Annotated in this window: 112 protein-coding genes, 2 tRNA genes and 2 pseudogenes; 50 read left to right on the top strand and 66 right to left on the bottom strand. The window is 54.1% G+C overall.

What is annotated here, in order from left to right; translation table 11 throughout:
* The 40 genes and pseudogenes from IM300_RS06490 to IM300_RS06300 all read right to left on the bottom strand — a co-directional run.
* On the bottom strand, positions 1–2154 hold a 2154-nt coding region (locus tag IM300_RS06490), incomplete at its 3' end, for a host specificity protein J (RefSeq protein WP_193035780.1).
* 51 nt (positions 2155–2205) lie between these two features.
* A complete protein-coding gene (locus IM300_RS06485) occupies positions 2206–2835 on the bottom strand; it encodes a tail assembly protein (RefSeq protein WP_193035778.1) in 630 nt (209 codons plus the stop codon).
* Between the two features lie 32 nt (positions 2836–2867).
* Positions 2868–3578 carry a C40 family peptidase gene (locus tag IM300_RS06480; protein ID WP_193035776.1) on the bottom strand — a complete coding sequence of 237 codons (711 nt, stop codon included), beginning with the start codon at positions 3576–3578 and terminating at the stop codon, positions 2868–2870.
* 1 nt (position 3579) lies between these two features.
* Entirely contained in the window at positions 3580–4335 is a 756-nt protein-coding gene (locus IM300_RS06475) for a phage minor tail protein L (RefSeq protein ID WP_193035774.1), read from the bottom strand.
* Positions 4332–4679 (bottom strand): phage tail protein, encoded by a 348-nt coding sequence (locus IM300_RS06470; RefSeq protein ID WP_045331477.1) that lies wholly within the window; start codon positions 4677–4679, stop codon positions 4332–4334. Before IM300_RS06470 ends, IM300_RS06475 begins: the two co-directional genes overlap by 4 nt.
* Before the next feature lie 56 nt (positions 4680–4735).
* Entirely contained in the window at positions 4736–5089 is a 354-nt protein-coding gene (locus IM300_RS06465; RefSeq protein WP_020690998.1) for a hypothetical protein, read from the bottom strand.
* A gap of 74 nt (positions 5090–5163) precedes the next feature.
* Positions 5164–8076 (bottom strand): phage tail tape measure protein, encoded by a 2913-nt coding sequence (locus IM300_RS06460; protein WP_193035772.1) that lies wholly within the window; start codon positions 8074–8076, stop codon positions 5164–5166.
* Positions 8073–8336 carry a DUF1799 domain-containing protein gene (locus IM300_RS06455; protein WP_370552236.1) on the bottom strand — a complete coding sequence of 88 codons (264 nt, stop codon included), beginning with the start codon at positions 8334–8336 and terminating at the stop codon, positions 8073–8075. Before IM300_RS06455 ends, IM300_RS06460 begins: the two co-directional genes overlap by 4 nt.
* 47 nt (positions 8337–8383) lie before the next feature.
* On the bottom strand, positions 8384–8695 hold the full coding sequence (locus IM300_RS06450; RefSeq protein ID WP_038419624.1) for a phage tail assembly chaperone: 312 nt from the start codon (positions 8693–8695) through the stop codon (positions 8384–8386).
* A 39-nt stretch (positions 8696–8734) separates the two neighbouring features.
* Positions 8735–9670 (bottom strand): phage tail tube protein, encoded by a 936-nt coding sequence (locus tag IM300_RS06445; RefSeq protein WP_102751297.1) that lies wholly within the window; start codon positions 9668–9670, stop codon positions 8735–8737.
* Between the two features lie 69 nt (positions 9671–9739).
* Entirely contained in the window at positions 9740–10150 is a 411-nt protein-coding gene (locus tag IM300_RS06440; RefSeq protein WP_102751296.1) for a DUF4128 domain-containing protein, read from the bottom strand.
* Positions 10147–10731, bottom strand: coding sequence for a hypothetical protein (locus tag IM300_RS06435; protein WP_102751295.1), 585 nt, complete (start codon positions 10729–10731; stop codon positions 10147–10149). The genes IM300_RS06440 and IM300_RS06435 overlap by 4 nt, the downstream gene beginning before the upstream one ends.
* A gap of 1 nt (position 10732) precedes the next feature.
* A complete protein-coding gene (locus IM300_RS06430) occupies positions 10733–11083 on the bottom strand; it encodes a hypothetical protein (protein WP_102751294.1) in 351 nt (116 codons plus the stop codon).
* Between the two features lies 1 nt (position 11084).
* Positions 11085–11567: a DnaT-like ssDNA-binding protein gene (locus IM300_RS06425; protein WP_193035770.1), complete on the bottom strand. Its 483-nt coding sequence runs from the start codon at positions 11565–11567 to the stop codon at positions 11085–11087.
* 36 nt (positions 11568–11603) lie between these two features.
* On the bottom strand, positions 11604–11825 hold the full coding sequence (locus IM300_RS22795; RefSeq protein ID WP_230200651.1) for an Ig-like domain-containing protein: 222 nt from the start codon (positions 11823–11825) through the stop codon (positions 11604–11606).
* A 59-nt stretch (positions 11826–11884) separates the two neighbouring features.
* Positions 11885–12838: a major capsid protein gene (locus IM300_RS06415; RefSeq protein ID WP_193035768.1), complete on the bottom strand. Its 954-nt coding sequence runs from the start codon at positions 12836–12838 to the stop codon at positions 11885–11887.
* 12 nt (positions 12839–12850) lie between these two features.
* On the bottom strand, positions 12851–13621 hold the full coding sequence (locus IM300_RS06410; protein ID WP_102751291.1) for a hypothetical protein: 771 nt from the start codon (positions 13619–13621) through the stop codon (positions 12851–12853).
* Positions 13622–13703: 82 nt separating this feature from the next.
* Entirely contained in the window at positions 13704–13889 is a 186-nt protein-coding gene (locus tag IM300_RS06405; RefSeq protein WP_048228552.1) for a hypothetical protein, read from the bottom strand.
* A 608-nt stretch (positions 13890–14497) separates the two neighbouring features.
* Positions 14498–15589, bottom strand: a pseudogene (locus IM300_RS06400) (hypothetical protein); the annotation flags it as partial.
* Position 15590: 1 nt separating this feature from the next.
* Positions 15591–16979 carry a DUF4055 domain-containing protein gene (locus IM300_RS06395; protein WP_131636760.1) on the bottom strand — a complete coding sequence of 463 codons (1389 nt, stop codon included), beginning with the start codon at positions 16977–16979 and terminating at the stop codon, positions 15591–15593.
* Position 16980: 1 nt separating this feature from the next.
* On the bottom strand, positions 16981–18288 hold the full coding sequence (locus tag IM300_RS06390; protein WP_193035766.1) for a terminase large subunit domain-containing protein: 1308 nt from the start codon (positions 18286–18288) through the stop codon (positions 16981–16983).
* On the bottom strand, positions 18266–19252 hold the full coding sequence (locus tag IM300_RS06385; protein WP_193035764.1) for a terminase small subunit: 987 nt from the start codon (positions 19250–19252) through the stop codon (positions 18266–18268). The genes IM300_RS06390 and IM300_RS06385 overlap by 23 nt, the downstream gene beginning before the upstream one ends.
* Positions 19253–19703: 451 nt before the next feature.
* Positions 19704–20117: an Ivy family c-type lysozyme inhibitor gene (locus IM300_RS06380; protein ID WP_131636763.1), complete on the bottom strand. Its 414-nt coding sequence runs from the start codon at positions 20115–20117 to the stop codon at positions 19704–19706.
* 798 nt (positions 20118–20915) lie between these two features.
* Positions 20916–21293, bottom strand: coding sequence for a DUF2570 domain-containing protein (locus IM300_RS06375; protein ID WP_193035762.1), 378 nt, complete (start codon positions 21291–21293; stop codon positions 20916–20918).
* Positions 21290–21784, bottom strand: coding sequence for a lysozyme (locus IM300_RS06370; protein ID WP_193035760.1), 495 nt, complete (start codon positions 21782–21784; stop codon positions 21290–21292). Before IM300_RS06370 ends, IM300_RS06375 begins: the two co-directional genes overlap by 4 nt.
* Positions 21762–21986 (bottom strand): class II holin family protein, encoded by a 225-nt coding sequence (locus IM300_RS06365; RefSeq protein ID WP_176610207.1) that lies wholly within the window; start codon positions 21984–21986, stop codon positions 21762–21764. The genes IM300_RS06370 and IM300_RS06365 overlap by 23 nt, the downstream gene beginning before the upstream one ends.
* 287 nt (positions 21987–22273) lie before the next feature.
* A complete protein-coding gene (locus IM300_RS06360) occupies positions 22274–22474 on the bottom strand; it encodes a hypothetical protein (protein ID WP_193035758.1) in 201 nt (66 codons plus the stop codon).
* A 730-nt stretch (positions 22475–23204) separates the two neighbouring features.
* Positions 23205–24038, bottom strand: a complete 834-nt coding sequence (locus IM300_RS06355; RefSeq protein ID WP_193035756.1) for an antitermination protein — start codon at positions 24036–24038, stop codon at positions 23205–23207.
* Positions 24035–24397, bottom strand: a complete 363-nt coding sequence (gene rusA / locus IM300_RS06350) for a crossover junction endodeoxyribonuclease RusA (RefSeq protein WP_193035754.1) — start codon at positions 24395–24397, stop codon at positions 24035–24037. Before rusA ends, IM300_RS06355 begins: the two co-directional genes overlap by 4 nt.
* A gap of 2 nt (positions 24398–24399) precedes the next feature.
* On the bottom strand, positions 24400–24600 hold the full coding sequence (locus tag IM300_RS06345) for a hypothetical protein (protein WP_193035752.1): 201 nt from the start codon (positions 24598–24600) through the stop codon (positions 24400–24402).
* A gap of 4 nt (positions 24601–24604) precedes the next feature.
* Positions 24605–25207 (bottom strand): DUF1367 family protein, encoded by a 603-nt coding sequence (locus tag IM300_RS06340; RefSeq protein WP_193035750.1) that lies wholly within the window; start codon positions 25205–25207, stop codon positions 24605–24607.
* Positions 25208–25246: 39 nt separating this feature from the next.
* The gene (locus tag IM300_RS22620; RefSeq protein WP_224065701.1) at positions 25247–25489 is read right to left on the bottom strand and encodes a hypothetical protein; all 243 of its coding nucleotides are present in this window, start codon (positions 25487–25489) and stop codon (positions 25247–25249) included.
* A gap of 106 nt (positions 25490–25595) precedes the next feature.
* On the bottom strand, positions 25596–25820 hold the full coding sequence (locus IM300_RS06335) for a DinI family protein (RefSeq protein WP_064910674.1): 225 nt from the start codon (positions 25818–25820) through the stop codon (positions 25596–25598).
* A 486-nt stretch (positions 25821–26306) separates the two neighbouring features.
* Positions 26307–26519, bottom strand: a complete 213-nt coding sequence (cspA, locus tag IM300_RS06330; protein WP_064910676.1) for an RNA chaperone/antiterminator CspA — start codon at positions 26517–26519, stop codon at positions 26307–26309.
* 563 nt (positions 26520–27082) lie between these two features.
* Positions 27083–27301, bottom strand: a complete 219-nt coding sequence (locus IM300_RS06325; RefSeq protein ID WP_193035748.1) for a hypothetical protein — start codon at positions 27299–27301, stop codon at positions 27083–27085.
* A 299-nt stretch (positions 27302–27600) separates the two neighbouring features.
* A complete protein-coding gene (locus IM300_RS06320) occupies positions 27601–28011 on the bottom strand; it encodes an ASCH domain-containing protein (protein ID WP_097418934.1) in 411 nt (136 codons plus the stop codon).
* Between the two features lie 129 nt (positions 28012–28140).
* Positions 28141–28827 (bottom strand): replication protein P, encoded by a 687-nt coding sequence (locus tag IM300_RS06315; protein ID WP_193035746.1) that lies wholly within the window; start codon positions 28825–28827, stop codon positions 28141–28143.
* On the bottom strand, positions 28824–29741 hold the full coding sequence (locus tag IM300_RS06310) for a replication protein (RefSeq protein WP_193035744.1): 918 nt from the start codon (positions 29739–29741) through the stop codon (positions 28824–28826). Before IM300_RS06310 ends, IM300_RS06315 begins: the two co-directional genes overlap by 4 nt.
* Positions 29742–29825: 84 nt before the next feature.
* Positions 29826–30377, bottom strand: coding sequence for a toxin YdaT family protein (locus IM300_RS06305; protein ID WP_193035742.1), 552 nt, complete (start codon positions 30375–30377; stop codon positions 29826–29828).
* A 2-nt stretch (positions 30378–30379) separates the two neighbouring features.
* Entirely contained in the window at positions 30380–30607 is a 228-nt protein-coding gene (locus tag IM300_RS06300; RefSeq protein ID WP_084832179.1) for a YdaS family helix-turn-helix protein, read from the bottom strand.
* Positions 30608–30679: 72 nt separating this feature from the next.
* Between IM300_RS06300 and IM300_RS06295 the strand changes: the two genes are divergently transcribed.
* The 11 genes and pseudogenes from IM300_RS06295 to tus all read left to right on the top strand — a co-directional run bounded on the left by IM300_RS06295 (position 30680) and on the right by tus (position 41518).
* Positions 30680–31093: a helix-turn-helix domain-containing protein gene (locus tag IM300_RS06295; RefSeq protein WP_040022230.1), complete on the top strand. Its 414-nt coding sequence runs from the start codon at positions 30680–30682 to the stop codon at positions 31091–31093.
* Between the two features lie 149 nt (positions 31094–31242).
* Entirely contained in the window at positions 31243–32352 is a 1110-nt protein-coding gene (locus tag IM300_RS06290) for a ParA family protein (protein WP_070533033.1), read from the top strand.
* A 307-nt stretch (positions 32353–32659) separates the two neighbouring features.
* Positions 32660–32815: pseudogene (locus IM300_RS22615) on the top strand (hypothetical protein); the annotation flags it as partial.
* On the top strand, positions 32808–32972 hold the full coding sequence (locus IM300_RS22610; protein ID WP_226842091.1) for a YdaE family protein: 165 nt from the start codon (positions 32808–32810) through the stop codon (positions 32970–32972). The pseudogene IM300_RS22615 and the gene IM300_RS22610, both read left to right, overlap by 8 nt.
* 140 nt (positions 32973–33112) lie before the next feature.
* Positions 33113–36250 (top strand): RecE family exodeoxyribonuclease, encoded by a 3138-nt coding sequence (locus IM300_RS06280; protein ID WP_193035740.1) that lies wholly within the window; start codon positions 33113–33115, stop codon positions 36248–36250.
* 9 nt (positions 36251–36259) lie between these two features.
* Positions 36260–37345: a RecT family recombinase gene (locus IM300_RS06275; protein WP_193035738.1), complete on the top strand. Its 1086-nt coding sequence runs from the start codon at positions 36260–36262 to the stop codon at positions 37343–37345.
* A 38-nt stretch (positions 37346–37383) separates the two neighbouring features.
* Positions 37384–37626, top strand: a complete 243-nt coding sequence (locus tag IM300_RS06270) for a DUF4060 family protein (RefSeq protein WP_047365628.1) — start codon at positions 37384–37386, stop codon at positions 37624–37626.
* Positions 37627–37690: 64 nt separating this feature from the next.
* Positions 37691–37906, top strand: coding sequence for an excisionase family protein (xisR, locus tag IM300_RS06265; protein ID WP_023296467.1), 216 nt, complete (start codon positions 37691–37693; stop codon positions 37904–37906).
* On the top strand, positions 37906–39186 hold the full coding sequence (locus IM300_RS06260; RefSeq protein ID WP_064910705.1) for a site-specific integrase: 1281 nt from the start codon (positions 37906–37908) through the stop codon (positions 39184–39186). The genes xisR and IM300_RS06260 overlap by 1 nt, the downstream gene beginning before the upstream one ends.
* Positions 39187–39215: 29 nt before the next feature.
* Positions 39216–40514 (top strand): two-component system sensor histidine kinase RstB, encoded by a 1299-nt coding sequence (gene rstB / locus IM300_RS06255; protein ID WP_193035736.1) that lies wholly within the window; start codon positions 39216–39218, stop codon positions 40512–40514.
* Between the two features lie 74 nt (positions 40515–40588).
* Positions 40589–41518, top strand: a complete 930-nt coding sequence (gene tus, locus IM300_RS06250) for a DNA replication terminus site-binding protein (RefSeq protein ID WP_193035734.1) — start codon at positions 40589–40591, stop codon at positions 41516–41518.
* Here the strand turns inward: tus and fumC are convergent, their stop codons facing one another.
* Positions 41519–42913, bottom strand: coding sequence for a class II fumarate hydratase (fumC, locus tag IM300_RS06245; RefSeq protein WP_112792995.1), 1395 nt, complete (start codon positions 42911–42913; stop codon positions 41519–41521). It abuts the gene before it with no gap.
* A 169-nt stretch (positions 42914–43082) separates the two neighbouring features.
* On the bottom strand, positions 43083–44729 hold the full coding sequence (gene fumA, locus IM300_RS06240; protein WP_063448897.1) for a class I fumarate hydratase FumA: 1647 nt from the start codon (positions 44727–44729) through the stop codon (positions 43083–43085).
* Between the two features lie 199 nt (positions 44730–44928).
* Here fumA and manA point away from each other — a divergent pair, with 199 nt between their 5' ends.
* Positions 44929–46104 (top strand): mannose-6-phosphate isomerase, encoded by a 1176-nt coding sequence (manA, locus tag IM300_RS06235; protein ID WP_193035732.1) that lies wholly within the window; start codon positions 44929–44931, stop codon positions 46102–46104.
* Between the two features lie 99 nt (positions 46105–46203).
* Positions 46204–47730, top strand: a complete 1527-nt coding sequence (locus tag IM300_RS06230) for a YdgA family protein (protein WP_131636779.1) — start codon at positions 46204–46206, stop codon at positions 47728–47730.
* 81 nt (positions 47731–47811) lie between these two features.
* Here the strand turns inward: IM300_RS06230 and IM300_RS06225 are convergent, their stop codons facing one another.
* Positions 47812–48840: a Mal regulon transcriptional regulator MalI gene (locus IM300_RS06225; protein ID WP_112792992.1), complete on the bottom strand. Its 1029-nt coding sequence runs from the start codon at positions 48838–48840 to the stop codon at positions 47812–47814.
* A gap of 179 nt (positions 48841–49019) precedes the next feature.
* Here IM300_RS06225 and malX point away from each other — a divergent pair, with 179 nt between their 5' ends.
* From malX to add, 3 genes are all read left to right on the top strand, one after another.
* Positions 49020–50612: a maltose/glucose-specific PTS transporter subunit IIBC gene (gene malX, locus IM300_RS06220; protein WP_063866957.1), complete on the top strand. Its 1593-nt coding sequence runs from the start codon at positions 49020–49022 to the stop codon at positions 50610–50612.
* A 49-nt stretch (positions 50613–50661) separates the two neighbouring features.
* A complete protein-coding gene (locus IM300_RS06215) occupies positions 50662–51834 on the top strand; it encodes a MalY/PatB family protein (RefSeq protein ID WP_193035730.1) in 1173 nt (390 codons plus the stop codon).
* Between the two features lie 96 nt (positions 51835–51930).
* Positions 51931–52932, top strand: coding sequence for an adenosine deaminase (gene add, locus IM300_RS06210; RefSeq protein ID WP_063448903.1), 1002 nt, complete (start codon positions 51931–51933; stop codon positions 52930–52932).
* 54 nt (positions 52933–52986) lie between these two features.
* On the opposite strand, the gene IM300_RS06205 is transcribed toward add, so the two are convergent.
* Positions 52987–54027 carry an oxidoreductase gene (locus IM300_RS06205; RefSeq protein ID WP_193035728.1) on the bottom strand — a complete coding sequence of 347 codons (1041 nt, stop codon included), beginning with the start codon at positions 54025–54027 and terminating at the stop codon, positions 52987–52989.
* A gap of 239 nt (positions 54028–54266) precedes the next feature.
* On the opposite strand from IM300_RS06205, the gene blr reads away from it, so the two are divergent.
* The 12 genes from blr to gstA all read left to right on the top strand — a co-directional run bounded on the left by blr (position 54267) and on the right by gstA (position 64446).
* Positions 54267–54392: a division septum protein Blr gene (gene blr, locus IM300_RS06200; RefSeq protein WP_151884424.1), complete on the top strand. Its 126-nt coding sequence runs from the start codon at positions 54267–54269 to the stop codon at positions 54390–54392.
* A 229-nt stretch (positions 54393–54621) separates the two neighbouring features.
* Complete coding sequence (gene ydgT / locus IM300_RS06195; protein WP_000217941.1) at positions 54622–54837, top strand: transcription modulator YdgT; 216 nt, start codon at positions 54622–54624, stop codon at positions 54835–54837.
* Positions 54838–54922: 85 nt separating this feature from the next.
* Positions 54923–55363 (top strand): DUF2569 domain-containing protein, encoded by a 441-nt coding sequence (locus IM300_RS06190; protein ID WP_017693547.1) that lies wholly within the window; start codon positions 54923–54925, stop codon positions 55361–55363.
* A gap of 76 nt (positions 55364–55439) precedes the next feature.
* Positions 55440–56021, top strand: a complete 582-nt coding sequence (rsxA, locus tag IM300_RS06185; RefSeq protein ID WP_022647920.1) for an electron transport complex subunit RsxA — start codon at positions 55440–55442, stop codon at positions 56019–56021.
* A complete protein-coding gene (gene rsxB, locus IM300_RS06180) occupies positions 56021–56599 on the top strand; it encodes an electron transport complex subunit RsxB (RefSeq protein ID WP_193035726.1) in 579 nt (192 codons plus the stop codon). Before rsxA ends, rsxB begins: the two co-directional genes overlap by 1 nt.
* Entirely contained in the window at positions 56592–58613 is a 2022-nt protein-coding gene (gene rsxC, locus IM300_RS06175) for an electron transport complex subunit RsxC (protein ID WP_193035724.1), read from the top strand. The genes rsxB and rsxC overlap by 8 nt, the downstream gene beginning before the upstream one ends.
* Complete coding sequence (gene rsxD / locus IM300_RS06170) at positions 58614–59666, top strand: electron transport complex subunit RsxD (protein ID WP_107535226.1); 1053 nt, start codon at positions 58614–58616, stop codon at positions 59664–59666.
* 10 nt (positions 59667–59676) lie between these two features.
* Positions 59677–60297, top strand: a complete 621-nt coding sequence (rsxG, locus tag IM300_RS06165) for an electron transport complex subunit RsxG (protein ID WP_131636783.1) — start codon at positions 59677–59679, stop codon at positions 60295–60297.
* Between the two features lie 2 nt (positions 60298–60299).
* Positions 60300–60986, top strand: coding sequence for an electron transport complex subunit E (locus IM300_RS06160; RefSeq protein ID WP_063448911.1), 687 nt, complete (start codon positions 60300–60302; stop codon positions 60984–60986).
* Positions 60983–61618: an endonuclease III gene (nth, locus tag IM300_RS06155; protein ID WP_047733674.1), complete on the top strand. Its 636-nt coding sequence runs from the start codon at positions 60983–60985 to the stop codon at positions 61616–61618. Before IM300_RS06160 ends, nth begins: the two co-directional genes overlap by 4 nt.
* Before the next feature lie 608 nt (positions 61619–62226).
* Entirely contained in the window at positions 62227–63735 is a 1509-nt protein-coding gene (dtpA, locus tag IM300_RS06150; RefSeq protein ID WP_023299961.1) for a dipeptide/tripeptide permease DtpA, read from the top strand.
* A 105-nt stretch (positions 63736–63840) separates the two neighbouring features.
* Positions 63841–64446 carry a glutathione transferase GstA gene (gene gstA / locus IM300_RS06145; RefSeq protein ID WP_063448912.1) on the top strand — a complete coding sequence of 202 codons (606 nt, stop codon included), beginning with the start codon at positions 63841–63843 and terminating at the stop codon, positions 64444–64446.
* 60 nt (positions 64447–64506) lie between these two features.
* Here gstA and pdxY read toward each other — a convergent pair whose 3' ends face one another.
* From pdxY to anmK, 5 genes are all read right to left on the bottom strand, one after another.
* Positions 64507–65367, bottom strand: coding sequence for a pyridoxal kinase PdxY (gene pdxY / locus IM300_RS06140; protein WP_063866973.1), 861 nt, complete (start codon positions 65365–65367; stop codon positions 64507–64509).
* 66 nt (positions 65368–65433) lie between these two features.
* Positions 65434–66708: a tyrosine--tRNA ligase gene (tyrS, locus tag IM300_RS06135; protein ID WP_193035722.1), complete on the bottom strand. Its 1275-nt coding sequence runs from the start codon at positions 66706–66708 to the stop codon at positions 65434–65436.
* Between the two features lie 125 nt (positions 66709–66833).
* Entirely contained in the window at positions 66834–67490 is a 657-nt protein-coding gene (gene pdxH / locus IM300_RS06130) for a pyridoxamine 5'-phosphate oxidase (protein ID WP_107535222.1), read from the bottom strand.
* Positions 67491–67547: 57 nt separating this feature from the next.
* A complete protein-coding gene (mliC, locus tag IM300_RS06125; RefSeq protein WP_107535221.1) occupies positions 67548–67877 on the bottom strand; it encodes a C-type lysozyme inhibitor in 330 nt (109 codons plus the stop codon).
* Positions 67878–67964: 87 nt separating this feature from the next.
* On the bottom strand, positions 67965–69089 hold the full coding sequence (gene anmK, locus IM300_RS06120; protein ID WP_063866979.1) for an anhydro-N-acetylmuramic acid kinase: 1125 nt from the start codon (positions 69087–69089) through the stop codon (positions 67965–67967).
* A gap of 255 nt (positions 69090–69344) precedes the next feature.
* Here anmK and slyB point away from each other — a divergent pair, with 255 nt between their 5' ends.
* Together slyB and IM300_RS06110 are read left to right on the top strand one after the other, a co-directional pair.
* Positions 69345–69812: an outer membrane lipoprotein SlyB gene (slyB, locus tag IM300_RS06115; protein ID WP_063448917.1), complete on the top strand. Its 468-nt coding sequence runs from the start codon at positions 69345–69347 to the stop codon at positions 69810–69812.
* Positions 69813–70010: 198 nt separating this feature from the next.
* Positions 70011–71372 carry a GGDEF domain-containing protein gene (locus IM300_RS06110; protein WP_107535219.1) on the top strand — a complete coding sequence of 454 codons (1362 nt, stop codon included), beginning with the start codon at positions 70011–70013 and terminating at the stop codon, positions 71370–71372.
* 38 nt (positions 71373–71410) lie between these two features.
* Here the strand turns inward: IM300_RS06110 and slyA are convergent, their stop codons facing one another.
* Positions 71411–71851, bottom strand: coding sequence for a transcriptional regulator SlyA (gene slyA, locus IM300_RS06105; protein ID WP_193035720.1), 441 nt, complete (start codon positions 71849–71851; stop codon positions 71411–71413).
* Positions 71852–72038: 187 nt separating this feature from the next.
* On the opposite strand from slyA, the gene IM300_RS06100 reads away from it, so the two are divergent.
* The 3 genes from IM300_RS06100 to IM300_RS06090 are packed head-to-tail and all read left to right on the top strand — an operon-like array spanning position 72039 to position 75171.
* A complete protein-coding gene (locus IM300_RS06100) occupies positions 72039–72275 on the top strand; it encodes a DUF1656 domain-containing protein (protein ID WP_063866984.1) in 237 nt (78 codons plus the stop codon).
* 2 nt (positions 72276–72277) lie between these two features.
* Positions 72278–73138: an HlyD family secretion protein gene (locus tag IM300_RS06095; protein ID WP_063448921.1), complete on the top strand. Its 861-nt coding sequence runs from the start codon at positions 72278–72280 to the stop codon at positions 73136–73138.
* Positions 73138–75171 carry an FUSC family protein gene (locus tag IM300_RS06090; RefSeq protein WP_193035718.1) on the top strand — a complete coding sequence of 678 codons (2034 nt, stop codon included), beginning with the start codon at positions 73138–73140 and terminating at the stop codon, positions 75169–75171. Before IM300_RS06095 ends, IM300_RS06090 begins: the two co-directional genes overlap by 1 nt.
* Here the strand turns inward: IM300_RS06090 and sodC are convergent.
* The 3 genes from sodC to IM300_RS06075 form a co-directional block, all read right to left on the bottom strand.
* Positions 75150–75668, bottom strand: coding sequence for a superoxide dismutase [Cu-Zn] SodC (gene sodC / locus IM300_RS06085; protein ID WP_063866991.1), 519 nt, complete (start codon positions 75666–75668; stop codon positions 75150–75152). The two genes, IM300_RS06090 and sodC, sit on opposite strands and share 22 nt — an antisense overlap.
* An 80-nt stretch (positions 75669–75748) precedes the next feature.
* Complete coding sequence (locus IM300_RS06080; RefSeq protein ID WP_107535215.1) at positions 75749–76645, bottom strand: aldo/keto reductase family oxidoreductase; 897 nt, start codon at positions 76643–76645, stop codon at positions 75749–75751.
* 48 nt (positions 76646–76693) lie between these two features.
* Positions 76694–76933 (bottom strand): DUF1289 domain-containing protein, encoded by a 240-nt coding sequence (locus tag IM300_RS06075; RefSeq protein WP_063866994.1) that lies wholly within the window; start codon positions 76931–76933, stop codon positions 76694–76696.
* Between the two features lie 147 nt (positions 76934–77080).
* On the opposite strand from IM300_RS06075, the gene eptA reads away from it, so the two are divergent.
* From eptA to rnt, 5 genes are all read left to right on the top strand, one after another.
* Positions 77081–78721, top strand: a complete 1641-nt coding sequence (gene eptA / locus IM300_RS06070; protein ID WP_193035716.1) for a phosphoethanolamine transferase EptA — start codon at positions 77081–77083, stop codon at positions 78719–78721.
* Positions 78722–78747: 26 nt separating this feature from the next.
* Complete coding sequence (locus tag IM300_RS06065; protein ID WP_193035714.1) at positions 78748–79347, top strand: TetR/AcrR family transcriptional regulator; 600 nt, start codon at positions 78748–78750, stop codon at positions 79345–79347.
* Positions 79348–79400: 53 nt separating this feature from the next.
* A complete protein-coding gene (locus IM300_RS06060; protein WP_193035712.1) occupies positions 79401–80498 on the top strand; it encodes an alkene reductase in 1098 nt (365 codons plus the stop codon).
* Positions 80499–80597: 99 nt separating this feature from the next.
* Positions 80598–81005 (top strand): lactoylglutathione lyase, encoded by a 408-nt coding sequence (gene gloA / locus IM300_RS06055; RefSeq protein ID WP_063448928.1) that lies wholly within the window; start codon positions 80598–80600, stop codon positions 81003–81005.
* Positions 81006–81101: 96 nt separating this feature from the next.
* On the top strand, positions 81102–81761 hold the full coding sequence (gene rnt / locus IM300_RS06050; RefSeq protein ID WP_063448929.1) for a ribonuclease T: 660 nt from the start codon (positions 81102–81104) through the stop codon (positions 81759–81761).
* A gap of 77 nt (positions 81762–81838) precedes the next feature.
* Here the strand turns inward: rnt and grxD are convergent, their stop codons facing one another.
* Complete coding sequence (gene grxD / locus IM300_RS06045) at positions 81839–82186, bottom strand: monothiol glutaredoxin 4 (protein WP_003832760.1); 348 nt, start codon at positions 82184–82186, stop codon at positions 81839–81841.
* 339 nt (positions 82187–82525) lie between these two features.
* On the opposite strand from grxD, the gene IM300_RS06040 reads away from it, so the two are divergent.
* Positions 82526–83284: a C40 family peptidase gene (locus IM300_RS06040; protein WP_063867003.1), complete on the top strand. Its 759-nt coding sequence runs from the start codon at positions 82526–82528 to the stop codon at positions 83282–83284.
* Positions 83285–83406: 122 nt separating this feature from the next.
* Positions 83407–83988 (top strand): superoxide dismutase [Fe], encoded by a 582-nt coding sequence (sodB, locus tag IM300_RS06035; protein WP_063867005.1) that lies wholly within the window; start codon positions 83407–83409, stop codon positions 83986–83988.
* 37 nt (positions 83989–84025) lie between these two features.
* Here the strand turns inward: sodB and IM300_RS06030 are convergent, their stop codons facing one another.
* Entirely contained in the window at positions 84026–85192 is a 1167-nt protein-coding gene (locus IM300_RS06030; protein ID WP_131636790.1) for an MFS transporter, read from the bottom strand.
* 161 nt (positions 85193–85353) lie between these two features.
* On the bottom strand, positions 85354–85443 hold the full coding sequence (locus IM300_RS06025; RefSeq protein ID WP_003857632.1) for a YnhF family membrane protein: 90 nt from the start codon (positions 85441–85443) through the stop codon (positions 85354–85356).
* Between the two features lie 297 nt (positions 85444–85740).
* Here IM300_RS06025 and purR point away from each other — a divergent pair, with 297 nt between their 5' ends.
* Complete coding sequence (gene purR / locus IM300_RS06020; protein WP_006809011.1) at positions 85741–86766, top strand: HTH-type transcriptional repressor PurR; 1026 nt, start codon at positions 85741–85743, stop codon at positions 86764–86766.
* 16 nt (positions 86767–86782) lie between these two features.
* Here purR and punR read toward each other — a convergent pair whose 3' ends face one another.
* Positions 86783–87694 (bottom strand): DNA-binding transcriptional activator PunR, encoded by a 912-nt coding sequence (gene punR, locus IM300_RS06015; RefSeq protein ID WP_193035710.1) that lies wholly within the window; start codon positions 87692–87694, stop codon positions 86783–86785.
* A gap of 113 nt (positions 87695–87807) precedes the next feature.
* Between punR and punC the strand changes: the two genes are divergently transcribed.
* Together punC and cfa are read left to right on the top strand one after the other, a co-directional pair.
* Positions 87808–89007: a purine nucleoside transporter PunC gene (gene punC / locus IM300_RS06010; RefSeq protein ID WP_107535209.1), complete on the top strand. Its 1200-nt coding sequence runs from the start codon at positions 87808–87810 to the stop codon at positions 89005–89007.
* Positions 89008–89304: 297 nt separating this feature from the next.
* Positions 89305–90453, top strand: a complete 1149-nt coding sequence (gene cfa, locus IM300_RS06005; RefSeq protein ID WP_107535208.1) for a cyclopropane fatty acyl phospholipid synthase — start codon at positions 89305–89307, stop codon at positions 90451–90453.
* 31 nt (positions 90454–90484) lie between these two features.
* Here cfa and IM300_RS06000 read toward each other — a convergent pair whose 3' ends face one another.
* On the bottom strand, positions 90485–91126 hold the full coding sequence (locus IM300_RS06000) for a riboflavin synthase (protein WP_063448935.1): 642 nt from the start codon (positions 91124–91126) through the stop codon (positions 90485–90487).
* Positions 91127–91351: 225 nt separating this feature from the next.
* On the opposite strand from IM300_RS06000, the gene mdtK reads away from it, so the two are divergent.
* From mdtK to IM300_RS05980, 4 genes are all read left to right on the top strand, one after another.
* Positions 91352–92725 carry an MdtK family multidrug efflux MATE transporter gene (gene mdtK / locus IM300_RS05995; protein WP_107535207.1) on the top strand — a complete coding sequence of 458 codons (1374 nt, stop codon included), beginning with the start codon at positions 91352–91354 and terminating at the stop codon, positions 92723–92725.
* Between the two features lie 153 nt (positions 92726–92878).
* Positions 92879–92955, top strand: a tRNA-Val gene (locus IM300_RS05990).
* Positions 92956–92959: 4 nt separating this feature from the next.
* Positions 92960–93036, top strand: a tRNA-Val gene (locus IM300_RS05985).
* A 122-nt stretch (positions 93037–93158) separates the two neighbouring features.
* Positions 93159–94754, top strand: a complete 1596-nt coding sequence (locus IM300_RS05980) for an FAD-NAD(P)-binding protein (protein ID WP_193035708.1) — start codon at positions 93159–93161, stop codon at positions 94752–94754.
* A gap of 28 nt (positions 94755–94782) precedes the next feature.
* On the opposite strand, the gene IM300_RS05975 is transcribed toward IM300_RS05980, so the two are convergent.
* Both IM300_RS05975 and IM300_RS05970 read right to left on the bottom strand, forming a co-directional pair.
* Complete coding sequence (locus IM300_RS05975; RefSeq protein ID WP_063448938.1) at positions 94783–95418, bottom strand: carbonic anhydrase; 636 nt, start codon at positions 95416–95418, stop codon at positions 94783–94785.
* A gap of 72 nt (positions 95419–95490) precedes the next feature.
* On the bottom strand, positions 95491–96273 hold the full coding sequence (locus tag IM300_RS05970; protein ID WP_193035706.1) for an MBL fold metallo-hydrolase: 783 nt from the start codon (positions 96271–96273) through the stop codon (positions 95491–95493).
* 125 nt (positions 96274–96398) lie between these two features.
* Here IM300_RS05970 and IM300_RS05965 point away from each other — a divergent pair, with 125 nt between their 5' ends.
* Entirely contained in the window at positions 96399–96539 is a 141-nt protein-coding gene (locus IM300_RS05965; protein ID WP_003857665.1) for a hypothetical protein, read from the top strand.
* A gap of 56 nt (positions 96540–96595) precedes the next feature.
* Here the strand turns inward: IM300_RS05965 and IM300_RS05960 are convergent, their stop codons facing one another.
* The 6 genes from IM300_RS05960 to IM300_RS05935 form a co-directional block, all read right to left on the bottom strand.
* The gene (locus tag IM300_RS05960) at positions 96596–98002 is read right to left on the bottom strand and encodes a DUF1996 domain-containing protein (RefSeq protein WP_193035704.1); all 1407 of its coding nucleotides are present in this window, start codon (positions 98000–98002) and stop codon (positions 96596–96598) included.
* A 144-nt stretch (positions 98003–98146) separates the two neighbouring features.
* The gene (locus tag IM300_RS05955) at positions 98147–98314 is read right to left on the bottom strand and encodes a hypothetical protein (RefSeq protein WP_063867029.1); all 168 of its coding nucleotides are present in this window, start codon (positions 98312–98314) and stop codon (positions 98147–98149) included.
* 118 nt (positions 98315–98432) lie between these two features.
* Entirely contained in the window at positions 98433–98642 is a 210-nt protein-coding gene (fumD, locus tag IM300_RS05950) for a fumarate hydratase FumD (protein WP_003857676.1), read from the bottom strand.
* Positions 98643–98750: 108 nt separating this feature from the next.
* Positions 98751–99563, bottom strand: coding sequence for a MetQ/NlpA family ABC transporter substrate-binding protein (locus IM300_RS05945; protein WP_063448942.1), 813 nt, complete (start codon positions 99561–99563; stop codon positions 98751–98753).
* A 23-nt stretch (positions 99564–99586) separates the two neighbouring features.
* Positions 99587–100255: a methionine ABC transporter permease gene (locus IM300_RS05940; RefSeq protein WP_063448943.1), complete on the bottom strand. Its 669-nt coding sequence runs from the start codon at positions 100253–100255 to the stop codon at positions 99587–99589.
* Positions 100248–101270 carry a methionine ABC transporter ATP-binding protein gene (locus IM300_RS05935; RefSeq protein ID WP_193035702.1) on the bottom strand — a complete coding sequence of 341 codons (1023 nt, stop codon included), beginning with the start codon at positions 101268–101270 and terminating at the stop codon, positions 100248–100250. The genes IM300_RS05940 and IM300_RS05935 overlap by 8 nt, the downstream gene beginning before the upstream one ends.
* Positions 101271–101669: 399 nt before the next feature.
* Between IM300_RS05935 and IM300_RS05930 the strand changes: the two genes are divergently transcribed.
* Both IM300_RS05930 and IM300_RS05925 read left to right on the top strand, forming a co-directional pair.
* Complete coding sequence (locus IM300_RS05930; RefSeq protein WP_193035700.1) at positions 101670–103040, top strand: cystathionine beta-synthase; 1371 nt, start codon at positions 101670–101672, stop codon at positions 103038–103040.
* Between the two features lie 12 nt (positions 103041–103052).
* A complete protein-coding gene (locus tag IM300_RS05925; protein ID WP_193035698.1) occupies positions 103053–104198 on the top strand; it encodes a PLP-dependent aspartate aminotransferase family protein in 1146 nt (381 codons plus the stop codon).
* Positions 104199–104511 lie beyond the last annotated feature (313 nt).

The raw sequence follows: 104511 nt of genomic DNA, 5'->3' as shown, positions 1-104511 counted from the left end.
CGGATTGCCCACTTTCCCCGTCAGCGTTTTCTCTTCTGAATAGCCCCATCCGGACGAGATTTCTGCGGCATTGATTGCGCGTACGCGCACCAGGTAGCGCCCGGCATAAATCCCGGGGACGTCGAATGACGTGGTGGAGCTGCGCGGCACGTTAACCCAGTTCCCATCATTGCGGCGCCATTGCGCTTCATAGGCGATAGCGTTCTGCGCTTGGTCCCAGCTCACGCGCATCGTTTCGACGCTGATATTTTGCTGTACCACAGAAAACGAGCTGATCACGATGTTCGCAGGCGGCGACTGGTTGCCCGGCGGGATCACGCTCACCGGGCGCTGGTCAATGATGGCTCCCGTATCAATGCGATCGAATTTATCCGGATCGTGATTTGCACCGACGATTGTGAACGTGCCGTCATTATTATCAGTTACCGTAATAACGCGATACTGCTGTGCGTAGAGCTCATCAGACTCAATGACCCATACGGCCTCAGCCACAGGCGTTTCGCTGTAAGCAGTCGTAACGGTTACTTTATTGCCCCTTATCGACTGGATGGTGCGTGACTGCGAAACCCCTGATGGCAGATTGACAATCATCCTGTCGCCCGAAGATGCATCCGGTGCCCTGTCCAGCGTCAAAACACGACCATTCACCGCAGAAACACGGCCGCCAAGGTCACGTCCGGAAAGATTTCGGTCGGCTACAGCAATTACATAGCCAGGCTGTGGAATGTTACCGTCTTCCCCTACATTGAAAGTAACAACGCGATCTTTGTTATTGGTGAGGATCCCCCATCGCCCCTTTCGGTTCGCCTCCGATTGCCGGGTACAACCAATAGCTGTTATCTCAAGTTGATTAAAACCATAACGCGAAACCAGCGCCTGTTCAAAAACAGGTTCCATCGCATCAGAATAGGCGTTATCAGGATCAGACCAGGATACGAGCGCATTGGTATAACGGTTCTTTGTGGTGCTGCTGGAATAGGTAAACCGGCCATCGATAACGTTCGCATGCGTGTATGTAAAATCAACATCCCTCGGCATGTCCGCCAGCGCAACAATCTGGTCGTCGCCCCAGTAGGTCATCCCGCGGAAGATAGCAGCAAAATCACGCAGGACCGTATAAGCGTCGTTGCGTTCCTGAATGTAGACGTTGCAGGTATAACGTGGTTCGGTGCCACTTCCGCCTTTGCCATCCGGCACCATCTGATCGCAATACTGTGCAACCTGGTAAAGTGTCCATTTGTCTATGTTCGCTGTTGTGAGACGATCCCCAAGCCCGAAACGGTCGCTAACCACCAGGTCGTAGAATATCCACGCAGGGTTATCTGTCCAGGCCCATTTGAATGTCCCAAGCCACGTACCGCTATAAGTTCTTGTTTCCGGATCGTAAGTATCCGGTACGCGGATGACACGACCACGTGGTTCACAGGCAATTTGGGGAATAGAGCCATTGAACTGGCTGGAATCAAACTCGATGTACAACAGAGCTGTGTTTGGATAGCGCAGTTTGGCATCGATGACCTCTGTATAACTTTGGAGCGTCATCGTGTCGCCAATTTTGGCACTGTTTGCGTCAGCGGTAATTTTGCGCAGTCTGATGGTCCAGGTGCTGCCAGCTTTCGGTAAATCGATGCGATGGCTGCGTTCATAACCGGATGTGGTTTTCCCGGTCACATTAGTATCAAGGACCTTTTGCCAGCTACCACCGTCCGTCTGAAGCTCCACCACATAGTTGATGGAATACCCTACCAAATCCCCGTTATCTTGCTGTTTGAAAAGAGATGGCCACTTCAGGCGCAGGCGAACCGCTGAAAGCTGCGTATTGGTGAAGGTATGCGTCCAGGCTGTTTCGCTGGATACTTCGGTACCGACGCTGATTTCATTTTCTGTGCCAGGTATCCCCTGAATGTAATCCTGAGCCTGTGTCCCTGGGCGAAACTCCCACACGACACCGCTGAAGTTCTCGGAACCATCAGCGTTTTGTAAAGGTGTGCCGTCAAGATAGATATCCCTCACGGTCAGCCCACCAGCAAACTCCCCTTCACCGAGAACCATCAGGATTTTCGCTTTCGCAACGGACTGGAGATCATCGGGCTGCTCGACAGGGGTGCGGGAACTCGAACTGCCGCCTTTACGTCCGGTAATTGTTTTAGCCATATCGCGCCCATAAAAAAACCACCCGAAGGTGGCCTGATTGACAAATATTTGTTATTGCTGGTCTTCTACGTAAATCCCGGCAGAGGCAACAGCGCCGCCGATTCGCCGTTTACCATAGAGAATGGGGACAGGGTTTCCCTGAGAGGTTGTGTTCGTCACGCCACCAAATGCATAGCTGGCGCGGTTATCTGCTGATTGCTTGCTGGCTAGCCCGGTAGTCTGGGGAGAAAGCATCTGGACTACGCCGCCGATCGCCATTGATGCCCCAATCCCCGCCACAGCGCCCCATCCACCAGCGAAAGCAGTACCACCAATCCCAATCGCGGCCCCTCCCGTGACGAACGCAGCAACAGCGACAAGGGCAACCCCGAGGATTGTCTGAAACACCCCGGCTCGCTTACTGCCGATGATCACCGGCGCGATGCGGATTTCCTCTGTGCTCCTGTCCATACTGAGCTCATCGTTTAAGAGGTTTCGTTTCCCGCTGAATACCGCATAAGTTAAACCTCGTTGCTTACTGGTATTCAGGAAACGTTCAAAACCCGGCACGATAACGCTTAGGGCGCGGATGGCCTCCTTTGGTGAGGCTACTGATAAACGATATTCACGCCCGAAGGTGGCGCCTAGCACGCCGTACAATCGAATTGTGCGGACCGGCTCAACATTGAGTAATGCAGCCATTTTTCCCCCATAAATACTGTCACAGGCGGTTCTCAGAAACAGTCTTTAAAGCGCAGTATTTTCATTGTGCGCTCACGCCAGTAACCGCCATAAGGTACGCGCTGGCTCAGATGCCCATAAAGGTGATGCAGTAGCATGTTGCCTTCCAGCAGAATCCCCGCATGATTCCACTTATCAGCCTGAACCTGCATGATCACCAAATCGCCAGGTTTTGGCGGCCCGTCGAATTCACGGAATCCGCACTCATACCAGCAATCCTGATAGAAGTTGTCCGGGTAGTCGTTTTCCCACCAGGGATAATCGACCCGGTAATCGTGGAGTTCGATACCATGCGTTTGCCGGAAATAGCTCATTACCAGCCCCCAGCAGTCGAAGTGACCAAGCACAAAAGGACGCTCCAGCAGCGGCAGCTCTCCGCGCGGCTGAATGGTGCGTAAATCCCCCTCTGGCCAGCTCACGATATGCCAGGGTAAAAGCGTTGAGTCGCATTGCGCTTTATCCAGTTCGCTCGGCTGCGTAGTGGCGTCAGGGTGGCTGTGAACGATGGCGATCACCGTACCCCAGTCCTCAGCAACTGCGTAATCTTCCGGGCAGAGGACAAAATTTTCCTCCGGTGCCGCGGCAAGGTTCCGGCACGGGAAATAACGTTCAACACGACTTTTTTGCCCCACCACACCACAGCACTCACGAGGATATTCAGCGGCAGCGTGCGCCATAATCGCATCAATGGTTTTCTGGCGCATATCAACTCCTAATCAACGACGTGCCCGGGAATCCACCGAACGGCAGTTCGTTGCCGTCTCCATGCCGGAGCTTACAGGCCGTAAGCGTGCCGGGGCATTCATCCAGCGACGGATCACTCACCGGGTTGTTGTTTTTATCGAAATAGCGGGTACCGGCATAGTCGCAGCCGTCGCCGGTGCGGTACTTATTGCGCATGCACCAGGTGCACAGGGAATGAAGCTGGCGCGTGGGGATCATCTTACCCTGCAACGACATCGGGCTATCGAGTACGAATTCGATACTTTCGCCCGGAATTTCGCTGCTTTTGCCATCGATGTAAAAAACTCGTTTTCTGACCTGTTGCGGATCAGCTGTTGCGTTACCTGCTGGGAAGTTCTTCGCATCGAGATAATGTGAAAAAGTGTCATGGATAGTGACTTTCGCCTGAAGCATATCGTCATAAGCCAGGCACAGCGCTGTAATCTTGCTTTCGATATCTGCAACCGTCAGCGTTGGCTGGGCGCTGTTGCCGTCTGTGGAGGCTTCAAGGCCTTCAATTTGATACGGCCAGGCGGCATATTCTTCCCCCTGCCACCAGATACTTTTTGCCTTCAGCTTTGATTCATCACCACCAGCGGCGGCGATTTCCTCTTCTGTGTGCGGGAGGTTGTACGCGTGAAATCGCAGTACATCATCCACGCCGAACGTAGAGCCATCAACTTCGATAAGCCGGACTTTATTACCGGGCTCAAGGCTTTGATAGTCTGCTGTGATCATGGTGCGTACGCCTGTTTGAATGTTGCGGAAATGGTCAGAACGTTGCTGGATAAGGGCTGTGACTTGATTGATTCGGCCTCAATCCGGTAGAGCCCAGTTTCGCCAACTGGCGATGTCCAGATGAATGACTTTATAACGTGAGAACGAAAGAATTTAAGGGCCTGGAGCATGTCCGTTTTTTTGCCCGTTAGGGTTACAGGCCATGACTGCTTTTCAGAGTTGATGCCTTCCCCTGCAATCTGCTCATAGCCATCGCCAAAGGTTGCAGAGCGGGTTTTATGGCTAAACGTTCCTTCCATTCCCGCCTGTATCTGCGTTCGCCAGGTGAACGTTTCCAGTGCCATGTTTGCTCCATAAAAAAAGCCACCCGAAGGTGGCTTGTGACAATATGAGAAGGAAATTAGCGGGTTTCACAACCAAGCTGAGACTTGTCGATAATCTGCGTGCCTTCAACACGGTAACCATATGTGCCGAACAGAAATGCGTGGTTTAATTGATAAATAACAACATCGCTTAGGCCTACGGAACACTTGTCTTTTTCAATAGCCCGATCCATTGCAGTTTTAACGCTTGGAATGCCCAGCGGGAAAATAACAATTGGAGCTTTGTCTTCACCAGTCACACGTTGACCTTTTTCAAACTTAGCTGCGTTCAAGTTGTAATTTTTAGTACTACCAACGGTCATATCAGCAACACGAACAGTACAGCCAGACAACATTAAAGCCCCAAGAGCTAAAGCCACTACCTTCTTCATTTTAAGTTTCCTTTGATTGCAATCGGAAACATCTTAACATGATGAATAATGTGATAAAACAAACACCATGTCTCTTATCTTGATTTTGTTGCATTCCAGATGAGCCCACCAGGCTGAAGTTGTTTCGCAATACCTGCCCGAACAGATTGATCAATAGTCTGCTTGTAAGCGCGAGAAACAGCATCGTTATTTGCAGAAGTCTGCTGCTGAGAGTTCTGGTTTTGAACAACTACGGACGTTTGAATACTTACCCCACCGGCCGATGATGACTGAAGCCCATACATCGGAGCGTGGCCAACATAACCGCCATTTGCATAACCCTGTGCGCTTCGCATAAGTGAATAGAGGTTTCCAACTCCCAGCGCACTTGTTGCCTCTTTGGTGAAGACGAATTCGCCACCATGCACCACGCCTTTTGGCTGATACTTTCCTCCATCCCCTGTGTAGCCGCCAGTATCGAATTCCGGAACTGCGCCGCCACTAGAAAATCCGAAAAATGAACCAAATGATGTCCCCCCAAACGCAGACTTCATTCCGTTAACCAGCGCCAACTGTGTCAGCATCTGGGCTGTTCCTTTCAAAAAGGTTGTCAGGAAATCTGAGAAGTTAGCTTTTCCAGTGGTAAAAAAGTCTGTAAGAGTGCTGGCCATACCGGTGAATGTATTGTTGGTAAGTGTCTGCACTTGTGAGTAAACATTGGTTGCGGAGTCCTCAAATTCAGTCCAGCCCTTTTTCGCGCCGGTCAACCAGTCGCCACGCAACCTGTCCTCTGCGGCATAGTAATTATTCGCCGCTTTGAGCTGCTTCTGATAACCAACGTCCTCCAGAGAACCGCCGGCGTTCACCCAACCTGCGGCAAGCTGACTTTTCGCGAGTTCACGCTGAGCTAACCGATCGCTCATTCCAGCTCCACCGACCAAAGCAGCCTGCTTCTCTGCCATCTGCGTGACGTATTTCTGCGAGGTATCCATTCGCTTGTTCAGCTGATCCTGTTCGGTAATCTGATCACCTAACAGGGCTTTCTGCCGTGCCAACTGAAGCACCTGGTCTTTACTCGCCAGCAGGGATCGTTCCTGCTTTGTCAGGGAACGTGAACGCGAGGCCTCCTCCAGCACCTGAAATTTTGCTTCAGTCGTCCACAGATCTTTGCGCTGCTGGCTGATAGTGTCGTTCAGTCCTTTATGCTGCTGAAGAGCACGCAACTGCGCCTGAAGCGCCAGCAATTCGGTCTGAGCAGCGTCAGTACTGCGGTCGCCAGCAGATACAGTGCCCTGCTTTCCTGTTTTCGTTTTTTTGCCAAACGAAGCGACTGCTTCCCGATCCTTCTGAGTGGTCGCGGCGCTTATCTTGCGGGATGTATCGAGGTACTTGCCTGCGCTAATGTCAGCCGCGTCCCAGTCCTTTTTCAGCTGAGACACGCTGTTACCATAAGCGACGGCCATTTGTTCGTTATAGTCCTGCCATCCCTGCAAAGTATCAGTTTTCGCCCAGTCAGGAACGAGATTAATCGCAGCCGCGATAGAAGAAGAAATAATCTGGTTCAGCTTCTGGAAAACTATCGCGACGCTGTAATAAATTGCGTTAAATTCCTTTAGCGTGTTTGATGCCAGTTCAGCCACCCACTGACCGATGCTCTGCATAGCCTCAGATGCCCATCCCTTGATATCAAGCCACAGGCGGCCAAATGGTGTCAGCGAGTCGTAAGCCTGCTCTCCGCGCTCTGCCATCGTGTCGCCAAACAAATCCATAGCTTGAGTAACGGCAGCGGTCTGGTCTTTCTGCTTAACTAACTCGTCAATGTGCTTAAGCTGTGAAACGGTGAGAAAGTTGAATTGCTCATTAAGATTCTGAAGAGCCTTAACCGGATCCTTTTCAATATCCTTATAAGCCTTGGTAATGTCCTGAGCCGAAACAATGCCAGTTTCAACTGCCAGCGCCGTCGCTTTGGTAGCTTTCTCAAGCTGTTGCTGAGACATTGAGCCGATACCAACCAACTCTGTCATCAGACTCTGGACAGTGCCCACCGTCGCCCCGGTTGAAGCAGAGATTGACTGGGAGGATGCCATAATCTGTAGCGCTGACGTACCGGCAATGTTTCCGGTGCGGATGATAGCTTTATTGATTTCGTCATAGGCAGTGAAGTAATCAGATCCTGCCTTCGCGGCAAGGAGAACTGCACCGGCCAGACCACCAATCGCTACACGCGCCGGGGTGACCATGGATAACATCGCTTTTAGCGCGTTCCCCACCCCACCAAAGGAATCACGCAGTTGCCCCCCCTGCTGGATAGCAACCATATAAACCGGCATACCGGAGGCCAGTGAGGTCACAATATCCGTCATTTGCATTGGCAGGTAACGCATGGCATTACGGTACTGCCCCGCACTGATAGCTCCAGATTTCCAGGACTCTTCCTGCTCTTTTAGTCGGGCAATCATTGGCGCAGCGCGGTCCGACACGCCAAGCTGGGCCGCCTTCAGTTCGAGTAACTCTGCACGGGTTTTTCCGATAGCTGAAACCTGGTCCTCAAGTGAGTCGATAAAAGTTTTGCCTGCGGCAGCTGCCCGTTGTGCTGCCTGAGCCTGCTCAATGCGAGCACGGCCCTCCGCTGTTTCAGATTCCATGACCTGCGCTAGTTTCGCGCGGGTCGTCTCAAGCACGCTGTTGTAACGAGTAAAGTCCTCGTCACCCACCAGACCTTTGCTCCGGAATTTAGCCAGGCTTTCCTGAATGGTATCCAGCTCGTCCAGCGCCTTGTTAACAGGGCTGATTTTATTCAGCAAGTTTTGCAGTTCCTGCCGTTGCTGTTTCAGGCTTTCGCTGTTTTTTTTCTGGTTGTCGATCCCGGTGCGGAACGTACTGTTCAGGTCATCCGCTTTACCTGCCGCGGCGGACGCAGACTCCTGAAAGCGATCCAGCGCCTGGTTGCCGCGCTCCAGTTCACTGGTATTTACGCGCAGCGAAATAGTAGCGATGTCGTTACTCATCCAGCACCCTCTTTATGCATAATTTTTAGCGCGGTTCGCTCCATTATCTGGAGATCGGAAAATGCGGTTACCTCGTCGTGTACGTTATGCAGACGCATTACCCAGGGAAGGACGTTGTAATCAAGCCCTGTTGTGCCGCCCATCCCCGTGCGCCACTGCGTACTGACGGACTGAAATACCAGAAATGAAGGCCAGACATCTGGCCAGACATCGATGTATTGATCGTCGTAATCATCCGGCGTGAGCCCATATGGTGCCAGCTCTTCCGCAGTGGGCTCAGGCGTATAAAACGCCGAGGCAACCGCTATCAGTTTTTTTCGCGCTGCCCCATCAGTTCGCGATAGTAGGTTTCAGGGATAGCCTTCATTGCAGCCGGATAGTTTTCCAGCAGCACCGAGAGATTTTCCGCGTTGAATGTATCGGGGAGCGCCCAGCCAGAAATAATTTCCATCAGAAAATCAGTGGCGGTTTTGCCTTCCAGTTTTTCCAGATCAGCCAGCTCTTTGAGTGGCTTATGATTAAACGTGAAGGTCAGCACGCCATCCTCATCGCCGGCGCGCGGGATCGAGACGTTGGCCTTAAAAGTTGGTTTGGGCTGGAGGGTGAATTTGGTAGCCATATTTTTCCCGTAGAGTTGTGGCCCCGAGTGGGGCCGGGATTAATTTGCAGAAGTAACGGTGACATCACAGGTCGCGGTTTTCGCGCCATCGGCGGTCGTACCTGTGACAGTGGCATTGCCTTCCGCAACACCACTGACCTTGCCAGAGGCATCAACCGTTGCGATCGATTCATCCGAAGATGTCCAGATCACCGTTTTATTGGTGGCGTTAGATGGTTCGACAGTAGCGATCAGCGTGGCGGTTGCCCCTTGTTTAATGCTCAGGGTAGGCCGATCCAGGCTGACGCCGGTTACCGCTACTGTCTCAGTTTTTCCCGAGTCGACCTTGTAGAAGGTCATTGCAGGCGATTGCAGGTTCAGCACGACGCTTACCGTTTCGACTTCGTTCACCGCCGTGGTCGGCGTGTCGTCAAAAGATGCCGTGGCCGCCCAGTAACGGTTCTCCTTCGCCTTCGGCACGTACATGTACGCCGCCACAGTCTCTTCGTCTTCGTCCAGCTGGCGCAGCAGCGGATAAACCGGCAGAGTTGAGTCGTGAGCAATCGAGTAAGTCTGAGAGACAGCGGATTTATAGGTATTCAGGTTGCGCTGGCGATCATCGCTGAGGAACTGAATCTGCGTGGTGTTCTGATCACCACCAGATTTCGATACCTCAGTGATTTGTGGCAGCTCGGTCCATTCTTCAATTTTGCGAATAGAGCCTGAACCGCCACCAGCCGCGTATTTGTTTTTGTTGGTGGTGTTGATGTTGCGAAGAGTTACAGCCTTCTCCGCAATCGCGTCGATTTTCGCGATAACGTTATCAATACCCGACCAGTTGCAGTTCACGTGAACGATATCGCCGACCGCGATATCGTCTGCGGCGCTAACGGTGATCACCGCGTGCTCAGCATTCGTCGCGCCGGTGAAAGTAATGGCCGGGCCGTAGCCCGATGCCAAATAGACGTGAGAGCCGTTAGGCAGTGCAAAGCCCATAATGGTTACTCCTTTAGAAACGGGAAAACCGGCTCAAGGCCGGTCAGTTGTGGGACATCACAGAGGGAATCAGTTGGTAATGTCTGCCCTATAATTCAGGCTGACAGGAACGGAGTAGGACACAGGTGTAGGGACCCCGCGGAATATGCCAGGCGCGCTGCCAATACAGCAGGTAAAATCTTTGCCTGCAATTTCCAGCCCCTCGGGGAACAATTCCGCTACTCTGCCCGCCAGGGCAACGACGGAGGTACGGCCGGAGCCGGCTGGCGCCACGACATTAATCTGGTACACGCCTGAATAAGTCCGGCAGCGCAATCCGAGATCGATTGTTCTCGGCGTAACAGGCATATCGTGAACGGCCAGGTACATCTCGTTAGCAGGAGGTGTAAACGGCACGTTCTCCCATGCAACCAAAATGCCCTCAGCATCGGCCCAGGTACCCAGTCTGGCGGCCAGTGCAGATGCAATATCAGGAATCACCTGGACACCTCCCTGACAGCTTCCTCAAAGAAGCGTTGAAACTCAGCAGCGGTTATACGGACCATTCCGCCCGGTGCCTGTGTGGAATGCCCCATTTCAAGCGGGTAGGCATAGGGCACGTTGTTGCAGAAATAAATGGCCTTCATCCCGACTTTGAACAATGACAGCGTGTAGTTCCCGGCTGCTTTTGTCAGATCACCGGTTTTATCTACTCTTCCTGTTTCATCAGTTGTCGGAGCATCAAACGATACCTGCCAGTTACCACGAAAGCGTCCGCCCGTATACCCTGGCGGTGCTTTGATATCCATCCCATCCACCAGCCGGGCTTTTTTCTTAAGCCGCCCGGTTTTGGTCAGGTTGTCGGGATTGGCCCGCTGCGCTTCGTTATGGTCGTAAACAGCGCGATTATAGGAAACAGCTGTCTGGTTAACCTCCCACAACTCCGGGTTGCCCACCGGAGACATCATCACCAGTTGGTTAAGTATTTTAATACCAACCGTGCGCACCACAGCTTCTTGATTCGCTTTGACCTTATTGACGAAGGCTGTGATTTCAGCGAGGAATGCCGTGTTCTCGCCCATGTTAAGCCCTCAGTTGCGCTTTGTAGCAGAGTACCAGCGAGGCAGGTTTTGCAGGGTTGGGGTTCACAACGCGGTAGGCTGTGCCGTCTATATCAACCACATCGCCGATTTTAATTTCCTGCTCTGCGGTAAAGACGATTCGAACATCACCGTTTACGATGACCGTTCCATCAATTTCGCCTGGCGTGTATTCCGTTTTAACGCCGATCGCAGTGAACTGAACATCATCCCTTTTATGCTCGACTCCACCGATAACCGTTACTGAACCCTTGCGGATGACGTTGTATAACGCTCCGTTCTGCCTGAGCATGCGCGTTGTTCTGGCCTGCATACGTTGGTATTCAATCGCCATATCATGCCCTCTCTGCAAATGCATTGATTGCGTAGCCACGACCACCAGCAAGGTCACCCAGCAGCGCCATCACGGCAGGATAGGACGGCGTGAAGACTTCACCTTCTGCGACCGCATAGGTCATGGTTACAGCACCTTCCACACGTTCAGTTTTCACAGCGGCTTCGCGCACGCTGGAGAGTAAATCGCCGTCGATTGCCTCTACCGCCAGCATGCACTGTGCGGTTATAACCTGCCGTGGAACTTCATCCGGCGGGAAATCATGCTCATCCAGAACGACATTCACGCGTGGCCAGGCCAGAGCCTGTCTCGGGTCAGCTTTTGAGCCAACCCAGTCCAGACCTTCCAGATAATCCATGGCCTTAATCAACAAAGGTGTGAGCTTGTCAGGCAGTTCAATGCCGCGTATTTCCGCAAATGAGGCAAGATCCTCTTCACTGGCGTAGCTGTTGGCATCAGGAGAGGTGATATCGGTATTGACCATCGAATCATCCTGTTTATGGGGCTTTCGCCCCATTCGTTATTCCCCGGAAGGAGCAGTGAAGGTGATCTCTTCAGTGGTTTTCGCCACTCCATCTACAGTACCGGTTACCGTGAAGGTTCCAGCTGCGTCTGATGTGAGTTTCACCGTTGCACCACCAGCTGATCCAGTCTGAGAACTGGCCGTGCTGAGCGTGCCACCTGTGGACGTCCACGCGACGGTTTTACCGGATACACCGGAGCCATTCAGCGTGTACTTCAGAGAAACAGTTACCGCGTCTGTGCTGTCAGCAGTTGCGGAGGTTTTATCCGCTGACAGCGTTACTCCCCCACAGCGGATTCCAGTTTAATCAGCACGCCTGCCGTAGATTTGTTGCTGGTGAAGTGTTTCTTCCAGTTGCCCGCAGTGCCGATGGCGGTCAGGTCAGGGTTATCACCTTTGGCGGTATCCCAGCTGTAGCCCAGCAGATCAACGTTCACCACGCCTTCAGCGCGATAGCCAACCGCAAGGTTTTCCTGATCGTTGATATCGTAGGAACGGAAGCCCGGCGCCTGAGACTCAGTAACGGTCACTGCGCCGGCTACCAGCCCAAGGATCGCATCAGCATCCATGGTGTCGGTCACCAGCACAGGTTTACCCAGCGTGCCCGGCTGCCCGCCGTAAACCACCACGCCCGCTTCTTCGTAAATTTTGTTGGCAATCGCCTCATCCACAATGTCGAAGTAGGTCGCGGAGTGCATCACGAACAGAACCACTCGGTTAAACTTGTCGCCATATTTGCGCAGGCCACGCGTCAGGGTCTTTTTACCGTCGGTCTCAATGTCGGCGGTTACGACCATGTCGGCGTTAGCAGCAATCGCCGCAGTCAGCGCTTTCAGGCCATATTTCACATAGCCTTCCAGCGTGGCATCTGCGACATCAACGCCGATCACTTCGGAGAACTCATCAACGGAGCGGCCACGGCGTTTAAAGGCCTCTTCCGTGGTTTCATACGGACCGTATTTCCACGGTGCTTTGACGGATACGGATTCACCGGCACCGATTTTTTTACCTGTGACTTTATCGACAGAGTTCACATTGCGCGATTCGATGGAACCACCAACTTTGTAGAAGGCGCGTTTACGGAAATCGCCTTCAATCAGTTCATTATCCAGCAAAATCGCACCGTTGGAGGAAGCGTTGAACACTTCCAGGTTGTCCTGGCGACGCTCAAGAAACGCGGTCTGCGCCAGATCGTCGTAAATAACCAGGTCGGAATTAACAGTCGTTGCCATGGTTTGAATCCCTTATTTCGGAAGTTTGAGGAAGGCCTGCTGGCCGTGTTTGCGGATGTAGTCCGCTTTGTCGCTGGCGCTCATTTCGGAACGTTTCAGACTTCCACCACCATTTGGCTTGTGTCCGCCCGCGCCCGTGCCTTCTGCGCGCGGGAACAGATGCGGAGCCGTCTCCTTGAGTGACTCCGCCCACTCAAGCGGGCTTAGTGGGGTTTTGCCATCTTTGCCGAACAGAACATCGCCATTTGCATCAACCGCTACGGCCTCGCCTTCGTCGTTGAGCTGGAATGTGCCTTTGGCACGCAGAATAAGATCGTCAGAAGCTTCAGGCAGCGCGCCCGCTTTGGAGGCTGCTGCACGGATTGCATCCCCGAGAACCCGATCCCGGAATTTGTTGGAGAACGCTTCAGCTTTTTCCGCGCGTTCGTTTGCCGCTTTGATCTGCTTATCAACGTCAGCACGCAGGCGCTCGGTACGCTTATCCAGCACCTCATCAATTTTCCCGGCGGCGATAAGCTTCGCCTCTTCATCGTCAGAAAAACGCTGGAGTATGCCGCGTACAGCGTCTGGATCGATCCCGTCAAAGCGCGACAGATTTTCTTTTTGCTGCTTGATGGTGCCCAGCAGCTCAGAGTTTTTCGATTTCAGGCCTGTGACTTCACTGGTCACACGCTCATCAATCAGCTTCTGGATTTCGGGGGTGATTTCGATACCACCGCCACCACTGCCCTCACCGTCGTTTTCAGGTGCGTAATATTTCAGAAGCATGTTTCGAATTAACATAATTTCCCCTCGGGATTTTCTCGGGCCTCGCCCATAAAAAAAGCCCCGGCGGATGCCAGGGCTCAGAGTGTTTGTTTAACGCTTAATCAGGGTTGTTTAGTCGGGTGTAAACCGAGCCGATCAGGACGCCAATCATCCTGCCTTCAGGCGTAGCCTCGCCAGCCTCTTTGCAGATAGCATCCAGTTGTTCGATAACGTCATCCGGTAAAGGCTCCATATGAGCCAGCTCTGACGCTTTTTTCAGGAACGGGAGTGTTGTTTCAGCCACTTAAGGATCTCGGGGTTGATAGTGTCATTCTGGCCGCTCATAAACGCCGATACGATCTCAGCAAAAAGTTCTTTCGGTGATTCTGCGGCATAGGCGCTGAGAGCACGCCACCAGCCATCATCATAAGCACTTTCAACCAGTGCACCAACTTCAGGCCGGGAATAATACAGATGATGTCCAAGTTCATGCCACACGGTGCCCTTCACCGATGCCACCGCAACATACGGCAACTCCGCAGGCGAAACATCCAGTACATCCTGAGACAACGTGGACGACGCAACTGATGGCCTGACCATCATTGTCATATCGATTCCTGCGCTGTTCTTCAGAATATTTTCCCATTCACCGCTGTCCATCGCCCACCTGGAAAGGTGCACGGTTCGTGAGGATGATTCATAAGCGCCAGCAGCAGACGCCGGAACATCCAGAGTGTTACCGAACGCCGAGACGGGTTGGAGTCCAAACCGATGGATCACATCGAAGGCAGCCTGCGCCGCCTGTTTCGCCTCATCCAGTGATACACCATCCGGGAACTTCACATCCTGCGCCACACGCCCGGTCATCCACTCCACCAGCTCATCCAGGGTACGGGAGGATTCAAGTGTCGGGGCTGCCCCGGAACGCTCCTGAAGCTGTTCGAGGCTTATCCATTCACCCTTGTCCGTGTACATTTCGCCAAGGTCGATTTTACCCGCCCGGAACATCCGTCCACGCTCACCCCCCAGAACCTGATCCTGTCGCTGCGCCGATTGTCGCCTCAGCCATTCCAGATACGTGGTTTTCGCCGGTACCTGTCCGTCCATGCTGGCGCGGGTCCCCTCGTCCATCTCGTCTATATCGATGCCGAGTTCGCGCCACGACTTCAGAATCAGGGTTTCGGTAGAACGGCAGCAGAAATGAATTTTCCCGGGTCCTTGCAGGTAAGGTACCTTATGCCCGACCGGTTTATTATCCAGGGTGTAGCGCAGCAGGTCGCGAATGATGCAGTCGTGGCTGGTTTTATTATCCAGCGTAGACAGCCACTGCTTACCCTTCACGATGTCGCTGTTGGCGCTGGTGAAGCTGTTGCGCGCGGTGGCAGCCAGATGATTAACAGCAGTTTTAGCGATGCTTGCGGCGTTTGCCCTGCTCATCTGAAGCGCGCCGTCGCGATAGTCTTTATTGGCATGGCCGCGCACGCTTCGGGCGATGGTTTCAACCGTGTCGCCAGCAAGGTAGCCACGGCGTACAGCGTTTATGACCCGCGCCAGCCTGTCCGATTCCAGATTCTCCGCCCACTCACTCAGCAGGCGCCCCTGAAATGGCTGAGCCATCGCCGCGGCATAAACCATATCGGCGGTGATTCCCTGTAGCGGGTAGCGTGCCAGCACCTGTGAGGGAAGAAGGGAATCGAACAGGCTCAGCTGGTAACTGACCTCATTCCTGGAAAGCGCAAGCAGTTCCCCTTCCAGCCCGGACTGCATTGAAGCGACAGCCTGATGGTTAAGTTCGCGTACGCTGCCGAGCAAGCTTTCCAGACGTCTAACCGTGAAGCTATCAGCCGGAAGCCGATCCAGTGCATCCAGCAGACGGGCAGATAGCTCTGCGTCAGTCTCGTTAAGCAGCTTCACCATCCGGTTAGCGACACCTGTCGCATAGCGGCTAATCCAGACGGAATGAGCAATGGCCTCATCCCGCAAACTTTCGTTGACTGTTGCCATATCAGCCCCCGGTCAATGAGGGCGCCTGATTGCGGAGCGCATCAATCACATCATCCGGGCTGTCTGCCGGGTTGATGAGGTCGAGTTTCTGAAGTGCCCGGATCATGTCAGTATCGCGCAGTGCGCCGGACTGCCAGGCGTTCACAATGGCGGTGACCATCCCGGATTCGGCAACCTTCGCTATAAATTCCTGGTTGATGATGTAAGCTGGCTCATCCCCATTAATGCCCAGGTACTTTGCACACCAGCCCAGCGCCAGCGTGTAAGCCTCAGAAACGTTCGAAACGCAGATACCTAGCACCGATGTTGATGATGTCTGCTCACCGCTCGCCTGGGTGGCAGTCTTGGCCGTGGCGTTCTGCTCAATCAGTCGGGCGCCCAGCTGCACCATGTAATCGCGCTTGCTGTCCATGGCCTCTTTAGCCAGCATGTTCGGCTGCGCCTGGGCATAGCCAAACGAGCCTTCTCTGGGAAGCATTAGCGGTGAACGGGAACCAATTTTTACTCCGGCCTTCTCAAGGTAATCGCGCCAGTTGGTATCAAGCCCAGTCATATACGGCTGCACCTGACCACAGAACCACACGCTGTCCTCATAGTCAGCGCTGTTTCGATAATGGCCATGGTTTATCTCCACCAGCGCGGCCAGCGGTGAATCATCGATAGTGGGATCGTTGTTCTGGGCGCCGACAAAGGTAAACGGAATTTCATCCCAGTAGTCCTTTCCTTTAGGCTTCGGATGATATTCGCTGTCGACGGTGTAGGTTCCGCTTGCTGTGCCATCAGCCCGGCGCCATACCCGGCATATGAACCGCCCTTCTTCCAGCGCCAGCTCCCGGTACTGTATTTCATCCTTGTAAGCATAACCATCCGGCTCTTCTACGCATTCACGCAGGACCACCAGCACCAGCTGATCGCGCCCGTTAATTCGCTTTGTCCGCCAGTTGATGATGTTCTCTGCCGGATAGCGGAGGATGATCGCTTCGTCGGATGCTTCTGCATAGTCAACATAAAGCCCCTCTCGCGCCACCTCCAGCACGTTCTCGGCCACCAGCTGCGACTGTTGATAGATGCTGGTACCAGCACCGTCAGCATTATCCAGCAAGTATTTCAGCTTTTCAGGACCGTTAAAGGTGGGATCCTTTCGATATGCCATGCCAAGCATGCCGATCTTCGTATTACCCGCAATGGCGTAAAATACAGCGCGGCGCAGATAATCTTCATTGCGTTTACGGTTGCGCGTGGATTTATCGGTTGGATCGAGATAAGGCAAATACTTATTGCCCGCCGCTTTTACGGCCTCAGCGCCTTTGCAAAAATCTCTGTATTTCCGCCAGGCAGCAGAAGCCGCCCGGTGTTCTGGTCGAACCCAGGTGATGTCGTCGTTTGCCATATCAGAAAGTGGTGTCCATGGTGATTGAGTATGCGGGTTTCACGATGGGGTAATCCTTCACAATGAAGTACCCACCAGCATCATTGGGGTGATCGTTATCAGCTTTTTTGTCCGGCTCTCCGTTCGCTGCCCAGACCTGTTGTTCGAGGCTTTCGGTGTAGACCGGGCAATTCTGGACGTTCACCAGATAACGGCGCTCGCCGTTGGCGTTACAGAACATGGCGTTCATCGAGTTGATGCGGTCTTTAACCGGCGGGTTGGCATCATCAACAATGACGCTGAATCCGGCATCGTTGAGCTGAGCGATATCGGTCTTGCTGGCGTTCTGGGACTTGCGGGAGTCGCCAGAGGCATCCGGATAGATGTAAATCTCCCGGCTCTTTACGTAGCGACCATCCTCGAAGCGCCAGAACTCTTCCTGTATACGCTTAATCATCGCCGGCGTGTCGTAGACCTTCACCAGCTCGCGAACCGCGCGCGGTAGCCCGTTACGCTTTACGTGAACAATCGCGGCCATTTTTCCAACGTTGAAGTCCATACCGATAAACAGCGGATCCCCATCCTGAATCTCGTCAGAACAGTTGTTCAGCTTACGGTTAAAGGTGTGGTAAATGGTCCCGCTGTTAAGGTTCGTAAACTTCCCGCGCAGGTAAGCCTGAATCAGTTCATCAGGATAAGAACTCAGCAGCGAAGGGATGTAATCCGCGGGCAGGTTCTTCGCGTTATCGAAGGTGCTGGCCTGTATCAGACCGTACAGGGCCGAGAGCTCTGGTTTTTCACGCACCGCCTTAACGAACTGCTGGTAGACGAATTTGAAGCCTTCCGGCGTTGTGGTGACATCGATGCCGTTACGCAACCCGTCGAATTTGTAACGCATACGGGCAATGATTTTTCGCCAGGCCTGCTGCGCTTTGGCAGCCGCCATGACGTCCAGTTCATCCACCATCGCGTTACCGATTTTGAAACCGACTATCGAGCCGGGCTTCTCCATTGAGCGGCAGATTGTGGTCCCGCGGTATCGTCGCCCCTCGTAGAAGTGAACCTCTTTGTTCCCCTCATTGATTATGACGCTCAGCCCCCAGTCAAAGGCCACTTCCTCAATCGTCGGGTAGAAGATGTCACGGATCTGCGGGTACGTTGGCGCGAAATAACCCTGGTTGATTTTAGGGTGCTCCCACATCCCCTTACAGATGCCCCCACACCCCACCCACGTCTTACCGGAACCGAACCCGGCAACGTAGGCTTTGAATTTGTGCTGCATCGCGAGGAAACGCGCCTGAGGAATGTTAAGTGTCGGGCTGATCCCCATCTTCCGCCCTCGCGTCCACTACGTTGATATTGATCTGAACTGGGGTCGGTTCGTCATCATCACCATCACCGGCCAGCTCTTTGCGGAGTTTTTCCACCTCCAGCAGCCGGCGGTCGATTTCGATCTGCTGGAGACGCTGCGCGAACTCGCTATCCGCCAGGCCGAGCCGCTTCATTACCGCTTCGAACATTCGCTCACGGCTGATAGTGGTTATCTCGACGCCATTCTTGCCGATCTTTACGCCGGAGTAAGCGAGCCGAGAAGTTGCCGGGAGCTTGCGTGTATCCGGGAAATAAGGCTGGCCGATGCCGTCACCGTTACAGCGCGGACAGCCAGGGTTAGGCTCTCGGGTGTGATCGTAGCCGTAACCTCCAACATCGACTGGCTCACGCTTATCGCGTTCTGTAGCTTCGAGGCGCTTCTCTTCGAATTCCACCATATCGCGCCACTGGTAATGGTGACCGAAGCCCCAGCAGTAACGACACGCGCCGCGGCGATACTGCGAAAGTTGGTTTGCATCGAAGGTGGCAAGCTGCCACATCTGTGCGAGGACTTCATCGGCACTGCCAAGCGTGCGCTCAATGGAGGCTTTTTGCTGCTGCGCAATTGCCTGCGCAACGTTAGGATTCGCTATTAGCTGACGACCATAGTTTGGGTCACTATAGCCAGCACGTGCAGCGGCTGCCGTGGCGTTATTATCCTTCAGGTATTCAGCAATAAAGTGCTTTACCTTCGCGCTTAGCTTTATAGCCACCAGCTCATCTGCGCTTTTATCATTCTGCGCAGTGCGCACTATCTTTTGCGGGTAATTTTTTGTATTTTGCGCAGCAGTTTTCTTGATATAGCGGCGAGCAGTTACATAATTAAGATTATGTGTCTCGCACCATTTCTTAGGGGATATGCCAGTAGCAGCGTGATCAGACAGGAACCGCTTCTGCAGCTCGCCCCAGTCCGGCTTAGCCATTGTCACCTCTAAACTAAATGAACTTTAGACGTCACTCACAGCTTCAGTGTTTGAAGCAAGGAAGTATTTTTCTCAAAGAAATCTTGAAATGAGGATTTAAGCTTATGAAATATGTATAACTATGATGATGTTCACAAAATCAAGGCCAATCTCGAGTGGATAGTGCATCATGCCTCTGCCCGGTCACATTTGCGCACTGAGCATGACCAATTAGTGATTTCCGATCTAATGGAACTCATCCAGACTTATGAAACTCTTCTGGACCTTGTAAGCAAATTTGGTGCTTCCGCCTTAAATTCGGAAATCATAGCGGGTCTATCAATCACAGAAGAATTCATTGCTAAAGTTAAGCGGAATGAGGGTGCGATGTGAGCGACCAACACATTGTGAGGCGATTGATTTGTGTTTTGAAGCTTCAAACTGGTGGATTGCAGTTTGAAGCTTGGGCTATTTAATTGCCGTACATCCGATTGAAAAGCGCATTTTTCATCGCATCAGAATCAATCGGATCCAGGTTTAACCAGGTCAATGTCTCTTGGTTCTTTTCTGCATTGAAATCAGAAAACACACCATGGATATCACCGTTATCAGGTGAGTAGAGAACAGCAATATTCTGTTCTGGACAACTATGAGGTTTACACCCTGACAGTGCAATATACTTTTTGCCTGCAACTGTAACTTCGGTTGATGGCGTGCTTGTGCCACCACTTTTTACCCATTCAGGTAATTTGTTTTTACTAATAAGCTGGGAGTAGCTTTTAGAGGTGCTTTTTGCACTGGCGAAGTCAGAGAGATACTGCCCCTCGTCAGCAACAGCACTGAACGAAACCAAAGCTATAGCAGCGATAATCACTTTAACCTTCATGTTATTCCTCGTTCCATAAAAACACTTCAACTCTATACCTTTGCCGTCGCTATGTCAGCCTTATGGATAATCAGAGTATTTAATGATACTGCCCAGCACAAATGGTTAGGTAAGGATTATCTTAATCACTAGCGCTTATGCTTGTTAATTACTGGCTGACTGCCAAGCTCTTCAAGACTCTGATGAGGAGATTGCCATCTCCAGGGAACCATCTATAAAAAGAGCAAGTAGAACTGAGACTCCTTTTGCCCTCCTAGTTGGGGGCATTTTTTATCACTTATTCGCGATAAGTATTATCCAGCCTACCAGTTGTTGATCTGCGGTTCGTTTAGATGTGGTGCCGGGTGCCTCCCGGTGAGCCTTTAGGTTAACCAACCATGACCCGCTTGCTTCAGAAATTCACGATGCCCTCATGAAGAAGAGTCGTCAGGTTAATTAGCCCCGCCGCTGAGGGGGATTCACCACGGTCTAACTGTAACACATGAATGGCGATCGAGTGCGGAGTTGTGAGACTTTGCTACGGTTAAAGTCCAGAGGAGAGACTGTGTCAGAGCCTCATGGATGAGGTTCTATTTTACATCGGTCTGCTTATCCCAGCCCTCCTGGAATTCGGTCGGGTTGCCGCCCCCTGCGAACAATGATTATTTTACGTGCTGCCTTTCCTTTTCAATTTTACGTATTGCTGCTTTATCAAGATTGCATTGCCCTAGCGCCGTTATGAGCTGAGCGTTTAACTCCAGACTCGCCTGCCACGTGAACGGAACCACCATTCCGGGGATTGGGGTCACTGCGGTCAGGTCAGCGCTTATCGGTACCAGCGGCGCCGGTACGTACACTGTCTGCGTATTCCCGCAGGCTGTTAGCTGCGGCAGAAGGAACAAGCTGCTTAGCGCACAGATCACCTTCAAGCTCCTGCCTGATATAGACAATGTGCGTCTCGCCCTTTTGGGCCAAGTCGTTCTTTGCATTCTGAGTTGCCTGTGAAATGTCACGGATGAGGTTCATTGCGATGATCACGTTGTTGGTGATCGCTTCTGATGTATCTGCCCTGACCGTCGCTTTATCGCGCTGGTCTCTATAGGTAATCGCATTGCCACGGTAGTGGTTAATAGCCCAAACCATGAAAATCATCAGACAGATAACGACAGCGCAAATGATTGCTGTAAATCGGCTCATTTCTGGCCCCACTCGCAAACTTCACGTTCAATCTCACGCCGGGTTACCAGGCCCTTCCACTGCTTGCCGCCCGCATACGTCCATCGTTGCAGTTCTTTGCATGCTCCCAACACGTCACCGGCGTTCAGCTTCTTCAGCAGCGTGGAGCTGGCGAAAGCACCAGAGCCAACGTTGTAGGTGAAGGTGTAAAGCGCGGCGCGGGTAGGTTCAGGAATGCGAACTTTGATCAGCGGGTCGATAGCATTTGCCACCTTACGCAGGTCGGATTGAAGCAAAGCGTCACATTCTTTATCGGTGTAGCGATGACCGCGGCGAACGTCAGCGCCGGTGTGACCATCGCAAACAGTCCAGACGCCGACGACATCCTGATAGGCGTAATATTGTCGCCCTTCCAGGCCATCTGCATTGCCCAGCATGACAGCTGCAATAGAGATAGCTCCGGATCCGCCAACAATGGCACCCACCAGCTTATTTCTGAGTGTCGGGTTCATCTCGGCTCCTGCTTCGGCGGTTTTCTTCACGGATCTTGAAATACAAATTCGTAACATACGTAAGTACAGCGATAACTATGCCCACCAGCACGCCTATGGCGTTCCACTGCTCAGGGCTGTATGCGTTCAGAATGCCGTTTAACACGCTCCCCGCAGAAGCCCCGTAAGCGGCGCCGGTAGTTATTTTATCCATTCGTAACATCTCTCACCTCCGATAGTCCCGAGGTGTTATTGATAGGGACGATCAGGCTCTCGGGCTTGTACTAACAACAAGAATGGTCGAGTGTGATGGCCAAGAGCCTGAAATAAAAAAGCCGCAGCATCAGCGCATCAAAGTCCACATAGCTACGACTCAGATACAAAAAAGCCCCGGCTTTATGCCGGGGCTAGAGGGATTTGGACTGACCTCGCGGATAATTCCAACTTACCGCCGTCCATTGGCGACGAGGCCAGTGGCGCGGAATATTATAGATGTCAGTGCTTTTGGAATTAGCAATCAGTGCTTAAAGGGGCATGCAGCGGCCCGCTGATTATTTCTGCCTCACCATTGTGACAAATATCATCACCTCGAGTCAGATGCCAGACACCAGTTATTGTCTGGCCCGTTTCAAGGTCCTCGGTGACACCGGCGGTGTAGTAAGCAACCTGCACTATGCCGTTGTGCTGTATCCAGTAGAAACCTTCTTTCATTGCCATCTCCTCGGTGTGAGGATTTGATTATATGGCAGCGGTGTGAGTGTTGGTGTTAGAAATACTAAATCGTTAATTAAGTAATTCCTTGGACCGCCATCGAGGTGTCAAGCAATAAGCACAGCTCCGTGTTCTTTCCAGTTGAGCTGATGGCGAAAAAAAAGACCAGCAATAAGCTGCTGGTCATGGGTCATGCAGTTGTCTCTGCGAAGCGGGTGTATCCCCACCCAGTGTTTTCAGTATCGAGAGCATTATCAAATGCCTATTAAAGATAGTTCCTTTGATGAAACATATGCCAAATGGTTTGTGCCTCCCGAATTTTTTAAGAAAGTTCTTAGCCCAACCGTAAACACAAACTCATTCTAGGTTGAGCTGGTTGTGCAAGAGGTAGGTCATAAAGCAAAAAAGCTGCCTTTGGGCAGCCTAAAGATAAAGAAATTAAAGTTGTGGTGCCGGGTGCCTCCCGGTGACTCTGCGCTAGACCACAGAACCGCGTTCCATAAACCCGACTGGTTTTGCCTAGCCGCCCCACCGCTTAGGGGGATTCACCACCCGAGCACTCTACGTGGCATAGTGCTTAAAAGATACATTTAATTTACTATTTACAAAATAATAAAAACCCCGCCGAGGCGAGGTTCAGAATTTTTAACTATGGATATATAAAGCCCATCGTTAGACCAAAATTACCACAGTTTAGGGAAAAGTAAATAGCTCACGATAAATTCACGCCCTATTTTGTTATCTGCTTCAGCTGCGCATCAGCCCACGCCTCTTCGATATCAAACTTGGTGATGAGCTGGTCGTAGAATGGCTTAACAGACTTCTTCCAGGTATCGAGGCTGATCGCATCCGTTATCTGGCACACCGCGGCGTAAGCCTCAGTGGAAGGAATTCGTTCATACCCCCGCCCGCTGCAGCGCTTACAGTCAGCCATAACCGGCACACCCTGCTGTTCAGTAAGGACCTGATTAACGGCTTTCCCGCGTCCATGGCAATCTCTACAGGCGCAACTTACTACCTTCCTACCCTTACACTGAGGGCACAGAACGCGCGCTATCTCCCTGACCTGTCTGCGAATCTCAAACTCAGAAGGTCGAACATCTTTGACGCCCATGAGCAAAGACATCTTCACAAACTTCTTCTCTTTTGCCGGAGTGTGAGACTTCGTGCTGAAAACCTCCGCATCAACAAACCCTTCCCCATTGCAGCCATCGCACTGCTTCACGCTGGCGGCGCTGCGGGAATAGTCCTCGAACGCGATGGTGGCCAGCTGGTGCATTACCATTGGTTTAATTTCTGCATCAAGCTTCTGTAATGCCGCAACCCGGTCACATTTTGTCAGCGCGAACTGGGCCAACAATTCGATCGCCCTCTCCCGGTCATTATTGCTGATCCCCATCTTCCCGAGAAAAGCGCTATAACCCATGGCGGCCCGTTCCTGCGTCATGCCCATAGCGGCCATAATATCCGTTCCGGTTAATGAGTCTGACGCAGTAGCACGCGGAGTGACGCTAATCATTGTCGATTTGGCGAAGTGATATTTGAGGGTATTTTCAAGATTCATGCGGTCTCCAGCTCAGTAATGGTGAGTTCTAATTTCCCGCCCTTAACAACAGGCATCTTCACAACTCGATAGTCGACTACCTGGCAGTCATCCAGCCAGAATCCCGCCTTGGTTAAAGCGTCGAATGCAGCTTTTTGCAGGTTATCCAGATCGCGGCGCCGGCGGTCGGGCATGTGACATTCAATTCGGATTTTGAGTGGTGCAGCCGTTCGGATGTTTAGCCTGGCGCTTTGAATGACACTGGCCACGGCATAGCGGTACGCAACGCCATCAGCGCTAATGTGTGTACGCCCCCGGTTGTGCCGGTAATATCGGTTGTTACTCGGTGGCCAGGGCAAAGTGATTTGATATGTTTTCACGTTCACCCCCACATCCGGTTTCGCCAGCGGCTGTCCGGGCGCGCTGGTGTATTTGAGGTCGGCAAGAATGCACTTACAATCCAGGTCACGTAATCCGGGTTTAGGCTGCGCTCAACACGAACTCCGCGCGCCTTGTAACGCTTAACCAGTTCGTCGGCCTGTTCGGTGCTGCAATCGGTGTGGTGGAACCAGGAATACTTCATACCATCACCCCGCGAAGCCAAGCAGCTGCGCGGCGACATTTTCGGCCTCATCGCGACTGCGGAATGAACGGGACAGGACCCACCGCCAGAGGACATCGAGCGCGGCTTTATAGAGCTGCTGGAACTCGATTTCGTCCATGTTCGCGAATGAGATGCTGCGAGGATGCTTTTTAAGTGTTCCGTCAGGTAGCTGAATGGCATCAAAGTGCCCTGCCTCGACGATCACCCAGGCGCGGTAAGCATCAAAGGATTTGCACAGGCTAATGCCATTCGTGACACGCCGGTAAGCAACCTGTTCCAGATACTGCTCAGCAGCATCGATCAGCGCCCCTTCATTCCCACCATAAGAAGCGAGGAACTTGGCGTACCCGGTGATCAGCTTCCGCTCGTTACTCGAGATAGCCCCGCCGGTTGGTTCCCAGTATTCAAAACCGAGATTGAGAAGCGCGAAAAAGCGCCGGTGAAATGCCGGGTTTCGTACCCGCCTGAACTCGGCAACAAGAACATCGCCGAGCCGGGTTTTAGATTGTAGAATATCGCTGGTCTCGGGCGTAGCCGGGATCAGTATTCCTGAGTGGTGTTTTATAAGTTGTAATTCTAGCGCCATGGTTCTCTCCGTGGCGCATCAGGTATAGGTTGTTCAGGCCTATGAAAGAATAATATCAGACGGTGGTGTAACTCGGTACCCCAGTCTTTTTGCAAACTGCATAAACCCGTTGAGAGTGAATATTTCTTCTTCTTCGAGTAACGGTCGTAATGAAACTATTCCATTTACTCGATAAACCAGATATCTCCCTTCCGCAGGGAAGCTATAGATAACTGCTTTATCGGCCCTTCTGACCACGTCGTACCATTGATCATCTGCATTAAAGGCATCTGCACTACACACTATTTCCCCCAGAGCGACTTATTGACGCGGTAAACAGTAATCGGGAACAGCCAGGGGAACGCAAACAGCGATACTCTTTGAAACTGCTCCAGTGAAATTCACGCGATTAATTAAACCAATCGTCAGCGCTTTCCCAGGTCTCCTGCACGATATGTTCGACCTCTTTCTTGTCACCCCCGAAAACAATCAGCCCATCATGGCTGGCACGCTTAATCGTAAGCTGGCAATCATCAAACTGCTTACTGAGCCTTTTCAGCAGTTCTGACTCGAGCGCAGGTATAGCTCCATCAGGAAGTTTCTTCATGCGATCAATGATTAACTCGATTTTCATTTGTCCCTCCGCAATGAATTACTGTATGCATATACAGCACATTTATAAACGTATCTCACGGATTTTGCAACGCTTTAAGAGTAGAAATGCAAACCTGAGGTCTAAACAAAGGGCCTAAAAGAGCATAGGCTGGCTTTGATTCCCGCTCAAAAGCTCTGTACGGCCCTTTCTCTGAAATTCATCCATGTCGGTTGATCTCTGAATCATTAATAATATCGTTCAAGGCTATGAAGGAGAGCTATGGAGGAAAGATGTTGGGCTGGAAATTACTAATTGGCTTTCTTTTTGTCGCAATCGTTGGGTTAGCACTGTTCGGTTTCGTTTTTTCACTCCAGCAGTTGACGTAAAGAGTATGATCATTCTCTTTAGCATGCCATGCACGAAACGTAAAAAAACCCGCTCAAGGCGGGTTTCTTATGACTTTCACTTATCTGCTCAGGCTTATGCCGTCATCGCTGTCGTAAGTGTTCAGGTCACTCTCAGGTATTACAGCGCAATAACGTTAGCAGCAGCCGGCCCCTTGGCGCCATTCTCAATCGAGAACTCAACCTTTTGGCCTTCATCCAACGTTTTATAATCATTACTCTGAATAGCAGAAAAATGTACAAAAACATCTTTGCTACCATCAGTTGGGCTAATAAAACCGAAGCCTTTTTCAGAGTTAAACCATTTTACTAAACCAGTCATTTTATTTGACATAGATACGTCCTTTAATTTTCTTGAGCCACAACTTGTGGCGAACATGGCCTGATTGCAAATGAGGACTTACTGGGCAATTTGGAGAAGGCTCATGCAGAAGAGTATCTAAGGATAACACTTGAAATGAGGACTGCTTTACTAAAACTGCTTTCATAAGGTCTGTATGCCAAACCGAGGACACATAGTGAACCCTTATGAGACATTAAGCAAGATTAGATTTGTCAGCGATTTACTGAGGAAATTTACAATTCAACGATGTTTTAAATTTGCCTGAGAAGAGTACCAAATTCACGCGCTACTCTTTCTGTCGGGAGAAATGCCGTGCCCTGTCATCCCTATTCAGTTTATACTTCAATCTTAAGAAAAACCGCTAACGATGACGCATAGAGTGTTTGTCTTTCTTATTAAAATCATTCCAGCTTTTGATTTGCTCTAGCTTTAAGCCCTTCTCCATCATTACCGCCAATAAAATTCTGTAGCTTAGAAAATTTAGATTTCGACAAATATCATTAAAGAATAAGAAGTAAGCCTTCAAATCATCATAAGGTCAGCATTTTAGGGGATCAGGCCTTCATCCCCTTCCCCCTTGCAAGGTTAATTTTATCAACACATTCCCTTAATGCTTTGACTTGCTCCGAAGAGAGCTCAGATTCATCAATTGTGTCCAGAAGTGCGTTGAGAGAGCGCTCAATATCGTTTTTAGTCAATCGTAAACAGATAACCTTAATCCAACGTGGCGAGAACTTGCTGAGGCCGATTGCTCTTGTGATGCGCAGTTTCATGAGATGCCTCTTTACCGCCAGTGGTGGCGATTTGTAACTCGGTTATAACACACGTGGAGAAAACTTATGTGACTATTTCGCCTTAGAAATTTCTAAGGGTCGTTTAGCCAGGGTAACCGGGCTTTCAGTGAACGTCTAAGTAGGTTTTCCAGCATGTCACAAAAGCGCCTCGTCATTACCCGAAGCGGCTTATCACGTGAAGGTAGTTTTTACGGTCATACACAGGCTGGAATGTCAGCTTTGTGCCAGGAGCGGACATTGTTATTAATAGCAGCAGACGCCAGCCGGACTCTCTCGTCTTACAGCACTTCAACCACTTCAAATTCTTCTGCGATCAACTCCATATCTTTAGAAAAATGACCTTCGCGGGTAAAAAATCGCTGATGCTCATTTCGCCAGTATTGAAGGCTTAAATCGCCTTCACCTTCTTTGCGGGCAAACTCCTCAGTCACATCACAAAAACGCACCAGTCGCATTGAAACCAGCCGGGTCACGCAGACCGGGGTATTCAGGCCATCAAGGATAATGTTATAGCTTCCAATCCTCGGGGCAGACTTTTCTTGCTGGTAAGAGGCAAAGGATCCGCAGGAGGCCGTTTTAATCCCTTTTTTAATCAGGTCCGCAAGCTCGCTGGCCAGTTCCGGGCTGTCTCCCATTTGCCAGGCATCTGCGCCTGGATACTTTACTTTTAATACCTCAACAGTAGCCATTAAGAGCCCTTTTTAATCGTCGATGAAAAATGTCATACAGAGTTTTAACATGAACTTTCCGGACATTAACATTGATGCTTTCCCTCTGCTACTTTGTCCGCTCTTCGCTCAAAGCGCACCATTGCATCTCTATGCCCTGCCACCAGCTTTCAAGCGAGCATATTTAGCTTTCAAAAGCTCCGCCGGTGTCGGCCCCTTCGGAGCCACTGGAGCTGCCAACGCACGACGAACCGGCGGGATCGGCTTACCGGCCAGCACCCGCTTTTCCCACATATCCAGAATATCGCCGGCTTCACGCTCGAGTTCTTTATGGCTCAGTTGGCCATCAGTTCCCCGGCGCCGCAGCTCGAGGCAGATGTGATAGTAAATGGGCTTAGGCCACGGATACTGCTCGCTGCTCGGGTAACGAAACACCAGCTTGCGCCATTTCCAGTATTCAGCCATTACGTCAGTGGTGGTGATCCCCAGTACGCAGCGCCCTTCCCTGCACCACTTGATGAACTGGCCTGGCGAAGGCAGGAATGGACGCTCCTGACGGCGTACCATGCGCATACCGGCCTCAACCTGCTCCAGAGTGGTGATCCCGTTTTCTTTGAAGGCCAGCACCCACTGGCGGCGGATTTCGTCAACGTCGTCTTGGCTTCGATTAACCAGGCTTGCCGGGAACGCGGCCGCCAGCTGCACAAACAGGCCGTTGATAATCTGCGCCACCTGCTGCGTTTGTTCGCGTTCGGTGTACTTCTCAGGCAGGTTGTGCGCTACGCGGCGGGCCTGTTCCCGGTCAAAATTACGAATACTCTCGGCAAGGTTTTTCATTCCAGCACCCCGTCAATCCAGTCGGTGTTATGCAGGTCAATGCCGCCCCGGTAAGGTTTTACCGCTCCGGTTGCACGCAGCCGTTTGGTGGTTAGCTGATCCCACTGCTTTCGCAGACTCGAAGGGCTCAGGATGTTGTCTTTCCAGAACTCATCCCGGTTGGCCCACTGGAACAGGTCACAAATTTCGTAGTGAGTACGCTTGTCCTGGACACGCATCAGCCTAATGGTGTTTGCCCATTCAGCCCAATTGGGTTCGGATAGCGATGCGTTGACGGTGAGAAGCCTGTCGTAAATCCAGCGTGCGGCCTTGAGGTCATCAGCGGAGCCCCATGATTTACCTGCTGGGGTGTATATCCCGGCGGCAGCTTCTGGATGGCGTGAGAGAAACTTTTGAGTTTTCTGGTTTCGGGATTCGTCAGAATTCCGAGACGAGGATATTTTAATATTGTTCTTGTTATAGTCTTGGGTGTCTACCGTTTCCGGGAAGGTTTTTCCCGTTTTCGGTAACACTTTTCCCGATTTCGGGAAGACTTTTCCCGTTTTCGGTTTGTCTAAAATCCAGGCGGAAAGGTCAGTATTTATACCAACTGTTTTCATCACGCCCTGCTTTTGACTAAAGATAATTTTGCGTTCAGCGAGCGATTTGAGCACATCAGAAACATGCGAATCACTCAGCCCTGTAAGCTCAGCAATCACCGTGTTCGTAACGCGGTCCTGCTTCTTGTTCCAGCCGTAGGTAAGCCAGATCACCGCCTCAAAACATTGCCATTCCCGGCCTGACATTCTCAGACGAGGCTTAAGCTGTTGGATCTCGTTAGCGACCTTGGTATACCCGTTCGACAGGTCGGCCATACGACCTCCCGGTTGTTCGGTTCTGTGGGGGAAATTGATAATTTCAGCTGTGTTTGACATACTTATCTCCGCAATCGTTAGCCACTTTTGCACCTGAAAGTCGGTTCTGTTAGCGCAGACCGGCTTTCGCCTTTTCTGAATTCTTCACATTGCCCCCAGCATGGTTGTGACCATCGCCATTAACGGCGCAGTTAGGTCAGGGTCGACTCTGAACATTTCGAAAATCCCCTCGCCTAACTCCTTCAGCTTTTCCTTCTTTGGTGCATCGAGCATCAGGGCTTGCTTCGCCTCACTGACTTCTTTTTCCAACCTGGCCATGCGGTAGGCAAACGAGTCGTTTTTAACGACACGGTCGCGGTATCGAAGCGGTAAGACAGACATGATCGCGGGCACGAGTTGTTCGACGTTCTTTCGATACGAAGCGGAATCTTCTTTGTTGTCGAGCCAGCGGAACAGCTTCACGTTCCAGACATCGGCCTGGCCTGAGAAATCCACACCATTAAGTTGAAGTTCTTCCGCCGCTTCTTGGATTTGAAGCGCAACAGATACTCGCCCTTCTGATGCAGCCCAAGCCCGGACCGCAGAGCAGATATCGCGATGATCAATATCCCGCGCTGCCGATTCGCTTTGATGACACTGGAATATCAGGGGATTAGAGGAAGCTCTGCTACTCTGTTGAAATGAAACAGTTTGCATTGTTAAGGCTCCTGTTTAGGTAAACCGTCTGTGGGGTTTGGATAGAGATCTGGACGTAGTTCATGCGGAGTTACGCCTGTCATTTTGAAAATGGGAAAAATGAAATGCGGAGGTACCACCCCGTGATCACGATTCTTCCAGTGGCTTACGGACATACTTGTTACTCCAAGCGCAGTGCTTAGTTTCCTGGCAGACCCAGCAGCTCTAATTGCTTTATCAAGTGCGGACATTTTCTTCACCTTCATATTAAAAGCCAGAGTAAACCACAGATTTACACTAAATGCAAACCTTGAGTGTATTGCATGTATAAACCAAATATTTACAATGCCGATATGAGAAAAGAAGAACCCAACTTAGTACTGGTGGATCGCCTCACAGAAATCACTAACCGAGGCATCACCAAAGCAGATATGGCGCGCATAGCCGGAGTCACTCCTCAGGCCGTTAACGGCTGGTTCAAAAAAGGCGTAATTAGTAAGAAATCCGCACTTGCTATTGCAGATTCAGTAGGAGTATCGGTTGCCTGGCTTCTCGGTGAGGACGTCGGCGAAAAAAATGGCATCAAACCTGACGAACAACGATTGCTTGAGCTCTATCGCCAACTTCCTGAAGAAGAAAAGCAAAATATGCTTCGCATCTTTGCGCTTCGTCTTAAAGAACTTGATGAATTGTATGAGAAGTATATGAAAGGCCGTTTAAGAAATAATGGAGAATGATTAACAACCTTCTATGTAGATGTCACTGATTACTCCAACACAAACAAACACTTGAATGTCATTGCTTTCAACGTTGTTGAGATATTCCGAGCAGTGAATCGCTTCATCTGAAAAATAGATTGTTTAGTGATATAATTAAGGAACTAATTATGGCTACACAGCGTACTTCTGGAGATGTGACTTTGCCTAAGTCAATTTGTTTTTTCAACCACAAGGGTGGAGTAAGTAAAACGACTACAACCTTCAATCTAGGATGGAGCATTGCAAGCAAAGGCAAGAAAGTCTTAATGGTTGATTTGGATTCTCAGTGCAACCTAAGTGGAATGGTTCTGGGTTTTGAGAAAATGGACGAAGGCCTTGAAAGCTTTTACGAGAGTCGTGAAAACTTGACGATGGGACCAATTGTCGATTACCTCATAAATGGTGGTCAACCGGAGACTTATCTTTCCCAAGATAAAGGAAAGCTAACTCCAACATTAAATGATAATCTTTTCCTTTTACCGGGGCATTTAAGCGTCTCGGATCTTGACTCGCAAATCAGTGTTTCCCTTAAGATCGCTGCAGGTATCCCTGCAACAAGAAATATTCCTGGCAACCTTCCTAAACTGTTGCAACTTGTAGCTGCGCATAATGAAGTTGATTATATTTTGTACGACCTTAGCCCGAATGTTGGCGGTTTAAATGAAGTAATGCTTATGTCTAGTGATTACTTTATTGTCCCTACTGCTCCGGACTTCTTCTGCTGGCAAGCTGTAAGTTCACTTTCGACTAATATACTGAAATGGTATCGTGAAATCCGTAATTTCAAAGAACAAAATGAATCGCATGCAAGTGCAGCCAGGTCGATTGGAAACAGTCCTAAATTCTTAGGGACGATCCAGCAAAGATATCGACCTCGTAACGGTTCTCCAGCGAAGTCCTTTGAGAAATGGATTGATAACATTAGCCAAGCCGTAGATAATATTTTGGTTCCTCAGTTAACAGAATTAAACTGTGTTATGCCAAGAGAGAAAGTACAAGAGGCGTTAACTCAGACTGAATCAGAATTAGCTGCCTATAATCTGGCCCATATTTCTGACTTCAACTCGTTGATAGCTATTAGCCAACGTTTATCAACACCTGTATTCTCGTTAACGAATCAACAAATTGCCGAAGCAGGCCAATTTGGTCATGCATTAAACACCATGCGGGAAAGCCGTGACCAATTTGCTTATCAGTTCGACAAGTTAGCCGACCGTATTCTTATTCTCACTGCATAATTTACTAACCCGGCCCAGGCCGGGTTTTTTTTACCCTGAACCGCTAAGCAAAATCCATCACTCATTTCCTCCCTCCTGAGCTCAATATCTTTTGCCTTCCTCACATCGTTATCTTCACAAAAATCGAAATGTAAACTGTAGATTTACACCCAAAACAAACTTTTGATTGACATAACTGTAAACCAGTGATTTAATCATTATCACCAAGACGCACTACAAACCACCAAGGCAGGACGCCCACGAAGTAGCCGCCGACGGCATACGAATAGTCGGATGAGGTGGAGAGATTAACGCGCATCAGGTGTAAACGTTCCGCTGGCCGGCGATAAGGCAAACGAGGGTGAGAATGATTGATTTCGCACGCAAACCAGGACGGCAGCAAGCCGTAAAGCTGAACATCTTCGAGGTGATTCTTCGCCGCCTGTGCTACCTGCTGGCGCAAAAGGGGAATCCAGATGTGTAACTCAACAAAATGCGGGTACTGCGGCAAGCCGGTTAAACCGGAGGAAGTAGTCAAAAGTACCCTTCTCTATCGCAACGGCGCACAGCTGGCGCGCAACGAAAAAGAATACTGCTCTGAACGTTGTGCTTCGTACGACCAGATGGCCCACGAGGCATAACGTAAAAGCCGCGCAAGGCGGCCCGTACGTCCGGTGCTTCCGACCAAAGTTACACCGGAAAACTACTTAAAAAACCAAAGTTCACCCAATGGGCGCTTTCTCTGGCCCGGGGATCTTACATCCAAAAAAGAGGATCTCACATGGAATTTTTCTATGTAGTTAAGGCTACGCAGAAATCTGGCAAAGAAGACGCAGTGATTTGGTTCACTGCTAAATCAGAAGCCCGTGCAAACCTACAGCTCGATGTTGAGCTGGAAGATGCTGGTATTGAAACCGGACGCGGTAAGGATTATGCCAAACCGGTTCGCACCGATTTTCCGGTCTCCAACGACCTCCCGGAAGAAAGCACAGTGGATTACACTTGGTGCAAACGCTACGAACTCCAGGACGATGGACGCACCTGGCTGCCAAAGTCTGGTGCTGAGTCGACTGGACCCGGGGACAGCTCTGCCGCACCGGAAACGACCGTTAAAGTCGAAACTACCGTCGAGAGTGTCCCGCTTGAAAACCGCACTCCAGCGGTTCGTTATGCCGTCCACCTGATCAGCGACAAATACCAGTCACACATCACTAAAGAGCAGCAACTGGCTGCCAGCGAAATGTCTCTGGATGAAGGCAACACCTATCTCCAGAATCTGCTGCTGGCGAAGAACGACATCCCTGAAGTTGCCGAACTCAGCCTGAACGCTGAGTGGAAACTGGTTCAGGCGATTAAGCAGGTCTTCGCGCCAGATGAAGAGCACGAAGTAAAGCTACTTACTGCTTTCATGGCCGACTGGTTGAGAGTAGATGCCGGCGACCGTAATGAGGTAGTGAGAGAGTGGAGGAACGGAAAGCTTACTCTGCTCAAATCAGAAAGAACCAGCGACGCCGATTTTACAACCGATCAGGTTCCAGAACCTGAAAACGGTATTCAGATTGACGAGAATGATGACGAAACCACACGTTATCCGGTCGTTCGTATGCCATTTCGCAAGCAGCTACTCGCTCAGTTCACCGCCGACGAACTGCGCCACCACTTAACCCGCGAAGAATACGAAGGTATCAGCGCGCTGGAAATGGACACAGACAACAGCTATGTCCAGAACCTGCTGCTGGCGGCAGAAAACTGCGAAGAGGTGAAGGGTTACGGCACTAAAGACCTGTGGCGCTACACCGATGCCATTCGCAAGGTGTTCAGCCAGGAGAAGCGTCACGAACTCGCTCTGGTACTTCGTTTTACCCGAATCTGGGCTGCGACTGATTACATTGACCGTGGCATTCTGGCGCGCGAATGGGCTGCCGGTAATCGCATCAGTAATGTTCAGCGCACCGATTCTGGTACCAATGCCGACGGCGGCTATGTAACGGATCGCGGCGCAGGCGCGCATCACACTCTGGACACTCTCGATCTTGAGATCGCATGCGCCCTACTGCCTATGGACTTCCACCACTTCGAAATTCCTTCGAGCGTGTTACGACGTGCCAAAGAAATCGTGGCGAAGAAAGAAGAACCATGGAAATCATGGAGCGCCATCCTGCGTAATCAGCCCGGCATACTGGCGGTTAACCGTGCGGCAATCTTTAACTTGATCCGCATCGCGCCAGAAAACATCCACCACACGCCAGCGGCTCATCTTGAGTTTGTGAATAAAACCATGACGGCTGAATTTAACTCTGCTGTGAAATTACTGCCGTTGCCTACTCCTGTAGTTGAGACTGAAGCCCCAGCTGAACAACCGCAGGTTGAAAATCTCGGCAGCGGCGTGTTCTCCATCGATGGCCTGATGGGTGGAAATACCGAACCGGTCGTCAATACCTCCTCAAATGAAGTCGAAAACACGAAATACACAGCGGAGACCACCAGCGATGTGCAGATGGAAACGGCTAAGCCAGAGAAAGACGAAGATGTTGATTCGGTACAACCAGGCGAAGGCGCTTATGCAGCTAATACGCAGACAGATTCCATAGCGCCGGAAGAGCAACAGTCAGAGCCAGTAATCGAATACCCGGCCTACTTCGAACCTGGCCGCTACGAAGGTCTGCCGAATGATGTTTATCACGCAGCAAACGGCATCAGCTCAACTCAGGTGAAAGATGCCCGCGTCAGCCTGATGTACTTCAATGCGCGCCATGTAGCTAAAACTATCCCTCGCATAGCATCAAAAGTGCTGGACATGGGAAACCTGGTGCATGCCCTTGCATTGCAGCCGGAAAACCTCGAAGCAGAGTTCAGCTTAGAACCGGAGATCCCGGAGGATGCTTTCACCACCACCGCAACCCTGCGCGAGTTCATCGACGCGTACAACGCCAGCCTGCCGGCGCTGCTGAGTGCTGACGAGATTAAAGCGTTGCTTGAACAACATAACGCATCCCTTCCCGCTCCAGTGCCGCTTGGCGCGAGCTTGGAAGAAACGGCTCAAAGCTATATGGCTCTCCCAGCTGACTACCAGCGTATTGAAGAAGGCCATAAACAGACAGCAACGGCAATGAAGGCATGCATTAAAGAGTACAACGCCACCCTGCCCGTGCCGGTTAAAACCAACGGCAGCCGTGATGCGCTACTCGAGCAATTAGCGATCATCAATCCTGATTTGGTCGCACAGGAAGCGCAGAAACCGACGCCGCTGAAAGTGTCCGGCACTAAAGCAGACATGATCCAGGCAGTTAAGTCGGTTAAGCCCGATGCCATATTCGCCGACGAACTGCTGGATGCCTGGCGCGACAACCCTGGCGAAAAGATTCTGGTTACCCGCCAGCAACTGGCCACAGCGCGGGCAATTCAATCTGCACTCCTGGCGCACCCGACCGCCGGCATGCTGCTGACACATCCAAGCCGCGCCGTTGAAGTGAGTTACTTCGGCTTTGACGACGAAACAGGTTTAGAAGTGCGTGTACGCCCTGACCTTGAGATTGAACTGGACGGCGTGCGCATCGGTGCTGACCTGAAAACCATCAGCATGTGGAATGTGAAGCAAGAAAGTCTGCGCGCCAGGCTACACCGGGAAATCTTTGACCGGGACTACCACCTCAGCGCAGCTATGTATTGCGAGACCGCGGGGCTGGACCAGTTCTTCTGGATATTCGTCAACAAAGACGAGAACTACCACTGGATCGCCATCATTGAGGCATCCACCGAACTGCTGGAACTGGGCATGCTCGAGTACCGCAAAACGATGCGTGCCATAGCAACCGGATTCGACACGGGCGAATGGCCAGCGCCGATCACTACCGATTACACCGATGAACTGAACGACTTCGACCTGCGCCGCCTTGAAGCGCTGCGCGCTCAGGCTTAAGGGGGATTTATGCAAAATACTAATGTTACGGTTACTGACCAAAACATGGTTGTTAACTCAAACGTGGCTTTGTTCGATTCACAGTATCTGAACGCCATCAGCACGTTCGCGCAGATCATGGCGCAAGGCACCGCGACTGTTCCTAAACACTTACAGGGTAATCAGGCCGACTGCATGGCGGTAGCAATGCAAGCGGCACAGTGGCAGATGAATCCCTTTGCCGTGGCGCAGAAGACGCACCTGATTAACGGTGTGCTCGGGTATGAAGCTCAACTGGTTAATGCCGTCATTTCACGCAGCGGCGTGCTTGCCAGTCGTTTTGATTATGAGTGGTACGGTCCATGGGAAAAGGTTGTAGGAAAATTCCACATCCGTAAAGGCGATAAAGGCGAGTACCGCGTCCCGGGCTGGACCCTGGCTGACGAAGCCGGGATCGGCATCATTATCCGCGCAACTCTGAAAGGTGAAGATCAGCCGAGAGAACTTGATTTACTGCTGGCTCAGGCCCGAACCCGAAACTCTACCCTGTGGGCTGACGACCCACGCCAGCAGTTGGCATATTTGGCTGTCAAACGCTGGGCGAGACTGTTCTGCCCGGATGTGATTCTGGGCGTTTATACCCCGGATGAACTCGATGATCGCCGTGAAGAACGAGAGGTAAACCCCGCACCGGCGCAGCACGTTAGCCTCGCTGATATTTCAGGTGACAACGTCACTACGATTCAAACGGCTCAGGAAACAGCTCAAAATGTTGATGCACTTGCTGATGATTTCCGCGACCGCATCGAGGCGGCTCAGGATGTGGATAGCGCTAAAGCTCTGCGCGCAGATATTGAAACAGTTAAAGCAACGCTGGGTTCTGCCCTGTTCACTGAGCTGAAAAACAAGGCCGTGAAGCGTTATTACCTGGTAGACGCACGCAACAAGGTTGAGGCCGCAATCAATTCCTTGCCACCATCAGATGATCCTGATGCAGCTGCGCGGTTCGCAGAAGTAGAGCGCGTTCTTGCATCGTCGAAACGCCATCTGGGCGACGAGCTGCATGGTCAGTTCAGAATCACCCTGGCGGATATGAAACCGGAATATGTGGGCTAACGAGATCGGGAGGGGAATCCCTCCCTCAAGGAGAAGAAATGCGACTGATTAATCGAGGCAGTAAGCAATCCCCTTTGGCTCGCCAGGCATGTGAAATCGCACTCGCAGCCCACCAGCGAAGATATGGTGACTATGGGCGCAGCAAGATGAAAGAGACCTATACGGTGAGAGTGGAAGGCGTGAAGGTCTGGGTTGAAGTGGTCAACTGCAAGGCAAGCTACGTGGCCACAGCAATGACCGGCATGCGCCGACTGCGTTCCCTGCCCGGCCAGGCAAACTGAAACTGAAATATCAACGATTAAAGACCGGCATATCTATACTCATGCCGGTTACCTGAGGTGAACAATGTCGCAGGTAATTTACGATTCAGAATGGGGCGTTGCTTCAAAACTAAAAGAGAAGACAGGCCTTACAGATCGTCAGATTAAAAGCTATCGCCAAACCTCCTGGGTAGAAGGTGTTCATTTTAAGAGAATCCCATTGGATGGAAGCTGCTCCGAAGAGCGAGGACTTGTCTGGTACAACATCCCAAACATTAACAGGTTTGTGAAGGAGGCATAATGGCTGCAATGCCAACGGGTGTTGAGATCCACAACAATAAGATACGAATAAGTTTCAACTTTCAGGGCGTTAGATGCCGAGAAACATTGAAAGGATGGATCGTAAATGCTTCGAATCTCAAAAAAGCCGGGAATCTAAGGGCCAAAATTGTAAGCGAGATTCAGCTGGGCACTTTTGACTACCGGGGCGTGTTTCCGGAGTCAAAGGTAGCAGCAAAGTTTTATGCATCTAAAAATATTACGACGTTCGCAGAACTTGCAGCAACCTGGCACGAAAACCATAAAATCGATCTCTCCCCCAATGCCACAAGAAGCTATGGGATAGCTGTAAGAACGTTAACAAAACTAATTGGCCCTGAAACACTGGTTGCATCCATCACCAACAGCGACATTCTGGGCTGGAGAAAAGAATTACTGACTGGCGAGACTAACTATGCACCCGAAAAGAGGAGAAATAAAACCGGCCGCGCCGTTAGAACAGTAGATTATTATCTGGCCATCCTGCGACAAATCCTCGACTATGCGGTTAAAAATAAAGTCATTTCATATCAACCATATGTCGGGATAAAAAGGCTTCGTAAAGGGCAAACAAAACCAGACCCACTTCTGAGACATGAGTTTGAGCAGTTGAAAGAGACTGCTCCGCCTCAGCAAAAAAACATGTGGCAATTTTTTGCTTACACCGGCGTTCGGCCCGGTGAGCTTTGCGCTCTTGCCTGGGAGGATATTGATCTTAACTCCGGCGAAGCTAACATTCAGCGCAATCTTACTCAGGAAGGATTGTTTGGACCACCCAAAACCGAAGCTGGATACCGGACGATAAAGTTACTGGAGCCGGCTCTGGAAGCTTTGCGAGCTCAAAAAGAACTTACCGGGAGTGCCCCTAAGGTACCAATCACTTATCACCACCGGGAGTTCGGAAAAACGGAAACGCAGAAACTGCACTTTGTATTTATGCCCCGACCTCAGAAAGGAAGGCAAGCTGCCTATTATTCAGTCAGCTCAATTGTGTCACTATGGGATATTACGGTAAGACGATCGGGCATTCGCCGCAGACGCCCCTATCAGCTGCGTCATACATATGCATGTTGGATGTTGTCGGCAGGTGCTAACCCTGCTTTTATAGCGAATCAGATGGGTCATGAGAATGCAGAGATGGTCTTCCATGTATACTCTGCGTGGATAAATGCTCTCGATAGCGATCAGGTATCATTTTTGAATCAGCGCTTTGGCGGATATGCAAATGCCCCTATAGTGCCCCTGAAGGTAAAAACAAAGTAGTTAATTACTTGATTTCCCGGTGATATTTAATGAAAAAGCTGTTTGTACAGTTTTATCTTCTGCTGTTTGTCTGCTTCCTGTTAATGACGATGCTGGTCGGGTTGGTCTATAAATTCACCGCAGAGCGCGCAGGCAGACAATCCCTGGACGACCTGATGAAAAGCTCCCTCTACCTGATGCGCAGCGAGCTGCGTGAAATTCCCCCGCATGACTGGGCGCGCACCTTAAAAGAGCTGGATCTGAATCTGTCGTTTGATCTGCGCATCGAGCCGATGAAGGATTTTGATTTAGCGCCGCCCGCCATACAGCGCCTGCGCGACGGAGACATCGTGGCGCTGGACGAAAAATACACCTTTATTCAGCGTATTCCCCGCAGCCACTATGTCCTGGCCGTCGGGCCGGTACCCTACCTCTATTACCTGCACCAGATGCGCCTGCTGGATCTCGCCCTGCTGGGCTTTATTGCCATCTCGCTCGCTTTCCCTGTTTTCATCTGGATGCGCCCGCACTGGCAGGACATGCTGAAACTGGAATCCGCCGCGCAGCGTTTTGGGGAAGGTCATTTCACTGAGCGCATACACTTCGACAGCGGCTCCAGCTTTGACCGCCTCGGCATTGCCTTTAACCAGATGGCCGATAACATCAACGCCCTGATTGCCAGTAAGAAACAGCTGATCGACGGCATTGCGCATGAACTGCGCACGCCGCTGGTACGCCTGCGGTATCGTCTGGAGATGAGCGAAAACCTGACCGATGCGGAATCCCAGGCGCTCAATCGGGATATTGGCCAGTTAGAAGCGCTGATTGAAGAGCTGCTGACCTATGCCCGCCTCGATCGGCCTCAGACAGAGTTGCACCTGAGTACGCCGGATCTCCCCGCCTGGTTACAGACGCACATTAACGATGTGCAGAGCGTTAATCCTCAGCGAAAACTGCTGACGACTATTACTCCCGGGGCGTACGGCGCGCTGGACATGCGTCTGATGGAGCGCGTGCTGGATAATCTGATGAACAACGCCATGCGCTACAGCGAAACGACGCTGCGCATAGGTTTAGATTTACAGGGGAGCCAGGCGATTCTGCATGTGGAAGACGATGGTCCCGGCATTGAGCCAGCCGAGCGTGAGAAGGTTTTCGAGCCGTTTGTGCGCCTCGACCCCAGCCGCGACCGTGCTACCGGCGGCTGTGGTCTGGGGCTGGCGATTGTCCGATCCATTGCCCAGGCGATGGGCGGCACGGTTCGCTGTGAAGCAAGCGAACTGGGAGGGGCCCGCTTCGTCTTTAGCTGGCCGATCTATCACAACATTCCCCTTCCCGTACCTGCCTGACCTAAACCGCACGCTGGCCTGACCCGGCGTGTTGTGCTATACTTTTAGTATGTTGTAACTAATTAGGGGCAATCATGGCGACTTACGATCTCATCGAAAGGCTGAACACCACGTTTCGGGAAATAGAGCAGGCGTTATTGACCCTGACGGGGCAACTAGAGGGCTGCCGCCTGCTGGCCGCCCGCGTCTTTTCCCTGCCCGACGTGGCGAAAGGCGCGGAACACGATCCGCTGAACACCATTGAGGTGACGCAGCATATTGGTAAGGCGGCCCTGGAGCTGACGTTGCAGCACTATCGCCGCCTGTTCATCCAGCAGCAGTCCGAAAATCGCAGCAGTAAGGCCGCCGTTCGCCTGCCCGGCGTCATCTGTCTGCAAACGGATACCGCAACGCGTGAAGAGATTGAGGCGCAGATTACGCATATTAATGCGCTGAAAGCCGCCTTCGAGAAGATCGTGACCGTTGAGTCCGGGCTGGCGCCCGCAGCCCGCTTTGAATGGGTGCATCGCCAGCTTCCGGGGCTGATCACCCTGAACGCTTACCGCTCGCTGACGGTACTGCGCCACCCCGCCACGTTGCGCTTCGGCTGGGCCAACAAGCACATCATTAAAAACTTCACGCGCGATGAGATCCTGGCGCAACTGGAGAAAAGCCTGAAATCGCCGCGGACGGTCGCCCCGTGGTCGCGGGAACAGTGGATTGAACGGCTGGAGCAGGAGTACCACAGCATTGCCTCCCTGCCGGCTGAGTCGCGTCTTAAGATAAAGCGTCCGGTGAAGGTGCAGCCTATCGCCCGCGTCTGGTATGCCGGGCAGCAAAAGCAGGTGCAGTATGCCTGCCCAACGCCGCTGATTGCGCTCTACGATGCGGATCGGGGTGCGGTAGTGCCGGATATCGGGGAACTGCTGAACTACGATGCCGAAAACGTTCAGCATCGCTATAAACCCCAGGCGCAGCCGCTACAGCTGATTATTCCGCGGCTGCACCTGTATGTGGCGCAGTGATTACTTAAGGCTGCCCACCATCGCTTCCGGGCGGACCCAGGCATCAAACTCGGCGTCCGTCAGGTAGCCCAGCGCCAGCGCAGAGGCTTTTAGGGTAAGCCCCTCTTTGTGCGCTTTTTTCGCGATTTCGGCCGCTTTGTCATAGCCGATATGGGTGTTCAACGCCGTTACCAGCATTAAGGACTCATTCAGCAGCTGGCTGATTCGCTCACGATTTGGCTCAATGCCCACCGCGCAGTGCTCGTTAAAGCTCTCCATGCCGTCGGCCAGCAGACGAATCGATTGCAGTACGTTGTGGATCACCATCGGGCGATAGACGTTAAGCTCGAAGTTACCCGACGCGCCGCCCATGTTCACCGCCACGTCATTACCCATCACCTGGCAGCACAGCATGGTCATGGCTTCGCACTGCGTTGGGTTCACTTTACCCGGCATAATGGAGCTGCCCGGCTCGTTTTCCGGAATGCTGATCTCGCCGATGCCGCAGCGCGGGCCTGAGGCCAGCCAGCGGACGTCGTTGGCGATTTTCATCAGCGAGGCTGCCAGCCCTTTCAGCGCGCCATGGGTGTGAACCAGCGCATCGCAGGTCGCCAGCGCTTCGAATTTATTCGGGGCGGTAACAAACGCCTGCCCGGTGATCTTCGCCAGCTCGTCGGCCACGCGCACCGCATACTCGGGATGGGTATTTAATCCGGTGCCAACCGCCGTTCCGCCAAGCGCCAGCTCCGCCAGGTGCGGCAGGCTGTGTTCGATATGCTTAAGGTTGTGCTCCAGCATCGCCACCCAGCCGGAGATTTCCTGGCCGAGCGTCAGCGGCGTGGCGTCCTGAAGATGCGTACGACCAATTTTAACGATGTCGCGGAAAGCCTGCGCTTTCTCGTTAAGCGTCGATTTGAGCACGTTGAGCTGCGGAATAAGCTGCTCGCGAACAGCGATGACAGCCGCCACGTGCATGGCCGTCGGGAACACGTCGTTGGAACTCTGGCTTTTGTTCACGTCATCGTTCGGGTGAACCTTACGCTCCATGCCGCGCGCGCCGCCAAGCAGCTCGCTCGCGCGGTTCGCCAGCACCTCGTTCATGTTCATGTTGCTCTGAGTGCCTGAACCGGTCTGCCAGATGGCGAGGGGAAACTCGTCGGGATGTTTGCCCGCCAGCACTTCGTCGGCGGCGTTAATGATGGCGCTGGCCTTATCGGCATCCAGCAGGCCCAAATCCTGGTTTACTTTGGCGGCTGCGCGTTTGGTCAACGCCAGCGCCTGGATGAGCGAGACGGGCATTTTTTCTGTCGAAATGCGGAAATGCTCCAGCGAACGCTGGGTTTGCGCGCCCCATAGCTTGTCGGCCGGGACGTCGATGGCGCCCATAGAGTCTTTCTCGCGGCGATGCATTGTCATTACTTACTCCTTGATAACAAAGATGGGATTGCTCACATGCTTAAGAGATAAGTATTGATGACTTCTGAGAAACGTTATGGCGCTTTGTGCGCTCTTTTTGACGTCGGGTGGCGCTTACCCGACCTACGAGAGTGTAGGCCGGGTAAGCGCCACCCGGCAATTTACAGAATTACTTCACACACGCCGAACACTGAGACGACTGGATCTGTTTGAAGAAGTCGTTACCTTTGTCATCCACGAGGATGAACGCCGGGAAGTCTTCCACCTCAATTTTCCAGATCGCTTCCATACCCAGCTCCGGGTACTCCACGCACTCCAGGCTCTTGATACTGCCCTGCGCCAGCACCGCTGCCGGGCCGCCGATGCTGCCGAGATAGAAGCCGCCGTGCTTGTGGCACGCGTCCGTCACCTGCTGGCTGCGGTTGCCTTTCGCCAGCATGATCATGCTGCCCCCGTTGGCCTGCAACTGGTCAACGTAAGAGTCCATACGGCCCGCCGTGGTGGGGCCTAACGAACCGGAAGCATACCCCTCAGGCGTTTTTGCCGGGCCTGCGTAGTAGATCGGGTGATCTTTAATGTACTGCGGCAGCCCTTCGCCGTTGTCCAGGCGCTCTTTCAGCTTCGCATGGGCGATGTCGCGGCCCACGATAATTGTTCCGTTCAGGGAAAGGCGCGTTGAAACCGGATACTGTGAAAGCTGGGCCAGGATCTCCTTCATTGGACGGTTCAGGTCAACGCGTACCGCTTCGCCCTCACCCGCTTTACGCAGCGCTTCCGGGATATATTTACCCGGGTTGTTCTCCAGCTTTTCGATCCAGATGCCGTCGCGGTTGATCTTGGCCTTGATGTTACGATCCGCAGAGCACGACACGCCCATGCCCACCGGGCAGGATGCGCCGTGACGCGGGAGTCGGATCACGCGAATGTCATGCGCGAAGTATTTCCCGCCAAACTGCGCGCCCAGCCCCAGATTCTGCGCTTCGGTCAGCAGTTCCTGCTCAAGCTGCACGTCGCGGAACGCCTGGCCATGCTCGTTACCTTCGGTTGGCAGCCCATCGTAGTATTTGGTGGAGGCCAGCTTGACGGTTTTCAGGGTGCTTTCAGCGGACGTACCGCCAATCACAAACGCGATATGGTACGGCGGACAGGCCGCGGTGCCGAGGGTGCGCATCTTCTCGACCAGATAGTTCTTCAGCTTGCCCGGAGTCAGCAGCGCTTTGGTTTCCTGGTAAAGATAGGTTTTGTTGGCTGAACCGCCGCCTTTGGCGATGCAGAGGAATTTATATTCGTCACCGTCGACACTGTAGAGGTCAATCTGCGCCGGCAGGTTAGTGCCGGTGTTCACCTCTTTGTACATATCCAGCGCCGCGTTTTGCGAGTAGCGCAGGTTATCTTCGGTGTAGGTGTTGTAGACGCCGTGCGCCAGCGCCGCTTCGTCACCGCCGCCGGTCCAGACGCGCTGGCCTTTTTTACCGGTGATAATGGCCGTGCCGGTGTCCTGGCAGGTCGGCAGAATGCCTTTCGCCGCGATATCCGAGTTTCGCAGGAATTGCAGCGCGACGTATTTGTCGTTCTCGCTGGCTTCCGGGTCGCTCAGGATATCGGCAACCTGCTGCTGATGCGCCGGACGAAGCATAAAGGAAGCATCGTGGAAGGCCTGCTGCGCCAGCAGCGTCAGCGCCTGGGGGTCAACTTTGAGGATCTCCTGCCCTTCAAACTCAGAGACAGAAACGTAATCGCGGGTTAACAGGTAATACTCGGTCCGATCCTGACTGAGGGGGAAAGGATCCTGATAATGGAAGGGTTTATTCGACATTGTTCTCTCACTTACTGCGTCGGTCTGTTTATTCAGGGCAGATGTTCCGCTGCCCGGCTTAAAAGCGAGTCAGCTTATCCTACACAATTTTTTAACAAAAACTGAGACTAGTACGACTTTTTACATCCGCAGGTTACTTCCATCCGGTTTATTGCTTTAATACCCGGAGTTAATTCCACATTTGAATCAGGGCTTGATAATGCAAAAACTCATCAACTCAGTGCAAAACTACGCCTGGGGAAGTAAAACTGCGTTAACGGAACTCTACGGTATCGCCAACCCGGACAATCTGCCGATGGCAGAGCTGTGGATGGGCGCGCACCCGAAGAGCAGCTCAAAAATAGAAGATGCCAGCGGCCAGGTTCGCAGCCTGCGTGACGTCATCGACGCCGACAAGGCCGCGCTGCTCGGCGAGAAAGTGGCGAATCGTTTTGGTGAATTGCCGTTTCTGTTCAAGGTACTGTGCGCCGATCAGCCGCTCTCCATTCAGGTTCATCCAAACAAAAAAGCATCTGAAATCGGGTTTGCTAAAGAAAATGCCGCAGGTATTCCGTTAGACGCGGCAGAACGTAACTACAAAGATCCTAACCACAAGCCGGAACTGGTGTTCGCCCTTACTCCATTCCTGGCGATGAATGCCTTCCGCGAGTTTTCCGAGATTATTTCTCTGCTGCAACCGGTCGCCGGAGCGCATAAGGCTATCGCCCACTTCCTGGAGAACCCTACCGCGGAAGCCCTGAGCGCGCTGTTTGCCAGCCTGCTGAATATGCAGGGCGAGGAAAAATCCCACGCGCTGGCGGTGCTGAAAGCCGCGCTGAATGGCCAGCAAGGTGAGCCATGGGAGACCATTCGCGTGATTTCCGCGTTTTACCCGGACGACAGCGGCCTCTTCTCTCCGCTGCTGCTGAACGTGGTGAAGCTCAATCCGGGCGAAGCGATGTTCCTGTTCGCTGAAACCCCGCACGCCTACCTGAACGGCGTGGCGCTGGAGGTGATGGCTAACTCCGATAACGTGCTACGCGCGGGCCTGACGCCTAAATACATCGACATCCCTGAGCTGGTTGCCAACGTGAAGTTCGAGGCGAAACCTGCTGCGGAGCTGCTTACCCAGCCGGTGAAAAACGGCGCAGAGCTGGACTTCCCGATCCCGGTTGACGATTTTGCCTTCTCCCTGCACGACCTTAGCGCAGACGAAACTGCCATTGCTCAGGAGAGCGCGGCGATCCTGTTCTGCGTGGAAGGTGAAGCGACCTTGCATAACGGTAGCGAGCGTCTGGTGCTCAAGCCGGGGGAATCCGCTTTTGTTCCGGCAAACGAGTCGCCTGTCTTGGTAAGCGGCACTGGCCGTCTGGCGCGCGTTTTTAATAAGCTTTAGGGACTTACTGAATTTTTTAACAACTCTTGCTAAGCTAGTAACAGGCGTTGTAACACCAGGCGGTTTTGACCGCCTGGTTTCATTTTAGGGATAATCGCAATGAAAAAATCGGTCGTAGCGGTAGGAGTGATTGTTGCTTTAGGCGTGATCTGGACGGGTGCTTCCTGGTATACCGGGAAACAGCTGGAAAGCCGTCTGGCAGAGATGATGGCGCAGGCAAACAGCGAGATTAAGCGCAGCGCGCCTGAAGCAGGCCTGGAGCTGAGCTACCAGAATTACCAGCGCGGCGTGTTTACCAGCCATATGCAGGTGGTGGTGAAGCCGGTTGCGGGTAATCAGAACGCCTGGCTGAAACCGGGCCAGAGCGTGGTGCTGGATGAGGTGGTCAGCCACGGTCCGTTCCCGCTGGCGCAGTTGAAGAAATTTAACCTGATCCCCTCCATGGCATCAGCCAGAACCGTACTGGTCAATAATGAGGTGACGAAGCCGCTGTTCGATATGGCGAAAAATACGTCGCCGTTTGAGATCAATACCCGCATCAGCTATGCCGGCGATACGCATTCCGACATCGACCTGAAAGCGCTGAATTACGAACAAGGCACCGATAAAGTCGCCTTCAGCGGCGGTAATTTCAAGCTTGACGCCGATCGTGACGGCAAGAATGTTTCCCTGACAGGCGATGCTGAAAGCGGCCTGGTGAATTCAGTTAATGAATATAACCAGAAAGTTCAGCTCACCTTTAACAACCTGAAGGCCAGCGGCAACAGCCGCATGACCGATTTTGACGAGCGTATTGGCGACCAGAAGCTGAGCCTCGATAAAATCGCCATTGCGATTGAAGGCAAGGAGATGGCGGTGCTGGAAGGCATGGATCTGGACGGCAAGTCGGACGTGTCCAAAGACGGTAAAAGCATCAACACCCAGCTGGATTACAGCCTGAAAAGCCTGAAGGTTCAAAATCAGGACCTGGGTACCGGCAAGCTGTCACTGAAAATCGGCAACATTGACGGCCAGGCATGGCACGAATTTAGCCAGAAATACAGCAAAGAGAGCCAGGCTCTGCTGACCGATGCCGCCCTGCAACAGAATCCGCAGGCGTACCAACAGCAGGCGATGAGCGTGCTGTTTAATAACCTGCCGATCCTGCTGAAAGGCGAGCCGGTAATTACCGTTGCGCCACTGAGCTGGAAAAACGACAAGGGCGAAACCAACTTCAACCTGTCGCTGTTCCTGAAGGATCCGGCAGCCGCTACCGGCGAGCCGCAGACACTGGCGCAGGAAGTTGACCGCAGCGTGAAGTCGCTCGACAGCAAGCTGACTATCCCGATGGATATGGCGACCGAGTTCATGACGCAGATTGCGAAGCTTGAAGGTTATGGTGAAGAGGATGCAGGCAAACTGGCGAACCAGCAGGTGAAAGGCCTGGCGGCGATGGGCCAGATGTTCCGCATCACGAAGGTGGAAGACAACACCATTTCCACCAGCCTGCAATATGCTAATGGTCAGGTAACGCTCAACGGCGACAAAATGCCGCTGGAAGATTTTGTCGGCATGTTTGGTATGCCGACGCTGGGCATTCCGGCACCGGCTGAACCGGCAGCGCCGCCGGCAGTACCGCAGCAGTAATCGACAAAACCCCTCGTGAGAGGGTTTTTTTATTGCCGGGTGGCGGCTACGCCTTACCCGGCCTACGATTCTGAGCCTGCGTCACTTCACCGTCACTAACCGCGCCGCCACAATCTGATGCCCGGCCTGTACGTCCGCCTTCTCGATCCGCTGCATGATCCTGTCCGCGAGGGTGTACCCCATTTCACGAGCCGGCGTCGTCGCCCAGACGATGGGGAGATCGTCCAGCGCATTTTCACCCACATCGGCAAACGCCCCGAGCGCCACCTGGTGACCAAAGAAGGTTTCTACCCCGCCCTCACCGCTCTGGCGTCCGGCGCGGATCAAGCCGAACCACGCCCCCATCGCAATCACATCGTTATAGCAAATCACCGCGCTGATTGTCGGGCTGGTGCGGAGCAACGTGCCGATGGCTTCTGCGGCTTTCTTCTGGCTGGATTCGCACTCCACCACCCATTCGCTGTGAAACGGTAGGCCGTATTTGATGAGCGTGGAGCAGTAACCGCCCACCCGCTCGGCACGCGTGAGGGACGAGCTTTTACCACCGAGCCAGGCGATACGCTGATGGCCGCGATGAATAAGATGTTCGGTCAGCATTTGCGCGGCCTGCATGTTATCCGGGCGAAGGGTATCGGCTTCGTCGAGATAGCTGGCGCGCGACGCAAACACCAGCGGTACGCCTTTCTGCGCGGCGCGCTCACAGAGTTCGCTGCCCACGCCGGACGCACCGGCCACTATCACCCCATCCACCCCTTGCGTCAGCAGCATATCCAGCCTGGAGAGCAGCTGCTCCGGTTCGCGCCCACCGTGGAGCAGAAACACCATTCGCCCCTGCGCTTCAAGCGCCTCGGTAAGCCCCGCGGTCAGTTCTGCATAAAACGGCGAGGTGAGGTCGCGAACGATCAGCCCTATCACCCCGCTTTGCCCGCCGCGCAGCGCCGACGCCTGGCGATTTCGCACAAAGCCCAGCTGCTCAACGGCCTCGTTGACGCGCTGACCCGTTGCAGGAGAGATGCGCCCCTTTCCGCTCAGTACCAGCGAAACGGTGCTGACGGAAACCCCCGCCGCCAGCGCGACATCGTTGATGGTGATCTTTTTCGCTACAGCCATGTGGTGGCGTGACTCCCTGATAATGAGAACGCTAAAACGTTTTATCAATACGTTATCTTTATACTACCAGTAAAAGCCTGAGAATGTGATTTAGCGCGCACTAAAGTTTGATAAAACGTTTTATCTTCTCGCTGCATCGAGGCCGTTAAATCTCTTTCTACCATTTAAGGAGTCGTTTTATGACGACGAAAGCAGCACAAAAAATATCGCTGTGGGAGTTTTTCCAGCAACTGGGTAAGACCTTTATGCTGCCCGTGGCACTTCTCTCCTTTTGCGGGATCATGCTGGGGATCGGCAGTTCGTTAAGCAGCCACGATGTCATTACCCTGATCCCTTTCCTGGGAAATCCGGTACTTCAGGCGATCTTCATCTGGATGAGCAAGGTCGGATCGTTTGCCTTCAGTTTCCTGCCGGTGATGTTCTGTATCGCCATCCCTCTGGGCCTGGCGCGCGAAAATAAAGGCGTGGCGGCCTTTGCGGGCTTCGTGGGCTATGCGGTGATGAACCTTGCGGTTAACTTCTGGCTGACCGCGAAAGGCATACTGCCGACCACCGACGCGGCCGTACTGAAAGCCAATAACATTCAGAGCGTGATCGGCATACAGTCCATCGACACCGGGATCCTGGGAGCCGTGATCGCCGGGGTGATCATCTGGATGCTGCACGAGCGCTTTCACAACATCCGTCTGCCCGATGCGCTGGCCTTCTTCGGCGGCACCCGCTTTGTGCCAATTATTACGCTGGTTGTGATGGGGCTGTTTGGCCTGATTATCCCCCTGATTTGGCCCGTTTTTGCGATGGGGATTGCCGGTATTGGCCGCATTATCAACGGCGCGGGTGATTTCGGACCGATGATTTTCGGCACGGGCGAACGTCTGCTGCTGCCGTTCGGCCTACAGCACATTCTGGTTGCCCTGATCCGCTTTACCGAAGCGGGCGGCACCATGGACGTCTGCGGCCACTCCGTGAGCGGCGCGCTGACCATCTTCCAGGCGCAGCTGAGCTGCCCAACCACGCACGGCTTCTCTGAAAGCGCGACCCGTTTCCTGTCACAGGGCAAAATGCCTGCCTTCCTCGGCGGTCTGCCGGGCGCGGCGCTGGCGATGTACCACTGCGCCCGTCCGGAAAACCGTCATAAAATTAAAGGCCTGCTGATTTCCGGCGTGATCGCCTGCGTCGTAGGCGGCACTACCGAGCCTATCGAGTTCCTGTTCCTGTTCGTTGCGCCGGTGCTGTACCTCATTCACGCCGTGCTGACCGGCCTGGGCTTCACCGTGATGGCGGTGCTGGGCGTCACCATCGGCAATACCGACGGCAACGTGATCGACTTCGTGGTGTTCGGTATCCTGCACGGCCTGTCCACCAAGTGGTATCTGGTGCCGGTAGTGGCGGCCATCTGGTTTGCGGTGTACTACGGGATCTTCCGCTTCGCCATCACCCGCTTTAACCTGAAAACGCCAGGCCGCGATGCCGATACGGCCACCAGCGTTGAACAGGCGGTAGCCGGAACCGTGGGTAAATCCGGCTATAACACGCCGGCTATTCTGGCGGCGCTCGGCGGTGCGGATAACATCACCTCTCTGGATAACTGCATCACCCGCCTGCGCCTGTCGGTGGCAGACATGTCGAAAGTGGACACCAACGCCCTTAAAGCTAACCGGGCTATCGGCGTGGTACAGTTAAATCAACACAATTTGCAGGTAGTCATTGGCCCGCAGGTTCAGTCAGTGAAGGATGAGCTGGCAACCCTGATGCGAACCGTCGAAGCCTGATGCCTCGCCCCCCTCGTCATGAGGGGGTTTTACTTTACGGAGCACCGTCATGTTTGATTTTTCTACCGTCGTGGATCGACACGGCACCTGGTGTACCCAGTGGGATTATGTCGCCGACCGTTTTGGCGCTGCCGACCTGCTGCCCTTCACCATCTCTGATATGGATTTTGCCACCGCCCCCTGCATTACCGAAGCGCTGCACCAGCGAATTAACCACGGGGTGTTTGGCTACAGTCGCTGGAAAAATGACGACTTCCTGGCCGCCGTAGCGCACTGGTTCCGGCAACGCTTTAACAGTCAGATTGATAGCGAAACCGTGGTGTATGGACCGTCGGTTATTTATATGGTCTCTGAGCTGATCCGCATCTGGTCCTCGCCTGGCGACGGCGTGGTGGTTCATACTCCGGCTTATGATGCGTTTTACAAAGCGGTCGACGGCAACCAGCGTAACGTTGTTTCCGTGCCGATGCAGAAAACGGTGCATGGCTGGGACGGCAATATGGCCGCGCTGGAAGCGGCGCTGGCAAAACCGGAAAACACGATTTTGCTGCTGTGTAGCCCGCAAAACCCGACCGGCAAAGTGTGGACGCGGGACGAGCTGGCCACAATGGCGGCGCTTTGCAGACGATACGATGTGGCAGTAATCAGCGACGAAATTCATATGGATATGGTATGGGGAACGCATCGCCATACGCCCTGGAATGAGGTGGCGAGTGGCAAATGGGCGCTGCTGACCTCGGGATCCAAAAGCTTCAACATTCCGGCGCTGACGGGCGCCTACGGGCTCATCGCCGATAACGACAGCCATAACGCCTATCTGAATGCATTAAAAGGCCGGGACGGGCTCTCTTCTCCTTCCGTGCTGGCACTGACCGCACACATTGCGGCTTACCGGCAGGGCGAACCCTGGCTGGATGCGCTGCGGGCATATCTTGAAGAAAATCTGCGCTATATTGCTGACGAACTGAATACCGCCTTTCCGGCACTCAGCTGGCAACCGCCTGAGGCTACCTATCTCGCCTGGATCGACCTCAGCCCGCTCGGTATTGACGACAATACGCTGCAAAAGGTGCTGATTGAGCAGCAAAAAGTGGCCATCATGCCGGGATATACCTATGGAGCAGAAGGAACAGGCTACGTTCGTCTGAATGCGGGTTGCCCCCGTAGTAAGCTTGAACAGGGCGTTCAGCGCCTCATCGCGGGCATCAACACGCTGCTGTAAATTATTTGCGCAACGGAATATTCCCTTGCGCAAATAGCTTTTTACCCCGTTTTGTTTTTATAATATGGCGCACTTTAACCAGCAAAGAGTGCGACCATGATTGATACACGCCTGCCTTTAACCGATATTCACCGCCACCTTGACGGCAACATTCGTGCCCAAACCATTCTCGATCTTGGCCGCCAGTTCAACTTGACGCTTCCTGCTGAAACGCTTGAAACCCTGATCCCCCATGTCCAGGTCACGTCGAACGAGCCGGATCTGGTGAGTTTCCTGAGCAAGCTCGACTGGGGCGTGAAGATGCTGGCCTCGCTCGATGCCTGTCGCCGTGTCGCCTTTGAAAACATCGAAGATGCCGCACGCAACGGCCTGCACTATGTCGAGCTGCGTTTCTCCCCGGGCTATATGGCGATGACCCACAACCTGCCCGTGGCGGGCGTGGTTGAAGCGGTCATTGAAGGCGTGCGTGAAGGCTGCAAAACCTTTGACGTTCAGGCGCGTTTAATCGGCATTATGAGCCGTACCTTTGGTGAAGCGGCCTGTCTTCAGGAGCTGGAGGCGTTACTGGCGCATCGCGACCAGATCACCGCCATCGACCTCGCCGGTGACGAGCTGGGCTTCCCGGGCAGCCTGTTCCTGTCTCATTTCAACCGCGCACGTGATGCCGGCTGGCACATTACCGTTCATGCGGGTGAAGCCGCAGGGCCGGAAAGCATCTGGCAGGCCATTCGTGAGCTGGGTGCAGAACGTATCGGTCACGGCGTGAAGGCGATTGAAGACCGTGCGCTGATGGATTTCCTCGCAGAGCAACGTATCGGGATTGAATCCTGCCTGACCTCCAATATTCAGACCAGTACGGTCGCATCGCTGGCGCAACACCCGCTGAAAACCTTCCTGGAACATGGGGTTCTCGCTTCACTGAACACGGACGATCCGGCCGTTCAGGGCGTGGATATCATTCATGAATACACTGTCGCCGCACCGCAGGCCGGACTGAGCCGCGAGCAGATCCGTCAGGCACAAATCAACGGGCTGGAAATTGCCTTCCTGACGCCAGAAGAGAAACAGGCGCTTCGGGATAAGGTGGCGACCGCATAAACCCTTTGCCGGGTGGCGGCTACGCCTTACCCGGCCTACAAAAGTATTTAACACCTATGCCAGACAGAGCGTGGCGCGATGTCTGGCAGATTCGATCCCCAGCTCGATGAGCTCCATAATCTGGATGGCCTGGCTCGCCGGAACCGGATTTTCACCTGAACCGTTCAGCGCGTCACGGATTGCAGCGTAGTAGGCCGGGTAATTCCCCGGCAGGGTCAACACCGTTTCCTCAATCAGCGTCTCGCCCTCCGCACGCGTCACCACCCCGTCCCGCATGTCGTAGCCCCAGTCCTCCTGCGGCAAGCGTTCGCCATTTTTGAGGCGCTCTTCCTGGGGATCCAGGCCGAACTTCACGTAGCTGCCGCGCGCCCCGTGAAGGATATAGCGGGCCGATTCCGCAGCCGCAAGCATTGTCCCGTGCAGCACGATGCGGCGCTGAGGATAGCTTAAAATGGCGTGAAAATAGTCGGTTGTCTCTGCGCCCGGCCTGAGCTGCGCTAAATCGACCGTCATGCTCACGGGCAGACCAAACAGATGGACGGCCTGATCGAGCAGATGCGGCGCTAAGTCATACCAGATGCCGCTGCCCGGCCCCGCCTGCTCGCGCCAGCGGTCCCGCACCTGCGGACGATAACGATCGAAGTGCGATTCAAAATAGGCAATTTCGCCGAGCGTGCCTTCGCTCAGCAGCGCTTTCACCGTCAGGAAATCGCTGTCCCAGCGCCGGTTGTGAAAGACCGACAATAACCGCCCCAGGCTTCGCGCCAGCGCGTCCAGCTCGCGCGCCTGTGACAACGTCACGGTAAAGGGCTTATCGACGACAACGTGTTTACCCGCCTCCAGCGCCGCTTTCGCCAGCGGGAAGTGGGTGTCGTTAGGGGTAGGGATAACAATAAGGTCAATATTAGGATCGTTAAACAGATGCTTAGGCTCCGTCACCACCGGCACGGTGGGCCAGTCGGCGTGGACTTTGGCTTCATCGCTGCTTGAAATAGCCGCCAGCGCCATGCCCGGCGTGCCGGCAATCAGAGGTGCATGAAAGGTTTTACTTGCGTACCCGTAGCCAATAAGACCGACGCGGATGTTTTCACTCATCGTATGCCCCCTCGCTGTGCGCTTATTTATCACTGGCCCTGTGCTTATCGCACAGATTAATAATGTGCCCTGTGCGTTAAAATAGCATCCCGTGGAAACGTTTTTTTGTAACGCCGCATTAAAGGAGACATATTGTCCCGGGAATCGTTCCCAAAGCGCTTGCTCTGGAGAAAAGGGCGCTGTAACATTTGTAATCTGTATTTATGGATAAATTACAAACACAAATTATGACGTCAATAATTAATCGAATCATTGAATTAGCGGGATGGATTGTCCTTGGGGTTTCGGTCGTGTTGCTTGGCATTGCCAGCCATATCGATAACTACCAGCCGCCGGAGCCCGTCACTGTCGCACAACAAAAGTAAGCCATATCGTCATAAAGCGTGACACATTACGTTATGGTACGTATTGCCAGCCGTAATGAACGGGGTTACCCTTCTCTTCCAGGCATCTGCTGATGCCTGATTCTTCGCAAAGAAAACTCCTAATTTCGTCGCGTTACCCGAGTGGACAGTTTACGTCTTTATTAATCCGTTTATTATTCGAACGCATTACCTTTATGGGTATTACCCTTTTATATGGAAACTTATTAATATGACAGTTCAGGACTATTTATTAAAATTTCGCAAGATCAATTCCCTTGAAAGCCTGGAAAAACTGTTTGACCATCTGAACTACACGCTGTCGGATAATCAGGACATCATCAATATGTACCGCGCTGCTGACCATCGTCGCGCCGAACTCGTCTCCGGCGGTCGTCTGTTCAACGTGGGGGAAGTGCCTAAGTCCGTCTGGCGTTACGTTGTATAAGAAAGTAGCCTTCGGCGCGAAATGTTATATACTCTCCGCCCTGCAAATTTCTGTATAACATTTCGCGCAGACTATGGGAGAGCGTATGACCGCATTGCCTGGAGAACGAATTGGGGGCTGGTTAATCGCCCCGCTGGCATGGCTGCTGGTGGCACTATTAAGCGCATCGCTGGCGCTGTTGCTTTACACCACCGCACTGGTTACGCCTCATGCTATTCAGACGCTGATGTCCCAGAGTGCGCTTAATATTGCAACGTGGTTTGTGTCGTTCGTTTTCGCGATCGCGATGTGGTACTACACGCTGTGGCTGACCATCGCCTTCTTTAAGCGCCGCAAAAACGTGCCGAAACATTATATTATCTGGCTGCTTGTCTCCGTACTGCTGGCCGTTAAAGCGTTCGCTTTTTCGCCAGTGTCTGACGCGCTGGCGGTTCGCCAGCTCCTGTTTCCGCTGCTGGCAACGGCGCTTCTGGTGCCCTATTTCAAGCGTTCGACGCGCGTTAAGAAGACCTTCGTTAACCCGTAATAACCTTACAGTTAACCTGTTGTGGCCTGTTGTCGTTTATCCGATAATAGGCGGCTATTTTATTTCAGGCTAAATAATGACCGATTACTTACTGCTCTTTGTCGGAACTGTGCTGGTTAATAACTTCGTACTGGTGAAGTTCCTTGGCCTGTGCCCGTTTATGGGCGTCTCCAAAAAGCTGGAGACGGCAATGGGCATGGGGCTGGCCACCACCTTCGTGATGACGATGGCCTCCATTTGCGCATGGCTGATTGACACCTGGATCCTGATCCCGCTGGACATGCTTTACCTGCGCACCTTGTCCTTTATCCTGGTCATCGCGGTCGTGGTGCAGTTTACCGAAATGGTTGTGAGAAAAACCAGCCCTGCCCTGTATCGTCTGCTGGGCATCTTTCTGCCGCTCATCACCACTAACTGTGCGGTGCTGGGGGTGGCGCTGCTCAACATCAACCTTGGGCATAATTTCATGCAGTCGGCGCTGTACGGTTTTTCCGCGGCGGTCGGTTTCTCTTTTGTTATGGTCCTGTTCGCGTCGATTCGCGAACGTCTGGCAGCGGCGGATATTCCCGCGCCGTTTCGCGGTAACGCCATCGCCCTGGTGACCGCCGGTTTAATGTCTCTGGCCTTTATGGGCTTTAGTGGTCTGGTGAAGTTGTAATGAGTGCTATCTGGATTGCCATCGCGTCCATCAGCGTACTGGGACTCGTCTTTGGCGTCATTCTGGGTTATGCCTCCCGCCGTTTTGCGGTGGAGGACGATCCGGTTGTTGAAAAAATTGATGAGCTTTTACCGCAAAGCCAGTGCGGGCAGTGCGGCTACCCTGGCTGTCGCCCTTACGCTGAGGCGGTGGGCGTGCAGGGAGAAAAGATCAACCGCTGCGCGCCGGGTGGCGAAGCCGTCATGCTTAAAATTGCCGCGCTGCTTAACGTCGATCCGCAGCCTGTCGACGGCGATGAACAGGCGCAGGAGCCCGTCCGTGCTCTTGCTGTGATCGACGAAGCCAACTGCATCGGCTGCACCAAATGTATTCAGGCGTGTCCCGTAGACGCCATTGTGGGCGCTACGCGCGCGATGCACACCGTTGTGGCGGATCTGTGCACCGGTTGTAATCTCTGCGTGGCGCCCTGCCCGACGCAGTGTATAGAACTACGCCCGGTTGAAACGACTACCGAAAACTGGAAGTGGGATCTTCAGACCATTCCGGTTCGCAATATTCCTGTGGAACAACATGCTTAAGTTATTTTCTGCTTTCAGAAAAGAGAAGATCTGGGATTTCGATGGCGGTATTCATCCGCCGGAAATGAAATCGCAGTCTAACGGCACGCCGCTGCGCCAGATCCCGCTGGCGACCCGTTACGTTATGCCCCTAAAACAGCACATTGGCGCTGAGGGTGAACTGTGCGTGAAGGAAGGCGATAGCGTTCTTCGCGGGCAGCCGCTGACCTTTGGTCGCGGACGGATGTTGCCGATACATGCCCCGACTTCCGGTAAGGTGGTATCCATTGCCCCCCATACCGTTGCCCACCCGTCGGCGTTGTCTGAGCTAAGCGTCATCATTGAAGCCGATGGCGAAGACCGCTGGATCGATCGTGACGGCTGGAGCGATTACCGCGCCCGCAGCCGTGAAGAGTTGATTGCACGCATTCATCAGTTCGGCGTGGCGGGTCTCGGGGGCGCTGGCTTCCCGACCGGCGTCAAGCTGCACGGCGGCGGCGATAAAATCGAAACGCTGATTATCAACGCCGCCGAGTGCGAACCGTACATTACCGCCGATGACCGTCTGATGCAGGACTGCGCGGCGCAGGTGGTGGAAGGTATTCGCATCCTTGCGCATATTCTGCAACCCCGTGACGTGCTGATTGGTATTGAGGACAATAAACCGCAGGCCATTTCGATGCTGCGCGCGGTGCTGGCCGACAGCCATGATATTGGTCTTCGCGTGATCCCGACGAAATACCCGTCCGGCGGGGCAAAGCAGCTGACGCAGATCCTGACCGGTAAACAGGTACCCCACGGGGGCCGTTCGTCCGACATCGGCGTGCTGATGCAAAACGTGGGTACCGCTTACGCGGTGAAGCGTGCGGTCATCGACGGTGAGCCGTTGACCGAACGCGTCGTCACGCTGACCGGCGAGTCCGTTTCCCGTCCCGGTAACGTCTGGGCGCGTCTGGGTACGCCGGTACGTCATCTGCTTGAACAGGCGGACTTTTGCCCGGGAAGCGATCAGATGGTCATTATGGGCGGCCCGCTGATGGGCTTTACCCTGCCGTGGCTCGACGTGCCGGTAGTGAAGATTACCAACTGCCTGCTGGCCCCTTCCCCATCGGAGATGGGCGAAACGCAGGAAGAGAAAGGCTGCATCCGCTGTAGCGCCTGCGCGGACGCGTGTCCGGCAGATTTGCTGCCGCAGCAGCTATACTGGTACAGCAAAGGCCAACTGCACGATAAAGCTCAGGCGCACAACCTGGCAGACTGTATTGAATGCGGTGCCTGCGCCTGGGTCTGCCCAAGCAATATTCCGCTGGTGCAGTACTTCCGTCAGGAGAAAGCCGAAATCTACGCGATCTCCATGGAAGAAAAACGTGCCGCTGAAGCGAAGGCCCGATTTGAAGCGCGCCAGGCGCGACTGGAGCGCGAGAAACAAGCCCGTCAGGAACGGCATAAGCAGGCCGCCGTGCAGCCTGCGGCCAAAGATCAGGACGCCATTAACGCAGCCCTGGCCCGCGTGCGCGAGAAAAAAGCCACTGCCGCCCAGGCGGTAGCGATCGTGGCGGGACAGAAGCCGGACAACAGCGAAGCGATTGCGGCCCGCGAAGCGCGTAAAGCCGAAGCGCGCGCGCGTCAGGCGGAGAAAGCGCAAAACGCCAAACCGGAAGCCGACATCGACCCGCGTAAAGCGGCGGTTGAGGCGGCTATCGCCCGTGCAAAAGCCCGCAAAGCCGGACAGCAGTCGGTAGTGGTTGAACAGGAAGCGACGGATCCGCGCAAGGCGGCCGTGGAAGCGGCTATTGCCCGCGCCAAAGCACGTAAAGCAGCGCAGAGTCAGCCTGCCGAAGAGAGTGAAGCGCCCGTCGACCCGCGTAAAGCCGCCGTTGAAGCGGCCATCGCCCGCGCGAAAGCACGAAAAGCGGCGCAGCAGGACGACCTGCCTGCGGCCGCTAACGACGATCCACGCAAAGCCGCAGTCGCCGCCGCGATTGCGCGCGTTCAGGCAAAGAAAGCCGCGCAGCAAGCCGTTAACGAGGATTAAATGGTTTTCAGAATTGCAAGTTCCCCGTATACCCATAACCAGCGCCAGACATCGCGTATTATGATGCTGGTGTGCCTGGCCGCGCTGCCAGGTATTGCCGTTCAGTGTTGGTTTTTCGGCTGGGGTACGCTTTTCCAGTTGATTCTGGGTTGTGCCAGCGCCGTTGCAGCAGAAGCCGCGATCCTGAAGCTGCGCAAAATGGACGTCACGCGCATCCTGAGCGATAACTCTGCCCTGTTGACCGGTCTGCTGCTGGCCATCAGCATTCCGCCGTTCGCCCCGTGGTGGATGGTGGTGCTGGGGACGGTATTTGCGGTGATTATCGCTAAACAGCTGTACGGCGGGCTGGGCCATAATCCGTTTAACCCGGCGATGATTGGCTACGTGGTGCTGCTGATCTCCTTCCCGGTACAGATGACCAGCTGGCTGCCGCCGCATGAGATCGCCGCCACCGTGCCCGGCTTTATGGATGCCCTGCACGTTATCTTTACCGGCCACACCGCGCTGGGCGCGGATATGAACGCGCTTCGCATGGGCGTGGACGGTATCAGCCAGGCCACCCCGCTTGATACCTTCAAAACCTCCCTGCGCGCCGGTCACAGCGTTGAGCAGGTGATGAAATCCTCCATTTTCAGCGGCGTGCTGGCGGGCGCTGGCTGGCAGTGGGTCAATCTGGCCTACCTCCTGGGCGGCGCCTTCCTGCTGCAACAAAAAGCGATCCGCTGGCATATACCGGTGAGCTTCCTGGTGACGCTGGCCGTCTGCTCGACGCTCGGCTGGGTTATTTCACCGGATTCACTGGCCAGCCCGCAGCTCCATCTGCTCTCCGGCGCGACCATGCTCGGGGCATTCTTCATTCTGACCGATCCGGTCACCGCCTCCACCACAAACCGTGGCCGTCTGATTTTCGGCGCGCTGGCGGGCCTGATGGTCTGGCTCATTCGCAGCTTTGGCGGCTATCCGGACGGCGTGGCTTTTGCCGTGCTGCTGGCGAATATCACCGTTCCGCTCATCGACTACTACACGCGTCCGCGCGTGTACGGCCATCGCTAAGGGTCACGCCATGCTAAAGACAATGCAAAAACACGGCGTCACGCTGGCGATCTTCGCCGCCGCCCTCACCGGAATGACCGCGCTGGTGAACGAACTGACGAAAAACACCATTGAAGAGCAGGCAATCAAGCAGCAAAAAGCGCTGTTCGATCAGGTGATCCCATCAGATCTCTATGATAACGATCTGCAAAAAAGCTGCTTTGTTGTGCAGGCCCCCCAGCTCGGTAAAGGGGCACACCGCGTTTATATTGCCCGTAAGGGCGATAGCCCGGTGGGTGCCGTCATGGAAGCCACCGCGCCGGACGGTTACTCCGGCGCGATTCAGCTGCTTGTGGGCAGTGATTTTTCCGGCACCGTGCTGGGCACGCGCGTGACGGAACATCACGAAACGCCGGGCCTTGGCGACAAAATTGAAACCCGCTTAAGCGACTGGATTTTACACTTCGCCGGGAAGATGATTCACGGCGAGGACGATCCCGCTTTCGCGGTGAAAAAAGATGGCGGCGAGTTTGACCAGTTCACCGGCGCCACGATTACGCCTCGCGCGGTAGTTAACGCCGTCAAACGTGCCGGGCTATATGCCGAAACGCTGCCCGCGCAGATCAATCACCTTTCCGCCTGTGAGGAGTGACCATGAGCCAGGTTAAAGAGGTTATCGTCCAGGGACTCTGGAAAAACAACTCGGCACTGGTACAGCTGCTGGGGTTGTGCCCGCTGCTGGCGGTGACGTCTACCGCCACCAACGCGCTCGGACTGGGGCTGGCGACCACGCTGGTGCTGACCCTGACCAACTTCTCAATTTCTGTTTTGCGCCGCTGGACGCCGTCGGAAATCCGTATTCCGATTTATGTCATGATCATTGCGTCGGTAGTCAGCGTCGTGCAAATGCTGATTAACGCCTACGCATTTGGCCTGTACCAGTCCCTCGGGATTTTCATTCCCCTTATCGTGACCAACTGTATCGTCGTTGGCCGCGCTGAAGCCTTTGCGGTGAAAAACAACCCGGCCATCTCCGCGCTGGATGGGTTTTCGATCGGCATGGGCGCCACTGCCGCCATGTTTGTTCTCGGCTCCGTGCGTGAAATTTTGGGCAACGGCACGCTCTTTGACGGTGCTGACGCGCTGCTTGGCGGCTGGGCGAAGTCGCTGCGTATTGAGGTGTTCCATACGGACACCCCGTTCCTGCTGGCGATGCTGCCCCCGGGAGCCTTCATTGGCCTTGGGATGATGCTGGCGTTAAAATACCTGATTGATGAAAAACGTAAGCGCCGCGCCGCTGAACGCAGCGTACAGGAAGGGATCCCCGAGAAAGCAGCATGAATAAAGAGAAACGCATAGCGATCCTCACGCGCCTGCGCGATGAGAACCCTCATCCAACGACGGAGCTGAATTTTAACTCGCCGTTTGAATTGCTGATCGCGGTGCTGCTCTCCGCGCAGGCCACTGACGTGAGCGTCAACAAAGCAACGGCCCTGCTCTACCCTGTCGCCAATACGCCCCAGGCCATGCTGGAGCTGGGCGTTGAAGGGGTGAAATCCTATATCAAGACCATCGGCCTGTTTAACAGCAAGGCCGAAAACGTCATTAAGACCTGCCGGATCCTGCTGGAGCAACACGGCGGTGAAGTACCGGAAGATCGCGCTGCGCTGGAAGCGTTGCCGGGCGTCGGGCGGAAAACGGCAAATGTGGTGCTGAACACGGCATTTGGCTGGCCGACGATCGCCGTGGACACCCATATCTTCCGCGTCTCTAACCGCACCCGGTTCGCGCCGGGCAAGAACGTCGAAGAGGTTGAAGAGAAGCTGTTAAAGGTGGTTCCTGCGGAGTTTAAGGTGGACTGCCACCACTGGCTGATCCTTCACGGGCGCTATACCTGCATTGCACGTAAGCCACGCTGCGGCTCCTGCATCATCGAAGATCTGTGTGAGTACAAAGAAAAAGTCTATTCCTGAGTGGTCAACCCCTTTTACATGTCTAAGCCCTTAAGTTTAATAAGGGCTCTGATATCATCTCCGTTGACCGAAAATTGCCCTCTCTTTTTACATTAAGCCTTGTCGATTCTTCGGTCATTTAACACTCAAACAGGTTAATAGTTTTTTCATCACCAAAAATTTCTATACATCTGTGATCGCGATCACTCTGATAACCTGATGTTGGATTTTTGTTATTAAAACCCTTCCGACCCCTTAGCCAGACAAGATCTCATCGACTCCACACCGCACATAAGACCAGTCATTTTTCAGAATATGGGCTATATCACTGCCATTTGCCCAAAATAGCAGAACATATCGCCATACAGCCATTAAACAGGGTCATTTACAGTGAAAAAAACCAACAATTCCCAACGGATGAAATTTAACGCTGCATAACATTTGCGTGAACCGATGAATATACCGCCGCAGTTATATGTAACAGATTATTACAAACGTATTGCCAGATGGGGCTGGATAGTGAACATTACCCGCCGTTTCCCCTCCCAATATAACTATAAAGCGGATGGACTACGGTCATCACGCTATGAACACCCCCGTTAATATGGGATGTAAAAAAAGAGGTATATGTGTCGACTGCAAACAATAAACCAACAGATGAAAGCGTAAGTCTGAACGCTTTCAAACAGCCTAAAGCGTTCTATCTCATTTTCTCTATCGAATTATGGGAGCGTTTTGGCTACTACGGCCTGCAAGGGATTATGGCCGTTTACCTGGTGAAGCAACTGGGTATGTCCGAAGCCGATTCCATCACGCTGTTCTCGTCCTTCAGTGCTCTGGTCTATGGCCTGGTCGCTATCGGCGGCTGGTTAGGCGATAAAGTCCTCGGTACGAAACGCGTGATTATGCTGGGCGCCGTGGTTCTGGCGATTGGCTATGGTCTGGTTGCATGGTCCGGGCACGATGCGGGCGTGGTATATATGGGCATGGCCACCATCGCGGTAGGTAACGGCCTCTTTAAGGCTAACCCGTCCTCTCTGCTTTCTACCTGCTACAACAAAGATGATCCGCGTCTGGACGGTGCATTCACCATGTACTACATGTCCATCAACATCGGTTCATTCTTCTCTATGCTGGCAACCCCATGGCTGGCCGCGAAATTCGGCTGGAGCGTAGCGTTTGCGCTGAGCTTCGTGGGTATGCTGATCACCGTTGTGAACTTCCTGTTCTGCCGTAGCTGGGTTAAAGATTATGGTTCTAAACCAGACTTCGAACCCGTGCATATGGGCAAACTGCTGGCAACCATCGTCGGCATTGTGATTCTGGCCGCTGTTGCCACCTGGCTGCTGCACAACCAGGGTATCGCGCGTGCCGTACTGGCCGTGGTTGCGCTGGGTATCGTGATCATCTTCGCTAAAGAAGCCTTCGCGATGCAGGGTGCGGCACGTCGTAAGATGATTGTGGCGTTCATCCTGATGCTGGAAGCGATTATCTTCTTCGTTCTGTACAGCCAGATGCCAACGTCTCTGAACTTCTTCGCTATCCGCAACGTTGAACACTCCATCCTGGGTATCGCGTTCGAGCCGGAGCAGTATCAGGCACTGAACCCGTTCTGGATCATGATTGGTAGCCCGATTCTGGCCGCTATCTATAACAAGATGGGTGACCGTCTGCCGATGCCGCACAAGTTCGCTATCGGTATGGTGCTGTGCTCTGGCGCGTTCCTGGTGCTGCCGCTGGGGACGAAATTCGCGACCGATGCGGGTATCGTTTCTGTTAACTGGTTGATCCTGAGCTATGCGTTGCAGTCTATCGGTGAGCTGATGATCTCCGGTCTGGGCCTGGCAATGGTTGCACAACTGGTTCCTCAGCGTCTGATGGGCTTCATCATGGGTAGCTGGTTCCTGACTACCGCGGGTGCAGCGATCATTGCAGGTAAGATTGCGAACCTGATGGCGGTACCGGACAACGTTACCGACCCGCTGGTCTCCCTGAACGTCTACGGCACCGTGTTCATGCAAATTGGTATCGCGACCGCCGTGATTGCCGTGCTGATGCTGCTGACCGCACCTAAACTCAATCGTATGACGCAGGACGACGACAAATCCGCTAAAGCGACCAACACCGCGAACGCGTAATGTCATCGGGAAACGACTGAACAGAAGCCGCTAATTGATTAGCGGCTTTTTTTTTATCCGAACGCGCACTAACATAGCGGGAACCTCAGCAAAAAGGAGTTACCGATGAAACTGTTCTATAAACCGGGCGCCTGCTCTCTTGCTTCGCATATCACCCTTCGCGAGAGCGGTAAGGATTTCACGCTGGACGGCGTTGACCTGATGAAAAAGCGCCTGGAAAACGGGGATGACTTTTTTGCGATTAACCCAAAAGGGCAGGTTCCGGCCCTGCTGCTGGATGATGGCACCCTGCTGACCGAAGGCGTGGCGATTATGCAATTCCTGGCGGACAACGTACCGGATCGTCAGCTCCTTGCCCCCACCGGCAGCATTGCGCGCTATAAGACGCTGGAGTGGCTTAACTATATTGCCACCGAACTGCACAAAGGCTTTACACCTCTGTTCCGCCCGGACACGCCGGAAGAGTACAAACCCACCGTACGCATGCTGCTGGAGAAAAAATTACAGTACATCAACGACGCGCTGAAAGACGACCAGTGGATCGGGGGCTCGCGTTTCACCATCGCCGATGCGTATCTGTTTACCGTTCTGCGCTGGGCGCGCGCGGTTAAGCTGAACATGGACGGGTTAGATCATATTGCGTCATATATGGCGCGCGTGGCGGAGCGTCCTGCGGTTGCTGCGGCGCTGAAAGCGGAAGGACTGAATTAACCAAGTGGCTTGTGTTGCCGGGTGGCGCTGACGCTTACCCGGCCTACGAACTCTGGACGGTTATAACCGTGTGGCGCTGAAATAGTGCTCCGGCTTCGCGATACGATCCTGCGCCGCAACCACCTGTAGCTCATATTCCTGCATCGTCTTCGTCGCAATCATGATTTCATAAACGGCTGCCGTCACGTGCTCCAGCGCGTCGCGCAGGCTCGCGCCCTGTAAGAGCTTCACCAGCAGTAAACCGCTGGTCACATCACCGACCCCGACGGGCTGACGTGTACCGAAATCCACCAGCGGTCGACTGATATGCCAGGCTTCGTCCTTCGTCACCAGCAGCATCTCAAAACGGTCCTGGCTCAATCCTGCGCGTGCCAGGTGTTTAACCAGTACAATCTCTGGCCCCTGCGCGATCAGCTCGCGAGAAGCGCTTACAGCCTCTTCTACGCTGTTAACCGGATGCTCGCTCAGGATCTCCAGTTCAATCAGGTTGGGCGCAATAATATCGCTGGCGGGCAGCGCATGACGGACATGAAACTCCGCAACGCCCGGCGCTACGATGCAGCCCTTTTCAGGATGGCCCATCACCGGATCGCAGAAATATTTCGCCGCAGGGTTAGCCGCTTTCACCTGGCGCACGATGCCGAGGATATGCTCCCCCTGCTCCGCCGAGCCCAGATAGCCGCTCAGTACAGCATCGCAGCGTTTAAGCTGGTCGATATCCGCAATGCCCTGAACGATTTCCGTCAGATGCGACGGCGGCATCACGCAGCCGGTCCATTTACCGTACTGGGTGTGATTCGAGAACTGGACGGTATTGAGGGGCCAGACGTTGGCCCCGAGGCGGCGCATTGGGAATTCCGCAGCGCTGTTGCCAGCATGTCCAAAAACAACGTGGGACTGAATGGCGAGGATGTTCTTCATCTTGTACTTACCAAACCCTGTCAAAACAAAAGGGGCGTGGTTTCCCACGCCCCTGCATACTTTTAATTACTTCCAGCAGACCAGGCAGTAGTTTTTCTTACCGCGACGCAGCAGCGTGTAGCGACCATACAGACGGTCGTTGTCGGTAAAGGTGTATTCCGGATCGGCCTGTTTCTCACCGTTGATGGTGATCGCGTTAGAGGCGATGGTTTTACGCGCCTGACCGCGAGACGGCTGGAGCTCGGAGTCGACCAGCGCCTGCATCAGATCGGCGCCTTTTTCCATCTCCACCATCGGTACGCCATCCTGCGCCAGCTGTTCGAAATCCGCTTCGCTTAAATCGCTCAAGGTGCCGTTGAACAGGCTCGCCGTGATGCGTTTCGCCGCCGCCAGACCTTCTTCGCCGTGAACCAGTTTGGTCACTTCGTCCGCCAGCACGTACTGGGCGCGCGGTGCTTTACCGCTGTTCTTGTCTTCTTCTTCCAGCGCCTTGATCTCTTCGATATCCATAAAGGTGAAGAACTTCAGGAAGCGATAGACATCGGCATCCGCCGTGTTGATCCAGAACTGGTAGAATTTGTACGGGCTGGTTTTCTTCGGATCGAGCCATACCGCACCGCCTTCGGTCTTACCGAACTTGGTACCGTCTGCTTTAGTGATCAGCGGCACGGTCAGACCAAACACCTGATTCTGATGAAGGCGACGGGTCAGATCGATACCGGAGGTGATATTACCCCACTGGTCGGAACCGCCAATTTGCAGAGAGACGCCGTGCAGCTTGTTCAGGCAGGCGAAGTCATAGCCCTGCAACAGGTTGTAGGAGAACTCGGTGAAAGAGATGCCCTGATCGTCACGGTTAAGACGCTGCTTGACCGCTTCCTTGTTAATCATCTGGTTAACAGAGAAGTGTTTACCGATGTCGCGCAGGAACGTCAGCACGTTCATGCCACCAAACCAGTCGTAGTTGTTCGCCGCAATCGCAGCGTTGTCACCACAGTCGAAATCGAGGAACGGTGCAACCTGTTTACGGATCTTGTCCACCCACTCCTGAACGGTGTCTTCGGTATTCAGCTTACGCTCAGCGGCTTTGAAACTGGGGTCGCCAATCAGACCGGTCGCGCCGCCAACCAGCGCGACAGGCTTGTGGCCGGCCATCTGGAAGCGTTTCAGGCATAACAACGGAACAAGATGCCCCAAATGCAAGCTGTCAGCGGTAGGATCGAAGCCGCAATAGAGCGCGATCGGGCCTTGCGCCAGTCGCTCTGCTAACGCTTCTTCGTCCGTCACCTGAGCCACGAGGCCCCGCTCTTGCAATTGTTTAATCAAGTTACTGCTTGCCATCAAATTCTCCATGTATAAACGACTGCACCTTTGCCGGTACACGACTTTTCGCCTGGTGCGAAAGGTACATAGAATAAAGCGCCAGCGCGGTGTGCGCTAGCGCTTAACACAACAAATTTCAGGGTTTACGGCGCCAGTCGGTCTATTTTCCAGCCACCGTTGTCGCGCTGGTATAAAAAGCGGTCGTGGAGACGGTGTTCACCGCCCTGCCAGAACTCCATTTGCTCAACAGGAATGCGGAACCCGCCCCAGAAACTCGGCAGCGGCACTTCACCCTGCTGAAACTTCTGTTTGAGTTCGAGGAATTTACTCTCCAGTACGCCGCGGGCCGAGATTCGGCTGGACTGTTTAGAGACCCAGGCGCCGATCTGACTGTCACGCGGGCGGCTGTGGAAATATTTCACCACGTCGAGCGTAGAGAGGCGCTCCGCCTTGCCGGTGACCATTACCTGACGCTCCAGCATATGCCACGGGAAAAGCAGGCTAATACGCGGATTATTTTCCAGATGGTGAGCTTTGCGGCTGCCAAGGTTGGTGTAGAACACCAGCCCTTTCTCGTCATAATGCTTGAGCAGTACGATGCGTTGATACGGTTGACCATTTTCATCAACCGTCGCAACCACCATCGCCGTCGGGTCGGCCAGTTTCGCTTCGCAGGCCTGCTTCAGCCAGCGTTCAAAAAGCACCAGCGGTTCAGCGGGAAGATCCTGGCGGCGCAGCCCGCCTTTGGTGTATTCACGGCGCAGATGCGCAATTTGCTGTAGTTCGTCGTTATCTGACATGGCGTTAGCTGAAAGTGAGATTAGGTGGCGCTATTGTGCGCGCCCCCTTTAAAAATCTCAACGCTTCGGATTTTCAAGCTGACAATTGTTCAGCACAATGCGGTCTCGCTTGTAAACGGTGGCGCTGTCACCTTTCGACCAGAAGACATAGATCCCGTCAGAGTAGCGCGCACCGGAGGCCGACATTCCCTGCTTCAGCGTCAACAGTTTATTGTCATAAATAAAGCTGGCTTCCTGACGCGTGTTGTTGAGCTTCACCGTCAGCGGTTTTTCATCACAACGGTATTCCAGCGTATCGGTCTGCATACGCTCGACGAACTGGTTATAGACGCTGCATCCGGTCATAAGAAAAGGCACAGCAATGAGAAGAAGTTTTTTCATGGGCAAATTCCGAAGACTATCCTGGTCCTGGAGGGCGTAGCCGCCCTCCTGTTTTTCCCTATTTTACGGGTTACGTCTGGCGCTGAATTTCAGTTAACTCTGATTATGGCGTGGGTTTGCGGGGAAAATGGCCCCGAGGACACTCGCCTCCCGCGCACCGGTGACGGACGGTAAATTCCCCGGCAGACCGGCAACCGTGCGCCAGGCAAGCCAGGCGAAGGCCAGGGCTTCCATATCGTCTCCGCTGATCCCGGCTTCATCAGTGGTGGTGACTTCAGTGCCCGGCAGCAGGGCGGCGAGGCGCGCCATCAGGAGCGGGTTACGGCTGCCGCCCCCGCATACCAGCAGACGCTCGCACCCGCCGCTGAGCAACACCTGTTCAGAAATCGACACGGCGGTAAGCTCGGTCAGCGTGGCCTGAACATCCTGAGGCGCCAGGCCGGGGAAGCGCGCCAGCTGACGTTCAAGCCAGCCGTAGTTGAAATACTCTCGCCCCGTGCTTTTCGGCGCTGGCAGGGCAAAGAAAGGATCGCTTAACAGGGTTTGCAGCAACGGAAGGATCACTTTACCCTGGCTGGCCCACTGCGCGTCTTTGTCGTAGGGTTTACCGCTCTGACGCCAGATCCAGGCATCCATCAGCATATTGCCGGGTCCGGTATCGTATCCACGTACGGGCTGCCCGGGAATGAGCATCGACAGGTTGGCGATCCCGCCAATGTTCAGGACCATTCTGCGCTCCACCGGGTGCGCCAGCAGCGCCTGGTGAAAGGCCGGCACCAGCGGCGCGCCCTGCCCTCCTAGGGCCATATCCCGACGTCGGAAATCGCCCACGACCGTCACGCCGGTTTTCGCCACAATCTGGTTGTTATCGCCAATTTGCATCGTGTGCGGCGCCTCGCCGACTGGTTCATGCCAGACGGTCTGCCCATGGCAGCCTATCGCCACGATATCCTGCGGGTGAAGTCTTTCTTGCTGCATCAGGGCCAGGACCGCATCAGCAAACAGTGCCCCCAGACGCACATCCAGCTGGCCCAGCTGGGAAAGCGTCAGCTGTTGCCCCTGGCAGATATTCAGAATCTCTTCTTTTAACGAGACCGGAATAGGCCAGCTCAGGCTTGCCTGCTGCGCCACCATGTTTTCATCAATGGCAGCCAGAACGACATCCACACCGTCGAGACTGGTACCAGACATCACACCGATATAGCGACCCGATTTCATGCGCTTTCCTTACGTTACGTGGGCTAAGTGCAACCACTCCACCATAAATAACGCTGCTTTGCTATGCGGTGATAATAATTTTTAACAATCTCAGGCCTGTAACGCAGGCGGCTTTTGTTTATGTTCCGTTAAGCCACGTTCCAGTAAAATTTATTTATTCGGCATGCAAAGTTAGGAAGTGTGGTCAGGAATGCCATATAATTTAGCCATAACGGATGCCCCGTCCGGGCGTTTTTTGGTGAACAGGAGAGTCAAATGATTTTACGTGTAATGGGCGTTTCGCTGATTGGTTTAACACTGGCGGGTTGTGTGAACGACAATTCACTCTCCGGCGACGTATATAGTGCTTCTGAAGCTAAACAGGTACAGAACGTGACATACGGTACTATCGTTAATGCCCGTCCTGTTCAGATTCAGGGTGGCGATGACACGAACGTTGTGGGCGCTATTGGTGGTGCTGTACTGGGTGGTTTCCTGGGTAACACCATTGGCGGCGGCACCGGTCGTTCTCTGGCTACCGCGGCGGGCGCAGTGGCCGGCGGCGTAGCGGGTCAGGGCGTTCAGGGTGCGATGAACAAAACCCAGGGCGTTGAGCTGGAAATCCGTAAAGACGATGGCAGCACCATTATGGTTGTGCAGAAACAGGGTAACACCCGCTTCTCTGCTGGCCAGCGCGTGGTTCTGGCAAGCAACGGCAGCCAGGTCACCGTCTCCCCGCGTTAATATCCCGCTGGATGCGGTCCCCTCGGGCCGCATCCCTTTACAAAAAATATCATTTTAAAAAATATATTTATAAAAACACATTCACACGGTGAATAATTAATTTCATCTGAAATTGTTCCTGCGCAAAGTATCTTTTACTTCTCTCCTTTAGACTCGTCTGATTCTCTTTTTTCCTCTTTTTACTTTTTTTAAAATTCTATGCTTGCGATCTGTCGATTTGTTAAGAACCGCTTTGTTGCCTTCGCACTTGGGTGCATTGTTATCATTGCTCTATTACAAGGTTTTTTTATAAAGCTTGTTGAATGGGTTCCTTCATTCTCTCCGCTATTTTTCCCTACGCTCACGATATTTCTCCTGGTATTCCATCTGTTTATCGCCTGTTTTATGGCAATGAAATACTGGTGCGATAAAAAACGGTTATATCTCGTTCCGATTGCGTTGGCCTTTGCCGGTTCTGCACTGCTGATGGTGGGTACGCTGTCCAGCTTTCCGGCCTGGCTGGATCTCTATCAGTTCAACGAGGCGAACTATAATGACGCGATGATCTTTTATATGTTCCGCCACCTCTTAATGGCGGTACTGATGATGGCCTCAGTATTGCTGTATACGCTTCGCGCTTCCCCCCTTTCACGAAGCGCCCACATCGGCATTGTCGCCGGGTCGACGCTCTTTACGGGCTGCATGCTCGGGCTGGCGTGGTTCTATTCCAGCTATTCCACGATGCTAACCCTGGATCTTGTGGATAATGAAACCCGGAAGTTTATGGTTCTCTGGAGCCAGACCATCAATATCATTTTGGTCATTCTTTGGGTTATCACCTTAATCACCCTGATGGCCGTAACCCGGATAAGAAATTTGTTCTGGATCGGCGGCAATTTTTTATGCGTCTGTTATGTCGTCACGCTGTTAATGCTGTTGTTAGGCGGACACGCGGAAGATGTTTCATGGTATCGCGCACGGTTATTCGAAACCGTCGCGACGTTAATGATTATTTTCATTTTACTTTCCGACGTCTTTAATTTGTATCGTGATTCGCACGTGAAATATCAGCAGTCTTATCAAAATTCAATCCGCGACCCGCTTACCCGTCTTTATAATCGCAGCTATTTTTACGATTCGTTAAATTACGCCCTCAGCTCGGCAACGGAGGCACATCCGGTATCGGTGGTGGTAAGCGACCTTGACCGTTTCAAGCGCATCAACGACTGTTACGGGCATTTGCAGGGGGATAAGGTTTTACAGTTTGTCTCTAATCTGCTGACGGATTCCGTGCGCCCCCAGGATATCGCGGCCCGAATCGGCGGTGAAGAGTTTGTGCTGATGCTGACCAATACCCCTTCAGACGCCGCACGGCAGGTAGCCGAGCGCATTCGCCTCAAGCTGAGCGGGTTTGATAAAGCCAGCAGCGGTGGTCATCTGCCGGAGCCCATTACCATCAGCATGGGCGTATTCACCGCAACGTCGCCAGAAACCAGTGCGGAAACCTGCGTGGAGAGCGCGGATAAAGCCATGTACGAGGCAAAAGAGACGGGGCGAAACCGGGTGGTGGTGTTCAGATAATAATAAAGGCCCTGGATTCACAAGGCCTTTTCTTTCGGTCAGTCGCGGGCTTGCAGATCGTTGATATTCTGCTCAAGACGGGCGATGAGTCCGATCAGCATCTCCAGCTCTGCGGGGGAAATACCGGACAGGATCTCCCCTCGCGTCTTACTGATGACGGTTTCCATCTCAGTAATAATCGGGGCCGCTTTTTCCGTCAATTTGATCCGCTTGGCGCGACGGTCGCTGGCGCAGGTTTGTCGGGAGATGAGTCCCTTCTCTTCCAGCTGGTCAAGGGTACGCACCAGTGACGGCTGCTCAATGCCAATCGCTTTTGCCAGTTGGATCTGTGACTGGTCGGGCGGGAGCTGATGAATATTATGCAGCGTAACCCAGTGCGTCTGCGTGAGTTCCAGAGGTTTCAGGCGATGGTCAATCAGAGCACGCCAGATGCGTACCAACCTTGCCAGATCAGAACCTAATGGCGATTCCAATTTCATCTCCTTATAATTAGCTTGCTAAGTGATTATAGTGATTTTAGAATAGTTTGCAGTATTTGTATTGCCAAAACAAATGCAATCACGGTATTCATCATTCCTGAAACGATGATTTACACTGAACTGTAATGCGCCATCGCATTGAAACATGCCCTTGTGGCCCTTACCCCACTGCAAAGGATCGCTGCTTGTGACGTTCTTTTCCCCCTCCGCAGGGTTGCCCCTCCAGGATCTGATTGTTGGCGCATCGGTCTACTTTCCGCCACTGTTTAAAGCCGTGATGGTGGGTTTTGTGATCTGGCTCATTGCGCATCGCCTGCTGCGCGACTGGATGTATTCCGGTGAAATCTGGCACCCGATGTTGATGGATCTCTCCCTGTTTACCCTCTCCGTCTGTCTTGGCCTTGCCGTGTTAACCGTGTGGTGAGAATGTCATTGAAAACATTAAAATACTTTTCCACTCTTTTCGTTTTAGCCCTGGCGCTGCTGGCCGGCTGGTGGCTCTGGAATTATTACATGCAGTCGCCCTGGACGCGCGATGGTAAGGTTCGTGCAGAACAGGTCAGCATCACGCCTCAGGTATCCGGCAGTATCAGCGCGCTACTGGTGAAGGATAATCAGTTCGTTCACGCAGGCGATGTGTTATTCCGCATCGATGAGACCCCTTTCCACATTGCGGTTCTTAATGCCCAGGCGCAGCTCGCTAAGGCTCAGTCCGATCTGGCAAAAGCCAATAACGAAGCCGACCGTCGCCGACACCTGTCGAGAAACTACATTTCTGCGGAAGATCTCGACACCGCCAATATCAATGTTAAAACCATGCAGGCCAGCCTGAAGGTTGCAGAGGCAACCCTGAAACAGGCCGAGTGGCAGCTGACCCAGACGGTGGTTAAAGCCCCGGTGGATGGATGGGTAACGAGCCTGTCTACCCGCGTAGGTGATTACGCCACCACAGGACAGCCGGTCTTCGCCCTCGTCGATAGCCACTCTTTCTATGTTGTGGGTTATTTTGAAGAGACCAAGCTGCGCCATATTCGCGAGGGCGCACCTGCCCGGATCACGCTCTACAGCGGCGCAGAGACGTTACAGGGTCACGTTGGCAGCATAGGCCGGGCGATTTACGATCAGAGCGTCGAAACCGACTCGGGCCTGGTGCCCGATATCAAACCCAACGTGCCGTGGGTGCGTCTGGCTCAGCGAGTCCCTGTTCGCGTCGAGTTTGATCAACTGCCGAAAGACATTACCCTGGTCTCAGGCACAACCTGCACCGTCTCCATCGGGTCGCGGTGATGAACCTGGGGGCTTTCTCCTGGCGCAATACGCCCTGGATAAAAGCGACGCGCCCGCAGTGGCGTTACGCGCTGCGCAACGGCATCGCAATGTGCCTTGCGCTTACGGTTGCCTATTACCTGAATCTGGATGAGCCCTACTGGGCGATGACCTCTGCGGCGGTCGTCAGCTTCCCGACCGTCGGTGGCGTTATCAGTAAAAGCCTCGGGCGCGTGGCGGGTAGCCTGCTGGGAGCGACCGCCGCGTTGCTCCTTGCCGGCCATACCCTGAACGATCCCTGGCTCTTTCTGTTAAGCATGTCGGCATGGCTGGGGCTGTGCACCTGGGCCTGCGCCCATTTTACCAATAACGTTGCCTACGCCTTTCAGCTGGCGGGTTACACCGCGGCCATTATCGCCTTTCCGGTCGTTAACGTGCTGGATACCACCGAGCTGTGGGATATCGCCCAGGCACGCGTGTGTGAAGTGATGGTCGGCATTCTGTGCGGGGGCGTCATGATGATGATCCTGCCCAGCACCTCAGATGGCACCGCGCTCATCACCGCCCTTAAAACGATGCACGCGCGTTTGCTGGAACATGCCAGCCTGCTCTGGCAGCCTGATACTAACGATGATATCCGTATCGCGCATGAAAAAGTTATCGGCCAGATCCTGACCATGAACCTGCTGCGCATCCAGGCTTTCTGGAGCCACTACCGTTTTCGCCGTCAGAACACGCTGCTTAACTATTTGCTGCATCAGCAATTGCGGATGACGAGTGCGATCTCAAGCCTGCGCCGGATGTTGCTGAACTGGCCTGCACCGCCCGCGCATACCCGGGAGGTTATCGAGGCGCTGCTCGCCACCCTTGCGCGTCCGGATGCCGATATCTATACCGTGGCCCGCATTATCGCCCCGCTCGCCCCAACGGATGAATATGACTATCGGCACCGCGCCTTCTGGCAGCGTCTGAACTATTTTTGCCGCCTGTATCTGCGCAGCAGCCGCTGGTTAAAAGCCGTCGAAAATGCTACCCCCGTCACCGAATTTTCCGTTCCCGGTAGCCCTGCTCTGGCGCGCCATACTGATGCGATGGAAGCGCTGTGGAGCGGATTTCGCACCTTTTGCGCGCTGATGCTGGTTGGCGCATGGGCCATTACCACCCAGTGGGAAGCGGGCAGCGCGGCGCTCACCCTCGCCGCCATCAGCTGCGTGCTCTATTCCGTGGCGGCCTCCCCGTTCAACTCCCTGACGCTCCTGATGCGCACCCTGGTGCTGCTCTCGCTGTTCAGCTTTATAGTTAAGTTCGGTTTGATGGTGCAGATAAGCGACCTGTGGCAGTTCCTGCTGTTCCTGTTTCCGCTGTTAACCACCATGCAGCTGCTTAAGCTGCAAATGCCTAAACTGGCCGGCCTGTGGGGACAACTGATTGTCTTTATGGGCTCCTTTATTTCGGTGACAAATCCGCCGGTGTACGATTACGCCGAGTTTCTCAATGACAACCTGGCGAAGATCCTCGGCGTAGGACTGGCGTGGCTGGCCTTCGCTGTCTTACGCCCGGGCTCTGACGCGCGTAAAAGCCGCAGGCATATCCGGGAGTTACGCAGAGGTTTCGTGGATCAGCTGAGCCGCAGGCCACACCTGCGCGAAAGCGAGTATGAATCACTGGTTTACCATCACGTCAGCCAGCTGAACAACAGCAAGGATTCCCTCTCCCGACGCTGGCTACTGCGCTGGGGCGTGGTTCTGCTGAATTGTTCGCACGTGGTATGGCAGTTACGCGCCTGGGAGACGCGTTCCGACCCGCTGGCGCAGGTTCGTGATAATTGTATTTCCATGCTCCGCGATGTGATGAGCGAGCGCGGGGTTCAGCAACGCCCCCTTAGCGTCACGCTGGTCGAGCTTCAGCGTATTTGCGACGTGCTGGCGCGCCATCACCTGCCAGCGGCCCGCGACCTGGCGTCCATTATCTGGCGGCTGCACTGCTCCCTGTCACAGCTTGAACAGGCGCCGCCACCCGGAACGATTGGCGATCAGATCACGCCGCAGGCATAGCGCGCCCCGCCGCCGCCCAGCGGTTTAGGCTGATCGGACATGTTATCGCCGCCCACGTGGATCATCAGCGCTTTGCCTTTGACCTCGTCAAGCTTTTTCAGGCGTGGCGCAACAACGGGATCGGTAGCTTTACCGTCGTTATTCACCACCAGCACCGGCAGATCGCCGAGGTGCCCCATGCCTTCAGGACCTTCATGCTTGCCGGAGTTATGCGGATCCAGATGTCCCCCTGCGGCTTCCGCCGCTGTTGGTTTGCCCTCTTTCATTGCGGGTTGACAGCTGCCCTTGGCATGGACGTGATAACCGTGCTCGCCGGGTGGAAGAGCCTTGAGATCGGGTGCAAATTCCAGCCCTTTATCGGTTTCGGTGATTTTCACCGTCCCGATGGACTGGCCTACTCCCTGAGAAGTGACGAGATTCATTTCAACTTCTTCGCTGGCTGCCTGCGCTCCTGCGCAAACAACCAGCGTGACCACTGCCAGAGCAAAACGCTTCATATGACCTCCACGGGTTATTTTTTGCACCTTAAGTCTATACCAGAGGCGCAGATTTCACCGGAAAGTCAGACTCCGCGCACTCAGGGTACGTCGTAGCCCAGAGCCGCCTTGCGGATGCGGAACCACTGCTGACGCGACATATCCAGCTCTTCAGCCACCAGCGCAGCGCGTACGCGCTCAATTTTGCCGGAGCCGATAATGGGCAGCGGTTTAGACGGCAGGCGCAGGATCCAGGCGTAAACCACCTGCTCAATGCTTTCCGCATTCAGTTCGCGGGCCACGGTTTCAAGCTCGTTACGCAGCGGCTGGAAGGCCTCATCGTTAAACAGGCGACCGCCGCCGAGACAAGACCAGGCCATCGGACGAATGCGTAACTGTTGCAGCTGATCGAGCGTTCCGTCCAGCAGCAGCGGCTGGTGAACAGGCGAGATCTCCACCTGGTTCGTCGCCAGCGTAAACGGCAGACGAGACTGCAACAGCGTAAACTGTGCCGGTGTGAAGTTAGACACGCCGAAATGACGCACTTTACCGCTCTGGTGCAGCGTCAGGAACGCTTCCGCAACCTCATCCGCATCCATCAACGGATCGGGACGGTGGATCAGCAGCAGGTCGATACGATCGGTGGCGAGGTTGACCAGCGACTGCTCGGCGCTTTTAACGATATGCGCGCTGTCGGTGATGTAATGTCCGAGGGCATGCTCCGGTTTTGCCGTGGTGGCAATACCGCATTTGGTCACAATCTCCATACGTTCACGCAGCGCCGGCACCCGCTTCAGCGCTTCGCCAAAGGCAGCCTCGCACTGATAGCCGCCATAAATATCAGCGTGATCGACGGTAGTGATCCCGAGATCGAGATGCTCTTCAATAAAGTTCGCCAGCTGGACGGGAGACATATTCCAGTCCATCAGGCGCCAGTAGCCCATTACAAATCGGGAGAATTCCGGGCCCTGCGGGGCAAGGGTAATACGCTGAACCATAACATTTTCCTCAAGGAAGTCATGTCACCAGTATACGCAATTACCTTGCTAAAACAGTGAGGGTTGCTGAGGTTCTTCGGTTTCTACCGCTTTGTTTGCGCGAATTTTACGCAGCAGCCGCTGTCGACAGAGTCGTAAGACCTCCTGCTTTTGCGCGTCGCTGAAGTTTTGCCAGTTAAAACGTTCATCGCGCGTGCGCATGCACCCGCGGCAGTACCCTTTTTCATCAACCTGACAAATACCCCGGCACGGGCTCTGGACAGGGAAAAATTCCAGTTGCTCTGCCACACCCACCTCCACAACGCCATCATTCCCTACAGTGAAGACTCTAATTGGCCTGCATGCAAGGGTGTTCCCCACAAACGGGGCATTAAGGTTTCGCTAATCTTCGCTTCTTATACTCGTCGCATTGATATAACGAATGGTTGAATCATCATGTGGCTTGCTAAAAAGTTACGCTGTAACGATATAAAATTTACCCTGGCCTGTGCGCTTTTTTTCACCGTGTTAAATGCGCTGTTTATTCAGCGTAGCTGGTCGATTATCGCACCTGCCCGTCTGCACGACGTGCTTTTTGCCGCCAGCGTGCCGCTGGTACTGTTCTGCGGCTGGGTCATTGTTTTTAGCCTGCTGAATATTCCCTACATTCGCAAGCCGCTCATGATTGTCCTGACCATAGGATGCGCCGCCGCGACGTATTTTATGTATACCTATGGCGCGGTTATCGATCAGAACATGATGGTGAACGTATTCGAGACTAACTCTCAGGAAGCGACAGCCCTGGTGACGCCGCAGATGCTCCTGTGGCTGGTCGTGGCAGGTCTGGTTCCTTCCATCGTGTTAGCCCTGACGCGCATTCGAAGCGGAAAATGGTGGTATGCCCTGCTGACGCGTTTCGCCGCCATGCTCGGCGCGCTGCTGGTGATTATCCTGGTCGCGGCGGTATTCTATAAAGACTACGCTTCGCTGTTCCGCAATAATAAAAGCATCGTGAAAATGGTCACGCCCGCGAATTACGTCAGCGCCATAGTGAAGTACAGCGAAATGCGCTGGTTTGCCGGCGACCAGACGCTGGTCCGCATCGGCGAGGATGCCCATAAAGGCGCGCTGATTTCCGGCCAGCACAAGAAAACCGTGCTGGTTCTGGTGGTGGGCGAAGCCTCCCGCGCCGCAAACTACTCGTTAAATGGTTACCCGCGTGAAACTAACCCCGAGCTGAAAAAGCAGGATGTCATCAACTTCCCACAGGCAACTTCCTGCGGCACGGAAACCGCCGTTTCCGTCCCCTGCATGTTCTCCGGCATGACGCGGAAAAAATATGACGCTGACCTCGCCCACCATCAGGAAGGTCTGCTTGATGTGCTTAACCACGCCGGATTCAACCTGCTGTGGCGCGACAATGACGGCGGGTGCAAGGGTGCCTGTAACCGCGTGCCGCATACGGACATGACGCAGTGGAAACTGGATCGGTTCTGTAAGGACAAATCCTGTCTGGACGATGTCAACATGTACCGTCTGGATAACGTGCTGAATGGTCTGAAGCAGGACACGGTTCTTGTTATTCACCTGATGGGGAGCCACGGCCCGGCCTATTACAACCGTTACCCGGACAGCTTCCGGAAATTCACGCCGACGTGCGATACCAATGAAATTCAGGATTGCGATCATCAGTCGCTGATCAATACCTATGACAACTCGATTCTGTATACCGACAGCGTCCTCAGCCGAACCATCGACGCGCTGAAAGCCCGGCAGGCCAGTATGAATACGGCGCTGATTTACCTCTCCGATCACGGTGAGTCCCTCGGCGAAAGCGGTATTTATCTGCACGGCACGCCGTATATGCTGGCCCCGGAGCAGCAAACGCATATTCCGTTCATGTTCTGGCTCTCCCCGGATTACGTGAAAAACTTTGGCGTAAGCCCGGACTGCCTGCGCGCCCATGCTGCAAAAGATGCGGTTTCGCAGGATAATTTGTTCGCCACCGTGCTGGGCATGATGGACGTGAAATCAACGGTTTACCAACCACAGCTGGATATTATGTCGCAATGTCGACGCCAGGCTGACTTGCATTAGACCGAACGGTCTATTAGAGTGAAGGCATGAGCAGACACACAGAACACGATACGCGCGAACATTTACTGGCTACCGGCGAGCGCCTTTGCATGCATCGCGGGTTTACCGGTATGGGGCTGAGCGAGTTGTTAAAAACCGCTGAAGTGCCTAAGGGATCGTTTTATCACTATTTTCGATCCAAAGAGGCGTTTGGCGTGGCCATGCTGGAGCGGCACTACGCCAGCTATCATCAGCGCCTGGCAACCCACTTCGCCTGCGGTGAAGGGAATTACCGGGATCGTATTCTGAACTACTATCAGGAAACGCTGACGCAGTTCTGTCAGCAGGGCATCATCAGCGGTTGCCTGACGGTAAAACTGTCTGCCGAAGTGTGCGATCTTTCCGAAGATATGCGCACCGCCATGGATAAAGGGGCCAGCGGCGTTATCGCTCTGCTGGCTCAGGCGCTGGATAAAGGCCGCGATGAACAAACGCTCACCTTCTCCGGCGATCCGCTCACGCAGGCACAGGTGCTCTATTCCCTCTGGCTAGGCGCCAACCTGCAAGCAAAAATTTCTCGCAGTGCCGTGCCGCTCGAAAGCGCGCTGGCGCATGTGAAACGTTGTATTACGGCGCCCGGCGCGTAGCCGGCGTTTTTATTTACCCTTTTACTAGTCGACTGGTCTACTCAGGAGCCGTTATGTCCGCTGAAAAGCTATTTACCCCACTGAAAGTCGGTGCCGTTACCGCCCCAAACCGCGTGTTTATGGCCCCACTCACCCGTCTGCGCAGCATCGAGCCGGGCGACATCCCAACGCCATTGATGGGTGAATATTACCGTCAGCGCGCCAGCTCTGGCCTGATCATCTCCGAAGCCACGCAGATTTCTGCCCAGGCCAAAGGCTACGCCGGTGCGCCGGGTCTGCACAGCCCGGAACAGATCGCCGCGTGGAAAAAAATCACCGCAGGCGTGCACGCTGAAGATGGCCGTATCGCCGTTCAGCTGTGGCACACCGGTCGTATCTCGCACAGCAGCATCCAGCCTGGCGGTCAGGCACCGGTTTCTGCCTCTGCCCTGAACGCGAATACCCGTACTTCCCTGCGCGATGAAAACGGTAACGCGATCCGCGTCGACACTACCACGCCGCGCGCGCTGGAGCTGGGCGAGATCCCGGGTATCGTGAACGATTTCCGCCAGGCCGTTGCCAACGCCCGTGAAGCAGGCTTTGACCTGGTCGAGCTGCACTCTGCGCACGGTTACCTGCTGCATCAGTTCCTGTCACCGTCCTCCAACCAGCGTACCGACCAGTACGGCGGCAGCGTCGAAAACCGTGCGCGTCTGGTGCTTGAAGTGGTAGACGCCGTTTGTAACGAGTGGAGCGCTGACCGTATTGGTATTCGTGTCTCCCCGATCGGTACCTTCCAGAACGTCGACAACGGTCCGAACGAAGAAGCGGACGCGCTGTATCTGATTGAAGAGCTGGCGAAACGCGGTATCGCGTATCTGCACATGTCCGAGCCGGACTGGGCTGGCGGCAAGCCTTACACCGAAGCCTTCCGCCAGAAAGTGCGCGAGCGCTTCCACGGCGTGATTATCGGGGCGGGTGCCTATACGGCAGAAAAAGCCGAAGACCTGATCGGGAAAGGCCTGATCGACGCCGTGGCCTTTGGCCGCGATTACATTGCAAACCCGGATCTGGTGACCCGTTTGCAGAAGAAAGCCGAACTGAACCCGCAGCGCCCTGAAAGCTTCTACGGTGGCGGCGCGGAAGGTTATACCGACTACCCTTCACTCTAATCCCGCTTTGTACGTTGATAGCGGCGACATTTCGCCGCTATACTAAAACATCGTTTCTGTTCAAAAAGATAATCCATTTCATTGGTTAATGAGGAAATTATGCGCCTACTTCACACCATGCTGCGCGTTGGCGACCTGCAACGTTCTGTCGATTTCTACACTAACGTTCTGGGCATGAAGCTGCTGCGCACCAGCGAAAACCCGGAATACAAATACTCTCTGGCTTTTGTGGGTTACGGCCCGGAGTCAGATGAAGCGGTCATTGAGCTGACCTATAACTGGGGCGTGGACAGCTACGAGCTGGGCACGGCTTACGGCCACATCGCACTGGAAGTGGATAACGCGGCGGAAGCCTGCGAACGTATCCGCAGCAACGGCGGTAACGTCACCCGTGAAGCCGGTCCGGTTAAAGGCGGCACCACCGTGATTGCGTTTGTTGAAGATCCGGACGGTTATAAAATCGAGCTGATCGAAGCCAAAGACGCTGGTCGCGGTCTGGGCAACTGATCCCACAGGGCGCACTATGCGCCCGTTGTTTTGCTGCATCCCCTCTCAAAATTTGCCATAATGCGCACTGCTTTTTCCCCCTTGTAAGAGACCCTGATGTCCGATAACGCTCAATTTACCGGTCTGTGCGACCGTTTTCGTGGTTTTTATCCCGTTGTCATTGATGTAGAAACAGCCGGATTTAACGCTAAAACCGATGCGCTGCTTGAGATTGCCGCCATCACGCTGAAGATGGATGAACAGGGCTGGCTTGTACCGGACACCACGCTGCATTTCCACGTTGAACCCTTTGAAGGGGCAAACTTACAGCCAGAGGCGCTGGCCTTTAACGGAATCGACCCGACAAACCCGCTGCGCGGGGCGGTAAGCGAATACGAGGCGCTGCACGCCATTTTCAAAATGGTGCGTAAAGGCATGAAAGAAAATGACTGTAGCCGCGCCATCATGGTGGCCCACAACGCGACGTTCGATCATAGCTTCACCATGGCTGCCGCCGAGCGCGCCTCGCTGAAACGCAATCCATTCCATCCGTTTGTGACCTTCGACACCGCTGCACTGAGCGGCCTGGCGCTGGGGCAAACCGTGCTGTCCAAAGCCTGCATCACAGCGGGTATCGCGTTTGACGGCACCCAGGCCCATTCCGCGCTGTACGACACAGAGCGCACGGCGGAGCTGTTCTGCGAGATCGTCAACCGCTGGAAACGACTGGGCGGCTGGCCCCTGCCGATGGGCGACGAGGCCGATATTCAGTCATAAGACGGGTAAGCGACAGTGCCACGCGAAAAAAAAAGCGACCAGCATAATGTGGTCGCTTTTTTATATCATCAGAAAACTTACTCTGCGTCCGGCTCTTCGGTTTTATACTTCGCCGCAGTCTCTTTGATCAGCTGCTGCAATTCGCCACGCTGATACATTTCAATCAGGATGTCGCATCCGCCAACCAGTTCACCGTCAACCCACAGCTGTGGGAAGGTCGGCCAGTTTGCGTATTTTGGCAGCTCGGCGCGAATGTCCGGGTTTTGCAGGATATCAACGTAAGCAAAACGCTCACCACAGGCAGACAGCGCCTGAACAGCTTGTGCGGAGAAGCCGCAGCTTGGCAGCTTCGGGGAACCTTTCATGTACAGGAGAATCGGGTTTTCAGCGATCTGGCGCTGAATTTTTTCAATAGTGGTGCTCATGTCTTGCTTCCTTTAACTTCTGTTACGGCATCAGTCTGACATTGTAGCGGTTCAGGCCGACATCGGAAAATAACATTTTTGTCACGTCTCATTATTTTATCGCTTATCGCATAAAGTTGCATTGCAAATGACGCTTAACACCACGCACCGTGCGGTTTTGCTTAAGGAGCGAACACGCGTGCAACAGAATGGTGAATTTTTTTGCACTTGCTAACGAAACACAATTTTTGAATGAAAAATGCTATTAACTTATTCTGATTTTATGGATTAGAATCGACAGGTTTTGTAAATCTCACGCGGGTATGCTTTATTGGCCTGCACTTATCAGGGGACTGCCCAGTGGCGCGGATAACTAAAATCTCGATGACGCTCTGTGCTTTACTGTTTACCACACTCTCATTGACGCCAGCGGCGAACGCCTCCGAACAGGCGCGGCATTCTGCTGTACAAAAAACGCATCTGGCAAAAGCCACAGAACGTAAGAAAAAAACCACCAGCAAAACCGTTAAAAAGAAAACCACCGCTCAGACCAAAAAGACCGCCTCCAGCAAAACCAAAACCCTCCGTTCCGGCACGCACAAAACCACCCGTAAAACCGCCAGCCTTGTGAGTGAAAAATGCACCGTGCGCAAAGGACATAAAACAAAATGCGCTAAAGTGACGAAGCTGGCTGACGTGCATAAAGCGCGTATGCAGAAAGCGCAAAAAACGGCGATGAATAAGCTGATGGGGCAAATTGGTAAACCGTATCGCTGGGGTGGCACCTCTCCCCGCACCGGTTTTGACTGTAGCGGGCTGGTCTATTATGCCTATAAAGATCTGGTGAAGTTCCGCATTCCTCGCACCGCCAATGAAATGTACCACCTGCGCGACGCCGCGCCTGTAAACCGTGGCGAGCTGCAAAATGGCGACCTGGTGTTCTTCCGCACTCAGGGACGCGGCACGGCCGATCACGTTGGGGTGTACGTGGGTAACGGTAAGTTTATCCAGTCACCGCGCAGCGGACGGGACATTCAGATCACCTCCCTCAGCGAAGATTACTGGGTGCGCCACTATGTGGGTGCGCGCCGCGTGATGACGCCAAAAACCGTCCGCTAAACTCTGCCCTGTCGCTCCTGCGGCAGGGTAAGTTCCTCTTTTGCATACCCTTTCAATTTGCTATTCTGTCCTTGTTGTCTGTAGGGTTATTGGCAACGTATAAAACAATAAGGAGAGAAGCAATGTCGTTCGAATTACCTGCACTACCGTATGCAAAAGACGCCCTGGCCCCGCACATTTCCGCGGAAACCCTGGAGTACCATTACGGCAAACATCACCAGACCTATGTCACCAACCTGAACAACCTGATTAAAGGCACCGATTTTGAAGGCAAAACGCTGGAAGAGATCGTGCGCAATTCAGACGGTGGCGTTTTCAACAATGCTGCTCAGGTGTGGAACCACACCTTCTACTGGCACTGCCTGGCACCGAATGCAGGTGGGGAACCTACCGGTGACCTGGCCGCAGCGATTAACGCCGCGTTCGGCAGCTTCGCGGATTTCAAAGCGAAGTTTACTGACGCCGCCGTTAAAAACTTTGGCTCCGGCTGGACCTGGCTGGTGAAAGAGGCCGATGGCAAACTGGCTATCGTTTCCACCTCTAATGCGGGTACCCCGCTGACCACCAGCGCAACGCCGCTGATGACCGTGGACGTATGGGAACACGCCTATTACATTGATTATCGTAATGCGCGCCCGAACTACCTGGAGCACTTCTGGGCACTGGTTAACTGGGAATTTGTTGCGAAGAACTTCGCCGCGTAAGGGACACGCAGAAGGGGAAACCCTTCTGCGTTTTTGTTTATTCCGCCGTACACACCGCTTCTGGCTGTTTACGCCCGGACATCAGCACCAGCAGCAGGCCGAGTGCGGCAATGATCGCCCCCATCACCGGCACAAAGCTGTAACCTAAACCACCGGAAATCACCGCCCCGCCCGCTGCGGCTCCCAGCGCATTGCCCAGGTTAAACGCACCGATATTCACGGATGATGAGAGCCCCGGCGCCTCATGCGCAACACGCATCACGCGCATCTGCAACGGCGGCACCACGGCAAAGGTTGCGGCGCCCCACACTACCATGGCAACCGCGGCACCCGCTTCGTTACGCGCCAGCCACGGGATCGCCACCATGATGACGATCAGCAGCGTTAAGAAGCCTTTCAGCGTCCCACTCACGGAGCGGTCGGCAAATTTCCCGCCGAGATAGTTGCCAATCGAGAACCCGACACCAATCAGCACCAGCATCGCGGTAACAAAGAGTGGCGTTGCATGGGTAATGTCGTGCAGCACCGGGGAGATATAGGTGTAGAGCGTAAACATCGCCCCCGCCCCCAGTACCGTGGTGAGCAGCGCGGAAAGCACCTGGGGACGCATCAGCACCGCCAGCTCTTTACGTACTTCCGGACGTTCTCCCGCACTTCCTTTCGGCAGCGAGAAGAACAGCGCGACCATCGCGACCACGCCCAATCCGGCGGTTGCGAGGAAAGACATACGCCAGCCGATAGCTTCTCCCAGCCAGGTGGCGGCGGGAACACCGCCGATATTGGCGATGGTCAGCCCCATAAACATGGTGGCTACCGCGCTGGCCTGCTTATGTTTTGGCACCACGCTGGCGGCAACAACCGAGCCCAGCCCGAAGAAGGCGCCATGGTTCAGGCTGGTCAGAATACGGGAAAGCATCAGGGTGGTGTAATCCGGCGAAATCGCGGAAAGCACGTTGCCCAGGGTGAAAATCGCCATCAGGAAAATCAGCGCATTGCGGCGCGCGCGGTGCGAAAGCAGCAGCGTCATCAGCGGCGCGCCCACCATCACGCCGATCGCGTAGGCGCTGATCAACATACCGGCCGCAGGGATAGAGACGTCCACGCCCCGGGCGATAACAGGCAATAACCCCATCGGGGAGAATTCAGTGGTGCCAATTCCAAAGGCGCCAATCGCCAGGGCCAGCAGGGGAAAATTGATTTTCATGAATAAACTCCGGATACCGTGCCGTTACCCGGCACAGAATTAAGAAGTCAAAAGCATGACATCAATCACAAAAAATGAGAAGTTAACATTTTGGCAAAAGATTTTTGCCGGAAAGATAACAATAGCGGCAAGCGAGGGAGAAAATTCTCCCTCCACCTAAATCAGTGCAGCGCAGCGGTTAAACCACCCGCAACAATCAGGGCAAGAACAACAATGGTGGTAAACAGCGAAAACTTCAGATCGGTACTCATCAATTTTTCTCCTTTTATTCACCCTACGAAAAGTGAGCCTGCTCATTTTTACACAGTTCAGGTCAAAAATCTTCCAGGATTTAAGCGGATATCCACTTTACCTCTTCCCCTTTTCATCAAGATAGGACAAAATTCCACGCTAAATTTATTAGCGTACCGGCCACTGACCCCCTCCTGACGTCCTGTGTCGTTTTCCCGGCGTGTCGCAACTCAAGATTGCGTAATAAGGGTGAGAGAAGGCAAACGTTTACCTTCAATGGTTTCAGGAGCTTAGGATATGGTCTGGAGTGACATTTAATGGCAACAATTAAAGACGTAGCAAAACGCGCAAACGTTTCCACTACAACCGTATCACATGTTATTAACAAAACGCGTTTTGTCGCTGAAGAGACGCGCAATGCCGTCTGGGCAGCGATCAAAGAACTTCACTACTCGCCTAGTGCGGTCGCGCGTAGCCTGAAGGTTAATCACACCAAATCGATTGGCCTGCTGGCCACCAGCAGTGAAGCGGCCTACTTTGCTGAAATTATCGAAGCCGTTGAAAAAAACTGCTTCCAGAAGGGCTATACCCTGATTCTGGGCAACGCGTGGAACAACATTGAGAAACAGCGCGCTTATCTGTCGATGATGGCGCAGAAGCGCGTCGACGGCCTGCTGGTGATGTGTTCTGAATACCCTGAGTCGGTCCTTTCCATGCTGGAAGAGTATCGCCACATTCCGATGGTGGTGATGGACTGGGGCGAAGCGCGCGCCGACTTCACCGACTCCGTTATTGATAACGCCTTCGAAGGCGGCTACATGGCGGGGCGTTACCTGGTGGAACGCGGTCACCGTGAAATTGGCGTGATCCCGGGCCCGCTGGAGCGAAATACCGGTGCTGGCCGCCTGGCCGGTTTCATGAAGGCGATGGAAGAGGCGCTGATTACCGTGCCGGAAAACTGGATTGTTCAGGGCGATTTCGAGCCGGAGTCGGGCTATCGCGCCATGCAGCAGATCGTCTCCCAGCCGCATCGCCCTACCGCTGTGTTCTGCGGCGGCGATATCATGGCCATGGGCGCCCTCTGTGCGGCGGATGAACTCGGCCTGCGCGTTCCGCAGGATATCTCGGTGATCGGCTATGATAACGTGCGCAACGCCCGCTTCTTTACGCCGGCGCTGACCACCATTCACCAGCCGAAAGATTCGCTGGGTGAAACCGCCTTCAATATGCTGATGGACAGGATCGTCAACAAGCGTGAACAGTCCCAGTCCATTGAAGTGCACCCGCGCCTGATTGAACGCCGTTCCGTTGCGGACGGTCCGTTCCGCGACTACCGTCGTTAATCCTTTACGGGGCCAGCTATGCTGGTCCCCGTAACCACTCCCGGTTCAGCGTTTCGCTGTCTCCCAGATAATCCAGCAGCCAGGCCATGGCGGGCGATACGTCGTTTTGCTGCCACGTCAGACAGCACGCGGCGTCCGGGAAGGGATTTTCCAGCGTCAGAGCCACCCACTCCCCCGCGTCGATGCGCGGACGCGCAAAATGCACCGGCACCATGCCAACGCACAGCCCCGCGCTCAGGCAGGTGGCTGACGACTCCCAGTCCGGCGCGACCACGCGGCGCTGATTATCCAGCAGCCAGGTAATGCGCTTCGGCAGCGAACGGGACGTATCTTCCAGCACCAGCGAGGGCCAGTTGCGTAAGGTGTCATCGCTCAGCGGCCCTTCCAGCGCCGCCAGCGGATGATCGCGCGCGACCACGCAGGTCCAGCTCAGCATGCCCATGTCGCGAAACGCGTAGCGCCCCCCAACCGGGATCGCCTGGGTGGCGCCAATCGCCATCTCTGCCCTGCCGTCCGCCAGCGCATCCCAGACGCCGTTAAACACCTCCTGTGAAACGCGCAATTCGACGTCGGAGAAATGACGATAGAAATCGACGATCATCTGCCGGGTGCGTTCCGGCTTAACGATGTTATCCACCGCGATGGAAAGATGCCCCCGCCAGCCGTTGGCGATCTGCTGACACTGCTCGCGGGTGATCTGCATTTTTTTGATAACAGACCGCCCCTCTTTCAAAAACCACGCGCCGGCGGGCGTGAGCTCCACGTCGCGATGGCGCCGCTCAAACAGCTGGACCGCCAGCCACGCTTCCAGCTGACGCACCGTATAGCTGATGGCCGAGGGAACGCGATGCAGCTCCTGGGCGGCACCGGTAAAGCTGCCGTTACGCGCCACGGCATCGACCACTTCAAGAGAATAATCTGACCACATCTTTTGCCTGCAAAATTTTTGAATTCACCCGCCAAATATTAGCGTTTCACAAGCTGCTTTGCACCTCCTACACTCTGCGCCAACGTACACCTGCCTCCTCAGGAGAATAAACAGTGCAACCCAGGAAAGGATTTTTAGTCTGGCTCGGCGGCTTAAGCGTGCTGGGCTTTTTGGCGACCGATATGTATCTGCCCGCGTTCGCCGCGATGCAGGAAGATTTGCAAACCCCTGCCGCCGCTATCAGCGCCAGCCTGAGTTTGTTCCTCGCAGGCTTTGCCTTGGCGCAACTGCTCTGGGGGCCGCTCTCGGATCGTTTTGGCCGTAAACCCGTCCTGTTGCTGGGACTGGCAATTTTTGCCGTAGGCTGTCTGGGCATGCTGTGGGTCCGCGATGCCGCCTGGCTCCTCGTGCTGCGCTTCATCCAGGCCGTCGGCGTCTGTGCCGCAGCGGTCACCTGGCAGGCGCTGGTAACCGATTATTATCCGGCTTCGCGCACTAACCGCATTTTCGCCACCATTATGCCGCTGGTCGGCCTGTCGCCGGCGCTCGCCCCGCTGCTGGGCAGCTGGATCCTGGCGCATTTCGACTGGCAGGCCATTTTCGCCACGCTGTTTGCCATCACGCTGGTGCTGATGCTGCCCGCGTTCGGGCTCAAGCCTGCGCGTAAAAAAGAGACGCATCCGGACGCGCAGCCAGTGACCTTTACCTCCTTACTGCGGGCAAAAGCCTATCGCGGTAACGTGCTGATTTATGCCGCCTGCTCTGCCAGCTTCTTTGCCTGGCTGACCGGTTCGCCGTTCATTCTGCATGACATGGGCTACAGCCCGGCGGCTATCGGCCTGAGCTACGTTCCACAGACCATCGCCTTCCTGGTGGGTGGCTATGGCTGTCGCGCCGCACTGCAAAAATGGGAAGGCCAACAGATGCTGCCCTGGCTGCTGGTGTTGTATGCGTTAAGCGTGATTGCGACCTGGGCCGTCGGCTTTATTCCCGGTGCCGGGCTTGCAGAAATTTTGATTCCGTTCTGCGTTATGGCGATCGCTAACGGGGCCATTTACCCAATTGTAGTGGCGCAGGCGCTACGTCCGTTTCCGCAGGCGACGGGCCGCGCTGCCGCGCTGCAAAATACCCTGCAACTTGGCCTGTGCTTCCTGGCAAGCCTCGTGGTCTCTGCGCTGATTGTCACCCCACTGCTCACCACCACCAGCGTAATGCTGGTCACCGTTGCGCTGGCGGGTCTGGGGTATCGCATGCAGTCCTCCGCGCGTCGCGAGCAGAATGACAACGCGCAAACCGAAACGTCTCATGCCTGATTGCGCGGGAAATTATGTTAAAAACCAGTGATTAGGTTGCTAACAATTTTCTGTTGAATCACCCATTTTTGAGGCCTATACTGAATTTGGTTCGATAAATACGATAAATATTAAGCGTTAACGGGAGCCGGAGCGCTCCCGTTTTACCATGGAAGGCATTTCGGCAAGGGTTATCTCCCTTCCTCTGTTCTACGTCGGATATTAGCCTCGCGGGCATTTACCGTGAGATTTCTCACAAACCAAAAAAGCGTCTACGCTGTTTTAAGGTTCTGATCACAGCAAGGTGATGGAGAAGCTATGAGTTCATCGTGTATAGAAGAAGTCAGCGTTCCGGACGATAACTGGTCCCGGATCGTCAGTGAACTGTTGGGACGTGCGGGCATTACAATTAATGGCTCATCGCCCTCCGATCCCCAGATTAAACATCCCGATTTTTTCAAACGCGTTTTGCAGGAGGGATCGTTAGGGCTGGGTGAAAGCTATATGGACGGCTGGTGGGAGTGCGAGCGGCTGGATATGTTCTTCTCCAGCGTATTACGCGCCGGTCTGGAAAATCAGCTCCCCCGTCACTTCAAAGATACGCTACGTATCGCCTCCGCCCGCCTGTTCAATCTGCAAAGTAAAAAGCGCGCGTGGATCGTCGGCAAAGAGCATTACGATCTGGGCAACGACCTTTTCAGCCGCATGCTCGACCCGTTAATGCAGTACTCCTGCGGATACTGGAAAAAAGCGACGACCCTGGAAGAGGCGCAGCAGGATAAGCTACAGCTAATCTGCGATAAATTGCAGTTGCAGCCCGGCATGCGCGTGCTGGACATCGGCTGTGGCTGGGGCGGCCTTGCCTGGTTTATGGCGAAGCATTACGGCGTGAGCGTCGTCGGGGTCACGATTTCGGCTGAACAGCAGAAAATGGCGCAGGCGCGTTGCCTGGGGCTGGATGTCGATATTCGGCTTCAGGATTACCGCGACCTGAACGAGCAGTTCGACCGCATTGTTTCCGTTGGCATGTTCGAGCACGTCGGGCCCAAGAACTACAGGACCTATTTCGAGGTCGCTGACCGGAACCTGAAGCCTGAGGGTATTTTCCTGCTACACACCATCGGCTCTAAGCGCACCGACAACAACGTGGATCCCTGGATCAACAAATATATCTTCCCGAATGGCTGTTTACCCTCTGTTCGCCAGATTGCCAACGCCAGCGAACCGCATTTCATTGTGGAAGACTGGCATAATTTTGGCGCAGATTACGACACCACGCTGATGGCGTGGCACGAACGTTTCCAGGCCGCATGGCCTGAAATCGCCGACAACTATTCGGAACGATTCAAACGGATGTTCAGCTATTATCTCAATGCCTGTGCCGGGGCTTTTCGCGCGCGGGATATACAGCTATGGCAGGTGGTGTTTAGTCGCGGGATTGAGCACGGCCTGCGCGTGGCCCGCTAAAAAAATAACCCCGGTTGCCCGGGGTTATTTTTTATTCTTCTTCCACGGCCTTTATTATCGCCGCCTCTTTCGCCGCCAGCACGCGCTCAACGGTATCCACGACCGCCTGGGTCTGCGGATCTATTTCGATATTCACCCGCTGCCCCAGTTTTTTTGAACCAAGCGTCGTACGTTGCAACGTTTCTGGAATTAAATGCACGCAAAAACGGGTTGGCGTCACTTCACCTACGGTCAGGCTAATCCCATCAATGCCAATAAATCCTTTATAAAGGATGTATTTCATTAAGGTGGGATCCTGCACCTTAAACCAGATTTGACGGTTATTTTCCGAGGTCACGATTTTCGCCACTTCGGCGGTGGTCATAATATGGCCCGACATCAGGTGCCCGCCAATCTCATCGCTGAATTTCGCCGCCCGCTCAACGTTGACGGTATCCCCCACTTCCAGCTCGCCCAGGTTAGTGATGCGCAGCGTCTCTTTCATTAAATCAAAAGCGATCTGGTTACCGTTAATTTCGGTCACCGTCAGGCAGCAGCCGTTATGCGCTATCGACGCCCCGGTTTCAATGCCGTCGAGCATATATTCAGGCAGCTCGACCACGTGAGTGCGGAAATTCGGTTTTTCATCAATGGACACCACTTTGGCAGTGCCCTGCACAATACCAGTAAACATGCTTACAGCTCCTGTTCATTCCGAACGGCGATGACACCGTATAATCCCACCACAATAACAGTTGAAAAAACAGGTTGCCAGTGATGCGCAATTTCTGGCGATTTTTTCACTAGATAATTAGTTAAACCCCGCTACAATAGCTGGCATCCCTCTGTTTTTTCTTCTTGCTGCCAGTTACGGCGGCCTTTTTAGTCTCTCAAATAACTACAATACAAAGGTGTTCACGTGCAGAAGTATATGATCGAAGCGCGTCAGTTATTGGCACTGGCAATACCGGTGATCGTCGCGCAGGTAGCCCAAACCGCAATGGGATTTGTGGATACGGTAATGGCCGGTGGTTACAGCGCCACCGATATGGCCGCCGTGGCGATCGGAACCTCAATCTGGCTCCCGGCCATTCTGTTTGGTCACGGCCTGCTGCTGGCGCTGACGCCCGTTATCGCCCAGCTTAACGGCTCCGGTCGACGTGACCGCGTGGCCCATCAGGTTCGCCAGGGCTTCTGGCTGGCCGGAGGCGTCTCCGTCCTGATTATGATCGTCCTGTGGAACGCCGGGTATATTATCCGCGCCATGCATAATATCGATCCGGCGCTGGCAGATAAGGCGGTCGGTTATCTGCGCGCCCTGCTCTGGGGCGCCCCCGGCTATCTGTTCTTTCAGGTAGCACGTAACCAGTGTGAAGGGCTGGCAAAAACCAAGCCGGGCATGGTGATGGGCTTTATCGGCTTGCTGGTGAATATTCCCGTGAACTATATCTTCATTTACGGTCATTTTGGCATGCCGGAGCTCGGTGGCGTGGGCTGCGGCGTTGCGACGGCAGCGGTGTACTGGGTGATGTTCGGAAGCATGCTCACCTACATTAAGCATGCGCGATCCATGCGCGACATTCGCAACGACACTGCCTTTAGCACGCCTGACTGGTCGATGTTGACCCGCCTGACCCAGCTGGGTCTGCCCATTGCGCTGGCGCTGTTCTTTGAAGTGACGCTGTTTGCCGTTGTCGCCCTGCTGGTTTCGCCGCTAGGGATTATTGATGTGGCAGGCCACCAGATCGCCCTGAACTTCAGCTCTTTGATGTTTGTTCTGCCGATGTCGCTGGCGGCTGCGGTGACGATTCGCGTGGGCTTCCGTCTGGGGCAAGGCTCTACGCTGGATGCGCAAACGGCTGCCCGCACCGGGCTGGGCGTCGGCGTCTGCATGGCGGTCTGTACCGCCCTCTTTACCGTGCTGTTGCGTGAGCAAATTGCCCTGCTCTATAACGACAACCCGGAGGTAGTGACTCTGGCCTCGCACCTGATGCTGCTGGCGGCCATTTATCAGATCTCTGACTCCATCCAGGTGATTGGCAGCGGCGTGCTGCGTGGGTATAAAGATACGCGTTCCATCTTCTTTATCACCTTCATTGCCTACTGGGTGCTGGGCCTGCCGAGTGGCTACATTCTGGCGCTCACGGATCTGGTGGTGGATCGCATGGGGCCAGCCGGGTTCTGGATGGGCTTTATCATCGGCTTAACGTCAGCGGCCATTATGATGATGCTGCGCATGCGCTTCCTGCAACGTCAGCCCTCTACGGTTATTTTGCAGCGCGCTGCACGTTAATGACCCTGTAGCCGCCGGCTGGCGGCTACTTTCTCTTCACTTTGCGCGGTAATGAAGCAATCGCGTGAAATCAGAGAGAAAAATGCATTTTCCCTCTTGCCACCTTGGTGCTGTGCCGCTAATATTCGTCCCCGTTGTCACCGACAACACAATGCGTTCATAGCTCAGTTGGTTAGAGCACCACCTTGACATGGTGGGGGTCGTTGGTTCGAGTCCAATTGAACGCACCATTCTGCGTCCGTAGCTCAGTTGGTTAGAGCACCACCTTGACATGGTGGGGGTCGGTGGTTCGAGTCCACTCGGACGCACCATTTCAGTCCTGAAATGGTGCAAAAATCCTCTTCTTAACGTCTTAATTTTTCCCTTCATTGAATGACTTAACCTTTCTCCTGCTACGCTTATTCTATGGTTCAGAAACGCAGGAACGCTTTCGATGAAAAAAATTGCCATTATCGGCTCAGGCCCAACAGGGATTTACACCTTCTACTCACTTCTTACCAACGCAGCGCCCCTTTCGATCACCGTGTTTGAGAAAGCAGATCAGCCCGGCGTCGGTATGCCTTACAGCGATGAAGATAACTCCCGACTGATGCTGGCGAACATCGCCAGTATCGAAATCCCGCCCATTTTTATCACCTATCTCGACTGGCTTAAGCAGCAAAATGCAGCCCATCTTGCCCGCTATAGCGTCGACAAAGACAAACTGCACGACCGGCAGTTTCTGCCCCGTATTCTGCTGGGTGAATATTTCCACGACCGTTTTCTCGCCGTCGTTGCCGAGGCGAAAAAGGCGGGATTTCAGGTCGAGGTTCATCCCAACGCAAAAGTAACGGATATCAAAGCAGATGCAGACGGCGTGGCCCTGTCAGTGAACGATGCGCCTTTCTCCAGAAGATTCGATCTCGCCGTGGTCGCCACCGGTCACGTCTGGCCTGATGAAGATGAAGCCACCCGCGCCTGGTACCCGAGCCCATGGTCGGGGCTGATGGACGCAGAGATCCGAGCCTGCGAGGTGGGGATCATGGGGACGTCCCTCAGCGGGCTGGACGCCGCGATGGCGGTTGTGATGCAGCACGGTCGGTTTACCGGCGAGCAGTTCGTGGTCAATAAAGGCAGCGAGGGGTTAAAAATCACGCTGATGTCCCGCACGGGCGTTCTGCCGGAAGCCGACTTTTACTGCCCTATTCCTTATGAACCGCTGTCGGTGTTAACGGCATCTGTGGCAGAAAACGAGATCGCTAAAGGCCCGGACGGGCTGCTTGACCGCATTTTTGCGCTGATGGTGAAAGAGCTTGAGCTGGCCGATCCGCAGTGGTGCCAGGCGATATCGCTCAGCACGCTGAATGCCGACACCCTTCGTGAGGTTTGGTTTGAGGATCGTAAAAATCATGGTCCTTTCACCTGGGCCGAAGCGAACCTGAAAGAAGTGGAGCGCAACAAGCGCGACAAACGCACCGTTGCCTGGCGCTATACCGTGCTTCGTCTGCATGAGGTGGTTCAGGCGATTGTTCCTTCACTTAACGAACAGGACAGAGAGCGGTTTAAGTCGGGGCTGGAGCGCGTATTTATTGATAACTATGCCGCCATTCCACCACAGTCTATCCGCCGGTTACTGGCGCTACGAGAGGCAGGGATCATCAGCGTGGTCGCCCTCGGTGATGATTACGACCTGGATATCGGCAGCGATCAAACCGTCATCACCACGCAAGAAAAGAGTTATCGCTTCGATGTCTTTATTGATGCGCGCGGGCAAAAACCGCTCAAAAATAGGGATATCCCCTTCCCGACGCTGCGCAAACAGCTTGAGGAAACGGGCGATGAGATACCGGACGTGGGGGAAGACTACACGTTGCTGTCACCTGCGTCTCTGCGCGGACGTATCGCGTTTGGAGCGATCCCCTGGCTGATGCACGACCATCCGTTTGTTCAGGGTTTGTCAGAGTGCGCTGAAATTGGTAAGGCGATGGCGAAAGCGGCGGGAAATCCTGCGTCGGGCGTGCGGCGGAAATTACCGTTCATGGAGTTTTAACCAGGCTTCCCTGCCCTACGGTGTCGGATTACTCGAAGAAGACTTCCGGGTTTTCCGACAGCGATACAAAGCTTTTGGTGTTCTTATCCAGGGCAAGGATTTTGCCGCTTTCAATATCATACACCCAGCCGTGCAGGCGAATGGCGTTGTTGCGCAGGCCTACCGCCACCGACGGATGGGTCTTGATGTTGCTCAGCTGCGCAAAGACGTTCTCCTGCACCATCGCATTCACTTTATCGATTGGCGTATCCCAGGTTTTCTTCTCCACCACCGCTTTCGCCGCATCAGAATAGCGCAGCCAGTGTGAAACGGCCGGCATGGGCTCCAGATCCGCGTTGTCGGCAATCGCCTTCATCGCGCCGCAGTTTGAGTGGCCGCAGATTACGATATCGGTCACGCCGAGGGCCACCACCGCGTATTCGATGGTCGCTGAGACGCCGCCAGGCTCCGGCCCGAACGGTGGCACAATGTTGCCAGCGTTTCGAATGACAAAGAGCTGTCCTGGCTCCTGTTGCGTAACCAGTTCCGGAACCAGACGGCTGTCGGAGCAGGAGATGAACAGCGCTTTGGGATTCTGACTGGACGCTAAACTACGAAAAAGCTCTTTACGTTGCGGGAAAATCTCTTTTTGAAAGCTGAGAAAACCTTCAATGATATGTTGCATAGCCATTTCTCTTTTATCTGTTTTAGTTTAGGTATGATCGCGATCACACTCGTAAAATTTAACCACCGTGCCTTATCGGAGACAAGCAATATATTTCTGGCCCGACCGCTGCACGAGCTCATCCGCGTTCGTCAGGATGTTTTGTCCTTCAAAGGCCCCGTACAGGCGCTGGTACTTTTTCCCCGCCAGTCGGTCGGTCACCGACTCGACGGTGCGGGCAGGCAGCGGGAGCATATTCGGATAACTCCACATAAACGACACGGCGTCTTTACCCGGCGTGACCTGCAAAATATCACCGGCCAGCAGTACGCCGTCGCCTGACTGCCAGTGCAGCACTGTGCCGCCTGCGAAATGCCCGCCCAGTCGCAACAGCGTTACCGACGGCATAATTTCCAGAGTGTCCTCCTCCCAGAAGCGTATCGCCGGACTGTCACGCATTACCCACTGCCGATCGCTGGCGTGCAGGTAGATCGGCGCGTTAAACGCCGCGGCCCACTCCTGCATGGTGGTGTAGTAATGAGGGTGCGAAATCGCAATCGCGCCGATCCCGCCGAGCGCGTCAATTAGCGCTCTGGTGGCCGGGTCAAGGTTCGCGATGCAGTCCCACAGGATATTGCCCTGCGGCGTGCGCAGCAGGATGGCGCGCTGGTTAATGGCAAAAGAGGGGACGGTTTTGATGCTGAACAGCTGCGGCTCAAGCTGTTGCCATTTGTTGGTATGCGTGGCCGTAAGACTGTCGAAATCCGTCCACGCCTGGCCCGTCACCGGAACATACTGGCGTTCATCGTCGCAAATCGGGCAGCGTTTGGGGTGTTCATCGTAAGCGGTACCGCAGGTTTTACACAGCGTAATCATCAGCGTTCCTCAGCAATAAAGCACTGAGTATGGCAGGGATTATCCATATGTGCTGCGGGGTGCATCGCCCACTTTTTTTGACTTATACTGTGCCAGTATCAAAAACTGAATAACGCAGGTGGCACATGGAAATTGATCTCGATAACTTAGTCTTTAACGGGCTGGATGAAGCAGAAGAGCGCAACGCGGAACGTCTCGACGACGCGGATAAAAAAGCCCAGGCGATTGTCGCCGATGACGACTGCGGCGATGCCTGCAAGATCTGACGAGAAAGCACCGGAAGCCCCGGTGCTTTTTTTATGCATGAGGTTTTCACCCGCTATCAGTTCTCCGGCGTTTTGCTGAACCCGGTAAGCATCAGGATCAGACTTTGTGGAGATGATGCCGTCTCAAACTGATAGTGGTTTCCCTGACGATCGCCGCCGATATACCACGATATTTCGGTTTTCCCTTCTGCCAGCGCCTTGCGTACCGCTTTATCGACATCCACCATCCGGTATTCGCGGGCGTGGTTCAGGTACAGCACCGCATCCGACCGGTAGTTGCAGGACGGTCGCGCGTGCCAGTTCACGCTGGCCGGATCCCAGTCGTTGCTCGCCGGATAGAAGAAGATTTGATCCGCGCCGTTGGTTTCCACTTTCCCGCCATAGATACGCACGCGGTACTTAAACTGGGCAGGATCCTGTCCGGCAGGCAGCGGAGGAATGCTGAACTTCACCAGCGACAAGGTTTCGCTGTTTTTCGTCCTTCCGCCGTTCTGCCAGTTATCCTGCACCAGTAAGGCCTGAGGATCGGGCTGCGACAGTGTGGGTTCCAGGCTGCTTAGCCAGACGTTGGCCTTCGCTTTTGAATATCCGTACGGGACGGTGGTGCCGCAATCCAGTCCGCGGTTCATACACAGGTCGGTCATAAAGCGCGCGGCATCTTCCGTCCAGCCGTTCATGAAGTCAGCATGCGCCGTATAGAGGCTTCCACACCGCTCCTCGCGCTCATTACCGTGCATGATGGGGTCGAGTGAAAGCTGCGCTTTGCTGGTGTCCAGAGCGCTAATCGTCGGGAGCACGTACGCGATATTCATGTTCACCGTCGGGATCTTAATCGGGAAGGCGGACGGACACTGCCCTTTCGTGTCGTAGGTGGCGTTAACCAGACCGTGGGCAGGCTTCAGGTGTACCCCATCCCAGCAGTTGGGGAACTGAATGCCGATATTAAACTGCACGGCATCCTTCGCCTTGCGTAAGCCGCAGACTTCACCCGTTTTGCTGGTGTAGCCCTTGCCGTTGGCGCATAAAAAGGTGATATGGGGATTGGGCGCGGTGCCGTGATGATCGCCGGCCAGCAGCGACAGCCCCGCCGGGAACGGATGCAGCGGCCAGGCGTCAACGTTCGATGCCTGATAATAGGTTTTTTGGTAGGCGGGTTTCACCACCGTTCCGTCCGGCAACCTCAGCGACGGCGCCCAGTAGGCCGAGCTGTCTGCTTTATTATCGCAGGTCGTCTTTTCTTGCGTACGCAGCGATTCGCGGCTGGAGTAAGCGTCCGTTTGCACGTTACCAAAAAAATCGTGCAGCATGGCCTCGTTGGGCATGCCGTACATCATAATGGCATCATCACCAAGGGTGTGGGAATAGCCGCAAACCACGTGCGCCTGTGGCGCAGCGTGCGCCGCCTGCATGGCAAGCAGTAGCGCGGCGGCAGAAAGTGTGGGGGTGAGTACTGTCCGTTTCATTATTATCTCCATCTGAGAAAGGAGATAGTGGTAACAAAACGGCTATCAATTACCGAGGATTTACCTGCGTACTTTTCCGCTCATCCCCGCTTTACAGCAGGCAGGCACAGCTCATTCCAGTACATTTCCCGCGTCCGGCGCAGTTCAGCGTGTCGTTTTAACATAGAACCACTCCGGATCAATGTTGGCTACGTCCACGCCGTACAGGCTGGCGACAGGCAGTATTGACTCAAGAACACGTTGCGCGCTGTTCTCCGCATTCGCTGGTTGGGTGGCAAAAAACCGCCGTAACGTGCCGATCCATTTTTTCATCGTCATTACCCCTCTCGCTTAACCTGAACTCAGTTAAACACGCCTTCATCATGAAGAGGAAATAACAATAATGACTGTTGATATGCAGGATTTGAGAAACGCCCAAGGCGCCGGCGCGCTAGCCGGCCAGCGCTTTAACGACCGTTTCCATCGCTTTGGTGGTCAACTCGCTGCGCTTAACGCGCTGGTTCGCCAGCGCGGTACGCAGTACGCCCGCAATGACAATATGTTTCGGCTCTTGCCCTAAATCACGCATTTCGAGAACGACCTTGCCTACCACCCGACACATCTCCTGGTACAGCGCTTCGTCTTTGGTCACATTGCCCATTGCCAACACTCCGATGCCTTAAACCGTCAGCTTAAAGCATTCGTCGGCTGGATACAAAAAAGAAGCCCGGCGTATTGCTCGCCGGGCTTCGTCTGGAAAATCAGGCGATTAGTTGTTTACCGGGATGACCGCACCTTTGTATTTGGTACGGATCCAGTCCTGAATCTCTTTAGAATGCAGCACGTTCACCAGCGCGACGATATCTTTCTTCTTCTCGTCACCGCGATGGACGGTAATGATGTTGGCGTACGGGTTATTCTCACCGCTTTCAACCGCAATCGGATCGTGCACCGGATCCAGGCCCGCGTCGATGGCGTAGTTAGCGTTAATCACCACCGCGGCACCTTCGTCGTTGTTGTACATCTGCGGCAGCAGCGACGCTTCCACATTCGGGGTAAATTCCAGCTTTTTCGGGTTTTCCACGATATCGCTGATGCGCGCGGTCACTTTATCGATGCCAGGCTTCAGCTTGATTACCCCCTCCTTTTCGAAGATGGAGAGAATACGACCTTCCTCGGAAACCGCATCACGCATAATGATTTTGCCGCCTTCCGGCAGATCCTTCAGCGATTTGTATTTTTTCGAATAGATACCGATCGGCTCAATGTGGATAGCGCCCGCACTGACAAAATCATAATCCTTATCGCCCGCGTGATCTTTCAGCACGCTGTTCAGATAAGGGATGTGCTGGAAGTAGTTGGCGTCGATGTCACGCCCCGCCAGCGCGGTGTTGGGCAGAATGTAGTCCTGGAACGGCTTAATCTCCAGATCGATACCCTGCTTTGCCAGAATCGGCTTAGCCTGCTCCAGAATTTCCGCGTGCGGCGTGTTGGACGCCCCCACGGTCAGCGTATCTGCCCAGGCGGCAAAGCTCAGGGCGCTCAGGGTGGCTGCGGCGATCAGTGTCAGTGTCTTTTTCATGATGTGGTTCCTGTGTGTATTTATTAGCGTTTATCTAACAGTGAAGTAATGACATCGCCGCAGAACTGGATAATGAACACGATGATCAGAATGGTCACCGTTGCCACCAGCGTGACGTCACCATGGTTGCGCTGGAATCCTTCCAGATAAGCCAGATTTCCCAAACCGCCGGCGCCTATCACCCCCGCCATTGCGCTGTAGCTCACCAGCGCAATCAGCGTCACCGTCATGCCTGAAACCAGTGCGGGTGAGGATTCCGGCAGTAAAACCCGAAACACTAACGTGCTCAGCCGTGCGCCCATCGAACGCGTGGCTTCGATAACCCCTTTGTCCACTTCACGCAGGGCGATCTCGACCAGACGGGCGTAAAACGGTGCGGCGCCTACAATCAGCGCGGGGAGCGCGGCGTTAGCGCCAAGAATGGTCCCGACGACGGTCTTGGTGAACGGGATCAGCAGCACGATGAGAATGATGAACGGAATGGAGCGGAACACGTTCACCACAATCGACATCACGCTGTAGACCGTGCGGTTTTGAAATAACCCGCCGCGGGCGGTTAAAAACAGCGCCAGACCAAGCCCGATCCCCAGAACAAACGTCGCCACGCCCGAAAGCGCGGTCATGTAGAGCGTCTCCTGAGTTGCAGCCCACAGCTGATCCCACTTCAGGTGCGGAAAGAGTTCTTCAGCCATGCTTAATAACCTCGCCTTCAATATCGCTTTGCTTCAGATCGGCGAGGATATTGTTCAGTTGTTCATCCGATGCCATCACGTGTACCCAGAGCTGCCCGAAAACACCGTGGGCGGTTTGCGTCATTTTGCCGTGCAGGATATTAAACGGCAGGCCGTAGCGCAGGGTCAGTTCCCCGACGATCGGCCTGTGCGTGCTGTGCCCGGTAAAGGTGAGTTTGATGACCGTGCCCTCCAGCCCGGTTGCCAGTTCCGTATTGAAGGTTTCATCTTCGGCGTACTGGCTCACCTGTCGGACAAACTGCTGGGTGATCGGCTGCTGCGGATGCGTAAAGACGCTCAGCACGTCCCCCTCCTCCACCACTTTCCCGTTCTCCATTACCGCCACGCGGTCGCAGATTTTGCGCACCACGTGCATTTCGTGCGTGATCAGCACGATGGTCAGGTTAAAGCGACGGTTAATGTCCAGGAGCAGATCGAGGATCTGATCGGTCGTCTGCGGATCCAGCGCGGAGGTGGCTTCGTCACACAGCAGCACGTCGGGATGATTGGCCAGCGCGCGGGCGATGCCTACACGCTGTTTTTGCCCTCCGCTCAGCTGCGACGGAAAGGCATTCTCGCGCCCCTTCAGGCCAACCAGATCCACCAGCTCGGCGACGCGTGCCTGAATTTTCGCTTTCGGTACACCGGCAATTTGCATTGAAAAGGCGATATTTTCCTTCACCGTGCGCGACCAGAGCAGATTGAAGTGCTGGAACACCATGCTGATTTTCAGGCGTGCCTGACGCAGCGCTTCTCCTTTTGCGGCGGAGATATCCTGTCCGTTAATGGTGACGCGTCCGGCGCTGGGCTTTTCCAGACCGTTCAGCAGACGGATCAGGGTACTTTTCCCGGCTCCGCTGTAGCCGATAATCCCGTAAATCTGTCCCTGCTCGATCGTCAAATTAACGTTATCAACGGCTGTCAGCGCCACCTTTCCGTTGTCAAAAATCTTCGAAATATTGCTGAGTACAATCATTCTTATTCGTTATCCGTGCCGCATATAGCGGTTTAGCAGTATGGATGTCCAAAAGATAGTAAACAGCCGTTATCAGCTTTTAAATGACCAAAAAGGAATGTCTTATAACGCGATGAAATAAGTCGCGACCTGGCGGCTGAAAATCGCTTAGATGAATATCAGCAATACATATCCGACAGCTGCATATCACCGCCTTCTCACCCGCCTGAATGGGTTATTTTTTCAGCATTTTGCGCGCATATAGACATCCTCACATCCGGACAACTTTACATCTCGCTGTCTTTCCATCTGAAAACATGACGAATATTCCTTTCCGTTCTAATACCCAGTGAAACGTTCTTTATTGAGAAAATTTCAGGATCCTATTATCCGGTCATCCCCCTTTTACAGGACATGACCATGATGCTTTACCACTCCGTCACCGAACTGATTGGCCGCACGCCGCTGATCCAGCTGCACAAACTGGATACCGGTCCCTGCTCGCTGTTTCTGAAGCTGGAAAATCAAAATCCCGGCGGTTCGATCAAAGACCGCGTCGCGCTGTCGATGATTAACGAAGCCGAACGCTCGCGGCAACTGCGGCCCGGCGGGACCATTATCGAAGCCACGGCGGGGAACACCGGGCTGGGGCTGGCGCTGATCGCCGCGCAGAAAGGCTATTCGCTGATCCTGGTGGTGCCGGACAAAATGAGTCGCGAAAAGATTTTCCACCTGCGGGCGCTGGGTGCGCAGGTGGTGTTGACCCGTTCCGATGTCAATAAGGGGCATCCGGCCTATTACCAGGATTACGCCCGGCGGCTGGCGAACGAACTGCCCGGCGCGTTTTACATCGACCAGTTCAACAATGAGGCCAACCCGCTGGCGCACCGCACGACCACCGCGCCGGAACTGTTTGAGCAGCTCGACGGCCAGATCGACGCCATCGTCGTCGGCGTCGGGTCCGGCGGTACGCTGGGCGGCTTACAGGCGTGGTTCGCCGAGCACTCACCGCAGACGGAATTTGTGCTTGCCGATCCGGCCGGGTCAGTGCTGGCGGATCAGGTTGAGACCGGACGCTATCACGATGCCGGATCGTGGCTGGTTGAGGGGATTGGCGAAGACTTTATTCCTCCGCTGGCGCACATCGAAGGGGTTAAACGCGCCTGGCGCATTACCGATCGCGAAGCCTTCACCACCGCCCGCGAGCTGCTCAAAACGGAAGGGATCCTGGCGGGCTCCTCCAGCGGCACGCTGCTGGCGGCGGCGCTGAAATATTGTCAGGCGCAGACCACGCCAAAACGCGTGGTCACCTTCGCCTGCGACAGCGGCAATAAATACCTCTCGAAAATGTTCAACGACGACTGGATGCGCCAGCAGGGGCTGATCGCGCGTCCGCAGGCAGGGGATCTCTCCGACTACATTGCCCTGCGCCACGATGAAGGCGCTACGGTGACTGCCGCCCCGGACGACACCCTTTCCACCGTGCTGGCCCGCATGCGGCTGTACGACATCTCCCAGCTGCCGGTGCTCGATAACGATAAGGTCGTCGGCATCATCGACGAATGGGACCTGCTGCGACACATCGGGGGGGATGCCGATCGCTTCTCTCTCCCCGTGACGGCGGCCATGACGCGTCAGGTGGAACATCTGGACAGGCAGGCCCCGGAGAGCGCCCTGCACGCCATCTTTGACCGTGGCCTGGTAGCCATTATCTATGACAACGACCGTTTTCTGGGTCTGATCACCCGCAGCGACGTTCTCACCGCCTGGCGTAACCGCCTGGAGAAATAAAAGGAGCAAAAGATGAAAAACCTGGCAACCCTCAGCGTTCACAGCGGCGAGTTTAACGACCCGCACGGCGCCGTCATGCCGCCGATTTACGCCACCTCGACGTTTGCGCAACCGTCTCCCGGTGAGCATACCGGCTATGAATATTCCCGAAGCGGCAACCCCACCCGCCACGCGCTGGAGACCGCGATAGCCGAGCTGGAGGGCGGCACGCGCGGGTACGCCTTCGCATCAGGGCTGGCGGCCATTTCCACCGTGCTCGAACTGCTGGATAAAGACAGCCATATCGTCGCCATTGACGACGTGTACGGCGGTACGTATCGCCTGATCGAAAACGTGCGCAAGCGCAGCACCGGGCTACAGGTGAGCTGGGTTAAGCCGGACGATATAGCCGGTCTTGAGGCCGCCATCCGCCCGGACACCCGCATGATCTGGGTGGAGACGCCGACAAATCCGCTGCTGAAGCTGGCCGATCTGGCGGCCATCGCGGAAATTGCCCGGCGTCATAATGCGATCAGCGTGGCGGACAATACCTTCGCCTCTCCGGTCATTCACCGGCCGCTGGAGGCAGGGTTTGACATCGTGGTGCACTCCGCCACCAAATATCTCAACGGTCATTCAGACGTGGTTGCCGGGCTGGCTGTTGTCGGGGCAAACAAGGACCTGGCGGATCGCCTGGGCTACCTGCAAAACGCAGTCGGAGGCGTTCTGGATCCGTTCAGCAGCTTTCTGACCCTGCGGGGTATTCGCACCCTCTCACTGCGCGTAGAGAAGCACAGCGCCAACGCGCTGGCTATTGCGCAATGGCTGGAGGCGCATCCGCAGGTTGAACGCGTGTACTATCCCGGGCTGGCGTCGCATCCGCAGCATGCGCTTGCCCGTCGCCAGATGGCGCTGCCGGGCGGCATGATCTCCGTCGTCTTAAAAGGCGATGCGCAACGCGCGACTGACGTTATCCGCCACCTTACGCTTTTTACCCTGGCCGAAAGCCTGGGCGGCGTGGAGAGTCTGGTGAGCAAGCCCTACAGCATGACCCACGCCTCGATCCCGCTGGCGCAGCGCCTTGCCAACGGCATTGTGCCGCAGCTGATCCGCCTGTCAGTTGGCATTGAAGATACGCGCGATCTAATTGCCGACCTTCAGCAGGCGCTGGAAAAGTGAGCAAAAAACGGCGGGCGTTGCGCCTGCCGTCATAAGATGACATTAGGCCTTAACGCATTGATAACAAACTTATGTGAATCTGCACAGATTGTTTTTGAAACACCGTTTCCATTTTCCTTTTTGCTGCAAATCAGCGTATAATGCGCGCCAAATCCCTGGTGAATGGTTTCAGCGCTTGGAATACAAAAAACAACGTACAACTTCTCCTCTCCTCCGTTGGGCTGGCACTCAGGCACACTTTCTTCTGCACGCTCATTTGATGTCACCTATTCTTAGTGCGTGTCATATACTCTTTCGCAACACAGGTTTGACT

It is taken from the genome of Enterobacter cloacae complex sp. I2 (assembly GCF_014896205.1).
GTDB classification, from domain to species: domain Bacteria; phylum Pseudomonadota; class Gammaproteobacteria; order Enterobacterales; family Enterobacteriaceae; genus Enterobacter; species Enterobacter quasihormaechei.
This window is presented reverse-complemented; position numbering and strand designations above follow the sequence as displayed.

Bases quoted from the DNA above. Each gene is read 5' to 3' on its own strand.
- rstB (WP_193035736.1), top strand. From the start codon at position 39,216: ATGAAAAAGCTGTTTGTACAGTTTTATCTTCTGCTGTTTGTCTGCTTC.
- IM300_RS06485 (WP_193035778.1), bottom strand. From the start codon at position 2,835: ATGGCTGCATTACTCAATGTTGAGCCGGTCCGCACAATTCGATTGTAC.
- pdxY (WP_063866973.1), bottom strand. From the start codon at position 65,367: ATGAAGAACATCCTCGCCATTCAGTCCCACGTTGTTTTTGGACATGCT.
- IM300_RS06435 (WP_102751295.1), bottom strand. From the start codon at position 10,731: ATGGGCGAGAACACGGCATTCCTCGCTGAAATCACAGCCTTCGTCAAT.
- IM300_RS06320 (WP_097418934.1), bottom strand. From the start codon at position 28,011: ATGGCTACTGTTGAGGTATTAAAAGTAAAGTATCCAGGCGCAGATGCC.
- nth (WP_047733674.1), top strand. From the start codon at position 60,983: ATGAATAAAGAGAAACGCATAGCGATCCTCACGCGCCTGCGCGATGAG.
- IM300_RS06060 (WP_193035712.1), top strand. From the start codon at position 79,401: ATGTCCGCTGAAAAGCTATTTACCCCACTGAAAGTCGGTGCCGTTACC.
- IM300_RS06410 (WP_102751291.1), bottom strand. From the start codon at position 13,621: ATGTTAATTCGAAACATGCTTCTGAAATATTACGCACCTGAAAACGAC.
- IM300_RS05935 (WP_193035702.1), bottom strand. From the start codon at position 101,270: ATGATTGTACTCAGCAATATTTCGAAGATTTTTGACAACGGAAAGGTG.
- IM300_RS05975 (WP_063448938.1), bottom strand. From the start codon at position 95,418: ATGCAACATATCATTGAAGGTTTTCTCAGCTTTCAAAAAGAGATTTTC.
- anmK (WP_063866979.1), bottom strand. From the start codon at position 69,089: ATGAAATCGGGTCGCTATATCGGTGTGATGTCTGGTACCAGTCTCGAC.
- grxD (WP_003832760.1), bottom strand. From the start codon at position 82,186: ATGAGCACCACTATTGAAAAAATTCAGCGCCAGATCGCTGAAAACCCG.
- IM300_RS06445 (WP_102751297.1), bottom strand. From the start codon at position 9,670: ATGGGCTTTGCACTGCCTAACGGCTCTCACGTCTATTTGGCATCGGGC.
- ydgT (WP_000217941.1), top strand. From the start codon at position 54,622: ATGACAGTTCAGGACTATTTATTAAAATTTCGCAAGATCAATTCCCTT.
- IM300_RS06385 (WP_193035764.1), bottom strand. From the start codon at position 19,252: ATGGCTAAGCCGGACTGGGGCGAGCTGCAGAAGCGGTTCCTGTCTGAT.
- IM300_RS06310 (WP_193035744.1), bottom strand. From the start codon at position 29,741: ATGTCAAACACAGCTGAAATTATCAATTTCCCCCACAGAACCGAACAA.
- IM300_RS06270 (WP_047365628.1), top strand. From the start codon at position 37,384: ATGCGACTGATTAATCGAGGCAGTAAGCAATCCCCTTTGGCTCGCCAG.
- IM300_RS06460 (WP_193035772.1), bottom strand. From the start codon at position 8,076: ATGAGTAACGACATCGCTACTATTTCGCTGCGCGTAAATACCAGTGAA.
- cspA (WP_064910676.1), bottom strand. From the start codon at position 26,519: ATGTCAAATAAAATGACTGGTTTAGTAAAATGGTTTAACTCTGAAAAA.
- xisR (WP_023296467.1), top strand. From the start codon at position 37,691: ATGTCGCAGGTAATTTACGATTCAGAATGGGGCGTTGCTTCAAAACTA.
- IM300_RS06305 (WP_193035742.1), bottom strand. From the start codon at position 30,377: ATGCAAACTGTTTCATTTCAACAGAGTAGCAGAGCTTCCTCTAATCCC.
- IM300_RS06430 (WP_102751294.1), bottom strand. From the start codon at position 11,083: ATGGCGATTGAATACCAACGTATGCAGGCCAGAACAACGCGCATGCTC.
- IM300_RS06095 (WP_063448921.1), top strand. From the start codon at position 72,278: ATGTCATTGAAAACATTAAAATACTTTTCCACTCTTTTCGTTTTAGCC.
- IM300_RS06065 (WP_193035714.1), top strand. From the start codon at position 78,748: ATGAGCAGACACACAGAACACGATACGCGCGAACATTTACTGGCTACC.
- IM300_RS05955 (WP_063867029.1), bottom strand. From the start codon at position 98,314: ATGAAAAAATGGATCGGCACGTTACGGCGGTTTTTTGCCACCCAACCA.
- rsxB (WP_193035726.1), top strand. From the start codon at position 56,021: ATGAGTGCTATCTGGATTGCCATCGCGTCCATCAGCGTACTGGGACTC.
- gloA (WP_063448928.1), top strand. From the start codon at position 80,598: ATGCGCCTACTTCACACCATGCTGCGCGTTGGCGACCTGCAACGTTCT.
- rnt (WP_063448929.1), top strand. From the start codon at position 81,102: ATGTCCGATAACGCTCAATTTACCGGTCTGTGCGACCGTTTTCGTGGT.
- IM300_RS05930 (WP_193035700.1), top strand. From the start codon at position 101,670: ATGATGCTTTACCACTCCGTCACCGAACTGATTGGCCGCACGCCGCTG.
- IM300_RS06230 (WP_131636779.1), top strand. From the start codon at position 46,204: ATGAAAAAATCGGTCGTAGCGGTAGGAGTGATTGTTGCTTTAGGCGTG.
- IM300_RS06080 (WP_107535215.1), bottom strand. From the start codon at position 76,645: ATGGTTCAGCGTATTACCCTTGCCCCGCAGGGCCCGGAATTCTCCCGA.
- punR (WP_193035710.1), bottom strand. From the start codon at position 87,694: ATGTGGTCAGATTATTCTCTTGAAGTGGTCGATGCCGTGGCGCGTAAC.
- rsxA (WP_022647920.1), top strand. From the start codon at position 55,440: ATGACCGATTACTTACTGCTCTTTGTCGGAACTGTGCTGGTTAATAAC.
- rsxC (WP_193035724.1), top strand. From the start codon at position 56,592: ATGCTTAAGTTATTTTCTGCTTTCAGAAAAGAGAAGATCTGGGATTTC.
- IM300_RS06030 (WP_131636790.1), bottom strand. From the start codon at position 85,192: ATGAAAATCAATTTTCCCCTGCTGGCCCTGGCGATTGGCGCCTTTGGA.
- IM300_RS06215 (WP_193035730.1), top strand. From the start codon at position 50,662: ATGTTTGATTTTTCTACCGTCGTGGATCGACACGGCACCTGGTGTACC.
- IM300_RS22610 (WP_226842091.1), top strand. From the start codon at position 32,808: ATGTGTAACTCAACAAAATGCGGGTACTGCGGCAAGCCGGTTAAACCG.
- IM300_RS06375 (WP_193035762.1), bottom strand. From the start codon at position 21,293: ATGAGCCGATTTACAGCAATCATTTGCGCTGTCGTTATCTGTCTGATG.
- IM300_RS06025 (WP_003857632.1), bottom strand. From the start codon at position 85,443: ATGAGTACCGATCTGAAGTTTTCGCTGTTTACCACCATTGTTGTTCTT.
- IM300_RS06470 (WP_045331477.1), bottom strand. From the start codon at position 4,679: ATGGCACTGGAAACGTTCACCTGGCGAACGCAGATACAGGCGGGAATG.
- IM300_RS06205 (WP_193035728.1), bottom strand. From the start codon at position 54,027: ATGAGTGAAAACATCCGCGTCGGTCTTATTGGCTACGGGTACGCAAGT.
- sodC (WP_063866991.1), bottom strand. From the start codon at position 75,668: ATGAAGCGTTTTGCTCTGGCAGTGGTCACGCTGGTTGTTTGCGCAGGA.
- IM300_RS06480 (WP_193035776.1), bottom strand. From the start codon at position 3,578: ATGCGCCAGAAAACCATTGATGCGATTATGGCGCACGCTGCCGCTGAA.
- IM300_RS06390 (WP_193035766.1), bottom strand. From the start codon at position 18,288: ATGGGGATCAGCCCGACACTTAACATTCCTCAGGCGCGTTTCCTCGCG.
- IM300_RS06380 (WP_131636763.1), bottom strand. From the start codon at position 20,117: ATGAAGGTTAAAGTGATTATCGCTGCTATAGCTTTGGTTTCGTTCAGT.
- IM300_RS06090 (WP_193035718.1), top strand. From the start codon at position 73,138: ATGAACCTGGGGGCTTTCTCCTGGCGCAATACGCCCTGGATAAAAGCG.
- IM300_RS06260 (WP_064910705.1), top strand. From the start codon at position 37,906: ATGGCTGCAATGCCAACGGGTGTTGAGATCCACAACAATAAGATACGA.
- slyA (WP_193035720.1), bottom strand. From the start codon at position 71,851: ATGAAATTGGAATCGCCATTAGGTTCTGATCTGGCAAGGTTGGTACGC.
- IM300_RS06315 (WP_193035746.1), bottom strand. From the start codon at position 28,827: ATGAAAAACCTTGCCGAGAGTATTCGTAATTTTGACCGGGAACAGGCC.
- fumC (WP_112792995.1), bottom strand. From the start codon at position 42,913: ATGACAATGCATCGCCGCGAGAAAGACTCTATGGGCGCCATCGACGTC.
- IM300_RS06340 (WP_193035750.1), bottom strand. From the start codon at position 25,207: ATGGCGCTAGAATTACAACTTATAAAACACCACTCAGGAATACTGATC.
- IM300_RS06450 (WP_038419624.1), bottom strand. From the start codon at position 8,695: ATGGCTACCAAATTCACCCTCCAGCCCAAACCAACTTTTAAGGCCAAC.
- IM300_RS06300 (WP_084832179.1), bottom strand. From the start codon at position 30,607: ATGTCCGCACTTGATAAAGCAATTAGAGCTGCTGGGTCTGCCAGGAAA.
- purR (WP_006809011.1), top strand. From the start codon at position 85,741: ATGGCAACAATTAAAGACGTAGCAAAACGCGCAAACGTTTCCACTACA.
- IM300_RS05970 (WP_193035706.1), bottom strand. From the start codon at position 96,273: ATGATTACGCTGTGTAAAACCTGCGGTACCGCTTACGATGAACACCCC.
- rsxG (WP_131636783.1), top strand. From the start codon at position 59,677: ATGCTAAAGACAATGCAAAAACACGGCGTCACGCTGGCGATCTTCGCC.
- IM300_RS06160 (WP_063448911.1), top strand. From the start codon at position 60,300: ATGAGCCAGGTTAAAGAGGTTATCGTCCAGGGACTCTGGAAAAACAAC.
- gstA (WP_063448912.1), top strand. From the start codon at position 63,841: ATGAAACTGTTCTATAAACCGGGCGCCTGCTCTCTTGCTTCGCATATC.
- IM300_RS06325 (WP_193035748.1), bottom strand. From the start codon at position 27,301: ATGAAACTGCGCATCACAAGAGCAATCGGCCTCAGCAAGTTCTCGCCA.
- IM300_RS06465 (WP_020690998.1), bottom strand. From the start codon at position 5,089: ATGAAGAAGGTAGTGGCTTTAGCTCTTGGGGCTTTAATGTTGTCTGGC.
- IM300_RS06110 (WP_107535219.1), top strand. From the start codon at position 70,011: ATGCTTGCGATCTGTCGATTTGTTAAGAACCGCTTTGTTGCCTTCGCA.
- IM300_RS05945 (WP_063448942.1), bottom strand. From the start codon at position 99,563: ATGAAAAAGACACTGACACTGATCGCCGCAGCCACCCTGAGCGCCCTG.
- IM300_RS06335 (WP_064910674.1), bottom strand. From the start codon at position 25,820: ATGAAAATCGAGTTAATCATTGATCGCATGAAGAAACTTCCTGATGGA.
- IM300_RS05940 (WP_063448943.1), bottom strand. From the start codon at position 100,255: ATGGCTGAAGAACTCTTTCCGCACCTGAAGTGGGATCAGCTGTGGGCT.
- tus (WP_193035734.1), top strand. From the start codon at position 40,589: ATGGCGACTTACGATCTCATCGAAAGGCTGAACACCACGTTTCGGGAA.
- IM300_RS06225 (WP_112792992.1), bottom strand. From the start codon at position 48,840: ATGGCTGTAGCGAAAAAGATCACCATCAACGATGTCGCGCTGGCGGCG.
- IM300_RS06345 (WP_193035752.1), bottom strand. From the start codon at position 24,600: ATGAAGTATTCCTGGTTCCACCACACCGATTGCAGCACCGAACAGGCC.
- IM300_RS06425 (WP_193035770.1), bottom strand. From the start codon at position 11,567: ATGGTCAATACCGATATCACCTCTCCTGATGCCAACAGCTACGCCAGT.
- IM300_RS06360 (WP_193035758.1), bottom strand. From the start codon at position 22,474: ATGAAAGAAGGTTTCTACTGGATACAGCACAACGGCATAGTGCAGGTT.
- IM300_RS06190 (WP_017693547.1), top strand. From the start codon at position 54,923: ATGACCGCATTGCCTGGAGAACGAATTGGGGGCTGGTTAATCGCCCCG.
- IM300_RS06295 (WP_040022230.1), top strand. From the start codon at position 30,680: ATGTATAAACCAAATATTTACAATGCCGATATGAGAAAAGAAGAACCC.
- pdxH (WP_107535222.1), bottom strand. From the start codon at position 67,490: ATGTCAGATAACGACGAACTACAGCAAATTGCGCATCTGCGCCGTGAA.
- IM300_RS06275 (WP_193035738.1), top strand. From the start codon at position 36,260: ATGCAAAATACTAATGTTACGGTTACTGACCAAAACATGGTTGTTAAC.
- IM300_RS05925 (WP_193035698.1), top strand. From the start codon at position 103,053: ATGAAAAACCTGGCAACCCTCAGCGTTCACAGCGGCGAGTTTAACGAC.
- cfa (WP_107535208.1), top strand. From the start codon at position 89,305: ATGAGTTCATCGTGTATAGAAGAAGTCAGCGTTCCGGACGATAACTGG.
- IM300_RS06280 (WP_193035740.1), top strand. From the start codon at position 33,113: ATGGAATTTTTCTATGTAGTTAAGGCTACGCAGAAATCTGGCAAAGAA.
- IM300_RS06475 (WP_193035774.1), bottom strand. From the start codon at position 4,335: ATGATCACAGCAGACTATCAAAGCCTTGAGCCCGGTAATAAAGTCCGG.
- IM300_RS06415 (WP_193035768.1), bottom strand. From the start codon at position 12,838: ATGGCAACGACTGTTAATTCCGACCTGGTTATTTACGACGATCTGGCG.
- IM300_RS06370 (WP_193035760.1), bottom strand. From the start codon at position 21,784: ATGAACCCGACACTCAGAAATAAGCTGGTGGGTGCCATTGTTGGCGGA.
- IM300_RS05980 (WP_193035708.1), top strand. From the start codon at position 93,159: ATGAAAAAAATTGCCATTATCGGCTCAGGCCCAACAGGGATTTACACC.
- sodB (WP_063867005.1), top strand. From the start codon at position 83,407: ATGTCGTTCGAATTACCTGCACTACCGTATGCAAAAGACGCCCTGGCC.
- fumD (WP_003857676.1), bottom strand. From the start codon at position 98,642: ATGGGCAATGTGACCAAAGACGAAGCGCTGTACCAGGAGATGTGTCGG.
- IM300_RS06355 (WP_193035756.1), bottom strand. From the start codon at position 24,038: ATGAATCTTGAAAATACCCTCAAATATCACTTCGCCAAATCGACAATG.
- slyB (WP_063448917.1), top strand. From the start codon at position 69,345: ATGATTTTACGTGTAATGGGCGTTTCGCTGATTGGTTTAACACTGGCG.
- IM300_RS06365 (WP_176610207.1), bottom strand. From the start codon at position 21,986: ATGTTACGAATGGATAAAATAACTACCGGCGCCGCTTACGGGGCTTCT.
- IM300_RS06395 (WP_131636760.1), bottom strand. From the start codon at position 16,979: ATGGCAAACGACGACATCACCTGGGTTCGACCAGAACACCGGGCGGCT.
- IM300_RS05960 (WP_193035704.1), bottom strand. From the start codon at position 98,002: ATGAAACGGACAGTACTCACCCCCACACTTTCTGCCGCCGCGCTACTG.
- fumA (WP_063448897.1), bottom strand. From the start codon at position 44,729: ATGTCGAATAAACCCTTCCATTATCAGGATCCTTTCCCCCTCAGTCAG.
- IM300_RS05965 (WP_003857665.1), top strand. From the start codon at position 96,399: ATGGAAATTGATCTCGATAACTTAGTCTTTAACGGGCTGGATGAAGCA.
- IM300_RS06000 (WP_063448935.1), bottom strand. From the start codon at position 91,126: ATGTTTACTGGTATTGTGCAGGGCACTGCCAAAGTGGTGTCCATTGAT.
- tyrS (WP_193035722.1), bottom strand. From the start codon at position 66,708: ATGGCAAGCAGTAACTTGATTAAACAATTGCAAGAGCGGGGCCTCGTG.
- IM300_RS06290 (WP_070533033.1), top strand. From the start codon at position 31,243: ATGGCTACACAGCGTACTTCTGGAGATGTGACTTTGCCTAAGTCAATT.
- malX (WP_063866957.1), top strand. From the start codon at position 49,020: ATGACGACGAAAGCAGCACAAAAAATATCGCTGTGGGAGTTTTTCCAG.
- rsxD (WP_107535226.1), top strand. From the start codon at position 58,614: ATGGTTTTCAGAATTGCAAGTTCCCCGTATACCCATAACCAGCGCCAG.
- manA (WP_193035732.1), top strand. From the start codon at position 44,929: ATGCAAAAACTCATCAACTCAGTGCAAAACTACGCCTGGGGAAGTAAA.
- add (WP_063448903.1), top strand. From the start codon at position 51,931: ATGATTGATACACGCCTGCCTTTAACCGATATTCACCGCCACCTTGAC.
- eptA (WP_193035716.1), top strand. From the start codon at position 77,081: ATGTGGCTTGCTAAAAAGTTACGCTGTAACGATATAAAATTTACCCTG.